The following is a 115,343-nucleotide window of genomic DNA, read 5'->3' on the forward strand; positions in this document are numbered from 1 at the left end:
CGTACCGGACATCGTCTCGTTACCCGCACCATCTACACACGTGTAATCGAAACCGAAAGACTGCGGCGCAAACTGAGCACCATCACCATCGACCGTCTTAGCAACAGTGAACCCACCAACCAGACGCGTGTACTCATTGGTCACGGTCATCGGCAGCGTCTTATCCTTCTCGATCATCACAGTGGTCGAGGAGTACGACGTCGCCAATGCATATCCCTCGCGCTGTGAAGACTCCGCATCCTCGGTCAATGTGCACGTCGTACCAACTGGCAGACCATCTACCATCACCGCCGTGCCGTCAGCCGGAACGGACAACGATCCAGAGGTCTTATCGGCATCATCACACGTGTAATTCACCTTGAACGACTCCCCGGTGCCAGACGTGTAGTCACCAGTCACCTTCTTCGCCACAGAGAACGAACCACGATCACGCGTATAGGTATTCGTCGCTTCAACGGCCACGCTCGCGCCGTCGGTCACATTGACTGTAGCCGTATCGCCATCGACAGCCGCACCATCAACCGTCAACTTGGTAGTCAACTGCGTATTGGCAACGGATGCGTCCTTCTCCTTGACCGTGCACGAGCCGGTGGGAACATCGGCCACACTCGCCGAAGAGCCCGCCTGCACCGTCAAGGTACCGGAAACAGTTGCCACACCCGCAGCATCCGCACAGCTGTAGTCGAAATCGAAGGAGGCCGGCGCAAGCTGAGCACCATCACCATCCACCGTCTTGGCAACAGTGAACCCACCAACAAGGCGCGTGTACTCATTGGTCACGGTTACTTCCTGTGTCTTACACTTTTCGATCATCACCTTGTCTGACGAGTACGACACGTCCAAAGCGTATCCGTCCCGCTGTGCGGAAGCCTCATCCTCAGCAACAGTGCAGGAGGTGCCCGCAGGCAGCCCATCTACTGTAACCGCTGTTCCGTCGGCGGGGACATTGAGCGTTCCCTCCGTCTTATCGGCATCATCACAGGTGTACTTCACCGTGAAGGAATCTCCCTCAACCGGAGTGTACTCGCCGGTAACGGCCTTCTTTACTGAGAACGAGCCGCGCTCGCGCGTGTACGTGTTGGTCGCTTCCACAACAACGGCCGAACCGTCGGTCACATTGACTGTAGCCGTATTGCCATCGACAGCCTCACCATCGACCGTCAATTTGGTAGCCAACTGTGCACCATCGACCCCTGCACTCTTTTCTGAAACAGTGCAGGTACCGGTTGGGATGTCCTCAGCAGATGCCGACTCCCCATTCTGAACCGTCAGAGTTCCTGAGGCAGTCTCTTTACCAGCAGCATCTATACAGGCGTACTCAAAATCGAAGCTCGCCGGAGCAAGGTCGGCCGCATCGCCTGCAACCGTCTTCTTCACTGAGAATCCACCACTGAGGCGCTTGTAGTCGTTCGTGAAGGCGACCTCAACGGGCGAGGTCGCATCCGAGATTTCTACCGTCTGCGCTTCCGGCACATCTAGCGAGTACTCGGCAAGTTGGGCAGAACTCGCGTCCTCAGTGATCGTACACGTGGTACCCAAGGCGAAGTTCTTATCGGACTTGACCGCATTACCGTCACCCTTAACCTTCAGAGAGCCAGTCGAACCGTCAGAACAGGAGTAATCGAAGCTGAACTCCTTACTCACTGCTTCCGCACTACCTGTCACGGTTTTCTTCACCGCGAAAGTGCCCTGCGGCGCCGTCGTGTTGGTCAACGTGACAGCCGTCGAAATCTGATCGCTGATCGTCAGCGTGTTTGTTGTGGAGCTGCCGATTGTGAACACCGGCGTACCCCACGAAAGTCCACTGGCGTTCTCCGAGTTCGGATCCTCCGAGAGCGTGATCTTCGTACCCTGCGGGAAGGTGCCGTTGAACGGTACCTTCTGGCCAAGAATCACGGTCATCGTCGTAGTACCCGTTAAGCCGTCTGCGTTCAACGTACCGGGAGCTTCCCAATCTGCGTAATTCGAGGCAGCAGCCGGAAGTTCATATTCCACGTCAACCGTGAACTCGGTGTTAGCAGGAACGGTGGCTGCTCCTGCACCGGTGGCGAGCTTCGTGATATCGAACCCGCCATAGCCAGCCTTCATATTAACCGTGATGGAGAAGGACTCGACGAAGGTGCGCGAGCTCTCACCCTGCACTTCGGTGCCGGTGATAGTTGCCTCGTTGTCGTACACGACACCACGAGTCACCTCACCACCCTCGAAATTACACCAGTAGACAACCGAGTAGTTCGAGTTCGGCAGAAAAGGACCGGTCACCTTGATCGTGGCGACCCTGCCGGTTGCGTCGATTTCCACATCCATATCGAAATCGCCCCAGGTGAGGCTGCGATCATTGCCGGTGGCATCGGTCAGCGCGTTGAGGGTGATAACAGAGTCTTGTCCCTCGGTGCCGCGATAGTAGAGAATCCACTCCCTGAACGTGGCGGGATCGAAGTACAAGCCCTCACCGAGAGTATCCGTGATGGTGATGGTTTGCCGACTTCCGTCGAGAGGGAGCCCTGCCTGCTGGGTCAGATACTCCGTGCCGAAGTTCAACCCCCACTGCATCTTGCTGCCATCGCTCAGAAGGCCGCCGGCCCACTTGTCGAACCTGAACTTCGAGAACGGCGTACCGATAACCTCACCAATACCACCGGTATCCGGCAGATCAACAGAGGTCACGCCGTTCGTGGTGATATCGGCAGTCTCTGAGTCAGTCGCCACCAATACGCGCAGCATGGCCGATCCGGTTCCACTGATAGCGGTGAAACCCGAGTTTTTCAGTTCCTCGGCCTTCTCATTGAAGGTGCACACGACGGTGGTCCGCGTGAGATCGCAAGTGCCGATCTCGACCTGCTGACCGTTGTAGGTCACCGTCATCGGCGTGCTCTTCGGATACTCCAGGTTCCGGAAATAGCTGCCGAGGTCGATAGTGAAGGAATCACCATCCTTCACATCGGCACTCGACGCATCCCAGGAGAAGTCGAGACGCGCATAGTCTTCAACACGCAAGCCTCCACCTTGTGGATTGCCATTGCTATCGGTCTTGGTCAATACGAGGTCACTGACCTTGATGTTTGGGTTGTCGGCCGCCTGAGCGGGCGCCACAATGCCGATTTGCGTGCAGAGCATTGCGACGAGCGCCGTGAACGCAAGCACGAGTCGGCGATACCGCCGCCCGTCTGGTGCGGCCACACGAGTGTGCCCAGTCATCCATTCCTCCTGAGGATTGTGTGTCAACTGTTCACCGCACCGTGGCTCCGGGCGTGACCAGAGCGCATGGTGACAGAAAACTTATCCTTCTTTGCTGATCGAACCTAGCACAGGGCGGGAGAGGACGCCGCGATTCGCGTTATTTCGCCACTTTGTCAGCCTTCACGGCGACAATTCTCCAATTGTGAGCACATAGACTCTGCCGTGAGTCTCCTCGCAGGTCACGGGCGCGCACATTTCGCCTTTTGCCCCGAAAGTGTCACAGGTGATCACATAACCCAACCGATAGACGTGACGAATCTCTCAGTCTTGCTGCCACGCCGTCCACAGGCGGGCATACTCCCCACCACTAACGACGAGTTCATCATGGCTACCAAGTTCAACAAGATAGCCGTCACGCATCACAGCAACTCGGTCTGCGTCATGTGCTGTGTAGAGCCGGTGTGCAATGGAAATAACGGTGCGTCCCGCCAGCACATTAGCCAGTGATTGTTCCACCGAACGCGCCGCCGTGGTGTCCAGTAACGACGTCGCTTCGTCCAGAATCAGCACCTTCGGGTCCAGAAGCACGATTCGCGCCAGGGCAATCTGCTGCGCCTGTGCCGGGGTAAGCCGTTTTCCGCCAGAGCCGACGACGGTCTCCAGGCCGTCCTCCAGTTCAACTAGCCACGTCGCATTCACACTGGCCAAAGCAGCGCGTAATTCGTCGTCAGTGGCATCCGGCTTTGCAAAACGTAGATTATCGGCCACCGTACCAACAAAGACGTGGTGTTCCTGCGTGACCAATGCGACCGTCGAACAGAGTTGCGCTTCCCCGATGCGCGTGACCTGCGCACCACCCACCTGCACCGCACCTGAGTCCGGGGCATTAATCCCGGCGATGAGTCGGCCAAGGGTTGATTTTCCCGCTCCCGACGGCCCAACAATGGCCAAGGTCTCACCCGGCCGCACATCAAGATCAACACCGTGCAGCACCTCCTCTCCATCGCGGTAGGAGAAATGCACGTCGCGGCAGGCCAGATCCGCTCCACGCGGCTCCTCGACGTCGTCGGAAACGGATTCGGAGGGAACCATGTCTACGCCGAAAATCCGCGCGAAGGATGCCGAGGAGAACTGCAGTTCGTCCATCCACCACCCCAGCTCCCACAGGGGGCCGCGCAATTGTTGCGTATACAGCGCCACTGCCGTTACCGCCCCCAGAGTGGTGACGCCACGTCCCATCAGGTAGGCGCCCCATGCGATCACGAGGAGGATCGGCAGTGACACAATCAGTTGCACCGCCACGATGAAGACGCTCCTGATCCACCCCGTGTACCGTTCATTGCGCCACAGCTCACGGATCAATACGCTCATACGCGAAACACGCATTTCTCCGAGCCGGAGAGAGTCAACTGTGCCGATCTGTTCGACTGTCTCGGACACCGTGCCCGATACCCCGGACCACAGGGCCGACGCCGCCAGATAGGCGGGAATGGAACGCCGGGTGTACCAGCGTATGGCGAGCCACATCGGAATAATCGGTACGACGACGAGGAAGCCGACCTGCGGCTCCGCGAGAACAGCGGCTCCCATTGTTACGAGGATCGTCAGCACCAGAATGAGAAAGCGCGGGATTCCCCGGTGCACGAAGGTCTGTACGCGATCAATATCATGCGTTGTCCGCCCGAGCAGGTCGCCGGTTCCCGCCGACTCCACAACCGAAATCGGCAGATGCGTGACCCTATTGACGACCCCGTTGCGTAACTGCGCGAATATCAGTTCGCCCAACACCAGGCTCTGATAGTTGCCGAAGTAGGCGAGGATTCCTTGAATCACCACCACGGCGAGCAGCAGGGCGATAAGGCGCTGGATATACCCCGGCGTCGTTCCGCTGGAGACCGCATCAATAGCGCGGCCAATAACCTGCGGTGCTACCACCGAGGCCAGAGCAACCAGGAGTTGCAGGCCGATAACCAGGCAGAATCGCCCGCGATGCTGCGCAACGAGGCCACCCAGCCTGCGCGATACCGTGCGGGAATCAGCGGTAGGTAGTCTCATGCGTCATCTCCTGGATACTCCGTGGTCGGCGCCGATTGATCATTGATATTCCCGGGCGGTGGCTCGTGAGTCACAGCGCGGTCTAGCGGCTGGGAAGCTGTAGCTAGGGTTACCGGTTGATTCTTAGATGCGGCGGACTGCGTTCGCTCACCGCGGTGCACGACGGCGACATACTCCGGGCTCTCAAGAAGCTGCCGGTGGGTGCCGCGCGCAACTTCTTTCCCATCCCGCACTAGGACGACTTCATCGCAATGGTTCAGCAACAGGGGCGACGTCGTCACCAGTACCGTGGTCCGGCCAGATCGGGCCTCAGCCAGATTCGCGGCAATTCGCGCTTCGGTATGCGAATCGACGGCGCTGGTCGGCTCCACCAGGATGACGATGGGCGGCTCCTGATATAGCGCACGAGCGAGGACGGAACGCTGCCGTTGACCGCCGGAGAGAGACCTCCCTCGCTCGGCGATTTGGCCATTAAGCCCTTCCGGCAGCGACTCGAGAACGTCATCGGCATGGGCGGTGCGAAGCGCCGCTAGCAATTGCGCGTCGCCCTCGGTTTCGCCCGACTCGGTGAAGAGGGGCCTGATGTCTCCATCCGGTGCCAGGGTGTCCTCGATCTGTTGACGTATGTCGCGCGGCTCAATGTAGGGAGCACTCGGACCGAGCAGCCCGGATCGCAGAGTGCCGGTGAATAGTTCGGCGATCGGCCCAACGTATACGATGCCGCGGCGGACTTCATCGACCGGATAACGACGGATGTCGACGCCGTCCGCGCGGACCTCATCCCGATCATCCCGGCGGGAGAGCCGCGACGCGATGGTTCTTGTCTCCCCGGATGCGGCAGACACCAAGGCCGTCATCACACCGGGCCGGACCGCCACGCCGCTGGCCAGATCGGTCAACGTCACCACACCCCAGTCCGGAGCGGGGAGCGATGTGCGGGCGGGGTCAGGGGCGCGGCCAGGGGCTAGGTCAGAGGCGGCGCCGGGGGTACGGCCGGGGGCTCGGCCAGAGGGGGCGCCAGTAACGCTCCCGCGCTCACCTGCATCTTCGCCGCCGACCCTCGCCTCGCTGCCCGAGTTCCGCTCGTCATTGGGCCAAGGTCCGTCGTCGCTGGCTTCGTGCTCGTCGTCGGCCTGGCGCTTGCCGATGCTGGCTTGGCGCTCGTCGTCACCAGCTAACGGCTCACCCTCAAATACGCGCGAGAACTTCTTCGCCGCAACCCAAGCGCGAGAGGTGATCTGAATCATCTGCGAAATCAAGCCGATTGGCATGGAAAGGAACGCCGTGTAACCATAAAAGGCGACCAGCTCTCCGGACGTCATGCTCCCGAGGTAGGTCATCCACAGCCCGCCACCGACCACAATCGCCGTGAATAGCGCCGGCCCCGCCGTTTGGATGGCGTCGAGCAGCGCCCGTGGCCGCGCGGCGCGTATACCAGCCTCCTGCACAGCCCGCGACTGCTTGACGTACGCCTCGTTGTAGCGGTCTTCCCCACCAACGCCGCGCAGAACGCGCAGTCCCACGATGGCATCGGAAGCTAGCGCCGTCAGTTTTCCCTGTTCCTCACGCTGGGCGGCAATCCGCTCTTGCAACGGCTTGATAATGCGAGAAATGCCGTACAAGAGCAGTGGCATGCCAATAATCACGAACAGCCCTAACGGCAGAGATACCCGCAGCATCAACACCGCGACAACGGCGAACGCCGCAAGGGAACTGACCAGTTCGGGTATCCATTCCAGCAAAGCGCCCAGTTTATTGCTGTCGCTGGTTACCACTGCCACAAGATCGCCAGAGGGCATCTCTTGCGACGTCGTCGTGCGGCGCATGAATACCTTGCGCATCAGAAGACGCACCGGATCCCATGTACCGCGCAGCCAAATTGCTGTTTGCGGCGTTTCTGCCAGGCCACCGAATGCCGCAAGCAGAACAATGCCCACGAAAACGAGAGTGGGTGGCACGAGTGCCGCCGTCAGTCCATGGTGCATATCCGAGTCGAGTAGGGTCCCAATCGCCCACGGAACAAGGGCCATGGAGATGTAGCTCATCGCGAGTACCGTGCTGCACAGCACGATGGGTTTCAGGTTGCGGCGCAGCAGCGCGCGGATGAGGGCACGCGGCCCGGAGGGAAGCTCCGGCACAGGATCGCGGTGCTCCACCGGCTCACGCATGAACTCGGGCCAGCGCTGCGGGTGCCAGCCAACGTGTAGGTGGCGGTCGCGCTGGGTGCCCGGAGGAGTCTTTGCACTGTCTGCGCGGTTCTGCTGGATGCCCGCATCGCGCACGCGGGCAGCGTCGCCGAAAAGATCGTTGTCTCGGTATGACATCTTCTACCTATCTCTGGCCGACCTAACTGGTCGACCCCTATGGCATGCCGCAGGTAGGCTGCATCGCGCTGCCCGGCGCTCAACTACTTTTGCATGGCTACTCCAGGTGCAGACCTGGAGTTGTCAACAAAATCGGTAAAGAAGTGTCATGGTGCAAAGTGTAGCAGAATGCTCTGCGACGTGTCGCTGGTGCGTGCCGCGGTGATACGAGCTACAACTCCCGTATTCTGGTCGCCGCGTTTCGCTCGAATGGCCCCTTGCCACGGCAACGCTTGTTGGCGGCGTCGCGGGCAACTTAGGCCCTGCTCTGGTCCGCCGCGTCACTCACAACCTCGACCACCGCTCGTCAACATTGTCTCTCGCCGACATCGTCGTAAACCTCGCCGCCGTGGCGACCTATGCTGCGGCAGCCCCCGCCGCAGCACCCGCTCTCTCCAGACCGGCAAGAACGTCCGCTACCAGATCATCCGCGTCCTCGATCCCCACGCTCAGTCGCAGCAGGCCAGGCGTCACACCGGCTGCGGCCTGCGCCTGGGCATCCATCGCCGCGTGCGTCATGGAGGCAGGATGCGCCACAAGAGACTCCACTCCACCCAGAGACTCAGCCAGGGAGAAATGCTCCAGTCCGGTGAGGAAGGCCTCCACGGCGGCCTCGCCGCCGACAAGCTCGAAGGAGACCATACCTCCGTAGCCCTGCTGCTGCGCCGTCGCTAACTCATGGTCAGGACTATCGGAAAGGCCGGGATAGTAGACTGCAGATACTTCTGGCCGCCCCGCCAAAGTCTCCGCAAGAACGCGCGCATTGCTCTGGTGCACGTTCAAGCGCGCCCGCAGGGTCCGCAGGCCACGCAGAGTGAGATACGAATCGAACGGACTGCCCGTCACTCCTAGCACATTCGCCCACCAGGCCAGGCGCTCGGCGTCCTCCGCAGTCTTCGCCACAACGGCACCGCCCACCACGTCGCTATGCCCGTTGATGTACTTCGTGGTGGAGTGCAGCACGATGTCACATCCGAGTTGCAACGGTTGCTGCCCGAGTGGTGAGAGGAAAGTATTGTCGGCGACGACGACGGCGCCCACCTGCTTCGCGGCCGCGGCCGTCGCGCGTATATCGGTGATGCGCAGCAGCGGGTTGGAAGGCGTTTCAATGAAGACCACTGCGGGCCGCTGCTCAGTGATGGCCGACACCGCCGCCGTTCCGGTCATTGAAACGAACTCAACGTCGAGATGGCGAGTTTCAGCCAATGTCGAGAGCAAACGCCATGTTCCTCCGTAACAGTCACATGGGGCGAGTACCTTCTGCCCCGGCTTGACGAAGGTCAGAAGCGCGAGCGTAATCGCGGCAGTACCCGTCGCCGTAACAACTGCTCCTGCGCCGCCTTCTAAATCGGCTAGTGCCTCGGCCAGAATTGAACGCGTCGGATTGCCGCACCGCGTGTAGTCGTACTCGCGTTTGTTGTCAAATGCCTCGAAAGCGAAGTTCGTCGAGAGGTAGACCGGGGGTACCACTGACCCGTAGGCCATATCGTTCTCGAGTCCTGCTCGAACGGTTCGTGTCGTATGACCTGCCATGTCCATCCTCCTTTGTCTTTCGCTCGATGTCTGGACTATCGCGCATAGGCCACACACGGACTGGCACGGACTGGCGCTCCCACTGGCACAGACCATTTCGGTCCCCCTCTGCGGCACTGCCATCCGTTTCCATACGTTGTTCCAGCGTGTGCGGATACCCTGAGGATAAATCGAGGCCTGCGGTTTCGCGAGCACTGCCGCATCGTGGATGCCACGGGCGAACGACCGCGATTTGTGCTCAATCATGCCGGTCCCGTTACCCGGCCTGGCGGTCTCGCGTCGCCGGTCGGTCCCTTCCTGGTTCCCGGCGGTTCATTCCCTCCCGGGCCTGGCGGTTTATTCCCTCCCGCGCGCCCGGAGGTTCGCGTCCCGGGCATTCACTCTCCCTCCCGCGTTTCCACACGTTCACGGTCCCAACCGTTCACGGTCCCTGCGCTTCAGGTTGTCGACGGTTCACCTTCCCACGCGCCTGGACCTCATCCCCGGCCTGGCGGTCACGTATCGCCGCTCCGTCCGCTCTGTCGCCTTTTGCCCGGACGGCCTTCCGTCCGGCGCAGGGTCTCAAATGCCTGCCGACGGGCATAACACTGGGCAAACCGCCATGATCACCTCCGCATCTGCTACGGCCCGCCCATTGAATGCACCAACGGCATAAGTGTGCCAGTGACACGACCCGCATCCACATGCCTCTAGCGCTGCGCATGTCTGATCTCAGCAGGGTCCATCCGCCCAAGTTCCGCAGGTCAGTGGGGGTCTGCCGTTGCATAGTCAACTGCCGTGGGTCGGTCTGTCCGGGCGTGACCCCCACAGCGGTAGATCTGCCCTAACACGACCTACGCAGGGTAAATCCGCCCCAACACGACCTACGCTGGGCAAATCCACCCCCAACACGACCTACGCTGGGCAAATCCACCCCCAACACGACCTACGCTGGGCAAATCCACCCCCAACACGACCTACGCTGGGCAAATCCACCCAAATCCCCTCCGTGGCCTACTCGGCCAACCAGGCACTGGCGCTCCTTCGGTGGTACTTTGTCAAAATCCCGTCCAAACGGAGCCAAAGTGGAATCACTCCATTTAAAGAATGGTGGAATTCCGCGGATTTGAAGCGATGGACTTTTTGTGAACTCGTCGTTTGGACGGGATTTTGACACCACGCCGCTCACACATCCGGCCCGGTCCACCCACACCCGGTCCAACCCACACCCGGTCCACCCACACCCGGTCCGACCCAGATGAAGAGACCTTCACAGTAACGCCAGCGCCAGAGAAGCGCGATCTTGCTACTCACTGATCCAGCCACAACCCACCTGCCCGGCTTGACACCGATCCACCGGAACAATGGCGAATGCTCCGCCGATACTCACGATCAGTGAGCGCCGGGCACCGGACCATCGGAACAGCGCCGGTCACCATCTGGTAATCGTCTACTGGCCTTCATTCGCTTACATCCACACAAGGATTGCGGCCCATCCAACAAGTCGACGTATCCACAACCTCGATTCGTCCGCGCCTTTCCACAGGAATTCGCATCGCCTTTCTTTTAGGTCGCCGTCTTGCCAATCTCAAGTCATGACGCAAGACGATGACATTCTCGCTCGCATACGCAGTTGCCACGGCGCTGTGCGACTGCTTGAGCTCCAATTGGATCGCACAGAACGCCGCCATGTCGACCGCCTAGTAGGTGCTGGAGAACTGATCGCCTATCCTCGAGGAGTGGTCGGCTTGCTGGGCGCCGAGCGCCATGTAGTCCTTGCTCGCATACACGGCGGAGTCATCACCTGCCAGCATGCGGCTTACTACTACGGCTACCCCCAATCCTCATCGTGGAGTGTGGTACATATCGCCATACCACATGGCCGATACCCTCACGCTGGTGATCTGGGAGGCTACTTCTATCCTCACGCTCGAGAGATTGTCCATGTGGAACGCTCCCTTGAACTTCCGGCACCAACTGCCTATCCAGTGGCACCCGTCCCGCTCGTGCTCGCCCGCTTTCTGCGTTGCGATAACCGCCAGGAGGGTCCGCTCATGGCCTGCGACGCCGCACTACACCAGTCGCATACCACAGCCGCCGCTATTGCCGCGCTATTACGCGGTCCCGGCTCCCGGCAGGCTCGCGATAGGCTCTCTCTGGCTAGTGCACGTGCGCGCTCGCCCCTGGAAACAAAGGCTCGGCTTCAGTTTCATGATGCGGGCATCAACTTCGCCGACGGCGTGCAGATTCCGGGCGTCGGCGAAGTTGATTTCGTGATTGAAGGCTGGCTGGTGGTCGAGGTTGACGGCTACAGCTATCACAACGACGACTATCAGTTCGCTGCAGATCGTTGGCGCGACCGCGAACTCTTCAAACAGGGTTATCGCGTTGCTCGTTTCACGCGGCAAGAAGTCGAGAACGGACTGATCGTATCGGAGGTCAAGGAGATTCTCGCTTCGCGCTACAACACTCAGCCAACTTAGTGAGCAGTATGGAGTATTTCACGCGAGGTGTGATCACCTAAGTACGGCCTGAGCGAGCCGACCGGTTGGTCAGAAAACCTGGAACACCCCGTTGTAGAGTGCAGTGTTCGAGGAGGCTTCACGGAAGGTCACTCCTCTCGACATCATCGCGTCGGAGGGCTCCGTCGAAGCGTCAGAACGCCGCGACTCCATCACGGATAGCAACTCCTCCTCGACCTCAAAACCCAGTCATCACGAGACTAGATCGAGAGGACCGGCCCGCAACTCCTCCTCGACCTCAAAACCCAGTCATCACGAGACTAGATCGAGAGGACCGGCCCGCAACTCCTCCTCGGCGTGAGAACCCAGTCCACCCTTTCTCAGAGTCGGAGGAGCCTGCCGCTGTGGCGCCTGCCGCGACTGTCTAGACCCGAAAGATCAACACTGTGAGGGAGGTCCCGACCGTTAGAGGTGTTGCTTCGTCGGGTTCGTCCAAATCCGCTCCGTGGTGTGCTGTTCCGACCAGGCCCTGGTGCTCCTTCTGTGGTACTTTGTCAAAATCCCGTCCAAACGAAGGCAAAGTGGAATCGCTCCATTTAAAGAATGGTGGAATCATGCGGATTTGAGGCGATGGCCCTTTCGATAACTCGTCGTTTGGACGGGATTTTGACACCCATCGGAGCATCAGATCGCATGGCCCGGTCATGGTCGCATCGGCAGACCCAAGCATGAGCCCGGCGCCGCACTCGGCGCTGGGACACACCAGACCGCTAGAGCGTGACGGGCCCCGGCGAGAAAGAGCATGCCGACAACCCAACCATGAAACGGACAACAAACTCCACACTAGAACACACCACACCACTAGACCCTGACGGGCCCCGGCGAGAAAGACCATGCCGACAGACCCCGGCATGAGGCGGGCACCGCACTCGGCACTGGGACACACGAAACCGCTAGAGCATGACGGGCCGGGCAAGAAAAACCATGCCGACAACCAGACCACAAAGCGGACAGCTTCTCCGGCCTTAAAGCCGCTTCTCGTTGCGTTCATAACCAGCTGGACGGAACACAGGCATGAAAAGTGGTTTAAGCAGGAGCTAATGCGTCTGAACTTGATTGACGGTCCGGCCGTAGGCGGGCTTGGCAGGTTACTAGTACCAGGTGATCAACTCACCGGTGCCAGATGATCAACCGAGATGAATGGTGCTCAAGGGGGGAGTTGAACCCCCACGCCCTTTCGGGCACACGGACCTGAACCGTGCGCGTCTGCCTATTCCGCCACTTGAGCTCGAACGCACCGCACTTGCGGGCTAGCCGCCTCTGAATGCGTTTTCAGCATGTATCAGCTTAGTGGGGACCGGTTCTAATTCCAAGTCGATGCAGTGTGGAGCCGCCCACGAAGAACGGCCATCTGACCCAAGTGTGGCCACACCGAATTGAACGGAACTTTTCCCGCGTCGGCACTCCCGCGTCAGCACGAGGCGCGAGTGACACCGCCCACATTAATTTCGCCATTGCTCCTGATAGGCACGGTGCCGTCTGGCATGGAACCTCATCAGAAAGGTAACAGCGCGATAACAAGGATGCCAAAAGCATCAACGAACCCGTAAGGTGTGATAGGTGGACTTTGCTTCACCGGAAGGATGCAGGGTTTCGCTGCTGGTCAGCGGACACTTCGCAGTCGCACGAGGTTTGTGCCCTTTGACGGCTCCTCGCTGAGAGCACTCCCGTCGAGAGACCGGTTCAGCCGCTCAGCGGCACTCGCTAGCAGGCAGGCGCCGCCCTCAGCGGCTCGCCTCGCCCTCAGCGCCTTGCCTCGCCCGCAGCGGCCGTGTATCCAGCCGGGGAAGAGTCCTCTCCCCGATGAGCCGGGATGGCGCCACTTCGGTTCCGCCGCTCAAAGAGGATAAAGTGTCATCGGCCGGAGGTGGTACATGGTTGTCAGCACAGGTGAGACCGAGTTGTCAGCACAGGTGAGACCGAGCACCGTGATGCGACCGTGCTCTCTGGTCGAACGGCGCACCGTGATCACTACAGGTGCGAGGTGCAGGAGGTAAAGCGTGGGTGCTTTCGATAAGTTCGAGAAGGGCGTCGAGAACGCCGTGGCCAACGCCTTTTCGCGTGCCTTCCACTCGGAGCTCAAGCCGGTGGAGATCACATCGGCCCTGAAGAAGGCCATGGATAAGAATGCGGCCGTTATGAGCCGTCAACGCACCATCAGCCCCAACGACTTCACAATCGCACTATCCGCCGCCGACTTCAGAAACGTTGACGATTGGGGGCAAGACGCCTTCGCCGAGGAACTCATCCGCTCCGCCACCGAGTACGCCACCGACCAGGGCTACACCTTCCTCGGACCCATCTTGATCCGCTTTGAAGAGGACGCCTCTTTGAAATCCGGCAACCTCCATATCACTTCGTCCACGAAACGCGGCGCCGTGGCACCGGCAACCTCCAATGCAGCTTCTACCGAGCACCCCATCATCGAAATCGGCTCGGAACGTTACCTCCTCACCGGCGATGTCACGGTGATCGGACGCGGTTCCGATTGCGACATCACTATTGATGACTCGGGCATCTCACGCCGTCACCTGGAACTACGCGTGACGCCAGGCGGTGTTATCGCCACCGATCTCGGATCGACCAACGGAAGTTTCGTCGAAGGGCACCGTATTTCCGCCGCCACCTTGGTGGATGGCAATACAATCACGGTTGGACGAACACATATCATGTTCTGGACCAGCCCGGAGGACGAATGAGCACCCTAGTCCTAACCCTGCTGCGCTTCGGTTTCCTCGCTCTGCTGTGGTTGTTTGTATTCGCCGTGGTAATCACGGTGCGCAAGGACGTTTACGGCAGCCAAGTGCGTGACCGACGGCGTCGCGTCCCGCGCCGTGACTCCGTGCCAGCCCCCACTCCCCAACCTCAAAAGTCAACTCCCCGCGCCCCGACCTTGGCTGTGACAGGCGGACCATTGGCCGGCACGACTCTGCCACTTGGGCAGGCATCCATCGTCGTGGGACGCTCACCCGACAGTGCACTCGTACTGGACGACACCTATTCGTCGTCGCGCCATGCCCGGATCTACCACAACGACGGTCAATGGTGGATCGAAGACCTCGACTCGACGAATGGCACTTTCGTCTCCGGCAAACGCATTAGTACCCCAACGCCGCTACCGCCGGGCGCGTCGATCGTTATCGGTAAGACCACGATGGAGTTACGCCGATGAGTGTGCAGCTTCGTTTCGCCGCATTCTCCGATGTGGGCCTTATCCGCAGCAGTAATCAAGACGGCGGTTATGCGTCGCCAAACCTACTTGTATTAGCCGACGGGATGGGCGGTGCCGCCGCCGGAGACGTTGCCTCCTCGGTCACCGTTGGCTACCTCGCCGCACTCGACGACGACGTCCACGGCGCCGATGATCTACTCCCGCTGCTCCGCGAGGCAGTCAATTCCGCTCATGAGGACCTCATGCAGCGCTCGGAGGACGACCCGGAACTGGCCGGATTGGGCACCACCTGTATTGCACTGCTGCGCTCGGGCAATAAACTCGCCATGGTCCACATCGGAGACTCACGGGCCTACCTGCAGCGCAACGAGAAGCTGACGCAGGTCACGCATGATCACACCCTCGTCCAATTCCTCGTTGATCGCGGCCAACTCACTCCGGAGGAGGCTGAGCACCATCCCAAGCGCAATGTGATTATGCGCGCGCTCGGCGATACACCCGGCGACGTCGAGTTGGACGAATCGGTACGCGAAGCGATTCCCGGAGACCGCTGGCTACTCTGCTCGGACGGCCTGTTCGGCGTCGTCTCCCATGAAACCATCAAACACACCCTGCGGAACTACCATGACCTGGCGTCTTGCGGCGAGCATCTCATTGAACTGGCCCTGGCCGCCGGAGCTCCGGACAATGTGACCGTTGTCCTCGGTGACATCGTTGACGACGAGAAGGCGGGACCAGCACAGAGCCAAGAGCCCATCATCGTGGGCTCCGCCGCCGTTGATCACCATCGTCCTACGCGTGGTGGAAATTCGGCGGCTGCCCGCGCCAATGTGCTTTCCTCCCCACCACGCACGGCCGATGAGGAAACAGACACGGAGCCGCTTGACGAAGAAGAGCACCACCGCTCGCGCATCCCGGCACGCATCGCCGCTCTGCTCGCGGTGCTTGTTCTGATCGGTGGCGCCCTCTTCGGCGGCTACCGCTGGACGCAAACCCAGTACTACGTCTCCAGCGACGCCGGATACGTGACGATCTTCCGGGGAATCCCGCAGACCCTCGGTCCAATGGCACTCTCCTCGGTCGTTGAACGCAGCGATATCCGCGTGGCAGATCTCCAACAGGTGGCACGGGAGAGACTGCGCACACCCATCACGCGTAGCTCACTGGCCGAGGCGCGCGAGATCGTTGACAACCTGGAAAGCCAGCTGGCACCCTCGTCCCAGCCGAGTTCCTCCGCGTCGCCGTCACCCTCCGCGTCGCCGTCGCCCGACCAGCAATTCACATGGGAGTCGTGGGGTATTGATCCCTCTCGACTCTTCGGGCGGGATGAGCCATGAGCGTCGTAACACAAACCCAGGCTCGTAAGGGGCGTATCCCCGAGCTGCTGCTACTCACACTTGCTCTGGCAATCGGCTTCATCGCCTACTATCTGGTGCATATCGGCACCGGCGGTACGGGGCTGCCAAGCAATATGACTGCGATGACGGTCCTCGCCGTTGTGATTGCAATCGGTGCCCATCTGATGATCCGGCATGTCGCTCCCTATGCCGATCCTGTCCTCTTCCCCTGTGCCCTCGCCTTGAATGGCGTCGGTCTAGCCATGATTTACCGGATCGATGTAGCCTCCGAATCCAACGATGTGCGCAACCAATTGATCTTAAGTGCCGTCGGCATGGTGTTCATGGTTGGAACCGTTGTGGTTTTGCGCGACCACCGGCTGCTACGCCGATTCACCTGGACCTCCTTAATCCTCGGCGTCGTTCTGCTTCTCCTGCCTCTTGCTCCCGGTATCGGAATTGGTTTCCAGGGCGCGCGCATCTGGATCCGCGTAGCCGGTTTCTCCTTCCAGCCCGCCGAAGTGGCGAAGATCTGCTTCGCCGTCTTCTTCGCCAGCTACCTCGTATCCGAGCGCGACAATCTTTCGCTGGCCGGCCCGAAGGTCCTCGGCCTGCATCTACCAAAAGCCCGGCACATGGTGCCCCTGCTGCTCGCCTGGCTGCTCTCCATGGGCACTCTGGCAGCCGAGAAGGACTTCGGTACGGCAATCCTGTTCTTCGGCCTATTCGTCGCCATGCTCTATGCGGCAACGGAACGGGTCTCCTGGATTATCATCGGTGCTCTCCTCACGGCAGGGGGCGTGGCGGCCCTGGTGGAAGCGATGCCGCATATTCAGGCACGTTTCACCATCTGGCTACACGCTCTGGACGCCGACGTATACGACGCCCAGTACGGCTCTTACCAGCTGGTCCAGGGCCTCTTTGGCATGGCCTCGGGGGGACTGTTCGGAACCGGGCTAGGCGAGGGATATCCGACTAAGTCGTATGCCGCCAACTCGGACTTCATCATGGCATCGCTGGGCGAGGAGATTGGGCTGGTCGGCATGCTCGCCTTGCTGTCGATCTACCTCCTGCTGGTTATGCGCGGCCTACGTACGGCTATCTTCCTGCGCGACGGTTTCGGCAAACTGCTCGCCACCGGACTTTCCTTCACCATTGCCATTCAGTGCTTCATCGTGGTCGGCGGTGTCACACGAGTCATCCCTTTGACCGGATTGGCCATGCCGTTCCTTGCGCACGGTGGTTCGGCACTGCTCGCCAACTGGATTATTATTGGCTTGCTTCTTAGAATTTCCGACGCCGCTCGGCGGCCGGCTGCTGCCGACCCGCTACCTCCGCAGGAGATTCTTGAGCAGATCCCCGAATACGAACAGGATGCCGACTCGTCCGAATCACCCGAGGACGAACCATCCGACTCACAGGAGACCCAGGTGGTGAACATCCGATGAACCGTCCGATTCGTCATCTCGCTACCCTTGCCACTGCGATGTTCGTGTGCCTGATGGTTGCGGCAACCTACATTCAGTTCTTCCAGGCTCCCCGGCTGAATGCGGACTCCCGTAATTCGCGGACACTGTACCGCGAATACGGCACAGATCGCGGTCCGATTATTGTGGATGGCGAAGCAATTGCATCGTCCTCACCGGTCGATGACCCCTACCAGTATCAGCGCGTCTATTCACAAGCCAGCAACTACTCGAATGTCACCGGCTACTTCTCAACCTCCTTCAATTCGATGACCGGCATCGAAAGAGCCGAGAACTCTGTTCTCGGCGGCTCGGACTCGTCGCTGCTGACCCAGCGTTTGGAAGAGCTTGTTACCGGCAAGCAGCCGCAGGGCGGCGGTGTGGAACTCACCATCAGTTCCAAGGCGCAGGAGGCCGCGATCAACGCCATGGACGGCCAGAAGGGCGCCGTCGTTGCCCTCGATCCAAAAACCGGCGCTATCCTCGCGCAAGTGTCCATCCCCACTTATGATGCGAATTCCCTGGCAACACACGATAAAACAGCCGCCAGCGAGGCATGGGACGCTCTTTCCAACGACCCGAATAAACCTCTGGTGGACCGCACAATCGGTGGTGATCAGTACGCGCCCGGCTCCACATTCAAGATGTTGACCGCCACCGCGATGCTGGAGAAGAATCCTGACATGACGCCGGACACCTTGGTGGAAGCACCAACCAGTTACACCCCTCCGGGTACCTCCCACAGCATTGAGAATCCCGGTGAGGCCGTGTGCGGCGATGGTTCCGGCCGGGTCACGCTGCGGCAGGCCTTCGTGCAGTCCTGCAACACCGCCTTTGCGATCGGTGGCGTCGAAGTAGGAGCGGAAGATATGATGGCGCAGGCCGAACTCTTCGGCTTCGGCGATACGATTCAGACCCCGCTGCGAGTATCCGCCTCTCGCTTCCCGGAGCCCGAATCAACAGCTGCGCTGGCCATGGATTCCTTTGGCCAGCAAGACATCCGGGTCACACCCATGCAGATGGCTATGATCGGGGCGGCAATCGCGAACGACGGCGTGCTGATGAAGCCCTATCTGGTACAGCGGACCCTGACGGCAGATCTGGAAACGCTGAGTACAAGCAAACCGCAGGTGTATTCACAGCCCATGAGCGAGCAAACTGCGGATTATATGACCGAGATGATGGTCGATGACGTCAACTCCGGCACGGGTTATCGGGCCGCGATTGACGGCATTGAGGTGGCAGGTAAGACGGGCACTGCCGAGATCAGCTCGTCCACACCCCCACACACCTGGTTCGTTGCATTCGCACCGGCGGACGATCCACAGATCGTGGTTGCGGTTGTTGTGGAAAATGCCGGCAACGCCGGTTGGAGTGGCGACGGCGGGTCGGTGTCCGCACCAATCGCCAAACAAGTCATCGAGGCGTATCTCAACCAATGAGTGAGGCGGAGTGAAGCGGTATGACCAACGATTTACGGCAGAATATGGCCAAGAAGGAGGGGTGACGCGACATGCCTGATATTCCCCGCGTCCTCGGTAAACGCTATGAAGTGGGCGACCTCATCGGTAGAGGTGGCATGGCTCAGGTACATCTGGGCTATGACACACGCCTGTCGCGTACGGTTGCCATTAAGGTGCTGCGTACCGACTTGGCGCAGGATCCGATGTTCCTGGCCCGGTTCCGCCGTGAGGCACAGTCTGCTGCGGCACTGAACCACCCGTCGATTGTGGCCGTGTATGACACCGGCGAAGAGCAGGTTTCCACCGAGACGGGTAAAGCGATCTCCTTGCCCTACATTGTCATGGAGTACGTCAAAGGGCGCACCGTCGCGGCTTTGCTGGCGGATGGCGACCCGGTGCCGATCGGTGAGGCAGTGCAGATTGTGGTAGGCGTGCTCTCCGCCTTGGAGTACTCACATCACGAAGGTATCATTCACCGGGACATTAAGCCGGGCAACGTGATGATCACGCCGGATGCCAAGGTGAAGGTGATGGATTTCGGGATCGCCCGGGCCATTGCGGACTCTGCTGCCACCATGACGCAGACGAATTCGGTGGTGGGCACCGCACAGTATCTTTCGCCTGAACAAGCCCGCGGCGAAGTGGTGGATGCACGCTCCGATCTGTACTCCACCGGTTGCCTGCTCTACGAACTGCTGACTGGAAAGCCCCCGTTCTCCGGCGACTCCGCCGTGGCGGTTGCCTACCAGCATGTGTCGGAGACACCGAGGCCGACATCCCAGGTAGCACCCGACATTCCGGATGCCATTGATCGGGTTGTAATGAAATCCCTGGCGAAGCAGCGCGACGCGCGGTATCAAAGTGCGGCGGAGTTCCGTAACGATCTGCTCTCCGCTGCGCGGGGTGAGGGCGTTGACGCGCCCTCCGTGACTTCGTGGAATATGGCACCGGTGGCGGTGTTCCCGCCCACACAGGTGGCGCAGGCGGCTCCCACCACGGTGGATACCGCAACCCAAGCCGCTGCGGCCACCACCTACGCCCCGGCGCAGACCGGTACGCAGGAAGCTGTTGACGAGGAGAAGGAAAAGACCCGCCGGAAGAACCGTGCCATGATTTGGGGCGGCATCGCTTTGTTGGTGATCGCCTTGGTGGCGATCCTCTGGGCCGTTCTCTCCGGTCGCGATCCCGAGCCCACGCCGACGACGACCACGACGGCCACAGTTAGTCAGGTGGAGGTTCCCCGACTCACAGGCATGACTGAAAGGGAAGTCGAGAAGGCGTTGGAGGCAGCTGGTCTTGAGTTCCGTAAGGGCAACGATGTCGCTTCCGACACGGTCGAGGAAGGATTATTCGTCAGTTCTTCCCCGAGTCCCGGCGAGAGCGTTGATCCCGGCACTACCGTGACCGTGCATTTCTCCTCCGGCTCCTCCGCAGTGGAAGTGCCAGATTTGAGCGGGATGACGACGGAACAGGCGGCAAACCGTTTGCAGGAGTACGGTCTGACACTCGGCGGAACCACAACCGTTGATGACCCGAGCCAGTCCAAGGATCGTATCGTTTCACAGACCCCTAACGCGGGTGCGTCGGCCCAGCGTGGCGACTCGGTAACGGTGACTGTCGCCTCCGGAAATGTGATTGTGCCAACTTTGGTTGGCTTGTCAGAAAGTGACGCGACCGCAGCGTTGAATGCCTTGAATCTTAACGTGAATACACGCTCAGAGAAGGTCAGTGACTCCTCGCAGGACGGTAGGGTCATCAGTGCCAGCGCCAACGAGGGGGACACGGTTAGCCAGGGCAGCTCGGTGACCATTACCGTCGGGCAATACACCGAACCGTCTACCGAACCTGCGCCATCGGAGCCAACGGAGGAGCCAACATCCTCTGACGGGTAATGCGGTCGGCACTGAAAGCTCTTATCAGGTTCACGGCAGCCCGGTACGTCACTGATGTGCCGGGCTGCGGCGCATCCCCGGCAGCACTCAGTGCTCCCGCACCAGAGGCTTCTTTCCCTCCGCGAGCGCCAGCGCGTTGGTTGATCCACACAATGTCAACCAGTTGGCGAGCATGCGATGGCCACCCACCGTCATCACTGACTCCGGGTGGAACTGCACCCCCCACAGTGGAAGCTCCGTGTGCTCGAAAGCCATCACCACTCCGTCCGTCGTCGTCGCCGTAATACGCAGACAATCTGGGATGGTCTCCGGCACGACGGCCAAGGAGTGATAACGAGTAACACGCAGCGGGCTCTCCAGACCCGCGAAGACGCCCGTCCCATCATGGACTATTTCGGACGTCTTTCCGTGCATGAGCTCCGGGGCGTGGGCGACGGTCGCTCCGAATGCCTCGCCGAGGCCCTGTTGCCCCAGGCATACGCCAAGCATGGGTTTGTGCAGTCGTGCGCATTCGCGGATCACATCCGGCGCTTTGCCGGCGTCAGCCGGTGTTCCCGGGCCGGGAGACACCAGCACGCCGTCGGCGTCGGCAACGCTTGCGAGGTCGACGACGTCGTTGCGTACCACCGTTGTCTGCGCCCCGAGAAGCCGCAGGTAGTCGACGATGGTGTAGACGAAGCTGTCGTAGTTGTCGATAACGAGGATGTCAGTCATTCAGCCCACCGTATTGTCGAGATCGGGTAGGAAGGTATCAGCAGCCCACGGATACACCCAGGTGAACAGGGCCACCACAATTGCGGCGACGATGATAATGGCCTCCAGAGCCTTCAACCATCGCGGGCCAGGTAGATGCCGCCATATCGCTGCATACATTGTGATCCTTTCTCCGTGCCGCGAGTGTTGTTGTTCGGCCTGGCACTTGGTACTTCGCATCCTGCCCAAGCCGTTAACATCCACCGGGCCAGATATCTACTTCGCTAGCTCCTCGGGAATGCCGTCATCGCGTGCCACCCAATGATCATATTTCGCGTGGATGACCCACCGCTTGTCCGACACAAAGGGTGGATGGCAGGTGGTGATTGTCAGGTGGCGCTCGGTTGCCTCCGCCTCCAGATCGCCGGGAACCGGTGCGACTACCTCACCTTGCGAGGGCTCAACGATATACGAGTCGGTGACCTTGTAGATGAGGTATGCGTCCTCCGTTTCGACGATGATCGCGTCGTCAACCTGGAGCTGATCCACGTCGCGCATGGGTGCGCCGTACGTCTGGCGGTGAGCGGCAGTGGCGAAGTTACCGATCTCCCCCGGGTAGGCGGTGTCGGGGTAGTGCCCGAATGCTCCCGTATCCAACACGGTTTTCAGGCCGACTCCCTCTCGGATCGTGTCGACGTTATCCACTCCAAAACGCGGAATGCGCATTAGTCCGATCAGCGCGCCCTCATCGGTTGGATGTGGAACTGCGGGTGGATCGTCATAGCGCGGGGTACCAATTTTGACCGGCGCTTCTCCCCAGTCGTCCTGGATCTTCTCGATGGCGGCGGCCTGCTCCTGCTTGGCAACCACGTCTGTCCACCACAACTGCCACACGACAAATAGTCCGACGACGATGCCGACGGTGATCAGCAGTTCACCAAGAACGCCCAGCGCGCGCCAGAATAGGGAGCGCTTCTTCCTGGTCGAACGCTGCCGCGTTGGAGCGTGCATAGCTACGGTCTCCGGGAAATCAGCAGATGCGACGTCTTCGGAATACAGCGTCTCGTCGTCGCCGAAAAAGGCAGCCAGACCGCCTGTGGATTCGCCGCTCGCGGGTTCAACGTCCGCGGGTTCAACGCCCGCGGGTTCAACGCCCGTGGCCGCGGCGCTTGCGGGTTGGAGGCTTGCGGGTTCGCTCTCCGTCGCCCGCGACCAGCTCTCGTCAACTGCGGGCGAGCCGGTCGAGTCAGACGACAACGCGCCTCCCCGGTCGGACTTCTGACTGTGGCGTCCCATGAATGCACCCCTTTCGACGATAGCTACTAGACTAACGTCTTCCTTGATAGGCGGCATCCCGCCAGCATGTCGTCCCATCTATCCGGGGCCCAGGCATGGCTTGGCTGGGGGTAGACGCGGAATCGGTACCACACCGCCGAACCACTACCACGCCGCCGAATCACTCTCACATGGAATTGCTACCACGCGCGGCGGTTATCGCCCCGGCGCCCCCGCTTGCGGCAGGTCTGCCGACGGGCCAGGCAGCAGCTCGCTACGGTCCAGAGTAATCTGGCCGGTCCCGCTTGCTGCACCAGAGCGAGCCGAAAGGAGGTCGAGTCGCCTTCCTGGCGTATCCGCCTCGGCCGGAGAGCCTCCCGGATAGTCCCCGGGAGCAGCGCAGACGCCTGAACAGGCGATGTTGTGGACCCGCACGCCCGAGAAAGTCGCTACTCTAGTGCTGGCAACATTTACCGAAACAAGAGGATGAGGATGCCCGAGTCTGCAGAGCGCGAAAAGTCGACTGAGCGCGAGAAGTCTACGCGTAAAGCCAAGGAGACCCGCGAGAAGAAGGGCACGTCCAGCGCTTCAAGCTCGAAGAAACCAGCTCCCAAGGGAACCAAGAGGGGAATCGAGCAGCAAGAAGAGCGGCGGCGCCGCGCGTCTTCCCGCAAAAAGGTGAAGCCGACCGAAAGGCATTCGCCACGTTGGTGGGCTCCGCTGATGGTGACGTTGATGGTTCTCGGCCTGCTGGTTGTCGTGGTCGCCTACGTTTCTGGTGGTGGCCTGCCCGTTTCTGCCTGGTCAGGATCGAACAATAACCTCTTCCTCGGCTTTGGCGTCATGCTTGTCGGCTTCCTTATGACAATGGGCTGGCGGTAGCTTTCACCTGGTCGACGGCGCAACCTCCCGACGAGGCTCGCGGGAAGCGCTTCACACGATGCTCTGCGATGGAGGTTCCCGGTAGCCGAGAGGTAGGCGGAAACACGTGGACATCGGAGCGGCTCACGAACCTGCTCGAGCGGTCGGTGCCATGACTTCGGGTGGGCCGGGCGGTAGATGGTAGATCAAGTGGCCTGCGCGATGGCATCGGGTGGCCCGTGCAATAGCCGCGGGTGGCCTGTGAAATTAATCAGCTGGCCTGCCCAATGGCTTCGGATAGCCGCACAATGAGACCACATTACCGCTCTAATACCCCGGGCAGTGCGCTGCGCACGATCCACAGCTGTGCACACAACTGTGGAAAATTACATGGGTGTTATTCGCCGTGTACGGCGGCGTCACTCCACATGGCTCGGCATCTGCCGAGCCATTTCATCTGTGCAACGCGTGCCGGGACTATGCAGGTTGGGGTCGATGCAAGTCCGGCTCCATACGGGTTGGGAGTTCCGCAGGTTGGGATCGACGTCGGTGAGTGGCGCGGCAAATGGCACGTAAAGGCCAGGATCTACGCGCATCGGGGTCTGGCAGCGGTGCGGGGGTCGGTTGCCACTGCCGGGGGCCAGGATCCACGCGCGCCGGGATCTGGCAGGACGGGAGTGCCGCGCGCCGGGATCTGCGCAAGACGGGGTCCATAAGCGATTATGAGCACGGCCCGAACATGCCCGTGCTCAGCTCTTGCGGCGTCGAAACACTTCACAGACCGGGTAGCCGTGGTACTTCCACACCTGCTTTTTCACCGCCGATTCGCCTCAAGTGGAAACACTTCACAAGCCGTGGTACTTCCACACCACGAGAACCAGTAATACCAGCGCTGTACCCACAATAACCGCCACGTCACGCACGCTGCGCTTCCGGCGTGTCCAATCCCGTCGATGCGGCAGCATTAGCGCCATCATTGCGGCACCGGTAATGATTCCTCCGAGATGCGACTGCCACGAAATGTTCATACCAGGCATGAAGGTAAGGACCAGATTCAGACCAATGGTCACCAAGATCATCGTGGTGTCCACGCCGAAATGGCGGTACAGCACGAACAGAGCGCCGAACACACCGAACACCGCTCCCGAGGCGCCAACCGTTGCGGTTATCCAAGTCTGCCCAAGCGGATCGGCTGCCAACAAAACGGTCACATTACCCGCCACCGCAGACAGAAGATAAATCGCCAGAAAACGGAGCCGCCCAATAGCCGGTTCCAGCGCTGACCCGATGAGCCACAGCGCGTACATATTGAGAAGAAGGTGCCAAGGGCCGGCATGCAGAAATGCGGAGGTCAGGAAACGCCACGGCTCGGCGTCGCCGACAAGCGGAGCGAAAACCATCCACCCGCCGATCTGCGAATGAACTCGTTCCACCAGGGCAACCAATACACACGCAATTACAAGGGTGATCGTAACCCACGGCTTATGCGGACCCAGGCCGAAAAAGCGTGATAGCCAGGACGGCTGCTGAGGGGGCACGCTCGCGCTCCTTTGGCGCGGGACACCAGAGGAGTACGAGCTGTACCCGCCAGCATCGCTATGCCTGAGATCTCCAGATTCCTCCGCGAATCTGCCGCCGTCCTGACTCATGAGCTTGAGTCTACTCCGTAACCGTCACGGATTCGATCACAACGGCATCCAGTGGACGATCCGCCGCGCCGGTAGCGACCTGCGCGATCTGATCGACAACTCCCTGCGACTGCTCGTCATTGACCTTGCCGAAAATCGTGTGCTTGCCCTGCAGCCAGGGAGTTGGTGCAACCGTGATGAAGAACTGCGACCCGTTGGTTCCTTTTCCCATCCGAGTACCAGCATTGGCCATCGCAAGAATGTAGGGCTCGTTGAAATTGAGCTCCGGGTGGATTTCGTCATCGAAGGTATAGCCGGGGCCTCCCGTCCCCACGCCCAGCGGATCGCCACCCTGAATCATGAACCCGGCAATCACGCGGTGGAAAATAACCCCGTCGTACAGCGGATCGGTAGTCTTCTCGCCGGTGGCGGGATGTGTCCACTCCCGCTTGCCGGTGGCGAGCTCGGTAAAATTGGCCACCGTCTTCGGCGCATGATTCGGATATAGTTCGACGACGATGTCGCCGTAGTTCGTATGCAGAGTTGCTTCCATGAGATACATTTTCCCACAGTGGAGGCGATGGCGCGCGGGTACCGCTGTCAGCGAATGTTAAGAAAGGCGCCGGGCACGGGCGTTCGGCCGGACGAGCAACTCCGCAAAATGTGGAGCCTGAACGAAGCGCCACACATGCAGATATCACTCGGTTAGCAATGGACGGGTACAGCTGTCAGCGAAGCGAAGCCCCGCAGAAGGCTGACATTAGTCGTGCACTGGGCGAGAATAGGGGGAAGAATAGAACACAGTGGCTCCGTCGGGCCATGGCGGTATAGCGATGGCCGACCGAGGAGGCATACCGAGGTCCAAGGAGATTGTCATGTCCATCCAACGAAAAGAAACCGCCGAGTACACCCGAAAGCTGGCCGAGGACTTGGCCGAGCAAGCCATTGTGGCTGGTAAGCAGGCATCGGCTTTTGCCGCCCAGATGGCAAGCCAGGCACAGGACCTAGCCGTCCAAGGAAAGGAGTGGGCGGCTCCCCGCGTCGAAGACGCCGCCACCCGGTTACGGCCCGTCGTCGAGGATGCACGTGACCGCGCCGCTATCGCCAAAGAGAAGGTTGTGACCGAGTACATCCCGAAAGCAAAACGCGTAGCGAAGGCTGCCGCCGCCGCAGCACGGGAGTCGGAAGGTGATTTCCGCACACGCGCCCTCGCCGTCCAGACCTCAGCCACTAAGGCCCTGGCCGAACCAGCACCCAAGAAGAAGCGGCGGGGCAGCAAGCTGTTGTGTACCTGCGCAATTCTCACCGGAGCGGCTGGTGCCGCGTACCTGCTGTGGAAGCGGTCGCAGCCGGTAGAGGACCCATGGGCAGAGGCGTATTGGCAGGATCCGGAGGATACGTCGGCCGGAACGCAGGAAGCAGCGGCGGCGTCGGAAACACCCGCCACTGCTCCATCACCAGCGGATGCCGCCGAGACCCTGGCAGAAGCCGTGGAAGAGGCCGCTGCGCAGGCGGAGGAAGCGGCCGCGGATGCCCCAGAAAAGGCAAGCAAGGGCCCCAAGCATAGTGCCGATTCGGCAGGCGAATAGAGTCGGCAGGCGAATAGAAATAGAGTCCTGATCCAGTGTGGCCCCGCGCGTCGGCCTGGGGCCACACTGCGCGCTGCGAGTGCTCTTACGCCAAAAGATCACGACACTGTTGCACCGGGCCTTTACATGCGACTATTGATGCATGGATATTCCACAGAGCATGCGTGCCTACCAATTGCACGAGACGGACGACGGCGTCCGCGGTCATTTCATCAACGCCACTCCTGAAGATCTTGGGGAGGGCGACGTCCTCGTCCGAACCACCTATTCCTCCGTGAACTACAAGGACGGTCTGGCGGGGACAGGCAAAGCAACTATTGCCCGAACTCTGCCGTTAATCGGAGGGTGCGACGGCACCGGCGTCGTTGTCCACGCCGGTGAATCGGGAATGGCTGCGGGGCAACGGGTCGCCATGATCGGCGCCTCGCTATCCGAGCGGCATGCGGGCGGGTATTGCGAATACATGCGGGTGCCCAACAGTTGGGTTGATCCTCTTCCTGATCACCTGGGCACCTGGGAGGCCGCCGTTTTCGCCACGGCCGGGGTCACGGCCGCCGCCGCCATTTTGCGCCTGGAGGCTGTCGGCATCACACCGTCCTCCGGCCCCGTGGTCGTCACCGGTGCTAGCGGCGGTGCCGGCACTCTCGGAGTGGCCATGCTTGCGCAGCGCGGCTATGAGGTTACCGCGGTGACCGGGAAGCCGGAGGCGGCGCAGTTACTTACCGAGCTTGGTGCGGCCGAGATTCAGCCGCGCCCAGATCTGAGCGGGAAACCCCGTGCGCTGGAGCACGGCCACTGGGCCGCGGCTGTTGATAACGTCGGCGGTGACACACTCGCCTGGCTGATACGCACGATGCAGCCCGGCGGGGCCATTGCCTCCTACGGAAACGCGGGAGGGAACGCCCTGCACACCACCGTGCTGCCGTTCATTCTGCGTGGAATCAGCCTACTCGGCGTCAATGTGACGGCCTTGCCCTTCGATCTGCGTCACCGTATTTGGGCAGAGTTGGCGGGCAAACTTCCTCTTGAAACCTTCCGCAAAATCGGGCACACCGTTGACTTCGACGATCTGCCTGCGGCACACGAGCGCATTGTCACCGAAGGAGTGATCGGACGTACCGTCGTGCATATCTCCGACGCCGATGGCGCCCCGCGCGATAGGTAGCTGTACGATCGAGCTGCGAATGGCGCGGTCCCGGCTGGGCGGTGACCCAGCGGTGGCCGCCCGAGCTGCAGACCCTTAGCTCAGCGGGGGTCCTTCGCGCATTCGGCCGCTGCGATGAGACCCGAGCTGCATACCCCGGCTCGGCGGGGTGGCTGCCGGGTTGCCGCATACTCTGGCTCGGCGGCTCCAGTACTGCCCGAACTCATGCGCTCGTGTCAAAATCCCGTCCAAACACCTGCGCCTTTCCGGCGACCGCGACAAAACCGCAGGTCACAGCGCCGCACTAAACTGGAACCCTTCAAAAAACGCTTGTTTGGACGGGATTTGGACACACAGCACCCCGACACCCCGGCTACCGGACCGTAGGAGTAGCCGCGCCTGCGTATATCAAGTCAACGCGACGAAACCGGACCTGACGTCTCCGCCGTGTACGCCTGATGACCTTCGCAGTTGTACCGGTTCCGGGGCGGATCACCGTCACTTCCCGGCACACCCTGACGAACTCGCACCATCCTGCGGTGCGAATGAATCCTATGCACGAGCGCGGGCCCCAGTCGTACGGTTCGATCCGCCAGCCTGCGATCAGATGAACCCTATGCGCGGGCGGGGACCCCTTTTTTGCGGCCTAATGCGGAGCGTATGCCTAACTGGAATGAACCCTATGCGCGTGGGTTCCTTTCGAGTGTCGGACGAACGGTGCCGGCAGCACGACTAACCCTATGCGCGCGGGCCCCTTGCTTTATCCAGGTGGAAGATAGGCGCCAAACCGGAATGAACCCTGCGCGCGCAGGTCTCTTCCTCGGCACCTGCCGCCGTTCGAGTCACTGTTATCGCCGTTCGAGTCACTGCTATCGCAGCGCGTGGTCGGCCAAATAGTCGCTCACCGCCTGCGCACTATTCGGCGCCTCCACCAGGTGTTGAGGCCGGGCGAGCAGTTCGGCGATCACCGGCGACTGTGCCGGAGCACGATCTCCTAGCGCCTCCGCCACGGTATCGCCGAATTTCGCGGCTTTGGCCGTCTCCAAAACGAGCGTGACGGAGCCGCCGTCGTTCACATGCCGACGCGCCACCGTGATGCCGTCGGCGGTATGCGGATCGATGAGCACGCCGCACTCATCAAAAACGCTACGGATTGCAGCGAGACGATCCGCATGGCTGCTGGCACCGGAAACAAAGCCGTACTCATCTGTGAGGCGGCTCTGCCACGAAGAAAGATCGAGGCGCCCGCTTCGCTCCAGCTCGGGCCACCTGACCTGGAACTCTTCCGGACCGAGCAGTTCCCAAATGAACCGCTCCAGGTTTGAGGCCTTCGAAATGTCCATCGAGGGGCTGGAAGTGGCAAGCGTGTTCTCCCGCGAGCGCGGCACGTACACACCGGTGCGGAAGAACTCGTCGAGCACATTGTTCTCATTGGTGGCCAGGATCAGCCGACCGATCGGTAGCCCCATGCGCCGGGCCAGGTGCCCCGCGTAGATATTGCCGAAGTTCCCGGAGGGTACCGTGAAGTTGACACGGACGTCATCACGCTCAGCAGGGGCGACGCCGTCAGTTATGCGCAGCCACGCCCAGAAGTAGTAGACAATCTGAGCGGCAATGCGCCCGAAGTTGATGGAGTTGACGGCACCGATGGAATTCGCCTGCTTGAAGGCGGCGTTGCCATTGATCGCCTTGACGATGTTCTGGCAGTCGTCGAAGACGCCGTCGACGGCGATATTGTGAATATTGGGATCAGTGAGAGAGTACATCTGTGCACGTTGTACCGCACTCATCCGTCCGGCGGGAGAAAGCATGAAGACAGAGACGTTGCTGCGCCCGCGGAAGGCGTACTCCGCCGCCGAACCAGTATCGCCCGAGGTGGCGCCGAGGATATTCAGCACCCGCCCCTCACGAGCCAACACGTATGGCACGGCCTGGCCAAGGAACTGCATGGCAAGGTCCTTGAAGGCCATGGTCGGGCCCTCTGACAGGCCGACGAGGTAAAGCGATGGGTTCAGCCGGGTCAGTGGCACGGTTCCGGCAGTGGGGAAGTTCTTCTCCGAGTAGGCGGCTGCGGTCAGCGCAGCGAGGTCGGCTTCAGGAATATCCGTTGCATACAGGCCGATGACGGCGGCAGCCAGCTCGGGATAGGTGAGTTCACGCCAGCGCTCGCGCTGGGCTGCCGATACGGACGGGATCACCTCCGGGACCACCAGTCCGCCGTCGGGCGCCAATCCGTCAAGAAGGATCTGGCAGAAACCGGCCGGGGCCATCTGCCCGCGCGTCGAAATGTACTGCATCTGCGTCTCCTTCACTATCGGATGACATGTACGAGGTCACCTGGGGGATTGCACGTGCAAGGTTACCTGCGGATTACACGTACGAGGTTACCTGGCGGCGACGACGGGAGCCATCCCGGTCCATCCGTGGGTGAAGATCCGGTGTCGCGGGCCCCGCCCTCTCCTCAACCGCAACAGAACTGCGCGTTCCGCTCTGTTTCCTCAGCTCGCAGCCCCAACTCACCTCAGCCCCGGTGGGGCTGAGTCACGGAGACCCGCGTCCACTTGTCATATCGTCCTAGTTTCGCGGCAGCGGTAAAACGGGCTGGTGCTTGTACTCTATGTATAAGCGCGACCGCACCCGCCGGGCGCGGGTGTGCCGGCAGGCGTCATATGTACGGGTGCGGCGGCGGGCTCCTAAAACTACAGGGCAGGCTTGACGCACAAGTGTGGCCGCGCGTGCCTACTACACGGCAGCCTTTACGCACAAGCACGCTGGCACGCACCCGCCTACCACGCCCCACCCGCCTACCACGGCACACAGAGCGCGAGGAACCGAGGATTCGATGACATACGAGAAGGTAACCGCTTACATCCCCGCCCTTGAGGCAGGGCTCGACATGGAATGGATCGAAGATCGGCGGGAGCTCGCGCCCGGAGAACCGCGCCATTTCCCCTATGTGCGTTACGGCCCTGAGGTGTACGAGTTTCTGGACAGCTTCTACGGAATCCCTGCCGTCACCGATTACGAGGACACACTTGACGAACTCGGCCTGTGGCACAGGAAAGAGGGAATCTACTCCCTGCGGGTAGAGGAAACACCCGGCGAAATCATCTGCGGCCTCTTTTTCCGGGTTCGGCGCGCAGAACGCTTCTCGGAAGGCTCGATCTGGAGCTTTATCGACAGCGGATTTGCTCTACGCTGCCTACGCCGGCTCAAAGCGCTTGACGGCGAAACCGCCGACCAGCAGGCGTGAGGTGACGGCCGGCCAATAAGCGCCGCGTCATCTTGTCTGCCGGCATTTACCCTGCATTCCTGAAATCCTGTGAAAACCCTGGGTAGGTTGAGCGCCACGCCGTCTGTCCATTGACACCAGCAACCCTCATCGGGTTAGCTTCTCTCGAAAGTAGTTTTGAGCGCTTCCAGATTTGCTCACCCTTTCGTGGACACGTGCGAAGTGGTTATGCATCCGGTGTAGACAGAGGCATGCGGATGTGCGGACAGAGGTGCTCATCGTGCATACGTGGTGCAACCGCATCTCGTGCACGACTGCCAGATAGTAAGGAAACCAGCATGGTCAAGATTGGTATCGTTCTCGGATCGGTTCGCGACTTCCGCTTCGGCGAGCAGATCGCGCAGTGGGTCATGGATTACGCGCAGACGCGCGGAGACGCCGAATTCACGCTTATCGATGTGAAGGACTTCGATCTTCCCTTCGTCACCGACGCCGTACCCCCGATGCAGAAGAACAAGCAGTACGAAGATGAGCGCGTACAGCGCTGGTCGAACACCATCGATGAACTCGACGGTTTTATCTTCATCACCTCCGAGTACAATCATGGCGTCCCCGGTGCCTTCAAGAACGCCGTCGATCACCTGTCCTCCGAATTCGCAGGTAAAGCCGTTGCCTTCATCGGCTATGCCAGCGATGGTGCCATCCGCGCCGTCGAGCAGTGGCGGACCGTTGCCGGCGGGCTGTCTATGTACGACATTCGTCCGCAGCTGACGCTCTCGCTCTTCTCCGATGCCAAGGATTGGCGCGAGTTCACTCCCGCTGAACTTCGCTCCCGAGAGCTTGTCAACCTCGTTGACGAGCTCGTCGCGACGACGACGAAGCTGCGCGGTTGAGGACGCTCAAGCATGAAGCAGGGGGCGGGTCCGCCATATGGCGGACCCGCTCGTCATGTGCCATGACGCAGCTAACGGAGGAATACGAAGCGCTTCATGCGTCCACCGCTGCACGACAACCGCATGCAGCCCGGAGAGCAACGCCGCACGCATCGGAGGCCGATGATGGCGCCCAGTCTCACACCCTGACGATGTCGTCGAACAGCTCGCTCTCTGTGTTGGTGTGTGAGACGACAATGAAACTACGCTCTTTCGCTTGTGCCGCATCGCGCAGCGCGCCTATGAGAGTTCGCTGCTCTTCCATCGGCAATGCACTGAGCGACTCGTCCAACACCACCAGCGGGCACGACACTGTTAGCGCATAACTTGCAAGAAGCCGTTGCCGCTCGGACCGTGTCAGCTCTCCAACTTCGCGATGCTCAGCCTCGCACCTCTCCATGCGTCCGTCGAGCGACATACTCGTTCCCACCACCAGCTTCGCGTCGGCGACGGAGATCGTCTTTACCGGGAAGTCGTCATCGAGCAGGACACCGCCAGTTTCTTCAAGTAGGCCGCGCAACGCAATGCTCTTGCCCACACCGGTTCTACCCATAACCAGAACAAGACGACTCTTCTGCCCGAGTACAGCACGCTCGAGCCGCGATTGGATCTCCATTGCCAGTGGAACCGGAGGGATACTTGCCTCTTGTGCGGTCGTGAGTGCCAATACCCGCGAGGCTGTTGCGACAGACACGCTAATCGATTGCAACGCTTCAATGATGTCCGGCAGCTGCCCCGCAATCGTGAAGACGAAGTAAGCGACAACAGTCGGCGCAATGATCCCCTCCGGATCCATCTGCAACGCGATGCCGGTACCCAAAGCGAATACCGCGACACCGGCGGCCTGAAGTTCGGTGCGCCGCCGCATCATCGCTTGCACCAGGGCATTCGCGGCATTGAAGAAAACGGCTTCTTCACGCCGGTAGGCCGTCCATGCTGCCGCACGTAGCCGCGGGTGAATCGCGCCCGGGTCGTCGTCGAGCACCGCAGTTGCAAGCGCCATAAACGTCCCACGTGCCTCCGCCTGCTGTGAGACTGCGGCGATCATACGGCGTTCCCCGAGCCGATACAGCATGAAGGCACCAGGCACGAGCACCACAACGACCACCGCAACCGGCGGATACCCAACCGCCAAGGCTCCGATTACGACGACGACCTGCGTCACCATGGCGACCACACGAACCAGTTGACCCGGAATATCCATTTGCATGGTCGAGAAGTCTTCGCCGAATCGCCCGACGATTTCGCCGGTGCGTCGTGGACTCGCCACCAGTGCGAAGCGTTCCGCCACCCGAGCATGCAATGAGGTCAACCGACGCACGGGCAAATGGAATTGCAACCAATTGACCGCCAGTACCACCGCGGTTAGCGCGACGAGGAAAAGGCCAAGAGCACGAGCCACGGCGACGTCATCAGCAGGGGCTACCGCGTCCAAGATCATCGGAAGGAACGCGTGCAGAAGCGACTGTGCGAGGACCGTGACACATAATGCAGCAACGCCCGGCCTACCCAAGATCAACCGCAATGCTTCCACAAAGCGTGAAAAGGAAGGCCGTGGCGTATCAAATACAACGTCCTGAACGTCCTCGGCACCATGACGTTCCGATACTGCAGCAGGCTCTTTATTCTCCGGGATAGAGTGCTCCGGCTCCTCACCGGGAACAGGCACGCCCTTCGGTTCCTGCCGCGCCTTAGCGTGTGGGGAATTATCTTGCCCCGGCGCCGCAGCGAGAACGCCAGCCGCCTCAGCGCTGCCACCTGTTGTCATTGTGCTGTCGGTGGGCACCAATATGCGGTCGTTCCGCGTCACCACAAGGTGCTGATCCACGCGGATGCCATATATCGCCTGCCCGACGACGACTATCCGCCGCTTCGCCATCACCACCCGCTCCAGTAAGCGCCGTCTACTGGCGGGATCGATAGCACCCAGAGTCGTCGTCTCGATAATGCACGGTCCGCCAGTAACCGTGAGCGCCACCGCTAGTGCCAAACGATGACGTTCACCGCGTGATAACGAAGGTAGTCGGCTCACACTGTCCGCCATGTTCAGGTCTGCAGGAAGTTCAAGCACGCTCATCCAGCGCTGGATTTCATCGCGTTCTTCTTCGCTCAAGGATTCGTACCACGCGGTCAATACAGCAGCGGACATTCTGGGGTCCGCTGAGATCCTTCCCCACGCTCCGGTTACGCCGATCACCCGCGCAGCAGACCGTAACTCTGCTGCAGTATCGTCGTCGACCGGCTCAAGCCATGTGATGCCCGGCTTCCCATCCACAGTGTTGAATACAGAGGTGTCCGTGGTAGTGCCCTGAGCATCACGCCGCTTATCCCACTCCTTGAGCATTGGGATTGTCAGGCGCACTACACGATAATTCACAACAACCTCGTTGAGCGCATCGAATAGCAAGTTGGCGGCGACTAGAAGAGCAACCAGGCTCAACGCCTGACGACCGGGACGGGCAACGAATACCAATGCGGCGATACCAATGACAACAGGTACTGCCGCAGATCCCAATGAGCCATTGATTACCTGCAGACGAGCTCGCTTATGCAGAACAGGAATCTGCGCGCTGCGCCGTTCCTGCAGCCAGTCAGCAACGTGCCCATGCAACCGGGCTAGGCGTAGCCGCCACGCCGCATCGCTCATGTCACGAATCCGATCCACACGGGAGGCTTCGCTCGCGATGTACTCCTTGTAGACACGGCCAATAGGGTGGACAAGCCAGAAAGTCGCGCCGACGAATATCAGGATCCCGCCTAAGGCGACCCACCCCGTCGCTCCGTATGTCACGATCGCAAAGGTGCCAACCACAAGTGCACGCAGCAGCGAGATGACAAGGTCGATGACATAGGAAAACTGGCTGATTTGCAGGGGATGCGTAGTGAAACGCCCCGTGCTGTGACCGTCTCTTGCGCCGTCGGAGATTGCCTCATCAAAGAAGATACGAAAGGCGAGGAAACGCACGCTGATAACGAGTTTGAGCTCGGCGCGCTCCTTTATCCAGCCGATGACCACGGCTAGTAGGTACGCGCCGATCAGGATCCCCGCCCACAACCATGCGTCGTCTGCTCGTTGTGAGTCAAGCGCGTGGCGGAATCGTTCAAACAAGTACGGAACGGCTCCGATGGCGGCTGTGGCGAAAAGACCGGCGACTGCCACTGTAGCGGCGAGGCCGGGGCACGCGGCAAGGAACCCGAGCCAAGCGCGTAGCCCGCGTCTGCCGCTTATGCGCCTACGGAGTCGCCGATAGCTGTCGTCCATCTTCACAAAGCAATCGTAATTGACGGCACCGACACAACTGGCCGCGCTACTCACCTGAGACAGTGGTCGTACCGCTGCGATAGTGGTCGCGCTGCTGAAGTACCAGCCGTACCGCTGGGATAGTGGTCACGTCGCCGGGAGCGCGCCTACACATTGTTGCTCCGGTGTTCGGAATGCGCTTCGCCAGCTAGGCTAGGTACCGAACGACAGTGACGTCGAAACACTACTGATCGGAGGAAATATGAAGGCAGCGGTGATGCTCGGGCCGGGGCAACTCGAACTGCAGGAGGTCGAAGATCCGCACGCCGGGCCAGGTGAGCTCATTCTGAAAACCGGCGCAAACACGCTCTGCGGTACGGATGGTCGCATCTTACGGGGCGAGAAAACCGCCGGCATCGATCCTGGCGTGATCCTCGGCCATGAATTATCCGGATATGTCACCGAAGTGGGTGAGGGAGTGAGCGGTTTTGCCGAGGGCGACCTCGTCGCCGTCAATCCCACCGTTCCCTGCCTACAGTGCTACTACTGCAAGGCGGGCGTCGAGCATCTGTGCGATCACGCGCGGCTGTTCGGCTACGCCATCAACGGCGGCTTGGCAGACTATGTGCGCATCCCAGCCGAGGCCATGACCCGCGGTGGCGTGTACAAGGCGCTTCCCGGAGTCAGCCCAGTGGAGGCTGCGCTCTCCGAACCGCTTGGCTGCGTGCTCAATGGCGCAGGCAATTACAAGCCCACACCCGGCGACACCGTCGTCATCGTCGGTGCTGGGCCCATCGGCATGCTCCACACACAGGTCAACCGGCTCTACGGCGCCTCGCAGGTGATTGTCTCCGACTTGTCGGAGGAGCGCCTCGCCATCGCGAAGAAGCTCGGAGCAACACAGACGATCAACCCCACCGAAGTGGACGTGGTGGAGTTCGTCCGCGACCACACCGGCGGCCGCGGAGCGGATGTTGCCGTGCTGTGTATCGGCGCGAATGCGCTGTTCCAGCAGGGCCTGGAACTGGTACGCAAACGCGGGCGGGTCAACGCCTTCGCCGGATTCCCCAAGACGGGCACATCCACCATCGACCCGAACCTCATCCACTACCGCGAACTCACGGTCACCGGCGGCTCGAATAATCGGCGCGAAACACAGGAACTCGCGCTACGCCTCATCGCGGAGGGAAAGATCGATGTGAAGTCGCTGCATACGGATACGTACGTGCTCGACGACGTCGTCGCCGCCATCGAGTATGCGGCGTCCGGCAAGGGAATTAAGGTGGCGGTGGTGCCGGAGTAGCCCGCCCGCGCGACAGCCGGCCTGATGGCCGTGCCGATTGCAGGTGCCAGAGTAGCCCGCCCGCGCGACAACACATTCACGACGCACGTCCTTTGAAGGTTGCCGTGTTGGGCATGCGGCTGCGCGTAACAGCACAATGGGCACGAAGCAGGTCGCAAAGCAGGCGGGAGCCAAAAGGCAGGCAGGAGCCAAAAGGCAGGCGGGAGCCAAGAGGGGCCAGCGGAATAACCGTTGGCCCCTCCCTTCAGATGCTCCCCGCTGCGGCACCTGCCCCTACCGGGGCACCCCGATACACGCCGCGCCGGGGAGCACCGAAGCCTTCTCAGATGTTCTCGGCAACAACCCGCGCCACGCGAACCAGTGACACCGCACCCGGATCGGGAGTGCCGAGCGACTTCTCACCCAGCGGCCGCGCGCGTCCGAGCTTCGCAACCATGTCAGCGGTGCTCTCGGCGCCCTGCTCACCGGCTCGTAGTGCCGCTGCCGCCTTCTCCTGGAAGTCGCCCGCAGTCGCACTGAACGCTTCGACCAGTGGCACCAGTGCGTCAACCAGCGTCTTGTCGCCCACCTGTGCACCGCCGAGGCGCTGCACCGCATCACGGCCCGCCTCAAGGGCGGCAACGGCCTTTGCCAGGTCGGGGGCGTCGTCGTTACCAAAAACGGCTCCGATCGCCGTCAGCAGCGAGCCCCACAACGCACCGGACGTACCACCGGCACGATCCGACCACGCGTCGCCCGCAGCCGCCAGGGTGGTGCTCAGCCCGGCTCCCTCGGCGGCGATGGCCGCAGCGGCCTGCGCGGCCCCATGAGAGCCATTGGCCATGCCAATGCCGTGATCGCCGTCGCCTGCAATGGAATCAAGTCGCCCGAGTTCGTCCTTCGCGCCGTCGAGCATGGCGGCCACCAGTCCGAGGATGTCTACCGCTTTGGCTGCGGCGGCCTTCGAGGCGGCCGATCCTTCTTCCGTAACGGCTACCTTGGTGGCCTCGCTGGAAAGAACCGCGTCGTCGCGCGCCACATCGCCCACCGAGCCTTTGCGGTAGGCGGGTGTATCGCAGGGAGCGTCCCAGTACTCCAGCAGCTCGTCGTCGACCCAGGTCAAGGTCAGCGAGATGCCGGCCATGTCCAGCGAAGTCACGAACTCACCGGACTCAAGGTCTGCCACCTCCAGGCCCGCTTCGGTCAGCAGGTCGTACACGGCTCCGGCGACGACAAAGAGTTCCTCGTACTTGGTATCACCCAGTCCGTTGACGACGGCGACGACGCGCTTGCCGGCGTCCTCGGGCGCTTCGGGAAGAAGCCCATCGACTAGTGTTTTGGCAACATCCTTGGCCGTGCCTAGATCTGCCTCAGCCACTCCGGGTTCACCGTGGATGCCGAGTCCGATACCCATCTTTCCTTCCGGAACGGTGAATAGAGGGCCATCCGCGCCGGGGAGAGTGCAGCCGGAGAAGGCCACGCCGAAGGAACGGGTGGCGGCATTCGCCTTGGCGAAGACTCTCTTGACCTCATCGAAGTCCTTACCCGCCTCGGCAGCGGCTCCTGCGATTTTGAAGATTGGGAAGTCACCGGCGATACCGCGGCGTTTCTCGATTTCGTCTTGGGATCCGGAGGCGATGTCGTCGGTGACAACCAAAGTATCCGCCTGGATGCCTTCGGAACGCAGGCGTTCTATGGCCTGCCCGAAATGCAGTACGTCACCGGCATAGTTGCCGAATCCCATCAGCACCCCTGCACCACGATGGGCGGCCTTGAGCACCGAGTATGCCTGCGAGCCGGAGGGCGAGGAGAAAATATTGCCACACACTGCGCCGTCGGCAATACCGGGGCCGACCCATCCGGCAAACGCCGGGTAGTGGCCGGACCCGCCGCCGTAGATCACGGCGACTTTCCCTTCGGGGGTGGCGGTAGAGCGGACCACGCCGCCGTAGACAGGCTTCACGTAACGCTTGTTGGCGAGCACAAACCCGCGTAGCGCCTCAGCCGGGAAATCTTCTGGAATATTAACAAGTCGCGTCATTGCGTACCTTTCGTTTGGGGCTCGAAAGCCGGACAATTACCAAAAGTCTAGAGGCGTAGTAGTGGCGGCGGCAATCACTTTACGGTAGATGCACACAGTGCTCGGGGTGGAGGGAGAATCCGGGACGATGTGCAGGGCAAGAGCTTTGACAGTACGGGCTCACACAGCCAATCGCCCGGTGAGCAGCGGCTCGACCAGCACCAGGAGTCCTGACCGCGCAGAGTCACAAAACCGATCAGCCACAGCAGTCAGGCAGTCCGGCGCACCAGACGCCATAGCGTGCGGATACTCGGATCCCACCCTTGCAACACGCGGTCACAGTCAATCGGCCGGAGGCCGTACCGTGCGGATACTCGGATCCCACCCTTGCAACACGCGGTCACAGTCAATCGGCCGGAGGCCGTACCGTGCGGATACTCGGATCCCACCCTTGCAACACGCGGTCACAGTCAATCGGCCGAAAGCTGTGCCGTGCGGCTGCTCGGACCCTACACGGAAACAGCGATTATGCCCGCTGCCCACATGCACACTAGTACACACCCATACGTCGTTTCGCCTTGACTGTGACCCTGGGTCACATGATGCGATAGTGACGTGCGGGTAAAAGAGATAGCCGATATGGCCGGTACGACGACGCGGGCCGTGCGCCACTACCACCGCCTCGGCCTCCTGCCAGTGCCGCCGGTCGTCGGTGGCCGGCGCGACTACGGCCTAGAGCACCTAGCCCGCCTGCTACGTATTCGCTGGCTGGCCGAGAGCGGGCTGCGGCTCTCGCAAATCGCAGAAATCCTGCCTGAGCAGCAGCCCAGCGACCGTGACGCCGTCCTTGAATCTCTGCGGGCCACGCGCGCCACCATTGATGCACAGGTGGCCCAACTACACGCGCAGCAGAAGCGCATTGATGTGTTGATTGAAACGGTCGAACGCGGCGAAAGGCTCTCGCCCGTGCCCACAGTTATTGAGCAGTTTTACGACGATGTTGAGTCTGCAACGGAAAGCATGGAGGGATCAAAAGTCATCCGCGGCGAGCGGCGCATCATGACATTCCTCGCCACGCAGGGCTTCACGCCGAGGAACACCGCCGATTTCCTCGACGCCGTCTCGCAGGAGGATCGGGTGCTGTTCGCGCAGCTCGTCGTCGAGTTCGCCACGTTGCCGCAGCGCACTCCGCAGGAGCAGAAGGAGGGCATTGACCATCTGCTGCAGGAATCCCTCCGGATGATTGATCGCTACAAGAAGTATGTGGCCGATGTGCTGGCACAGCTCCCGACCGGGCGTACCGGCCGCGCCGCGTGGTCGATCATGCAGCGACTCTACGAGCTGCAGTTCTCCCATCCGTCCCAGCAGGCGTATTTGCAGGAGTATATGAAGGCGATGTTTGCCGACGAAGAGATTGGCCCCATCCTGCGGCGCTCCGCGGGAGAGGGGTGGAGCCTCTAGCCCCGGAGGTTGGAGGGTTCAGCCGGAGGAAGTCGGACCGTCTCGTGACCCGAGGTTGAGGATCCAGCCGAAGGAAATTGGACCGTCTCGTGACCCGAGGTTGAGGATCCAGCCGAAGAAAGTCGGACCGCCTAGTGACCCGAAGCGGCACTGCCAGATCGTCACGCGTCGTCGTTCGGTACGGTGGCGCCGTCGCACACCCGCCTCCTCCCGACGGCTGCGTATATCGCCGACATCACGGCGATAAAGCCAACACCAACATACAGGGCGGTGTGATACTCCGGCTGCCACACCATAATGCCGAAGGTGAAGAGGATGAAGGCGATGGAGAAGTATTGGCCGTAGGGCCACAGCGGCACGGGGAAACGCAAGCGCGCGGCTTCATCGCGCGTCATTCCATGCCGTGAGGCCAGATGCGCCAGCAAGATCATCAACCATACAAACACCGTGGCAAAGGTCGCCAGAGAGGCAACGATGGTGAACACTCTGTCCGGCAGCACATAGTTCAGTGCCACGCCGATCACCATCACCGCGATCAAGGAGATCGTGGTGATCACCGGAATGTTCTTGACTGTTCGCGCCATCGCCCGTGGTGCAGCGCCTTGCCGCGCCATGCTGGCGATCACCCGCCCCGCACCAAAAAGGTCAGCGTTAATGGCGGAGAGGGCCGCAGTTACGACGACGATGTTCAGCAGAGCCGCCGCCCAGTTCACGCCGAGCGTGTCGAAGATCTGCACGAAGGGTGACTGTTCGCCATCGATCGACCGCCACGGATTGATCATGAGGATCACCAGAATCGCCAGCACGTAGAACAGGAGGATGCGCACCGGAACGGTATTGACGGCTTTCGGGATGGCCTTCTCCGGTTCGTCCGCTTCCGTTCCGGCAACGCCGATGATCTCGGTGCCGCCGAAGGCGAAGAGTACGAGGATGAACGCAGAGATCATGCCGCCTGGTCCGTGGGGGAAGAAGCCGCCGTCGTTCCACAAGTTGGCGGGCCCCAACTGGCCCGGGTCGGAGCCGAGTCCGAGGATGAGGATCGCGGCGCCACCAGCGATCATGGCGACGACGGCGGTCACCTTGATCAGCGTGAAGACGAACTCCAGCTCACCGAACCAGCGCACGCTGGCCAGATTTGCGGCACCCACAATCAGCAGCGTGACGCCGACCCACAGCCACTGCGGAGAGTGCGGAAACCAGAACTGCATGTAGATGCCGATTGCCGTGAGATCGGCCAGGCAGACAATCACCATTTCGAAGGCATAGGCCCAACCGGTGATATACCCGGCCCAGCCGCCGAGGAAGCGGCGAGCGTATTCGGCGAAGGAGCCGGAGATGGGCATCCGCACCGCCATTTCACCCAGCCCGCGCAGCATGAAGTACACGACGGCGCCGCCCAGCAGGTATACGAGCAGAACGGATGGTCCGGCTGCCTGAATGGCCTCCGCCGAACCGTAGAACAGGCCGGTGCCAATGGCCGAGCCGAGAGCAATGAAGTGGATATGCCGCACCCGTAAGCCGTGGCTCTTCACCACCGCGCTCTTTGGCGACGATTCCGCTTCCGCCCTGTTCGTCATATGCACCTTCCAGTTTTGTTATGAGCTGCGCTAGGTATCAACCGTAGTCGGACCCCGGTCAACGCCCGGTCAACGGTAGTCGGACCCCGGTGCAACTTGCGTTGTGACACGAGCGTTACATCGACCTGCGATGCTCCACCCGCTTCTACCCTTTAGGTTGTGTTCTGACACGAGCGTTGCAGTTGTTGGTGGCAGGTTTGCAGTTCGCTCCTACCTGCAGGACACCAGATCGGTTACGCGCTGCGCGACATGGTGGGGTTACAGTCCCACCCGCCTGCTACGCACCCACCGGTGCTGCAACCGCTCACCGATAGGGCGAGTTCGACAGTCGGAACCCGCATGTTGTACGCCATAACCTGCGATCAGAGGGTAATGCCACGCAATCGTCACGCAACACAGACCACCCTCGAAGTATGCCTGCTGGATGCGTCGCCACGCCAACACCGGGACTTCTGCGGACAGGAGGTAGCGATATTGCGGCAAAGCGCGCTGGCCGAGCGGGCGCCGGCTCTGCGGGCGTCGAGCAGGCCGCGCTGGCGGTTGGCGTGGAGTCGACGTCAGGTGGCGGGTCTATGCCAGGTGGCGGGTCTATGCCAGGTGGCGGGTCTATGCCAGGTGGCGGGTCTATGCCAGGCAGGGCTCGGAGCCTACACCCGGCGGTGAACTGTCCAAATCCCGTCCAAACGAGAACTGCCCGGTCCAACTCGGGCACGAAATCCGCGGAATTCCGCCAGTTCTTATATTGATTGAATCAAGTCTTCCGTCGTTTGGACGGGATTTTGACACGCTTGCTTCCTGAACCCGGAAAACCCGCGGTCTCCGACCACCCCGGCCAAGCGGGCGCCGACTCCGCGGGTTAAGAGCGGGCCGCGTTGGCGGTTGGCGTGGAGTCGACGTCAGGCGGAAATCTACGTCAGGCGACGGGTCTATGCCAGGTGGCGGGTCTCTGCCAGGTAGGGCTCGGGGCCTACCGCGCTCAGACCGGAACCAACGACGACGGCGGGTCGACGTTAGGCAGCGGTAGGGTCTACGTCAGGCGGGGGTTCGGGTAGGCGGAGGTCGGGGGAGGCGCGATTCGGGGCCTACGCCCGGCGGCGAGACAGCGCAGGTTTCGCCCGTTGTTCTGCGCCGTCGCCAGGCCATCTGTTTTCCCGAACTGCCGATTGAACCCAGCTCTCTGCCGCGTCGACAAGTTGCAGCGACCGATTAGCTCAGCTCTTCTCCGGCGGTGTCCGGTCCACAAAGAAACACGACACGGCAGCACAAGCAATCGCAATGAGTGGTACAAGCATGGCGGTGCGAGCAGCTTCCGTAAAGGTGGCGTTCCGCGCAACGGTCTGCATAACGACCGCTACCATCGCCGTCCCCAACGCAGAGCCCACTTGTAGAAAAGTGGAGAGAACCCCGGATGCAGCACCGGCAACCTCCTTCGGAACCCCGCGCATTGCCATCGCCGTCGTCGGTGTGAATAACATGGCATTACCGGCCCCGATGATGCACATGACGGGGATGAAACGGTTCCAGCTGGCTTCAGGAACCATCAGCCACGCTGCCAAACCGACGCCGCACGCGGTTAACCCGAGACCAAGAGCAAACAGGACCCGCGCATCCATTTTGTCAGTAAGACGGCCAACCACCGGAGCAAGAAGCATGGAAGCCAAGGACGCGGGAGCAATCACCAGACCCGCCCGCTGCGCACTGGCACCCAATCCTTCTTGCAGAAAGAAAGACAGAACAAGCGTGAAGCTTATAACCACAACTGAAACGCTCACGCCGGCAGGCAACATGATCCTGTAGCGGCGACTCGTGAACAGTGTGAAAGGAAGCAGTGGGTCGGCGTTCTGAACCCGGCGCTGTTGAACTAGGAAGGCGCCCAGCAACAGCACAGTAAGACCAAGACCCATCCAGCTCGACGTCGTCCAGCCCGCTTCACCGACTCGCATCAAGGTATATACCCCGATCGCCAGGGCCAACGCCGCGAGAACTGCCCCGGGAATATCAAGTTTTCGCTGCCGACTCTGCGATGTGCGCGGAAGAAACACCAGGGCTGAGACGCACAAAACAATACCGATCGGCACATTGATAAGGAAGACCCACCGCCACCCCAACTGTGTGACTAGCAGTCCTCCGACTACCGGACCAACCACTGCGGCTCCGGCGCCAACCGAGCCTCGGATCCCTAAAGCAGTACCCTGCCGCTCCTTTGGGATCACCGCGACAATGGTCGAGAGGATTTGCGGTACCAATAGCGCTGCGCCGAGTCCTTGGCACGCACGCGCAGCTATGAGTTGCACCGGACTGTGTGCTAACGCGCAAGCTAAACTGCAGACGGTAAAGATCACAACGCCGGAGGCAAATACTCGCCGAGAACCGAATAGGTCGCCCAGTCTACCGGCAGTGATCAGTACCGTCGCGAGCGCAAGAACGTAAGCGCTAACCGCCCACGTCCCTTCAACAACAGTCGCACCGAGCTCCTCCCTGATCCTGGGCAAAGCGACTGTCACTACGGTCATGTCCATCTGGGCCATGAAGTAACCGACGACTACAACCCAATACACAGCCCATGGGCGTACCGGTCTGACGGTACCGTTCTCAGGGTTGCCTTTATTCCGTGACCTCATCGAAGTCCTCCTACTTTTTATACGACCAAATAGCAGACGGTACCTTTGTAGTTCGCTCGATCCGCACCGATTGATCGACAGCTGTCTCCTGAAGGCAGCTGACACAACAACGCTAGGGTGCTGCTGGTGTAGAGTTCAAAACGTGCCCCTGCCCAGTCTTGAAATGATTCCCATCCCTGCCGGGTACATCATGTTGCATGATGCGCGGACGAGGACTTCACGCGGCGTACAGTTACGACAATTTCACATCGCTTCTACTTCGGTGACATGGCGATTGTATTCAGCTCTGTTGGGGATACCGGTGCCCACCGGTGTGGATGAGAATGCGCCCGCACATTCCATATCCTGGCTCAGCGCTGTGAGCTGGTGCAATATGTTGTCCACCGCGAAGGAACTAACTCCGGCATACACCATTGACAGAGGCGGGATCACCTGGAACGTTAACGCTGACTGTTTTCGGTTGCCGACGGAGGCCGAGTGGGAATATGCCTGCCGCGCGGGATCAACAGGCCCGCACTACGGTCCGCTTTCCGATATCGCGTGGACGGACGAAGACGCCGTCACGGGAGCACAGTGCGTCGGCCAGAAGTTGCCGAATGCTTTTGGCCACTTCGACATGCTGGGCAATGTGTGGGAGTGGTGCTGGGACTACTCCGACCCAGCACGATACGCCGACTACGCGTGCTGCGTGGCGGCGGATGGGCAGATAGGCATTGGAGCGTTCGCGCCTCGGTACGGCGCGGCAGCATGCCCGGCGCGCAGTTGGACGACGTCGGCTTCCGCATCGCAAGAGGCGCCGTGGGCGAGCCTGGCAACCATGCCGCTCAAGGCTGGTCACAAGAGGCCGACCGGAATCGAGCGAATATCGCCGGTGCCTTGCCTATCGGCTGGACACCGCTGCGCAGATAATTCAAGAAGTCCGATGGGCGTGGACTCGGGTCAGGCGAACTCGACGACCACCTCGTAGAGCGAGCGGCCTTCGCGCAATGCATGAAGCGCCTGCTGCACGGATTCGGGCAGGTCGGCGTCATCTGGCAAGTATGACAGCAACCCATAATCTGCTCGTACCTCAGACACCGCTGTAGACCAGCGCATAGGGGCTAGCGGGTCAGCAACCCGATACGGCATTCTGACGTCGGCGACGCCTGATTCACGTACGGCCCGTTCACTTGCCGCAACCATATCCGGCGACTCGGCATCGTAAACAAATGCGCCTGCGGGGAAGCGCCGTGCCATCTCATCGACCAGATCCCGGATCTGTTCTTCCTCGAAGAAATAGACGACGCCGGAGGCGACGGCGATCATCCCGTCACAATCATCAATCGCATCCATCCAGTCGGTGTCCATCAGCGAGCCGGTGAGTTCACATTCCCGGGGATGGGATTGCATCCACTGCCGACGCGCACACATAACATCCGGTAGATCCAGGCAATAGACCTTCGTCTGACCGTTGTCTACATCGTCGATGAGGCGGTCCATCCCACAACCCAGATCGACGACGGCGGCTCTAGGGTAAAGCTGCAGATAGCGACGTAACTCGACTACCGTGGCCCGGTGACGTAGCGCATAGATGGCCGCAGGGACATCTCCCAAATCTGCAACCACTAACTCGGGACGATCTGCGACTACCTGTTGCGCGATGTGTTCAGCCCACCGGTCCTGAAAGCAGTGCGGCCACAGGCGAGCCGCACGCGCTCGGCCGAATAGCGGGATGAACAATGTCCGCTGCACCTCATCGCTTAGCATATACCTAACTATAGGCGCGTCAACGCGAACCTGCCGGTTCAGCGGACTCGACCGAGCGCCACCGAGAATCCCAGAGGAGGATCACGTATTAGGGCAGTCTGATGCTGCACGAACCTACATAGTGGTGGTGTTCGACCGTGCGCACAGCCTTTTGGTAGCTCGCTGAGGGAAATGTCCAAATCCCGTCCAAACAAGAACTGCCCGGTCCAACTCGGGCACGAAATCCGCGGAATTCCGCCAGTTCTTATATTGATTGAATCAAGTCTTCCGTCGTTTGGACGGGATTTTGACACGCTTGCTTCCTGAACCCGGAAAACCCGCCGTCTCCGACCACCCCGGCAAGCACTCGGCGCCCACACCATCACGATGCCGCATCACAACAGCCAAAAACCATCCAAAACACCACAAGTACTCGATACCCGAGTCCGCCACTTACGGCTAGTCACAGGAAACCAATCGGATTAGAGCCGCTATAACAGTCCAGTGCCCGCCCGGTCGGCATTACCACCAGCATCGGCGACTCAAGCCCGTGTTGAATGGCTGCTGAATGCCCTCGCCCTCTCGGCGGCGATTCTCTCATGGTGGAGCTAACGGGGCTCGAACCCGTGACCTTCTGCTTGCAAAGCAGACGCGCTACCAGCTGCGCCATAGCCCCAGTCAAGCTGCCGCCTTCGGAAGCGGCAGACGCTTATTCGATCGAGTCAGTGACCTCGGTCCACACGGCCTGGTCTTGCTGGCTCTTACTGACCTGAATCCAGATCGCATATCCGGCCGCAAGGGCGACCGTGGCGAGTAGGAACTTCTTCATGGCTTCTCTCCTTGAGGATAGTTCGTGGGCCTAGATGGACTCGAACCATCGACCTCAGTCTTATCAGGACTGCGCTCTAACCAACTGAGCTATAGGCCCATTGCACTATCGGGTGCCGAAATAGGTTACCGCACCGGCGGAGCGATCTTCAAACCGATACCGCCGAGCGCGAGCGCGAGGCCGGTCACACCCAGAGCTCTTGGCAGCGTCAAGCACCGCTTGTTTCTGGTTGCATACTTCATAGGAACGGCCCGTGGGCGGGTAGCTCCGCAGCAATCGTGCTGGTAATACAGCGAGAAACACACGCCGGCTCACAGGCATGCTTTCGTTTGCGTCGCGGAATCGCCGCCTCGCTTACTCGTCGGTCACCGAGATATGCAGACCGCCCACCAGCGAGGCAATCAAGTTGTACACCAGCGCACCCACAGCGCTCAGGGCTGTGAACAGCACGACGTCGAGAATCGCAACGATCACGCCGAAGCTCATCCAGCGTCCGAAGCCCAAGTACTGGGCCAACTGCAGCAGTTGCTCCGAATTCAGCGTCTCCAGTAGATCGTTAATCTCCGCGAACAGTGACATCCTGTCCAGTACGAACCACAGCAGCATCCAGGCGATCACGATCATGACGCCCAGTGCCACAGAGAAGAGGAATCCCAACTTCAGCACGGATAGCGGTTCCACCTTGGCGATGGTCATCTTCACCCGGCGGATACCGACTGCGCGCTTCGGCGCATCGACCGGCGGGGTTACCGGATCCTCCATGCGCTCCTGCGTGCTGCGCCGCCGCGGCATCTGGGGCTCACCGGGCGCATCAATCGCCTGTGTAGGCTGCTCTTCGCTCATTACTACTCCGTCATTGCTGCTTGGCACGCTGCACGGATACTTGCGTATCCGCTATGTCAGAGGCTACCGCTTATTGCACCTCTTCGTCATCCGAACCAGCGGCGCTTCCAGCACTTTCCGCACTGTCAACGCCTTCGGATCGGCCAGCACTTACGGTATCCGCTCTACTCTCGGCGCTGTCAACTTCTTCCGAGACTTCGCCTTCTTCTGAGACTTCACCACCCTCGGAATCAGCCGCGGTCTCGGCGCTTCCCGCAGTCTCGGCGCTTCCCGTACTATCGGCACTTCCTGCGCTCGCAGCACTTCCGCCGCTTCCCGCGCTATCGGCGGATCCCGGCTCGATGCCTTCCTCGGCGGTATGTGCGATACCGATGATCTTGTCGCCCTCACCCGGGCGGGTGAAGGTCACACCTTGCGTGGCACGGCCCGTTAAAGAGACTTCGTCCGCGCTGGCGCGCATCACCTTCCCGGATTCCATCACCACCATGACATCCTCACCTTCACGGGTGATAAGCGCGCCCACCAGGTCGCCGCGTTCCTCGGTCAGCTTGGCCACTTTAATGCCGTAGCCACCGCGGCCCTGCACCCGGTACTCTTCAATGCGGGTGCGCTTGGCAAAGCCGTTCTCCGTCATAATGAAGACCTCGGAGCCCTCGTGCACCACGCTCATCGTCAGCAGGGAATCACCATCGCGGAACTTCATGCCCGTCACGCCGGACGCCGCCCGGCCCATGGGCCGCAGCGCCTCGTTGGTCGCCGTGAAGCGGATCGACTGGCCTCGCCGGGAGACCAGTAGCAGGTCCTCACCCTCGTCCACCAGGCAGGCCGCAACCACCTGATCGGTTGATCCATCCACATGTTCACGCAGTTTGATGGCAATCAGGCCACCCGAGCGCGGCGAATCGTAATCCCGCAGGCGGGTCTTCTTCACCAGGCCATCCGCCGTCGCCAACACCAGATACTCGGCCTGATCGTAGTCCTTGAGCGTAATGGTGGAGGCGATCACCTCACCGGGCTGGAAGGCGAGCACATTGGCAATATGCTGCCCCTTCGCATCCCGACCGCCTTCGGGTAGTTCGTAGCCCTTGATGCGGTACACCCGGCCCAAATTGGTGAAGAACAGATGCCAGTCATGCGTAGACGCAACGTCGAAATGCTCGATGACATCGTCGCCACGCAACTGCGCCCCGCGGATGCCCTTGCCGCCGCGATGCTGGGCGCGGTACTCGCTCGCCTTCGTGCGCTTGACGAACCCGCCGCGCGTAATGGTGACAACCACATCCTCCTCCGGGATGAGGTCTTCCACACTCATCTCACCGTCGAAGGGAAGAATGGTGGTGCGCCGGTCATCGCCATAACGATCGACAATGCCCTGCAACTCCTCGGAGATAATCGTGCGCTGCCGTTCCGGCTTGGCGATAATATCCCGATAGTCCGCAACCAGTGCGACCTTCTCGTTGTATTCATCGAGGATCTTCTGCCGTTCCAGGGCGGCCAGGCGGCGCAACTGCATCTCCAGAATGGCGTTGGCCTGGTCCTCGTCGATCTCCAGCAGGGCCATCAAGCCGGAACGCGCCTCATCCACCGTGGGTGAGCGGCGGATCAACGCCACCACCTCGTCCAGCGCGTCCAGCGCCTTCAGGTAGCCCTCCAAGATATGCAAGCGCTTCAGCGCCTCGCCAAGCCGGTACTCGGTGCGCCGGCGGATAACCTCGATCTGGTGCGTCACCCAGTGCCGCACGAAACCGTCGAGCGATAGCGTGCGTGGCACGCCGTCCACCAGCGCCAGCATGTTGGCCGGGAAGTTGTTCTGCAGCTGGGTGTGCTTGTACAGATTGTTCAGCACAACCTTCGCCACCGCATCCTTACGCAGCACGACGACGATGCGCTGACCGGCTCGGCCGGAAGTCTCGTCACGAATATCGGCAATGCCCGGCAGCCGCCCGTCCTTGATTCCCTCGACCATCTTGTCCAGCAGGCGATCCGGGTTCACCTGGTACGGAAGGTCGGAGATCACCAGGCATTGGCGGCCGTGAATCTCATCGACCTCAACCACGGCACGCTGCGTAATGGTGCCGTGACCGGTGCGATACATATCCTCAATGCCGCGTGTGCCCAGAATAGTGGCGCCAGTGGGGAAATCAGGACCCTTGATGCGGCGCATCAATTCGCCCAGCAGCTCTTCCTTCGACGCCTCCGGGTGCTGCAAATACCACTGAATACCCTCGTTAACCTCGCGTAGGTTATGCGGCGGAATGCGGGTGGCCATACCGACGGCGATGCCCTCCGAGCCGTTGACCAACAGGTTCGGATAACGGGCCGTCAAAACCAGCGGTTCCATCAACGAGCCGTCATAATTCGGCTCGAAATCAACCGTGTCCTCCTTGATGTCCCGCACCATTTCCATGGCCAGAGGTGCCATGCGCGCCTCTGTGTAGCGGGGGGCTGCCGCACCCAGGTCGCCGGAGGTGCCGAAGTTGCCCTGGCCGGCCACCAGCGGGTAGCGCATGGCCCACGGTTGAGCCAGGCGCACAAGCGTGTCATAAATGGCGGCGTCGCCGTGCGGGTGATAGTGACCCATCACGTCACCGACGATCTTGGCGGACTTGGAGAAGGAATTATCGGGGCGGTAGCCGCCGTCGTACATGGCGTAGAGCACGCGGCGGTGCACCGGCTTCAAACCGTCACGCACATCAGGCAGAGCGCGGCCGACGATGACGGACATGGCATAGTCCAGGTAGGACCGCTCCATCTCACGCTGGAGGTCAACCCCCATAATGTCGCCGTGGTAGTACTGCGTTTCTTCCGGGGTATCCGGAGTCATATCGTCGCTCATTGCCTGCCTTAAATGTCGAGGAACCGGACGTCGTGCGCGTTGCGCTGGATAAAGCTGCGGCGCGACTCAACGTCTTCACCCATCAGCACGGAGAATGTCTCATCCGTGGCGGCCGCCTCACCAATGGAAACCTGTTTCAGGGTGCGATGCGCCGGATCCATCGTGGTATCCCACAACTCTTCGGCGTTCATCTCGCCCAAGCCCTTGTAGCGCTGAATGCGCTGACTCTCGTCTTTCGGAAGCCGCCAACCGGCTTCGCGGCCGGCGGCGAGTTTCTCGTCACGCTCCCGGTCCGAGAAGACGTAATCATGCGGAGCGTTCGTCCATTTGATGCGATAGAGCGGCGGCATGGCGAGGTAGACATTGCCGTTCTCAATCAGTGGGCGCATATACCGGTATACGAGGGTCAGCAACAGGGTCGCGATATGTGAGCCGTCGACGTCGGCGTCGGCCATGAAGACGATCTTGTGGTAGCGCAGTTTCGACATGTCGAACTCATCGCCGATACCGGTGCCGAAGGCGGTGATCAGGCCCTGAATCGTATCCGAAGAGAGCGCCCGATCCAGGCGCGCCTTCTCCACGTTCAGAATCTTGCCGCGAATCGGCATGATCGCCTGATGTTCCGGATCGCGGCCATTCACCGCGGAACCGCCGGCGGAATCACCCTCCACGATGAAGATCTCGCATTCCTCCGGGTTACGTGAGGTGCAGTCCTTCAACTTGCCCGGCATCGACGCCGATTCGAGGACGCTTTTACGCCGCGTCGCCTCACGCGCCTTGCGCGCGGCCGCCCGGGCGGCGAAGGCCTGCGTCGCCTTGCGAATAACGTCCTTCGCCTCATTTGGATGCGAATCCAACCAATCATTGAGATGCGCGTACAGCTGTTGTTGTACGAAGGTGCGCGCCTCGGTGTTGCCAAGCTTCGTCTTGGTCTGGCCCTCAAACTGAGGCGTGCCGAGCTTTACCGAGATAATCGCCGTCAGGCCCTCCCGGATATCCTCGCCGGAGAGGTTTGGATCCTTATCTTTCAGCAGGCCCTTGTCGCGCGCGTACTTGTTAATAACGGAGGTCAGAGCGGCACGGAAGCCCTCCTCGTGCGTTCCACCCTCCGTGGTGTTGATGGTATTGGCGAAGGTATTGATGGACTCCGAGTAGGCGGAGGTCCACTGCATGGCCACCTCGCACTCGATGTGCTTGTCAAGATCCTCCGCCTCGAAGTAGATCACCGAGGGATGGATAACCTCAACCTTTTTCGTGGTGTTCAAGTGTTTGACGTAATCCAGCAATCCATCCGAGTAGCAGTAGGAGATTTCCCGCCGCGGTGCCTCACCGTTGCCGTCCTCGCCGGCAACCTCGTCACCGTCCGCGATGGCCGTCGGCCGTTCATCAATCAGGGTGATGCGCAAGTTCTTGTTGAGGAAGCTCATCTGATGGAACCGTTTGCGCAACGTTTCAAAGTCGTAATCAACGGTTTCAAAGATGTCGCCATTGGCCCAGAAGGTTTGTGTTGTGCCGGTCTCTTCCGTCTTCTCCCCACGCTGCAGCGGGCCGGTGGGCACCCCGTTCTCAAAGGCGATGCGCCACACGTATCCATCGCGGCGAATCTCGGTTTCCATCCGCGTGGACAGGGCGTTGACCACCGAGAGGCCGACTCCATGCAGTCCACCGGACACCGCGTAGCTGCCGTTTCCGAACTTGCCGCCGGCGTGCAGAACCGTCATAACGACCTCGACGGCGGGACGATGCTCCGTCGGATGCTCATCCACCGGGATTCCACGCCCGTTATCGACGACGCGCACGCCGCCGTCGGCCAGAATCGTCACCTCGATATGATCGCAGTACCCAGCAAGTGCCTCGTCAACCGCGTTGTCCACAACCTCATAAACGAGATGATGCAGTCCCCGCTCCCCGGTCGACCCGATATACATACCCGGACGGGTACGCACCGCTTCCAAGCCCTCGAGCACCGTAATATCCGAAGCATCGTAAGACTGCTCCGGTGACATATCACCGACATGCTGTATTGCCTCGGCCGGCGTAGCGGCATCGGACGTAGGATCAGGAACGTGCGAAACGTCGTCAGACACGCGTGACTATCTCCTTCTGGGCGGCGGGAATGGCCAATACCGGCCCTCAGACACTTCTGAGCCCCAAAACGGTAGGACCCCACACACCGCGAGGCCGCGTTCATTTTACCGCAGTTTTCATCACGTTTCAGTCGACGACGCAGCGCCTCCCACGCATATTCAGCCGTAGGTGTCACGCGGCCCGCGTCCGGGCACCGAATACCTGCCATGTTTCCACGAGGGCCTCTGCGGACCCTGTACAACGATCTGTTTCACCACGTTTGGGCCGACTTCCGCATTCAACCGCGCGTGCAGGGTGGCGAGCAGGGCCTTAATCTGCGCCTCCCATGAGCTCGACGACGCCTGCAGGGTCAGCACGCCGTCGTCGCCAAAAGACACAACAGTGACATGCCTGGCCACATTCGGGCCAACGACTTCCTCCCACCGCGCCGTCACCGCGGCCATATCTAGCTGGTGGCCCCACCCGAAGTCCTTTACCGCACGAGTGAGGATATCTGCTAGGGCATGCGGGTCCCGGTGCGATGGGCGCGGCCCGGAGCCAACGTCACCCCATCCCGGACCGGGGGTTGCGACGTCGTCACCGAGCTGGTCCGGCTTTCCGTCCGACGCCGCATCGCGTGTTCCCGCCAGGCTCCGCCGCGAGTCGGCACGTGCAGGCAGTCGCGTTTTGATGTCACCGCGTCTGAATGCGGCCTCTCGCGCACGATCAAGAGCGCGCAAAGCCAAAATATCGCCGTTGCGCTCGGCCGCCGCCAGACGCGCAGCCTCGACTCGGCCTATTGGTGTTTGTGGCGCGATCTCAGGTGCAGTCACGCTTTTGAAGGCACTATCCCTTTGACCGGCCGTGGCACTGCCTGCTTCGTTTTTGTTCAGCCGACTCATAAAACACCTGCCGAGAGATCATCATCTCCGGACAGATTTTGCATCTGCGGATCATTGAGATTCTTACCACCCAAGTTGCTTATGCCTGAGCTCGCGGTATCGGCACTAACAGCTGCGACAGTATCACCACCAGTCGAAGCAGCATCATCGGGGACAGCATCGTCGTCAGTACTACTAGCGCCGTCAGTACTACTAGCGCCAGCGGCATCGCCACTCTCCACAACTCCGGCGTGAACACAAAAGCGCGCGCCGCCCAGTGCTTCCGGCAGATCATCGCCGACGGCGGCCGTAATAATCACCTGTTGTGCCTGGGTGACGAGTTCCGCCAGGCGACGGCGCCGTCGGGAATCGAGCTCGGCGAAGACATCGTCCAACAGGAGTAGCGGCTCATGATCGTCGGACCATTGTCGCGACTCGTCGCTGCGTAGCACGTGCCAGGTTGCCAAGCGCAGGGCCAGTGCGTAACTCCAGGACTCGCCGTGGGAGGCATAACCGCGAGCGGGCAGTGTTCCCAGGGATAGCACCATCTCATCGCGGTGCGGACCCACGAGATTCACACCGCGACTGATTTCCTCGTCGCGGCGTGCGGCAAGAGCGCTCAGGAGTTGAACTTCTACCAACTCGACGTCTTGTAAATCGTTCTCGTGTTCCGCCACCAGACGTCGCGCTTGGGCCGCCTTGTCACCATTTTTCTCATCGGCGTGTAGATCCGCCGCAGTGGGTAGGGTGAATACTCCGCGATCCGCACTAGCACGGTAATCGATGCGGGCCTCTTCGTCGGCGCCGGAGACTTCCCGGTAGTAGCGCGAGACTGGTTCGCGTAGGCGGGAGATGATGGCAGCCCGCGCCGCGGTGAGTTGCGCACCCAGATGTGCTAGCTGCATATCCCACACGTCAAGTGCCGTAAAATCGAGTACTTTCCCACGTCGTTTCGCCGCTCCGAGCGATTTGAGCAGAGCACCGCGCTGGCGCAGAACCTTCTCATACTCGCTTTTCACCTGCGCGAGCCGCGGACGCATTTGCACCATCACATCATCGAGCAGTGAACGACGTGCCGCGGGGTCTCCTCGCACTAGTTCCAAGTCTTCCGGAGCGAAGAGTACCGCGCGCATATGGCCAAGGAGTTCGACCGGGCGAACATTACCGCGATTCAGGCGTGCCCGATTGGCGTGACCTGCGTAAATCTCAACTTCGAGAGTATCGGAGCGCTGCCCTTGCGCCAGTCGGGCTCGTATGACACCGGCAGTCGCGCCTTGCCGAATGAGTGCGTTATCTGAACTCACTCGATGGGAGGAAAGTGTGGCGAGGTACGTTATCGCTTCCACGATATTCGTCTTGCCCTGGCCATTCTCCCCAACGAATGTTGTCACGCCGGGACCAAGTTGAAGCAGAAGCTGCCGGTATGAGCGGAAGTCAGTCAGCGCAAGATCCGTCACATACACAGAATGTCACTATCCACCATAAATTCGGATCGGCATCTGCAGCAGCCGGAAGTCTTCGGACGGCTCGCCGTCCTGTTCATCCTGTGCCGTGATAACAACCGGCTTCGAAGAGTGCGTGAAGGAGAGGCGGACGAAATTAGAGGTCACCGAACTCAAACCTTCCTGCAGGAAGGTCGGATTGAATGCCATGGTGATATCTTCGCCGTTGAGCACGGCGGGCAGTGCTTCGCTCGTCTGCGCATTATCACCCTGTCCCGCTTCAAGCACGACCTGCCCCTCGGAGAATGACAAGCGCACCGCCGAGTTCTTCTCCACTACCAGACGAGCACGCTTGATTGCATCGAGAAGTTCCACGCGATCGACGACGGCGTAACCGTTGCTTTCCGCCGGGAAGAGCCCTCGGACGTCCGGGTAATCGCCGTCGATAAGACGCGCCACGTTCTGCCGTCCGGCAACACTGAAACCAATCTGCCCGGCCCTGCCAGAGGTATCAATGGACACGTCAATATTGCCGACCGATCCGAGCGACTTGGCGATATCCGAGAGTCGAGCGGCACGAATAAGGATCGTGGCGGAGAAGTCAGGGGAAACCGGTGTCCATTCGATGTCACGGACGGCGAGGCGGTAGCGGTCGGTCGCCATTAGTGAGACTCGGGATCCGTCAATCTCAATGCATACCGACACCAACAAGGGCAAGGTGTCATCACGGGATGCCGCGGTCACCACCTGCGCAACGGCTTCCTGCCACAAGGCGCCATCAACGGTTCCCGAAATCTCCGGCATGTCTGGGAACTCCGGATAATCTTCCAAAGGCATTGACTGCATAGAGATATGTGTGGAACCACAGAGAATCTCTAGCTTCGACCCCTGTACTTCAAGATCAATCGGCTTGTTTGGAAGGGCCCGTGCGAAATCGGCCAAAAGGCGGCCATGAACCAGAATCTCGCCCGGTTCATCAACCGATGTCTCAATACTGGCGTGGGAGGAGATATCCGGGTCATAAGCGCCGAGCGTTACCGTGTTGTCAGCGGACGCGGTAATGCGTATCCCGGCGAGAACAGGCAGAGAAGGCCGGGTAGGAATGGTGTGTGCCACCCAGGAGACGGCATCCGCAAAAACGTCATGCTCGATCCGTAGTTTCACAACCGAACCTTCTTTCCTGAAGAGACACTACTGCCTGTAGAGACACTACCGACAACTCTACGCGAGATCGCCCAGAGAGGCGACTCTATTATCGATTTCTCCGCTGTCGGCCAATTGGGTTACTGACCGGCTGGGATGTCGGTGATCTGGCCGCTAGATCGCTTGTTATTCGGTCGGTTGTTATTCGGTCGGTCGCCAGCCACTTCGATAGCTGGATGCTGCGACGATGACTAATCAGGTAAGTGCCCCTCCCGGTCATCGGCATATCGGAGATGACCACAGCTGTTTGTAGGCCGTGTCAGGTGAGCAGTTATTCAATTCAGGGGCCGACCTCACGTGGCGGGTGCGAGTTGTCATTCTCCTCGGTCCGGCCAGCAGTGCACTGCCGGGAGTTAGATGTGGCATGGGAAGAAGTTGGTAGTTGTAGTAGGCGTTGTGGATCATGTGGATATCTGTTCGAAGGTGCGTCAACATGCGGATTCTGCTTGTGCATGAAGCGGTGGGCAGTGTTGTGAATAAAAGCGACGTGCGGTGGATGAGACATTTCCACTCGAGAGCCATCCACCGAATGGGAGGGCTTCATCCGCAGATTTCGACTGTTATTCACGGGCCTTCCACAATTGTTGTGGATCGCAGCGGGTCCGGACGCATGAACAGACGAGACGGAACAAGATGAGAAGGCGTACCGCGAGTGATAAGCCTATGACGGTTCGATGGCGTGAACGGTTGGCGGGGTGTCGGACTATTGGGCAGTATGCGTGACGGCATGCCACGCAGAAAGATGTGTGGCGGCGCCCCACGTACAAACAAAGTGTTTCGCACCGATATACCTTGTGTGCAGTGCACCGGCAAGGCGCAGGCCAGACTAGTTGGGCGCGTGGTAACCAGGCATGCGCGAGGAGGGACCGAGCGGAGGCCTGGAACGTGAGGAATCGAGGATCACTCAGGTTGTTCGGAGTGCGACTGTTGCGAGGCCGCTGCCTGCTTGATTCGGCTCGTCAGCTCGGATACCTGGTTGTATGTGGTTTGCCGTTCTGCCATTTGCTTGTCAATCTTGCGATAAGCGTGCATGACGGTTGTGTGATCGCGGCGTCCGAAAATGTTGCCGATTCGGGGCAGGGAGAGATCTGTCATCTCCCGGCACAGATACATGGCGATTTGCCGAGCGGTCACAATGGTGCGTGAACGATCCGCCGCAGTGAGATCGTCAATAGTGATCTCGAAGTAGTTGGCCGTCTGGCTCATGATGAGGCTGGCGGTGATCTCGATATCGTCCGGGTTAGAGATGAGATCTTTGAGTACCATCTCGGAGAGTGTTAGATCAACCGGCTGTTTGGAAAGATCCGCAAAGGCTGTAACACGGCGCAATGCGCCCTCCATTTCGCGGATATTAGTCGTCATATTCGCGGCGATGTACTCGTGGACTTCGCGTGGCACTTGAATGCCATCGACGCTCGCCTTCTTCTCCAAAATGGCGACGCTTGTCTCCAGGCTGGGTCGGTCGATACTGGCGGTGACACCGGAAATGAAGCGTGAAACCATCCGCTCTTCGAAGCCGTTGAGCAGATTGGGCGCTACATCGGAGGTGATAACGATCTGCTTGTTCGCGTTTGTCAGCGCGTTGAAGGTGTGGAAGAACTCTTCAACAGTTGTGTCCCGGCCGCCAATGAACTGGATGTCGTCGATCAGCAAGATGTCGACGGTGCGGAACTGGTCCTTGAACTCTGCCTGGCGGCCGTCTCGCAAAGAGTTGATGAAGTCGTTGGTGAATTCTTCCGCGCTGATGTAGCGAACCTTGATATGCGGGTAGAGATTCAAGGCATAGTTGCCAATGGCGTGCATGAGGTGTGTTTTTCCCATGCCGGATTCTGAGTACAGGAACAGTGGATTGTAGGTTGTTCCGGGTGATTCGGCGACGGCGAGTGCGGTGGCGGTGGCGAATCTGTTGGAGTCGCCGATGACGAAGTTGCTGAATGTATAGCGTGGATTAAGCCGTGCGGCAATGCTTCGCGACGACGGATTGGCAACGTCCGTTGCAATTGCGGCAGTTGTTGAGATGGTGGAAATGGAGCCGGTCAAGGTGGGGTTGTGTTCAACCAGAGTGTCGATGGGAGAAAGCTTCTTCTGAACAAGGCTTTCTGCCATTGCAGTAGTGCCAGTGGAAGCTGGAGCGGAGGTGGCGACAGGAGCTGAAACTACCGGGGGAATGGGTGACTGCGGCGATTCCAACGTTGGTGACGTGACCGGCGGTTGATGTACCGGAGCTGCCGGGGTCGTGAGAAGCGAAGCCGTTTCGCCACCGGCGACACGCACCGGGCTTGATGGAGTCACCGGAGCCGATGATGCGGACGGTGCAGGAGTCTCATTAACGCTCGGATCTACGGAAATCATCAAGCGAATTTCACGGCCGAGGATATCCGACAGCCGTGCAGTCATGGCAGTCGCCACGTGTTCCTCAATCCAAGTCTTTACAAAGTCTGAGCCGACTGCAATCATGAAGATCTCATCTACGGCCGCAAGAGGATGTGCCATTCGTACGAAGGCAATCTGGGAATCGGAAAGTAATCCTTCAGTCCGAAGCAGCTCTGCTGCCGCTGTCCACGCATCGCGCGCGGGGTTACCGTCGTCCATACTGCTGTCTCCTACTCAGTGTGTGGACCTACCGCCCGGTATGGCCGGTTCATGGCGTAAAGCCTGCCCGCTTTGCGCCCGTATTCATCAGACTCTTGCCATATTAGGCCACCGCTCGCGATTCCGCATTCGATTTATCCACAGGATTCTGCACAGCTGTGGAAATTACACGCGTGTAGTTTTGGGGGCGACGGTCCGCGAACCTGCGCGAAAACCGCTGCAGGTAGTTTGTCCACAGGTGTGGAAGAAGAATGAAAAGTCGAGTAATTTGGAATGAATCAAGTTTGAAGTCGAGTGACCCCGACCGCAGGTTGCGAGATCGTTGGCGTATCGGTGTTTTGATGTTATCGAGATCCCCGAGAAGTCTGAGCAATGGGTCCTTGTCGGCCATTAGCGCAATCGGCCGACTTGTGGATGAATGGCTGGGCTATCAAGGGTGTCGCGGGTGGCGCTGTACATATTGTGAAATGACTCCGCGTCGCAGGAGGAACAGATCTGTATGCGGGCCTTACGAGGAGCGTTCGATTAAAGGCGGCGCTGAACTCCGCGCTCGTAGCAACGTTCTGGTCTCACGGCGTTCGCTGCCTTGGATGGGGTGTGTGGCTGCGGAAGCAGCGGGCTCTTGAGATGCTGTCTATTGTGGAGCGATGCCGAAGCGTAGATGATGCCCTGTACGTAGCGCGGTGTCTGAGACGCTGGATATTTTCCAGTGAGAGTGATATTGCCCCACACACGCAACACGACGTGATCACCGCACCAGACGGCGCCGACGTCGTCAGATATTGCACTACGTGTGCAACCAGGTGTTGTCTTGTATGTGGAATACCGCACCGACGTCGCCCATAGTAATGGCGGCTCGGGTGCGGCGTACCGGTGAACTGTCGCACAGCTTCAAAGATTGACCCGGCTGAGCCGCATCGCCTAGAGTTATGTAGCTGCTGTGCTCTCCGTCGGGGAGTGCCGCGTTGTTTTTGTCAGGCAGGTTTATCCTGCGTTCTGCTCCAAGGAGTCAAAGTGACCAAGCGGACTTATCAGCCGAATAATCGTCACCGCGCCCGAGTGCACGGCTTCCGCAAGCGCATGAGCACGCGGGCTGGCCGGGCCGTTATCGCTGCTCGTCGCCGTAAGGGCCGCGCAAAGCTTTCAGCGTGAGTGATGCTGCCCGCCGACCATCGGATGCGACGATCGGTTGAGTTTGTTCAGGCCATGCGTGGTGCGCGTGGCAGGACGAAGCGGCTCGTCGTATCGATCTACACTCCATCTACTCAAGACGTAATTTCGGCGGGAAGCTCAGCCGACCTCCACCCCGTGAAGGTCGGCTTTGTCGTACCTAAAAGCGTTGGTAACTCCGTGCTTCGGCATCGTCTCTCCCGCCAGTTGCGGCATATTCTGCGAGATCGGTTGCCACAATTCACGGCGGGTGAATTGGTAGCCGTTCGCGCGCTGCCTGCAGCACGTGGCGTGACATCACAAGAGCTTGCCGCAGATGTGGATGAAGGGATCCGTCGAGCGCGAAACAAGGCGGAACGAGCATCTAGTTCGACCTGTGGTCGGCAACAGCCTGGTGCCCTCACCACTAATGCGGAATCCGGTGCACAGCGAACTGACGAAGTCGGCGTCGTAGCGGAAGGTCAAGGAGGACAGCCGTGATAAATCCGGTGACATGCGCCCTCCTCGCGGCAATCCGTTGGTACCAGAGGACAATTTCGGCGGCGCTACCGGCAACTTGCCGCTATGCACCGAGTTGCTCCCAGTACGCTTATGGCGCGCTTCGAATTCATGGGGTGGTCAAAGGTACACTTCTCAGTGTCTGGAGAATCTTGCGCTGCAATCCGTGGAGTAAAGGTGGTGTTGATCGGGTACCGGCTCGGGGAAAATGGCCGTCGGCTCCGCTCGACCACTCCGAACTCATGGCGTTGTACGCGCAGGAAGATCACGAACTGATGATCTCATCAGGCCAACGCGGCCAGGGCGATGAGGAATAAGGGCAGTACATCGAGAATGCGGGCGTGAGCTCGCGGTAGTGAAAGAAGAGCTGTGGATACTATCCTTCACCCGATCATGTGGTTGGTCGCATGGGTTATGTACGGCATTCATCAAGGACTGACCGCCATCGGTATGGATGCTGGTGCCGGACCGGCCTGGGTGCTGTCGATTATCGGCTTGACTATTGTTGTCCGATTGATAGTGCTGCCCCTGTACAACCGGCAGATCCGAGCCTCGCGCCAAACTCAGATCCTTCAGCCCGAGATCCAGAAGATTCAGAAGAAGTACAAGGGAAAAAAGGATCGTCTTTCGCAGCAACGGCAGCAGGAAGAGATGCAGGCGCTGTACCGCAAGCACGGTACATCTCCATTTGCTTCGTGCCTGCCGATGCTAGTACAGATGCCGATTCTCTTCTCGTTGTACCGGGTGCTCTACGCTTTCCCGAGTATCGCCTCCGGTAATCGCGGCGCACTGGGTCCGATAGACACGAACATTGCGGCTGAGTTCGAGAACTCAACGGTTTTCGGAGCGCCACTTTCGGCGTCTTTCTCCCAGCCAGGAGCCGATCCTTCCTTGAGCCTACGGGTGCGAATCATTGCGGCACTGTTTGTTCTACTGCTCAGTTTGACGATGTTCTTTACACAAAAGCAGCTGACGATGAAGAACATGCCGGAGTCATCGATGGATCGGTCCAACCCGGCGTATCAGATGCAGAAGTACATGCTCTACGGTATGCCGGCTATCTATTTGGTGACCGGCGTGGCCTTCCAAATCGGCGTGCTTGTGTACTGGGTGGCAGGAAACTTCTGGAACATGGGCCAGCAGGCGTGGTTCATCCGGAACAATCCGACTCCAGGTTCCAAGGCGTACAAGGAACGCCAGGAGCGGCTGCGTCAGCGCCGCATTGCCAAGGGATTGCCTCCGGAAGAAGATAGTGAGGCCGCCAGTGAAGTGCGCTCCGTCGGCCAGCGCCAACAGCCGGTTGGAAAGAGTCGTGCGAAGAAAGCGGCTGCTAAGGCAACTCCGAAGGAGCAAGTGGATAGAACTGCGAGTGCTCAGGCAGCGATGGCAGGCGACGTCGACGCGAACGAGGCGACCGCGAGTAACGAGGGAGAGCATGAGGTCCGCGGTAAGGATGGTTTGACGGATGCCGAACGCGCTCGGAAACGCTACGAGCGTCGGCAGGCGGAACGGCAGCGTTCGCGGGCCAAGCAGCAACAGCGTAAGAAGAAGCAGCAGCAGAATCAGAAGAAGAGGAATTTCTAGCTACCGCGGGGTTCACGTTCGCGGCGCAGCGACAACAGACTTGTGAGAGGAAGGAAACCACTATGAGCGAAACACTCGATAATAGCGATCTCTTGAAGAAGCTAGATGAGGAAGGTGACTTCGCGGCAGATTATCTAGAAGAACTGCTCGACATCGCTGACCTCGACGGCGATATTGAGATTGCAGTTGAAGCGGATCGCGCGTCTTTGGCCATTGTGACCGATGGTAAGGAAGACCGTCGGTTGCGACGGCTTGTCGGGCAGGACGGCGAAGTGCTTGATGCACTACAAGAACTGACACGTCTTGCCGTGCAGAGCCAGACCGGCGAACGAAGCCGACTCATGCTGGACATTCTCGGCTTCCGTGAGAACCGTCGCAATGAGATTGCGAAGATCGCCCGCAAGGCGGTGGCTCGTGTTACCGATACCGGGAAGACCGTTTCGCTCGAGCCGATGAATCCCTTCGAGCGCAAGGTGGTACACGATATCGTGGCGCAGTCCGGTCTGTATTCGGATTCTGAAGGCGTCGGCAATGCGCGGCACGTGATTATCAGCCTCGAAGAAATCGTAACGGAAGAGGATTTCGACGACGAGGAGTAAGCCGCCGCGCGGAAGAGAAACCGCGTACGCGGAGTACTTGTAGACGCGAAGCCGACGCCGAACTCCTCGGCGTCGGCGACGTGTTTAATGCGCACTGCGGACTTTGACGGGGACGGTGGGCTTGAATGCGGTGTGCGGGCTAGCGCCGGTGAGGTTTTCACCGATGGCAGCTGCGGAAATGGCGTTCGGGCGTTATTCACGCGCTATCTGAACGGTGAGGTCTCCAGTGCTGTCCGTGCGTATGGTGAGCTCGACGGACCTGACAGACGGCCATAAGGCGAAAAGTAGTCCGGTTGGTGCGTATGGTGAGCTCGAACTCGCGGTGCTGTTCTTTCCGGATGCTAGGTGGAGTGGACGGGTGGTTCTGGCCTGTGGAGAGGTCGGGCAGGTGGGTTTTCGGATGCTAGATGGGCGGGTGGTTGCGGCGTGTGGAGAGTTCGGCGCGCGATTCTTTCCGCTCGCTGATGGGGGCAATCGGATTGGCCGCCTGGGCCGACTGCGGGTCCTAAGCTGACCGTTGGTGGAGCATAAGGCTCGGCATCGGTACGGGTCGGATTCTACGGCTGTCATGATTGCCTTGGATTTTGGGAGCTGGTTCGCGGGTTGGAGACGGGAAGATTCAGGTGGTTTGTGTCGATCTGGGTTTGCTGCGGCGAATTTTTTGGGCGGAACAGAAGCCAGGCGGTGAGAACTACGTGCGTCGCGGTGCCGGGTGTCATATTAGCCGACGTGGAACGGTTGCAAAAGGGTTGAGATCCGCGCGAGAACACGGTAATACTCCGGGGCGGATGTCGCTATTGGTCTGGGGTCCGATGCGGTGGCAGGGCTACGACCCGTATCGCGACCACAGAGATGATCTCTCCAAGTAACATCTGAAGAGGTCAGCGTTTAGGATGGTGAAGCAATTGACTGACGATGGTAGAGCTGTCTGCGGTCGGTGTGTAGCGAGGTCCGGTGGGTCCGAGAAACATGAACGGTGCAACTGAAGAATGAATGAAGAGAGCGAGTTGTTGGGTTTCGAACCGGCACCCCTCGGGGGTGCGGAGCACTTCGGCCTAGCGTGGGATCAACTGTTGGGGTACGCGAGCCTTTTGGAACGCGAAGGTGAACGGCAAGGTCTTATCGGACCGCGTGAGGGTCAACGCTTATGGACCCGGCACATACTCAACTCGACCGCGATCCTCGAGTATGTACCCAAGAACGCGCGGGTCATCGATGTTGGTTCGGGGGCAGGATTCCCTGGAATCGTGCTGGCAGTGCTCCGACCTGATACCGGTGTTACCCTCGTGGAATCCATGGAGCGGCGGTGCACTTGGCTAAGCCTGGTGGCGAGAGAGCTACAACTTGCCAATGTCAAAGTCGCACATGCACGTTCAGAGGAACTGCACGGCAAGATGATTGCGGATGTGGTTACAGCGCGGGCGGTTGCTGCACTGAAGAAACTCTTGCCGATGACGATGCCGCTGGTAAAGCGTGGGGGTTCATTGGTAGCTCTTAAAGGTGCGCGGATCGAGGAGGAGATCGCGGCCTCGGATCGGGAGTTGCGACGCGCACGTGCACAGTGGGTGGATGTACATCTTGTAACGCCCTTCGGGTGTGATGAGGCGACAAGGGTCGTCGAGGTCCGTAAGCAGGCTTAGCTGGGTCGTCGCCGCTGGTGCTGTCGCGGGCGGCTGTTGTTGGGGTAACTATTGTTAGGGCTGGCTGAGCTCTGGTTGGGAAGTCGCGGCGAACCGGAGGCAGGAGTTTATGGCCCCTACAGTGCCCGGGCGTGCAAGCGCGTAATGTCCTAGGTCGCTCCCGCGACTAGTTCGCCCTATATGCCCGGGCGTAGGTTCGCCCTATATGCTCGGGCGTAGGAGCGCGTGACATCGCCGGGGAAGAGCTAACGAGGCTGTAAGGGAAAGGATGGACCGCGTATTGGGCAGGCTGGCGCATGCGATGTGCAAGCCCGCTGTCGCCGGACAGAACGAATCCTTGATCGGTAGAGTGGTTGCAGCAGCATCGCCAGAGTGCACTACAGGCATCGATGCTAGCTATCATAGCATTATTTCGTGCGGTGGCAGCCCTGGTGCGTAGCGTTGGAGCAGCTGGCTGCAGTGCGCACAGGAGTGAGGGCTGAAGGGTCAATCGGCACCGAGGCCACGGAGTGACAGGGTAACAACACTACACATGTTGATGGCGGAGTGCGGCGGAGGCGGTAGTAGACTCGCGTGAAAGAACAGGTCTTAGCTGTGCGGCGGGCGGTAGACGCAAGCCGGAAGATTGCAAGGTGATGCAGAGCAATGGGCATCAAGGTTCTCTTGGCATCGGGAGCCATTAGTGTAAACGATGCCGAATGCGGTCGGTCCAACGGGATTTATCATAGCAACTATGCCGCCGTTATACGGCAGGGACATCGGCTTGGGAGTAGCAGTCATGCGGGCAGATTTGCCACTTGTGTCGTATCTCGGTGTGTGCGCGCGTGGTTGTGCCACGGCGTTCTACCTTGGCTGGGGAGGCGGTATCTGACGTGGCGGTACCCAACATGTTTCACGTGAAACATGCGCGCGACTCATCCCCTATCTCGTCGACTGTCTGTCTGGTGGGATCACTCGTGGGAAGTGAGTACAGAGTTGAACAAGCTGCGACGGGCGACGGATGAGACCTTGGCCTTGGCAGCCTGTTGTGGTATTGACGAACTCGCAGATGGAAATGGACGCGGCGACGCTGCGATGGCGCGGTGCTGTCGTCTGTCTAAGATGTGGTGGTGCGGAGTGAGGAGGTGGTGGCGAGTAGAGACATTGCTTGGCGGGTCTTCCCGTGTCCCACATCTTCCACTCTCGAGCCACCGCATAAGCGCGCCGCTGTAGGCTGACTGGGCGGACAACTCCTCAGGTGGGAATAGCACAAGACGTTGAAGGCATCGGCGCGGGTGCGTTGGGAGGTAGTGGATCTAGGTGCGCTGCGGAAGCAGCATTGGCGCAGCCAGACGCTGCGGTTGTGTTTCACGTTAAACCTGGCGAAGTGCGGCCGAGTCAATACGTGACCGCTCTGGCAGATACAGGTACCTGAATCGTGTGTCGGCTACGCGTCGAGACTGTGAGTCGTCCTGCCCGACGTGGGAAGAGGCAAGTGGAGATAGCCGACTTAAGGTTTCTATGCGCCAAGGCTTCGGTCGTCTGTGATCGCCATTGCATAGAGGCTCATACTCCAGCCACGACCGAACCGCGGAGAGCGATGCGTTTGGCTCCACGTGCAAGACAGTTCAGATGCCCCTGGACAGCTGGAGTCGCTCTGCAGACCTGGCGCTGCGTGTTGGGCCAGAGAATAGGTGAGTCGGGTGCGGCGGCTCCGCGGAAGGGGCGCTGAGTACCCCGATCAGAATTGCGTTGCCGGGTGGTGGGTAGCGCGCCGGGCATGGCCGCCGTGCACGCCAAACGCCTTGGGAGGAATGGACGGTCTAAAGACTGATCCCCGCTTGTCATGGTAATGCCGGAGCGGCTGGGCGAATCTCGGAGCCTGCTATTGTCGGTTGCACGCCTTGGCGAAGCGACGGAGCAGGTTCTCGCACCGAGGGACCAAGGAACATGTGGCATTGTGGTAGCTGCGGCGTGCGGGAGGCACACACCGTTTCACGTGAAACGGTGTGTGCTTGGAAGGCCGCAGGCTCCGGCTTGGGATACGTATGCGGCGTGCTGTTAGATGACCCATGCGGGCTCCGGCCATGGGACTTATGGGCGCGGTGCTGACGGCCGAGTTGGGTCCGGGTGCGTGGCGTTCGGAGTTACTCGGCTAACAGAAGTCGGCCGCACGACCACATTTCGTCGAGAAGGTGGCAGGAGTAGCGTAGTGCCGATGGGGCAAGGAGAAGACATGGACTGCTTCCGGCAGGAAGCATACCGGGTGCGGCAGATGGACCACGCCTTTCGTTCCTAGTAGACATACTCGCCAATTCTCGGCACGGAGAAGCACGCGTGGTCCCGACACGGGAGAGGCCAGTGGCGATGACTTGGGGTTGGCGGCCCAGTCAGCGTGCAGCGGCGCGTTTGCGCGGTGGCTCGAGAGTGGAAAACGTGGGATGGGGGAAGAAAATGCTGGGGGCCAGGTGGGTGCTCTTGCACAGTGGAAAGCGTCGGGAGCAGAGTGCCGCACTCTCCACGTGGTTGGCTGACCTGAACCAGGACGTAATTGCGGCAGAACGAGCTCCGCACTCCCCCCATGAGTGTGCTGGTGTGCGCAAGGGTTAGCGGCGGTAGCCGTATGAGCTGTGGATGACTCAAGGCAAATGAAACGCCGGTCGGAGCGGCGTCAGTGAGGCGCAGGGAGGTCGCGGGAGCCAGGTCGTCTGGCACGAGTCTCGTCGACGGGAGCTGTTCCGCAATCGCTGTTCGTTGCGGACTTGCGACCCTGTAACGTGTGAAGAGGTAGACAGGCAGGAGAATGGGCTGCGCGGCGGACATCGGTGCAGAAGGCGCATTCGTGCTCGATCCCTGCAGAGAAGGGGCTGGGCTACACGGGCGATATCAGGAGTCAGCGTGCATATTCGTCGCGACGTGAGAGTCGTCTCTCCAGTGCGAGCTCTTGATTGCGGTCGGCGAGTGTTTCACGTGAAACGACGGCTCGGTCGGACCGTCAAGCCAGTGCGAGCCTATGCGCGACGTGTTTCAGGTGAAATGCCGACTGGACCGAACCAGTCCCCGCGCTCATTCTCTGTGTGCGTTTCACGTGAAACGGATGATCGATCCAGGCGCGATTGCGAGATTGCCGTGATGGGCAGTCGCTGCGGATAGCAGCGCTACGCGCAGGAGGCGGGTGCCGCTAATGGTAAGAGTCTATGCTTTTGGAGAGCGACAAGACTTGCCTCAGCGGCGAGGTGCGACGGCGTGGTACTGCAGCCGAAATACAGTGCACCATTGCACGGTTTGCCCCGAACGCGGCTTCGTAACGCGGGGACCGCTTGAGCTTGCGGATGCAGCTTGTTGGCAGGGCTCTCCCTCTCGGATTGAGGCCTGCGCGGTGACTGCAGCATACGACAACGGTGCTTCGGTCAACGCAGACGGGACTTTGCGTGGCGAGAGGTGTCGCCTGGGCTGACCGTCTCAAGCGCGTCCTGGCGCTGGTGGTGGCGCGAGTCGAGGGCGCGAGTGGAAGACTTCGCCGTCGCGGACGACCGGGTATCTACGCCCGGTGGCGACGTGAATACGTCTACGAGGAGCCGGGGTGAGTCGCTGCAACGGGCGCGGTGTTGTTTCACATGAAACATCGTGTCATCGGACGACTTCGGCACCGATGATCGGAGTGTGGTCTTCCGACCACGCTTTCCATGCGTCGACACTGCTGTTCGCCGCACGAAGTGCGACACCACTTGACGCTTACACGTTGTGCGGCAGAGCCCTTCCCTAGTGGGGTGACGTGCGTGTTACGCGTCTAACCGTTGGTGGGGAGTGCCTGGCGTGAAGAGAAGAACTTGGCAATGCGGCATCAGTAGTGGCGGCCGGGGTCGCCATGCCTCCGGAATAGACAACCTGTTGCGATGTCTAGTGTTCACACGACTACTAGGCTCGCCATGCCAGTTGAATTGACCTTTCGGACTCGGGGAAATGCAGGCGGGGTGTCGATAGAAAGCGGTCCGGGGAGAGCGAGATCAATGGCGTGCCGGAGCCTGCTTGTTGGTGTCAAACGCAGCGGCATGCGTGGAGAACGCGATGCTCCTGACCGAGTCGGCTCTCCAACGTGGCTCGGGGCACGCGAAACGGGACAGATGTCACAATCGATTTGGCTGGGAATCAAAGCGCAGCGAAGCTGAGCGGCGGGCAGACTCAGACCGTGTGAACCTTGCGCGAGGTGACTACGGGTACATATCGAGACCGCTGAGCGGCCCGGCACGACCCAGGCTCGTTGTATGGGCGTGCTTCCGTGAGGCAGACATGGCGATGATCGCAAACAACGACATGGCTGGACTCGCGCCGTTTCACGTGAAACACATCAGGTCGCTAGCAGATCTTGGTGCGGGAGTCGGACGTGGTGCCAGGTGGACAAGTGAGCGCTTGTAAATGGCGACGAGGCGAGCCCCTACCCGTTTCACGTGAAACACATCTGCTGGTTGCGGGGATTGCCACGGAACTCGTCAGGCGCCAATTCGCGTGAAACATCATGGAGTGTCCGTTGCAGGACCGTTTCGCCACGACAGGGAGGTGCCGTTCCCTACTGCATCGATAGAAGGCGATAACGCGAGACTCTACCTGTTTCGCGTGAAACGACGGACAGAGAAATGCTTTCAAACGGCGTTGCAGTGCATGAGGGCGATGTCCGCTGCGGCATTGGATCTTCGCCAGTACGTCGGCCTAGACAATTCCTGGTGGGCACCTCCCAATCGCATGCTTGAGCCTCGCGCGTGAACGCGAGGTCAACGCCATACTGCGCAGGTCGCCACCCGAGGCTTGCTCGCAAGTGAATCGGCCCGCCTCGGCGGCACAGGCATCGACTGCTCCGAATGCGGGCCGTTCGAGCGAAACGGTGACGAGCTTTGCCTGCGATTGGCGGCTTGTCCGGACAATGTAGTCTGAGTGGGACGGCGAATGACTCACTGTCGGCGAGTAATCTCTCGGCGGTGGTAGGCGTAGTTTGAGTGATATGGGAAAGAGGTGCCACATTGGAAGCCATGCCCAACTCGCCGTGCGTCGGTCGGGTGTAAGCACGCGCCATACGATATTGATATAATGACACGTCGTCAAGGTGCTGCTCTACCCAACCGCTGGTCCGTTGTTACATCGGAACGGATAGGTTGGAATTGTGGATTGCGGAGTGGTCTACGGGCCCGACCTGTTTGTTCGGCAGTAGTGAGCATTTCCTACTGTTTGATGGTAGCCAACACATCTCATCGCCCGAGGACGCGAAATAAACTGTATGATAATCACGCGCTTTGATAGTGTCGTGTGATTGAAGCGAGAGCGCGTGCCAAGCCGGAGGCGGCGCCAAGCCAGACCGCACACCAAGCTACAGTTGATCCCAAGCCGGACCACACGCCAAACCAGGCCACACGCCAACGCACTAAGTACGACAGGCTGCGACTGCTCGCATGGCACGTGTTCGACGGAATCACGCCTCAAGGGCTTGCGCTACCCGATACCCCTTACGAGGAGGCGTACCGATTCCGGTGAAGTGAGATGGCTGCCCTGTCGCAGCGCGTGGCTACTTTCGACTTGAATGGCGCGAAAGTTCGCCCCGCCAGCGGGAGAAACCCACCCGTGCAGATGCCCCGCCCCGTCACACGAACTGCCCCCGTCACACGAACTGCCCCCGTCACACGAACTGCCCCCGTCACACGAACTGCCCCCGTCACACGAACTGCCCCCGTCACACGAACTGGCAGAATCCATGTGCAAACATCCGCACGCGGCGCGTACGTCCGGGTCCGGCCGGTTTCACGATGAGGATCTCTACCGTCATTTTCGCCGGGGTCGTGTAGCACTTTCGCTGTGGCTGTGTAGTGGAAGAGCACTCGCTCGCAGCTACTAGGTAGACTTAGGTGCACGACTAAGGATGGTGATATGAGCGATCCGCGAAAGAAGGCCGCAAGCGCTCGGTCAAGTGCCTCCGCTTCAGGCACGAGCCTGGACCGCTTTGCTAGCGACGACTCACCTCTGGCCTCTGGCCTCGTCGACGATATGAGGCGCCTGGAGAAGGTCTCGTCAACACGTTTTAAGAAGCCGACGCATACTCGAATCATCTCGGTTGCCAACCAAAAGGGCGGCGTCGGAAAGACGACGACGGCGGTAAATCTCGCCGTCGCGCTGGCGAGTGGCGGGCTGCAGGTGCTGGTTATTGATGATGATCCGCAGAGCAATGCCTCTACAGCTCTTGGGCTTACGAACATCGAGGAACGCCCCTCTCTTTACGAGGTTCTCCGGGGAGAACACTCACTTGTGTCGATCTTGCAGCAGGTGGAGCAGGTACCTAACTTGTACGTTGCGCCGTCGTCGTTGAAGCTGTCATTAATTGACATGGAGCTCGCCGACGCGCCTGACCGGCAAGTACGTCTGCGTAATGCGATCCAGGAAGCGCTGCTCACGCTGGACGAGATCAACCGACACATTGACTATGTGCTGATCGACTGCCCTCCTTCCATGTCTTTACTGCCGATCAATGCCTTGGTGGCCGCGAACGAGGTGCTGATTCCGGTGCAATGCGAGTACTACGCGTTGGAAGGACTTACGCAACTGCTGCGCACAATTGAGTCGGCGCGAACCACTGCGAACCCGGATCTCACAGTGAGTACGATTCTGCTGACCATGTACGCCAAGAGTACGAATCTCAGCAGCGAGGTCGCGGCGAATGTGCGGGAATTCTTCCCGACGCAGACCTTAGACACGGAGATTCCGCGATCAGTGCGAATCGCTGAGTCGCCTTCCTACGGCGAGACTGTTATTACCTACGCACCCAGATCAAGCGGGGCGATCGCCTACCTTGCCGCTGCGCAAGAACTGGCAGAACGGGCTGAATGAGGAGGAAATCGATGGCGGAACGACGGCGTGGCCTGGGGCGTGGCATTGGAGCATTAATTCCTGAGGAGCAGCAGGAGAATAAGGATCGGCCGATCGATGTCTTCTTCGGTTCGCGTGTGCCGCGCGCCGAAGGCGTAGGTGGCGGTAAGTCGGCCCAGAGTAACGAGGCCGGGGCGAGCAACCCAACGGCGCAGAATACTGAGGAGACATCCGATGTCGGCGCAACGCTCTCTGATAGTGGGGCGCCCACCCCTTCGGCGAGCAGCGGGGGCAAGAAGGCTGCCCGAGGCAAGCGGACCACCGGGGCCGAAAAGACCACCGGAACCGAAAAGACCACCGGAACCGAAAAGACTGCTGGAACCGAAAAGACTGCTGGAACCGAAAAGACTGCTGGAACCGAAAAGACCAAAGGAACGAACAAGGAAACCCCAGCCACCAGCACCGCACCCGACGCTGCCAGCTACCTGCCCGACGGTGCCTTCTCGGCAGAAGACTCCTCCTTGATCGATGACGCCTCCTTGACCGATTACGCTTCTTCGACAGAGGGCGGCTCCCCGGCAGAAGACACCCCCTCGACCGCCGACGCCTTTTTGACGGATGACACCTCCTTCACGGAGGGCGGCTCCCCAACAGCCGATGCCTCCCCAATAGACGATAACGAGGCGCTCGTCGCGGTGCCTGGCGCGACATTCGCCGAGCTCCCCGTTGAGCAGATCATCCCCAATACACGGCAACCGCGTACGGTGTTCGACGAGGATGAGCTTTCCGAACTGGCCGATTCCATCAAAGAGGTAGGCGTTCTCCAGCCGATTATCGTTCGGCGCTTGATTGAACCGGTCGAGAATGCGCCGCAGGCTCGGTACGAGTTGATTATGGGCGAGCGACGTTGGCGCGCCACCGAGCTCGCCGGGCTCGATAACGTCCCGGCCATTGTGCGCGATACGGCAGATGAAGACCTGCTCCGCGACGCGCTGCTGGAGAATCTGCACCGTGTGCAGCTCAACCCCTTGGAAGAGGCCGCCGCATATCAGCAGCTCCTGGACGACTTCAACTGCACGCAAGAAGAATTGTCACGCCGGATCGCGCGCTCTCGCCCGCAGATCTCTAATACCCTGCGTCTGCTCAAGCTGCCGCCTTTGGTGCAACGTCGAGTCGCCGCGCAAGTACTCTCAGCCGGACACGCGCGAGCACTCCTCGGATTGGCCGATCCGGCCGCCATGGAGCGGTTGGCACAGCGCATCGTGGCGGAAGGCCTCTCGGTGCGGCAGGTCGAGGAGATCGTTGCACTCGGCGATGAGCCCGTCGCCACTCCGAGCCGGTCACGCGGCCGCGCCAAGCGTTATGCGCCGGAACTTGGAGAACTCTCCAGTAGGCTCGCTGATCGCTTTGATACGCGTGTCAAGGTCGATATGGGTCAGCGCAAGGGAACGATCCGCATTGAGTTTGCATCGATTGAGGACCTCAACCGAATTCTTGTGGTGATGGCTCCCGGCGACGACGGCGTTTTGCCGCGCGATGCGGCGGCTAACGATGCGGCGGACACCGACGCAGCGGGTGCGGGGGCACAGGCGGGAGCGGCAGGTGCGCAGCCACGGGCCGCAGGCGTGTATGCCACGGATGTGGAAGATACTCGCACCGTCGACGGTGTGGAGAGAGGCGGCCAGGGTGCCGCGGAGCTTGACGGCGCCCCAGGTGCTTACAGTGCGGCAGATAGTGGCGTTGAACTAACCGCGCCGGAGCACTACACAATCGATTAGATGTGCCGACGGTTGGATGCGCCGGGCGATCAAAGAGTCTCCGCCGGGCGTTATTTTGCTGCGCGCTAGATACGCGAAGCAACGCGATGTGCTAGTGCCACGCCACGCGGGGTTGCGGTGCCCTAGGCAGTTAGATACGCCAGAGCTAGACCGGGATCTACCCAAGCAGTCAGACGTGCCAGGGCTACACCGGGGCGTCGGACACCCTAAACGGTACGGCCCGTTACGCGGTGGTATGGCCAAATTCGCCGGGCCAATACCCCTGACCATCAAACACACCCGCGAAGTCAGAACGTCGACCGTCACACCCCGACCGTCACACCCGGCCGTCAACCATGACCATCAAATGCGCTTGGCGGCTGTCTCCAGGATGCGGAGGTAAAAGCTGTCCACGGTGGTCCCCTCCTGCTTGGCGGCCGCGGCAACTGCCTGCGGGAACAGCGAAGTCTCCGTCATACCCGGCGCAACATTAACATCGAGGATCCACGGTGTCTCACCATCGAAGATGATGTCGGTGCGTGAATAGTCACGCAACCCGAGCGTCGAATGGACGGTCTCGGCCGCGCCACCCACGGTCCGGGCGTCGTCGTCGGAAAGACGTGCCGGTACGAAATACTCCACGCGGCCCGCGTTGTAACGGGCGTCGTAGTCGTACAGACCGTCGGTCACAATCTCGACGGCGGGCAGCGCCTGCGGCCCTTCCGCATCGCCATCGGCGACGTCGATCACCGCCACGGCCACTTCCCGGCCGCTGACGTACTGCTCGATATGTGCATTCTCCCCGTAGGCGAAGCAATCCACCATGGCTCGCGGAAGCTGCGCGGCGGATTCGACGATGGTGACCCCGAGTCCAGATCCTCCCTGTGACGGCTTGACGACCAACGGGAATCCGAAACGCTCTCCAAGCAGATCGAGCATGGGATTAACACCCACGTCCCGGAACAGCGCCTGCGGAATATCTACCGAGTCGGGCACCTGCAGTCCTGCCTTGCCGAGAATGGATGAGGCCACGGCCTTGTCGGACGCCAGGCGGCAGCCCATCGGGTCGCTGCCCACGTATGGAACACCAACCAGCTCAAGGAGGTTTTGCAGCGAGCCGTCCTCACCGGTGGAGCCATGCACAAGTGGCCAGACAACATCGGGTGACATCGATTCGAGACGTTGCAGCAGTGTACTGTCGACGTCGAGCAGTTTGACCTGCACGCCGGCTTCGCGCAGTACGGCGGCCACACGGCGCCCAGAATGCATGGAGACCTCGCGCTCATGGGTTAGCCCGCCGGCGAGGATGGCGACGGTCAATGGCTGGGTCATAAGAACCTTCCTTGGTTGAGTTGGTGCGGATCGTTCGGCCTGCCAACTGCAGGTTCGCCGGAAAGATGGACGTGGCGGCTGCGGACAGCCGTGGAGGTGGGAAATTGCCTAGTGCCGGTGAAGATAATCGCGGCGGCAGGGCATGTCGGCGTGGCGGCGGGACGTCTCGATGTGACCGCAGAGGACACCGCAGCGACACCAGGACACGCCGCAATGGCTGAACTGATCATTGGGTCAGCGGCTAGGCGGTAATCCTCTGCGACCATGGTTCACGCGCCCTGTTGTTCACGTCGGCCTTGAATGCCGAACATATCGACCAGTTCTCGTTCACCTTCGATGACAAGGGCGAGGCGCCGAACGCCTTCCTCAATCTGCTCCGGCGTCGGATAGCAGAAGGAGAGGCGCATATGATCATGCCCCTCGCCGTTGGCGTAGAACGCCGTGCCGGACACATAGGCGACCAAGTTCTTCACCGCGCGAGGCAGCATGGCCTGTGCATCAAGACCTTCGGGGAGCTTCACCCAGGTGTAGAAGCCGCCTTCGGGTTCCGTCCACGAGCACATGGGCAGATGCGTACTCAGCGCACGTTGCATGGCTTGCCCGCGCTCATGATACATCTCCCGGTACTCCTTGACCTGCTGGTACCAGTCGTAGGTGCGCAAGTACTCGGCAATCGAGAGCTGGCTAAAGGTAGAGGGGCACAGCACAGCGTTTTCATTGGCAAGAACGAGGCGAGACGTCACCGCAGTGGGCGCCAACGCCCATCCCACCCGATAACCGGGGGCGAAGGTTTTGGAGAAGGTGCCCAGATAAACGACGCCATCGGGATTGTAGCTATACAGCGCGGGAAGTGGGTCGCCGGCGAATCCAAGCAGGCCGTACGGATTGTCCTCCACGATGAGCACATGGTGGCGTCGGCAAATATCCACGATCTGCGGCCTACGCTCCGCCGAGAGGCACACCCCCGCCGGGTTGTGGAAATTCGGGATGACGTAGAGGAATTTCATAGGCTTACCCTGCGCCTCGAGTTCACGCATGGTTTCCTCAAGCGCCTCGGGGATAAGCCCGTTCTCATCAATGGCGACGTGCACAATATTGGCCTGATAGGCGCGGAAAGTGCCGAGCGCTCCCACATACGACGGCGCCTCCGCCAGGACGACGTCGCCGGGGTTCAGGAAGATCTCTGAGATCAGGTCGAGGGCCTGCTGCGACCCGGTAGTGACGGTAATGTCATCCGGATGGCCGCGCACGCCGTCGGGCCGCATTACGTCGGCAATCATTTCCCGAAGTTCTTCTTCACCCTGCCCGCCGCTGTATTGCAGGAGCTTCGTGCCGCGCTCGCGGATAATGCGGGCGGACATATCGGCGAGGAAGTCCAGCGGCAATCCGACGATATTGGGCATTCCGCCGGCGAGGGAAACGACTTCGGGCCGGTTGGCGACGGCGAAGAGGGAGCGCACCTCGGACTGTTTCATGCCCAGGGCACGGTCGGCGTAGGCGTTGTACCAAGGATCAAGGCGCGTGCCTGCTGCGGCAGCGCGACTTTCCCCAGCGTGATTCTGAGTGTTCGTCTGCCCTGTGGTACTCATGACCTACTCCTTTTCTGTGTCCGGGCCGGTGGCTGTTCATCGTAGATCTGTCAGACCTGCGGTGGCGGCTATTGCCTTTATGTTGCGCTGCCTTTGAAAGCAGCACCACTACTGGAGTGGCGCCATAGCTGCCTTCATCGCGGCGCGCGTGATGGCACCCTCGGGAGCGACACCACTACTCAAGTGTGCCAGAAGTCGCGCCGTGGCGCGTTTCTCGCCGGATGGCGTGTGGGTCATTCGGCCTTAGGGTGGGAGCGGTTGTCGGGGCATTCGGTGTCACGTTCGGTGTCAAAATCCCGTCCAAACGATGGAAAAGTGGAATGTCTCAATTTAAAGAATGGCGGAATCATGCGGATTTCGAGCGATGGCTTTTTCGCGAACTCGTCGTTTGGACGGGATTTGGACAGATGGAGGCAAGTCGTGGGGCACTGGGCGGGGATGAGCAAGCGGAGCGATTGCGCTCTCAGGCCGATTCTGAACCCCGGGCTGGGTATTCGCCCGGGATGCGTGCGGATTCAGGATGGTTAACACACTGGGACGGTCAGATGCTAGGCCGGTTGTACACGGAGGCCGGTTACACAATGAGGATGGTCAGACGCCGGGCCGGTCACATACTGAGGCCGATTACGCACGAAGGCTGGTTACACACCGAGACCGGTTACGCATCCAGGATGGCGAGGAGGCGCTCGCGAATCGTGAGCTTGGGCAGTTGACCGACGAAGCGCTCCCGCTCGCCCGCATCGGTGAGCAGCATGATCGTCGGCAGCATATCGATCGAATCGAGAAGTTCATCGCTGACGGCGGATGTTCCAGGCTGGCCCTCTTTCCTCCGGTGCTCTTCGTCGTCAACATCGACGACGACGCCGCTCAGCTGGGCCGCTGGCCGGAGCCGCGCCAAGTCGCGCAACGTCTCATCGAAAATAACACGCATGGGAATTGCCGGATCACACCAGGCGGCGGTGAAGAAGACCAGTGTGTAGGCGGTAGCATGAGAAGTACCTGAGGCAAGGCTTGCGTGTCGGGCAGAATCCGTGCTCTCATTAGTGTCAACACTCTCAATGGCGTCTGGATGTTGAACGATGTTTGGCTGCTGGCCCGCGCCAACATCTTGATTGATGCCCATGTTTCGATCATAAGCAGGTCGAGACAAGCAGGATATAGGGTGTTGAAAATGGGGTGAGAATCAATGGCGATCAAGGATGCGAGCCAGGGGGATTACGCCGCGGACGAGGCGCATGACGCCACCGCACGTAGCCACGCGGCGAGCCGCGACCGTGGCGTGGAAGATACTGGTGGTACTGGTACGCAGCGCACGGGGCAGACCGAGGGTTCGGAGCGCGAGGACTCCGGGAGGATTACGGTCGGTGAAGAGGACCTGGCTCTTAACGATCTGACCGTGCTCGATATGGTGGGCAACGTTCTGCAGTCAAGAGCGATCATCGGCTACGCCCTAGTCTTTATGATTCTGGAGTACGTGGCATTTATTGTTGTCTATGGTGAGCCCGCAGCGGCGATCGGGTTGGCCTTCACCCTTGGCGGTCCGTGCCTTGCCGCCGGATTGACGAAGCGGCTGTTCTCCGTGATACGGCCTGACAAGAAGAACGTCGGAACGGTTCTGGCCCTAGCCGCTGGTACCGTCTTCCTTGTGGGCATGATGCTTGTCCTACGCGGTATTCCATTTCCTTCACGTGCCTAAAGGGCCGCACACTCCCGAAACCTCGGCAAGTACTTCCTGGGCATATTCCCATCCCCTCAAAAACAGATAGGAACAGAACCCAGGACACTTCGGATTAACCGGAATTCCCCTTGCACACATGACTCACTCCACATAGCATCCTGGCAAGAGCCCTTTTACCTTGGAGTTCATCTCATGGCAGACTCGAGCACCTTCTACTCGCGTTCACCGAAAGCGTTGTACATTGCCGCCGGGCTGTCCGGAGCGGTCGCTTTCGCCGACTTCCTCTTCGGTGCGGTTTATGTCACGCTGCTGCTTGGACGAGCGATTTCCCCAAGCCTACTCGGGACAATGTTCGCGGTCAGCACCGGTTTGTCCATCGTGCTCGAGGCTCCCAGCGGGGCATTGGCAGACCGATACGGACACAGGCGGTTGCTCAGCATAGGCCTCGTAGTATGGGGATCCTCTTTGATCCTGCTGGCAACTGCCACGTCTCACATCGTGACCTTAGCCGCACTCATTCTGTGGACCTGTGGGATGGCGCTCCAGTCCGGCACCATAGCGCCCTTGGTGATCAACCGCACCGCGCAGGACCAGCGAGAACGGCTCATCCAGACGCTCATGCGTTGGACGCAGACGGCACACTGGTTGTGCTCTGCCCTTGGAGCGGCAACGGTCTACGTCGTCGGAACTGTCTTGGACACGAAGAGCATCGTGTTTGCCGCGGGGTGCGTATTACTGACGCTGGCATGCATCGCCCACATCGCGTTTCGAGAATCCACGGCCAAGTCACCCCAAACCGTGTGGTCAAGCCTCAAAGAATCATTCGGGTGGGTGCTGAGCCCGATTGTACGCCCGCTTGTTTTGGCCAGCGCTGCAAGCAGTCTAGGAATGACGGTCATAGTAGTGACATGGCAACCAGTCCTCAGCCCACAAGGCGATGTTCGACTCAACGGCTTGATACTCATCGGCCTCACAGCTGCTGCCGCACTCGGCTCCTGGTTGCCCAAGCCCCTTGCGATCTCGCCAAAGAATCAGACCATTGTGGGGCTGGGGCTGATCGCTGGCGGACTCGCCGCGGGTAGTGTCACCGTCCCCGTCGTCGGCTACTTGTTTGCAGAATTCGGCCTCGGGCTGACGTTAACCGCATCGGGTGCGTGGCAGCAACTCTCCTTCACGGACAGTCAGCGAAACACGCAGTATTCGACCATCGCATCAATCGGATTAGTCGCCGCACTAGTAGCCAACACGCTCCTCGGGTGGCTGTGGGACAGTATCGGACTCGCCAACGCAATCCGATGGCTTGCCGCGATGATCGTCGTTCTCGCTCTTGCCACAATCTACGCCCCGACGCCTCGAACGGACACAACACAAGTGAGCCAGTGATGAACACCGGACGTACCGCAACAAACACACTGCACACGTTTAAGAGAAACGACGGTCAGTGCGGGGCTTTTGAGCCCGAATTGGTGGTGCGCGAATCCACCGGCGGGAGGAAGCACGGAGCTTGAACAGCTGCCAACCTGCATAATCGGGTATAGCCGCGTCTAGCTTGGGGCGATGTGCTCGGGGCCCTCCCGAGAAGTTGGTGGCTCGACCTCGACTGACCGACTGACAAGAACCGACCGACTGACAAGAACCGTCCGACTGACAAGAACCGTCCGACTGACAAGAACCGACCGCGCCGCCGTTCAGCCGAGCGCGCCTAACTCCGGCTACCCGGCCAGATTCTCCAGGTACGCTTGGGCATCCAGAGCTGCGCGGCAGCCGGAGCCCGCGGCGGTAATTGCCTGCCGGTAGGTATGGTCGACCACGTCACCGCAGGCGAAAACGCCGGGCAGGTTGGTCCGTGTTGATGGTTCTTCGACCACGATGTATCCGGCGTCGTCCAGCTCCACTTGGCCTGCCACAATACCGGAACGTGGTTGGTGACCGATGGCGACGAACAATCCGGAGACCGGCAGCTCGGAGCGCTCCCCGGTCGCGGTATCCACCAGCAGAAATACGTTGTCAACAGTTCTCAGGAAGTGGCGAGAAGGTACTTACGGCTGCGACTCGTCGGTGGAGCCGTTGCAACCACCAGGCCCGATTCGACAAGTTCCCGCAGTACCGGCCGAAGTGCTGTGAGTGTTTTACCGGTAGCCTTTGCTATATCTCGAATGGATAGAGCCTCGTCTTCGCTCAGGACCGCCAGGACCGCCAATTGCGTTCCTGTCGCCTCCACATTACGGCTCTGATCGGCAAGCGTGTACGGACCGTCGTTCATCCCTATTAGCAGGCCGTCGGCCACGAGCTGCGCGAAAACAGAACGGCAGTCGTCAGAGTCAAGTCCCAGGTTGTCACGCAGGTCTACCACGCTCACGGAGCCGTTACGCCTAGCCAGAGCGAGCGCAGCGTCATGGTCGCGGGAGAAGTCGGAGTGCCCGGGCAGCGTCCTCAGCCATTCCTCTGTCTCCGGATCCATGAGACCGAACCGATCAAGACGGACGACAACATGGTCAATCGTTGACGCGCTGTAGTCAGGAGTGGGAAGTCCGTAAGCACGCATCTCATTGACCATGCGTATGACTCCTGACCCCTGGTTCTCGCATACCGTGGAACGGTTGCCGGGCATTGGTACCACTGTGAGCAGGCGGGCCAAGTCCCCGTTCCGGGACGCGGAGTGACCATCGGTGACGTTCTCCTTGGTGCGATCACCCCAGAACCCACCAGGGTTGATGACCTCAACGCGGTCTGCGTACACGTTGACAGCAACCTGTTGCCCAGTGACAAAGTGAGAGTAGTCGCGGTGCATGGCCGCATTAGCGATGGCCTCTCGTAGGACGTCCTCCGGGATTTCGGGAACATCAGTGCCTCGAGTTCCCTCCACGATTCGACGCGTGCGCAGGTTCCGCACAACTGTGTGGACGGCATCGTCAATCGCCTGCGGCAGTGGGCCATCGCAGTTGCGACGGTCCAGGAATCTGACGGTGGGGTCCTGGGACTTGGCTATACCAGGGTGAACGGTGACGTCGATCGTGAGCTGGGGATACTCCTGCTGTGGGTATATGCCGAGGGCCAGGTAGCCGGCCAAGGTAGGAGTACCGTCGTCGGTAAGCGCATTGAGCCGCTGCAGCGCAGATACGTGATCATCCGGAGCGACTCCTGCGAGTGCACGCGAGCCGCTTGCCTGTACCCTTTCTATTGTGCGGCTTACCAGATCCGGATCGAGATCGTTGAAGGTGTGCCCGTCGACAGGCGTGCGATCGGCATGATCATTTACGTGTCGAGTCCTCAGGAGGTGCACCTCGTACGTGGTTAGGTGCTTATCCGCATCTCCGACCCGTTTATAGCTTCCCCGCTCCAGGCCCTGCGCAACGACGTGACAGGGCGCCGGTCGATCCGGGGTGGCCGATAGAGGCTCGATACGAGCCCAGACAACCTGTGCGCCATCGATCTCAGCACGGTCAACCTGGTACTGCGGGACAGGTAGAACCTTAGGGTTGGCACGCTCCGCATTGTCCAGGCCAGCAATGAGAGCGTTCTCTATCCTTGCGGCATTGAAACCGTTGGCGGGGGCGAAGCTCTGACTCTCGTCGAGTCCAAGGATGATCAGGCCACCCGCAGTGTTCGCAAATGCGGACACGGACTCCCAGATGCCTTTGGGGATATCTCGAACCGCAGCCTTCGCCTCGACTCGTGCGTCATCCGCACCCAGCCGACGAATGCGGGCAACATGATCCCGAAGTTCCTCGTCAGTCACAGACTCAGTGTACATTAGTGAGACCCTCACTTACTAGAGTGAGACCCTCACTTACTAGAGTGAGAATGTCAGTGACGTGAGTGACGGCAGCCTGGCCCGCGGCGCCCGCGCCACCCCGCGGCATCGTCGACCAACACGCCCCTACGGCGGCCAGGCCCGCGGCGCCCGCCAGATCGTCCTGAAGTGGCACGTCCGGGAGGAACGTCGGCTTATAGAGCCAGTCCTCTTAGCCCGCCAGATTCTCCAGGTACGCTTGGGCATCCAGAGCTGCGCGGCAGCCGGAGCCCGCGGCGGTAATTGCCTGCCGGTAGGTATGGTCGACCACGTCACCGCAGGCGAAAACGCCGGGCAGGTTGGTCCGTGTTGATGGTTCTTCGACCACGATGTATCCGGCGTCGTCCAGCTCCACTTGGCCTGCCACAATACCGGAACGTGGTTGGTGACCGATGGCGACGAACAATCCGGAGACCGGCAGCTCGGAGCGCTCCCCGGTCGCGGTATCCACCAGTGTGGCCGTCGCCAGCGAAGCACCATCCCCGCTCAGCTCATCAACGCGCGCGTTCCAATGCATTGTCACCTTCGGGTTGGCCAGCAGTCGGTCGGCCATTACCTTCGAGGCGCGCAATTGGTCGCGGCGATGGATGACGTGCACATTCGAGCCAAAGCGCGTGAGGAATAGCGCCTCGGTAACCGCGGAGTCCCCTCCGCCAACCACAGCAATCTCCTTATCTTTGAAGAAGAAGCCGTCGCAGGTGGCGCAGTAGGAGACGCCTTTGCCGGAATAATCGACCTCGCCTTCCACTCCGAGTTTCTTGTAAGCGGAGCCGAGAGCAAGAATAACCGTGCGCGCCAGGTAAGTCTGCGAGTCCGTGACGATGCGCTTGATATCGCCGGTCAGATCCACTTCGGTGGCATCCTCGTACTCCACCTCGGCGCCGAACTTCTCCGCTTGCGCCTGCATTTTCTCCATGAGGTCCGGGCCCATAATTCCGTCGGGCCAGCCGGGGAAGTTCTCGACCTCTGTCGTGTTCATCAGGGCGCCACCGGCTTCGAGCTCTCCAGCCAGAACCAGCGGCTTCAACCCCGCTCGTGCGGTGTAGGTCGCGGCCGTCCATCCTGCCGGGCCAGATCCAACGACGACGACGTCGCGCACTTCGGCGCTGTTTTCACTCACGGTTATCCTCTCGTTTCGGAATATGGGGCCTTACGGCCCTACATCCCATTCATCGAACTGCCTGCAGAACGTCTCCGCTAGGCCCTGCTATTCCCGGGCAGAGCGGCGCCGCGCGCCGACTCTGGTCACACCTGCGGGTTGAGCCGATCCCCTGGAAAGGGATGGGTCCGCAGGCCGAGTGCCATTGCCATGTATCGGTGGTGCGGCTACCCGATTGCTATCCGATCACTTGCACGGTCACCCGATCACCTGCACGGCTACTCAACCGTGATTTCGGAGAGATCAATGCGGTACTGGCCGCTTGGGTCGGTTGGCAACGAGGTGAACCAGAGGTAGATCGTGTCCGTCTCCACCGGCTCGTCGGCAGTGAGGGTCGTCGTGGATGACATCGAACTCTCCGTCACCAGGTCGCCACCATCCGGGTTCTCAGGCGTGGCGTTGCTGCGCCACTGCACGTTTCCACCCGAACCATTGACCTGCAGATTGACGGCAGAAACACTGGCCTTTTCCGAGAGCGTAATCTGCAGACCCGTACCACTCTTGAGATTTGCGAAGAGTTCGCCGGTATACCACCACGACCGCCACGACGTGCTGGCATCGCCATCCCAGGCATAAACAACTGTTGTGGGGCTGTCCTCGTTCGCATCCGAACCAGTTGGGTAAGGATTCACTAGCGTGACATTGGCGATTGTGGGTGCGGGAAGATTCCCGGTGTCGGATGTGGACTGCGTGGAACTGGGCTCTTCATCCGTGCTCGACTCCGTGGGCTCGGCGGAAATCGTTGGATCCGTCGTATTTACGGGGCTCGGCGGCCGGAAGAAGGTGGTTACACTCCATGCCAGGGCGAAGACGAAAAGGATAACCGCACCCAGCACGACGACCTTGGAAGGATCGTAGCGCTTCTCCTCGGCGGTGTCCTCGCGGGACTTCTTCCAGGCGAGGACGGGTTCAGTTGTGGCCTGCCGCGCATCCTTTTGCTCGCTGCGGCCGGTCTCGCCGTAGCCGATTTTACCTGCAGCAGCCGGTGCTGCAGATGTCGTGGAGCTTGCGGCTGCGGCGGCTGCCTTGCTACCCGAAGAGCCGACCCGCGGTATCGCGGGAGCGATTTGCGTGGCATCCGCATCGTCCTGTGGCAGCATGTCTTCGCTCGGCTCAGGCCTAGGCGCGCCGGAAGATGCTGCAGTGTCCTCGCCGCCGGAGGCCGCCTCGGCGGAACCGTGAGCTGCAGCAGCTGCCTCGGACTCCTCTGACGGTGAAACAGTAGACAAATCTTCGCCACTGGCAACGGCTGCCGCATCGTCCGCCGCATGCTCGGTATCGGAGGCGATGACCTGTGTGGGTGCGCCGTCTTCCGGGCCCGTGGCGGCGTATTGCACCGCTTCGGCATCCTCCGCCGGATCGCCTCCATCCGTGGCGGCGTCCGCAGCAGGCTGGGAATCTACGAACTGGCCCGGTTTTGCCCATTGCGGCGAAAGAGCCACCGGGGCTTGCGGTGTAATGCCCAGCTCGGGATCGGTCATCTGCTCCCTGCCCGTGGCGGGGAAACGAACGTTCATCGGTCCGGGGGTATCCGCGACTCGCGCCGGAGCGTCGGCCGTTGTGGCAGACGGGGCATCGCTGTCAGCGGTTGCGCTTGCCGCGGTCGCAGCGCCTTCGGCGGTGGCCAGCATTCCCGCCGCACCGGCGGAAGCCGGAGTAACCGGTGCCTGGTGCACCGGCGTCGGAAACTGCGACGGCTCGATGGGTGGCCAAGGAGCCAGTTCGCGCACCAGATCGGCGGGCGAACTCGGCCCGTGACGACCGGCCTCTCGCGCACAAATTTCACGGAGTCGTTCGGGCACCTGCTGATTCGCGGTTGCTGCTGCCAACGCGGCACGGGCATCGTCGCTGCCTGTAATCGATGCTCCCGTGAGTAGTGCGGCCAACATGGTCACCAGGCCGCGTGCCTCGGCACGATCAGCGTCAATACCGGCCAAGGTATCGGGGCGGATGCCAGCCAAAGCGGCGTCGGTTCCCAGGCCGTCGATATAAACCTCGCCAGCGGATCCCACGCGAATGCGCCCCGGCGAGAGTTGCAGATGCCTCAGGCCACGCCCACGTGCACTGTTGAGGGCACTGGCTGCCTCACCGACCAGCGCATGTGCTTGGGCGGGAGGGAAAGGCGCACCGGGTACCCATGTGGCGAGACTCTTACCGGGTGGGACCTCGGTGACGATATAGCCGAGATTGTCGTCCTCGCTGGCGGAAAGCACCTTGACGATATGCGCGTCTTCCACCAGTGCAGAACGACGTGCAGCATCCAGTACGTCAAGGCGGGAGTCGAGGGCGGGGTCGAGGACAAGAACACGCACACTGGTCCCAAGGAGCGTGTCCACGGCGTCCCATAGCTGTGTTCCGTTGTAGGGAAGCTGGTCAGCGCAGGGCGCAGTGAGTTGATAACGGCCGGAAAGTACCTGACCGGACTTGGCAAACTCGTTCACAAGCACGTCCTCCGCAGCGGATAGCGGGCGGTCTGGGTGAATTGGCAATCCACCCACGTGGCCCTATCCTAGCCGTTTGATCAGCCGGTGGTGGCAGTGGCACTCACGCGTGGCAAACTCCCCGGCCGAACGGGGGCCGAACGACGCCCCCGCCGCAGCGAGCGAATGACCCCAACAACAAGAACTGCTCCGAACGCACCTGCCACTACAACCGTACCTACATTCTCCCAATTCGCGCGCACGCGAATATCAATGGACTGTACCGGTCCGACCTGCGTACCCACCGGGTTCAGCACGCGAACATCCGCGCGTACATTACCGGATCCTGAGGCGCGCACGGGGACGGTCACCGTCGTCGTCGAATGGGGTGTTAATGTCACGGCCACCGTTTCGGTGGCGCGCAATCGCGCGTCGGGAGTGTCGAGCTGGATGACCACGCCGACGTCGACGGGCAGATCGTTGCGAATATGCAGAGGTACTCCGGTGGCCTCCGAGATGATGTTGATGGTGGACGACGGATTCGCGTAAATCGCTGTGAAGTAGCCATTAGCGGTGCGAGTGAGATCGCGGAGCCGATTCTGGCGGCCAGCGGGATCGCTGCGCCAGGCAAGGGTGGACAGACGTCTACGGGCCAGATCTGCCGGATTGGTGAGGATGGAGGGATCAGGGCTCATTGCCGCGATGGTGACGACGCGCGAATAGGAATTGGCGGTGGCGGAGAAGAAGGAAGTGCGGGCCTCCCCCGTAGCGAGGACTCGCTCCGGAAGCTCCTGGCGCTCGGCCGAGCTGCTATCGAGTTCGAGCAGCTGGGAAACGGTATACGGACTCACCCACGATGCCCCCATAAGGGCCCGTGTGGTCTCCAGTAGATTCTCGGTGGCGACGGGGTCAGCCGCGGTGGCGGTTGCCGGGTCCTGCGTCCCGTAGTGCGGCAGACTCGCGCGATCAACCGCGAGTACCATGCCCCGAGTGTCGTTGGGGCGTTCACGGTATGTGACTGCGGAAAGCGACAGAACCAACTGGCGGGAGTCGAGAATGTCGATTGCCCCAGCGGAATCATCTGCTCCGGCTACCTCGTCCTCCTCTACCAGCGTTCCCGCCAGTGCTGCCGAGGCCGCGGAGTCCACAACCAGCGCATCGAGACCACTTGCGCCGCTGCTGCGCGAGGCGGACGATTCCGATGCGGTTCCCGTGTCCGTCCCCTTCTCGGAGTCCGGGGAGGCATCGGCTTCGGAAGCTGTTGCGTCGCTGTCGCCGTAATTGATCGACGTGCGTGCCGACGGGGTGTAGTACCGGTAAGCGCTTGTTGGTACCTCGTCGGCGGCGATAATAACTGCCGAGGTGCCGCCGTTGGCCAGCACGGAAAGAGTTTCCTGGTCCGGCTCGGGTGCCAGCAGAGTGATATCGGTGCGGATGGCATCGCCAAGTTCTTCGGCCATCGTTGTGGCGGTGTCATGTGCCGACGTGGCTTGCTCGCTGTCCTCACCGTGTACGAGGGCGGACATATCGGGGTCGGAGAAAGCGGTGAAAATAACCTCGGAATTGTTCGACGTCGCAAGGTTGGTGACGGCTGCGGTCAGAGCGTCGTCGTCAGCGTAGACCGAAAGGAGCGCGGGATCGAAAACAGTCGTGACGCCGGGTATATTGTCGGCAGTGAGTAAGGTGGAGATTCTATGCGGTGCTGTATTCGCTCGCGTAGAAGGATCGGTACTCGTATCGGTGGGCGTAGCTCTGACCGTACTGCCTCCCGTGCTCGCGGTGGAGGTCTCGGTCGCGCCGGGCTTGCCTTCCTCTTCCTCCTCGCGTGCAATCAAGCCGGCATCGGTGCGTTGGGATATGGTTTGTTCCTCTGCCATCTCCGCAGTTGAGGCTGTGACGGGAATAACCACTCCGGTGGGCATTGGTGTGACCTCGTAGTTCGGTGCGACGACGACGAAGCTGCGGTCGGTGAGTTCGTCATCGAGCCCCGGCCCATCAACCACGACCTCAATACCGTGCGGTCCCCACGTCTCTTCGTCTCCGCTCCACCCGGTCGAGTCGCGAGCAACGGTGAGAGGCAGCATCACCTTTTGCCGGGCGGGAACGGTGACGTCGAGTTCCGCGGCGTAGAGCGTTTCTAGGAATACGTCTGCGTCGTTGAGAAAGGCCAGCAACCGTGTGCGGGTACTTGGGGCGACGGGCTGTCCCGCGAGGCTGATCCTATCGAGAGTGATGTCTTCATCCGTCGGGTTTGAAAGGGTGATCTCGATGGAGAGGTCGTCATCCGGTGCAAGAATCGACTCGCCGACCGAGGTTATGGCAAGCGTGGGAGTGGTTCCCGACGGATTAGCGGCCGCGGGGTCTGTTGTGGCGGAGATGGAATCCGAGTCATCATCGTTGGACCGCGTGGCAGGTTGTGCGGATGCGGGTACCGCCGTCGAAAAGCTGTGGCTGAGAGAGGAGTTCACGGATGGGGTGGGAACACCCGCCGGGCTAACGAGAGTAGGACAGACAGCAAAAAGAACGAGAGATACCAGCAAGGACACCGTTCTGCTCATCGTTCACATCCAGACAGGAAAACTGCGGTCATTACTCACGCCCAGCCAAAATATTACGCGCGGTCATCACAATTCGCCTCTCATTGGGGTAGGCGAGCCGGGAAGCGACCTTATCCAACCGGACCCATTCCACCTTCTCGGCTTCGTGGTCTGGATCGTTCTCCGTGGTCAGTTCACCGGAAAGCGCTTCCAGCAGGAAGTGGTGCACGATTTTGTGAACGCGCCGATCACAACCGGAAAACCAGTAGTCGGTGGATGCCAGGTGGCGTAACACCCGGCCGGTGATTCCGGTCTCCTCACTAATCTCGCGAACGGCCGCTTCCTGTGCGGTCTCATCACCCTCCAGATGCCCCTTCGGCAGGCACCATTCGAGACGTCCTCCGCGGTTGCGGCGTGCGATTACGGCGGTGTAGGCCCTGCCATTTTGAACGGAGATAATGACACCACCGGCACTGGTCTCGTTTACTACGGGAAGATTCTGCTGCCGGTCAGCGGCTTGGTGCGCGGCGGTGCCACGCCTCCAAGAACGATGTGCCCCCGGCGCGGAGGGCTGTGGCGCTGATCTCGACATACTCACAACTGTAGTGCGGTCAACCATCTATTGCTCCCGCAGCCAGGCCGTGTGGTTCGCGGTCCCGGATGCTGGGCAACAAACGGTACGGGTAATGGTGGCTGAGCGCAGCACCGCTGGTGGGTGGAAGCAGTCTTTGCTCGTACAGCAACTGCCGCCCAGAGCACACGGTTGGCACCGACTCGGCCACTGGATCTTCTGCACCCATTTTCGCAGATGCCAGGGATGAAGGCCAGAGGATGCAGGGGATGAAAGTGGCGGTGGCATCAGGCGAGGCCGGTGGAGGGAAAGGCGCGCCCGTGTCGGGTACATATTGGGGTATGTCTGGCCGGGCGGTGGAGAGTGCCCGGGCGGTCAGGCGTGCTGGGGCGGGTGAGCATGTTTAGTCACTGTTGGATGAATTTGGTCGGTGGTGTGCGCCCGGGCCAACTGGCGTGTCCGGACCCGCTGATGTTCCCGGGCCCGGTGCTATGTCCGGACCCAGTGGGGTGTGGAAATGACGTGGGGAGTTCAGCTCCCGGCGACGGTGACTATCTTCGACCGCAGTGGTGGAAAGCATGTGGGGAACTCACAGTCCACCGATGTGCCCGAAGGCGCCGAACATGGCACTCTTATGGGGTGACCAATCAAGAAAAGGCCTCAGCCGAACAGGGCAATGCACGCACAGTTCCCGGAGCGGATCGCGAAGAACTCGCGCCTTTGCCTCCGGCCGCCATGCGTGCACATCTGTTGCTGCGTGGGCAGAGGTCACTCAACAACCTTCCGGCACCGATTCTCCAACTGGGCGAAGTGTTCACCGCAGCGGGATACGAGTTGTCACTTGTTGGTGGACCGGTGCGCGACGCATTCCTCGGGCTGCCGATTCATGACTTTGACTTGACGACGTCCGCATTGCCCGAGGAGACAGAGCGTCTGTTGGCCGGGTGGGCGTCAAGCACCTGGGATATCGGACGCGACTTCGGAACGATTGGCGCTGCGCGTGGCCCGCTCACAGTGGAAATCACCACCTATCGCTCGGATCACTACGAGATTGGTTCTCGGAAACCCGAGGTGGCGTACGGGAAAACGCTTGCGGGCGACCTCACTCGCCGTGACTTCACCGTGAATGCCATGGCGGTGCGCCTGCCGGGAATCGAATTGGTGGACCCCTGCGGAGGGTTGGATGACCTGGTGGCGGGTGTGTTACGCACACCGGTAACCGCACGGCAGTCCTTCGACGACGACCCGCTACGCATTATGCGCGCCGCCCGCTTCGCCGCCCAGTTGTGCTTCGACGTCGACGAGCACGTTATGAGTGCAATGGAGGAAATGGCGGAGCGTCTAGCGATTGTGTCGGCGGAGCGAATCCGTGCCGAGATCGAACGCCTTATGATCGCCCCCGCACCGCGGCGTGGAATCGAACTGCTCGTGTACACGGGTGTGGCAGACATTGTGCTTCCGGAAGTATCCGAACTGCGGAACGCCGTCGATGAGCATCGCCGCCATAAGGATGTGTATGAACACTCGTTGACGGTGCTGGATCAGGCGACGGCGATGGAGAGTGCGAAGGATGGATCCTGCGCGGCGGGCATCCCGGTTGAGATGCTGGGCGGCCCGTTGCCCGGACCGGACTTGGTTCTGCGTTTGGCCGCTTTGTTGCACGACATCGGTAAACCGGCCACTCGCCGCTTCGAGCGGGATGGTTCGGTGACCTTCCGGGCCCACGACGTGATCGGGGCACGTATGGCGGCTAAGCGCCTGCGGGCCTTGCGCTTCGATAAGCAGACGGAGAAGGATGTTGCGCGCCTAGTCGAACTGCATCTGCGTGCCTTCGGTTTCTCCGAGCAAGGATGGACCGATTCCGCGGTGCGCCGTTTCGTGCGCGACGCCGGGGATCTCCTGCCGCGGCTACTGCGGCTGATTCGCGCCGATATCACCTCGCAGAATCGCCGCAAGATCGCAATGCTGCAAGCGGCCAATGATGAACTCGCCCGGCGAATCACTGAACTGCGCGAACAGGAGGCGCTCGATGCGATCCGCCCGGATCTCGACGGTGATCGCATTATGGAGTTGCTGCAACTCAAACCTGGACGTGCGGTTGGTGAGGCGCGGAGTTACCTACTCGAGTTGCGCCTGGAAGAGGGTCCGCTGGGTGAGGAGGAGGCGGAGCGGCGCCTTCTGGCATGGTGGGAGCAGCGCACGGGTGAGGCCGCGGGGCAGGCGGACCCCGCTTCCCATCAGGGGAGAGCCGCAACCGGCGGCACGCACGACGACGTCGTAACGAAACCTACCGATGAATCCACGCCCGCAAAGGGGTAGGTATGAGGCTTGTTGACGATCTACGTGTCCTCGTCCAGAAGTCCGGATTTCGAAAGCTTCTCGGAGTCCGACTGGTATCGCAGTGCGCTGACGGCATGTTCCAAGCGGGACTGGCTTCCCTTTTCTTCTTCCGCCCGGAGGCCATGGCGGATGCGGCGGGGGTAGCCGCGGCCCTGGTGGTGCTCTTGCTGCCATATTCGCTGGTCGGGCCCTTCACTGGGCCCTTCTTGGATCGCTGGCGACGGCGGCAGGTGTTGTTCATTGGCAATCTCGTTCGTGCCGGATTGGTCTTTCTGGTGGCCGCGGGTATGGCAATGATCGGAGCCGGGCCGCTGGTCTACGTGCTGACCTTGACCTCCTTGGGCCTGTCTCGATTCATGCTCGCCGGCCTGTCCGCAGGACTACCCATGGTGGTCGGATCGCGCGCCCGGCTGCTGATGGCGAATTCCGTGGTTCCCACGCTGGGCGGAATCGCCACCGGCGTCGGTGCAGTTGTGGGTTTTCTGCTGCGACTCCTACTGCCGGAGGGGGCATCGCAGCAACTGGCATCACTTGTCGTCTCGGCACTCCTCTACTTCGGGGCGGCCGGCGTGGCGTGCCTTTTCAACAAGGACGAACTCGGCCCGCAGCAACCGGACCTCTCGACCTCTGTGTCGCGGCAACTTGCGGCAACGGCACGCGATCTGGCGGATGCCGTGCGCTACCTGGTGCGGCGGGGAACACCGGGCCTGGCTTTGACCACAATGGCACTGCATCGGTTTGTCTACGGCATGGAGCTGATCACGATTGTGCTGGCCGGGAGGAATCTGCTGGTAGACCCCAGTGATGCCGATGCCGGAATCGCCGCCTTCGGGGCATTGATGGGAGCAATGGTCACCGGTCACTTCGTCGCCGTCGTTCTCACCCCGATCGCCCATGAACGTATCTCGCCTCCGGCGTGGATTCTCTTCTGCCTACTCGGGGGCACAATCGGCCAGATCCTCATCGTCGTCTCCAGTTGGACACCGTGTTTCGTGGCTGGCATGTTCATCTTTGGAATCGGCGTGCAGGGCGCCAAGATCGCCGTCGACACGATCGTGCAGTCGGATACGGCAGACGCATACCGTGGCCGCGCCTTCTCCATTTATGACGTGTTGTTCAACGTGTCGGAGTGTATTGCCGCCGGTGTTGCGATCCTCGTTCTGCCGAACGTTGGATGGTCGCGGAGCGTGCAAATTGGGTTAGTGCTCTTTGTGTGGCTGGTGGCGGCGGTGTACTGGCGGCTCATGCAGGCGCTTGGACATATGCCGCGCGAGGTATCCAGCTAGCGGTTGGGAAGTGGGATCTCCTTGCGCGTTTCATCGAGTTTTAGGCAGAGTCTGAAATGTGTGAAGCGTCTTGGGTTGTGTTGTACTTCTTATACGGGGGCTTTTGCCCGGCTTGGTGTTGGTTGTAGTCGTGGATGATTTGCTGTGAGCTGCGGTAGCCCAGTGATTCATGGATGCGGGTTGCTTCCCAGTGGACGCGGTTCAAGGCCTGCCGGGTCAATCTCGGTACAGGAGTGCCGGGTGCGGGAATAATGTCAAGCCCCGGGTTTTGTGGAGGCTCTTTTATCGGGCGCTGGTGGTTGCCGGCTGGGGGTGGTTGGTTGGTGATGGTCTGCTCGCCGATGTCCTGGGCGTCGGCGTTGCCGATGACGTCGGTGCCGTCGACGGTGGTGCCCGCATTGGTGTCCTCTGGTGGTGGGGTGTAGGCCTGCTCGTGCTTGATCGGAGCGCGCATGCCTATGGCGCAGTGAGGCCGGGTCGTGTTGAACCAGTGCACCCACTGGGCGGTAGCGAACTCCACGTCCTCGATACCCTCCCAGGGGCGGTGCTCATCCAAATACTTGCGATTGCGGATGAGTCCGCCTTGTACAGCCGGTATCAGAGCCTCGGCCAGCGCATTGTCGTAGGAGTCGCCCTTGGAGCCGACGGAGGCGACCGCATCACAGTCAGACAGGGCCTGCCCGTAGCGGATGGCCCGGTACTGGACCCCGCGGTCGGAGTGGTGGATCAAGCCCTTCAGGTCCGCGCCCTCGCGCTGGCGCTGCCAGATCCCCATCTTCAGGGCGCCCCTGGGCTAGGTCGGTGTACAGGCTCGTTGACGTCTGCCAGCCGATGATCCGACGCGAGTACACGTCAGTGACGAAGGCGACGTACACCCAGCCGCTCGTGGTGCGCACATAGGTGATGTCCGCGACCCACAGCTCGTTCGGTCTGAACGCGGTGATGTGGCGCAGCGGATACCGTGCAGGCCCATGGCCCGCATCAGGCGCTCTACGGTGCAGCGGGCCAATGCCCCAGCCCATGCCGGACGCAGACCTTGGGACGGCCCTGCATCGCGTGCATCTTGCGGGCCCCAAGTACGCAGTAGTTGTTCTCATGTACTCTGCTGATTTTGGCCTTCAGAGCCTCGTCGCGCATCCCTCTGGCACTGGGGGACGGGACTTGCGGGCCCGGTAGGCGGAAGGGGCGATCTTGACGCCGACACTCGTGAGCACATGGAAGATCGGCACAGGCCCCAAGGTCCGCCTTGTTGTCATCAATGAATGAATCGATGACCTCTCGCGGCGCTCACACTCCGCCTGGGTGAAACACGCGCTCGCCTTGCGCAGGATCTCGTTGGCCCGCCGCAGCTCGCGGTTCTCGGCCTCCAGCTCCCGGATCCGTTCGGCATCGGGTGTGGTGGTTCCCGACCTGGCGCCCGCGTCGATCTCGACCTTCTTGACCCAAGTACGCAACGCCTCGAGGTGGACGCCCAGCTCATCGCCGATCCTTCTAATCGCCCCCATAGACCGCTCGGGGTCCCTGCGAGCCTCCACAGCCATCCGGGTAGCTCGCTCCCGCAACTCCTCGGGATACTTCCATGGGTAACACTCATGACAGTATTCCTTCCGCGCGATTACTGCCTCCATCAAACCCGGGACGATTCAACCTCATGGTCTTACGGCTGAGGGCATCAGTCACGAACGCGGCGTAAGCGACACAACTGGTTGGGACGATCTGCTGTACAGCATCACTGGACAAGGCCGAAGAACGTGTTGTCCACTAAGATCTGGGATTCACACGCGGAACTTTCCGGACAAATCACCCACTAGATTGAAGTGACCTGCCAGTACAAACAGCACAACACAGCCCCGGTGAGTTGACACACATCGGACTTGAAGCCGTCACGAAACAAACTGTACCAACCGTGGCCTAAAATAGAAAAGCAACCGTTAACCATACATTCACCACGCCTGGCAAGCGTTTCCCATGCAGAATGCAGAAACACATAAGGCTCAGGAAGAGGGGCAGTAAGCCCGGTTGGGTCGCAGGCTTCAGTGCTTCACCGAACAGCGCCTCGGTGCGAACTACCGGGAGACTCGGATGACTGAGCTCCAGACACGAGGCAACGTGATAGGATGCACGTAACAAACGTGTGAACAGGGCAGGTGTGAGCTGGAGGGGTTGCTGCGTGCGGCGCATCGCGAAGAAGAGCGGTGTGGGTTTAGATCCAGAGATTGGAGAAACAGTTCGGAAACGCACGCTTCCCTGGGGTCTTCGGGTGTGGCGCTAGGCCTCATCTGGTCTTCTTGATGAACTCCAGCATCCGATCGAGGTCATGCGCCCAGAAGATCGTCAGCCCGTCATTCTGCGCAGAGACCAGATTGTGAACCTTGAACACGCCGGAGAGCACAGCGCACGGGATAACCCCGAGCGTTCCGAACTTGTTGAGCCAGTTGACGGCCTTGGTTGCGGCTTCTCGGTTCACACGTTTGACGCTGTTAGTGGCGGAGTTCGTAACCTTGGCTTCGATCGCGAGGATACGACCGTCCCATAGGCGTGCGATGATGTCGGCCTTCGAGCCTCCAAGGAGACTCTCGTGGCAGAACTCGCCTGGTGCGGGAGCATCTAGCACGCTCCCGATGTTACGAGTCGGCACCCCTTGAAATCCGATAGAGCGAAGGGCATCCGCGATATGTTCCTCCTGATCGGTCTTCTGGGTGTTCCGCCGATAGGTTTGCAAACGGCTCGTCGCGATGAGGCTGGTGGTTGAAATCGTCGCGATACGACGCTCCATCTCGGTTGCCTCGCGACCTTCGGTGAGCCAGGGGAACCTCCAGCGGTCGAGTCCGGCAAGGACGACCTCGATGATGCGTGCGACGGCGTCTGGATCTTTCTCCAGGGCGGCGGGGGAGAACTTGGCGTCTGCGAGGACCTTGAGGTCATCGTCGCTGACAGGTGGCGAGGCGAGGTAGCGGAGGGCGTAGCGTTTGTCCTGATCTATGATGTACTCCTGAACCACGCCGGTGAGTTCTTGAAGGTCAACGCTCTCTTCAAGGAGGCTCTCGACGGGGTCCCGATATTTGTCGAAGAGGTCGGAGTAGAGCTCAAGAGGTTCGCCGATGCGTTCCTCCTTGAAGATCTCCGTGGCTCGGGCGATCTGTGCTGCCAGCTCAGAGTTCGACCAGATTGGTGGTGCTTGAGTCATGACGGTCCTTGTCACGGAGCAGCGGGAGGCATGGAACCACCAGACGCTCCATCTCTCGTGGCTCGAACTTTGTCAGTCCACCAGCGTAGGTCCGCCCGCTCGTTGTTGACACGTTGACACGCAGGTAGGCGGCGAGGGCATCGAGATCCGAACCGCTCATGGCGTCCCTCGGATAGATCCCGTGGGCGATGTTGATGTGGTGAGCATCGACTGCGTTCCTCACAAAGGCTGGAGGTCGTCGCGCCATGTAGGTCGCCAAGATAGGCGCCGGTGAAGCTAGGCCGACGCTCCACCACGCGCGCCGGTTGCGTGCGACATAGCCGTCAGCGACGCCGAGCTTCTTCGCGTTGCGGAGGAAGCGATCGACCCTTTTCCGGTCAACCTCGTCGAGGACGTCTAAATCCGCGGGCAAGTCGATGACAGTCTTGAGGTCCTCGGAGTTTACCAAACGGTCACCAGCGGCGAAGAGCTCACGCGCGCGGGTGATGGCGGGGAAGAGGAAGTCATCAGGAAGATCAACGGCGTCGCGGGCGGTGACCCACACCTTGTTCGCACCAGTAACGGTACCTCGGTGGACGCGCGCAAGTTCTCCAAGCTCGACGTATCCGTCAGGGAGCTTCGGGGTTACTCGCGTAATAACGGACCACCGGGACGTCTCGGCGAGGCGCTGCCGTGAGATCGGGAATCCAGCCGAAAGGTCGTCAAGCGAACTGATGCTTTCAACGGTCTGAATGCGCACGTCAGGAGCGTTCACACCGACCTCGAAACACGTGATAGTGCCGGTGACGGTGGCGTCATCAAAGGGTAGGCTCGTTGGACTCAGGACGTGAAGGCTCGACACGGAGAGCGGGCCGACGAGTAGGTCTCGAATGAGCTGTCCGTAGTTAACATCGAGCCATTCTGAACTGGTAATGAAAGAACCGATGTCCCCCGCTTGAGCATAGAGTGCGGTCGCCAGGAAGAAGTGGGCATGAAGACCAGCGAGTTTGCTTGCTTTGAGCCCCATTCGGGAGGCTGTATCACCGAGCCAGGTCTTCCATTGAGCTTCAATGTCGTGATGACGGACATAGGGCGGGTTCCCCAGGAAGAGCGTGACGCCCTCGATCTTGGGCAGGGTGAGCGCACGGTAATCGCCGACTACGATCTTGAGACGCGATTCGAGCCCCAGGACGTGAGCGTTGGCGCGGGTCATGAGGACGGCGTAGGGGTCAACGTCAGATGCGATGCCAACCGCGTTCGGGAAGGCACGCAAGGCAGCTAGGACGTATCGGCCCGAGCCGCAGCCAGGATCGACAATACGGGCCGGGACCGCACGATCCTTTGCCCACTCCAACATGGAACGAATAATCGACGCAGGGGTGAACGTCTGTCCCCACGGACGGCGTTCCTCGGCAGTGCGCGCTGCACAGAAGGCCTCGCCAAGAGGATCAGCGCCTTCGAGGATGAGCGCACGCGTCCCCGGAAGATCGAGAGGCTCGACGCGATGCGCGGGGAGCACAGCCAGCTCAGCGGAAGACAAGGTGCGTCGATCAACGCCGAGTGCAAGGCAAGTCGTGGCAATTTGGTCGAGAGTGAGGTCATTTTGGTCGAGAGTGAGGTCATTCATTGAGCGTGAACACCCCTCGCGAGACTCGAAGGAAGATGCGTTCGTCCTGAAGGGCGCTGCGGTACGAGGAATCGGGGCAGGTACCAACCACCGGTTCAACACCCTGGCGGATCTCCTTGATCGACGCGGGCGCACCACGCTTCGCAAGGAAGTCGCGCATCGCGAACTTCAACTCGTTGTGTGGTCGGCGCTTCCTGCTCAATGTCGGCTTCTCCTCGTCCCGCTCGTCGACTGTATTACGTCGACTTTACCACGATGCACCCTCAAGCTGGGAAGCTTCATCACGACACGCTTCACAACTAAGAAATGGGTAGGACACGCTACGCCGAACCGCTCGAGACGTTGGAAGAGTCGTCAGCAGAGCCTACGTTGGCAGAAGAGATAGCCTCACAACGACACAGTGCCGCAGCGAAATGCTCTGAATATTGTTCCCGCCTGTCTTTAAGAGGTGTCCTGTGTAACAGTTGCAGCGACGCACTGTCGGCGGATTTCCTCGGGCCGACTCACATCGAGTAGAAGCCAGGGCGCCTCTCGTGTTGCCGAAGCCCGTGGAACTGGGAAGCCGTGCGTGCATTCTTCCTGACAACTGGACTGACCCGCCAGCCACATATGGCGCTGAGCACGGCCCCATGCCGTCGAGGCCCCACTGGTTACCTGGTCGTGACAGAACGGTTCAGTATGCGCGAATCTCCGGGTTTTTCGCGGAGAATTGCGGAAAACCCGGAGAATCTAGGGGTATGGGTAGGAGGCGAGCCCGCTTGTGCCCCTTACCGCTCCACCTCGCCACGGATGAAGGCTTCGACGGATTCGCGGGCGATATCATCGGGCCGCTGCTCCATCGGGGACTTCATGAAATAGGACGACGGCGAGAGCAATTCGCCGCCGATTCCACGGTCCAGGCCGATCTTGGCCGCACGCACGGCATCGATGATGATGCCGGCCGAGTTCGGCGAATCCCACACCTCCAGCTTGTACTCCAAGGAAACCGGAGCATCGCCAAAGTTGCGGCCCTCCAAGCGCACAAAGGCCCACTTGCGATCATCTAGCCAGGAGACGTAGTCTGAGGGGCCGATATGCACATCGTGGCCATCAAGCGGGTTATGAAGGTTCGACTGCACCGCATTCGTCTTCGAGATCTTCTTGGACTCCAGGCGCTCACGCTCCAACATATTCATAAAGTCCATATTGCCGCCCACATTGAGCTGGTAGGTGCGGTCCAGCGTCACGCCGCGGTCTTCGAACAGCTTCGCCAGCACCCGGTGGGTGATGGTGGCGCCGATCTGCGACTTAATGTCGTCGCCGATCACGGGTACACCGGCGGCGGCGAACTTATCGCTCCACTCCGGCGTCGATCCGATGAACACCGGCATGGCATTGACGAAGGCCACCTGCGCATCCACCGCGCACTGCGCGTAGAACTTCGCCGCGTCTTCCGAACCGACGGGAAGATAATTGACCAATACGTCAACTTCCTTTTCACGCAGTGCGGCGACGACGTCGACCGGGTCGGCCGGTGACTCCTCAATCTGGTTCTGGTAGTACTTGCCGAGTCCATCCAGGGTGTGCCCGCGCTCAACGGCCACGCCGGTGGGTGGAACATCAGCAATCTTGATCGTGTTGTTCTCGGAGGAGCTGATCGCATCGGCGAGGTCAACGCCAACCTTCTTGGCGTCAACGTCGAAAGCGGTAACGAACTCAAGGTCGCGGACGTGGTAGTCGCCGAACTGCACGTGCATAAGACCGGGCACGGATGTTGCCGGGTCGGCGTCCTTGTAATATTCAACGCCCTGGATTAGTGATGATGCACAGTTGCCGACACCTACAATGCCGACGCGGATCTTTCCCATTGTCTTCTCCTATCTCGGGGTTCCCGTGCAATCTTGGTTTGGTTGAGCCGGGTGTTCCCATTGGAGGAATCCCGACTGTTCCCGGTGCGGTTGCGGTCGTGTGCTAGTCGCGTGGCACCGGGCCGTCTTAGCTGCTTCGGCGGTGTTTGTTTTTCGCTACCTGCCGCCGCTCGTTTTGAATCATCGCCTCCAGCCATTCGAGCTCCGCTGCTACCTGGGCTAGGCCATGGTTTGCCAGTTCGAGGATGTATCCATCGGGATCGCGGGCTACGCCTTCCATCCACTGTTGCAGAGCTTCACGACGCTCCAGCATGCGGGCGAATCGCCCTTCAAGAATGCGTAGGCGGGTGGCGCTGTCGGTGGAGGAAAACATGGCGAAACGCACGTCGAAGGTTCCGTCTTCCCAGTCTCCCGGCCCGACGGAGGATAGTTCGTTGTCGAGATACTGCCTACCTTTATCCGTGATCGAGTAGGTGATACGACGGCGTTTGGAGCGTGTGGAGTTCGGATCCTCATGGGACACGATATAACCGGAGTCCTCGAGGCGGCGCAGCGCGGGATATAGGGAACCGTAGCTCAGGGTGCGGAACACTCCCAGCGAGAGATTGAGTCGTTTGCGTAGCGCATAGCCATGCTGCGGGCCGAGCGCCAGATAACCAAGGATGGCAAGGTTAAGAACCTTCGTGCGCAGCGTTGTGCTTGCCATCTCCGTCCTTTCATCAGTTGTCTGCCGCCGTGCCGACCCCGTGACTGCGGTATACGAGCCCGACGGCGCTCTTTTGCTCCGACCTCCCACGGCTTTCGATCGTCGTGCCGTGAGGATCAATGTAGTCATCCTCACGCGAGCGGCGATATGACTCAACAATATATCGTTTTGATATATTTTCCAAACCTATCGCAAGTTAAGACGTCGGTCCAGCAGGTAGTCGCATCCGGCGAAGGCGGTCCAGCGGCAGCAATGACTTATGTCTCCGCCTGCCGCGCACAATGGCTGTCGATCTGCTTCCGGCGAAGTGTGCGCCCTTGCGCCGAGAGCGCCGGGTTCACACGCGGACGACCTCGCCATTTCGTGGACTGCTGAGCGGACCGCCTCGCGTCGCGCGGGGGTTTACTGGGAAGATAAGGCACACTGGAATCGATATATTCGTACTGAACGGAGGGACGATGACCTCACCCGGAGAGCAGGGAAGCACGCGCCAAGCGCATGATCCCATCGCAGCGCTAGGTGCGGGTCGTGGCGCAAGTGGTACGGGCGGCGCAAGCGGCGGTGACACGGCGAAGCCCCCCAGCAACTCGCCGGATATCAACCGCACGGGCACCGGCAACGCATCGGACGGTTTCGGCAAGAGTGTGACCAACAATGCCAATAAGGTGAAGACGGCCAACACCGGAGGCAATGGTTCGGAGTTGACACCGCTAGTGGCGACACCTGGAGGAAGCGCGGCACTGCCGATGGGATTGCGAATCCTTTTGGCAGGAGCGCTGGCGACGGTTGCCTGCGCTGGGCTCTACCAGATACGCGACTTCGTCGCTCCGGCCTTCTTTGCCTTGACACTGGTTCTTACGGTTCGGCCCATCCACCGGTGGCTCATAAAGAAGGGGCTCCCGATCTGGCTGTCGGCAGTCGTGACGATTACCACACTTGTAGTGACCCTGCTCGGCGTCATCGGATTGATGGTGTGGTCCCTTGTGGGGCTGCCTGATGTGGTCACACGATACGTGACTAAGTTCCAGGACCTCGTCACCTCTGGGACTGCATTGTTGGAGCGCTACGGTTTAAGCACGGACCAGTTCACCAACGCGGTGTTGGAGCGTTTTGATGTGCAGTCCGTCCTTTCCGCACTGTCCGGTGTGCTGGATTACGTCAGTTCCGCAGGCTCCCTCATAGCGTTGTTAGCACTTGCACTGTTGTTCATCACCATTGACACCATGACCATGTCCACACGCGCAAAAATTGTCGAGCGACATGACGGTTATCTGTTTGAAGCCTTGTCCTCCTTCGAGGGGCGCGTGCGGCAGTACTGGCTGGTCTCCACCACTTTCGGTGCGATTGTCGCCGTCATTGACGGAATTGCCCTTCAGATACTCAACGTGCCGATGGCGGTGGCTTGGGCCCTGTTCTCCTTCATCACGAATTACATCCCCAATATCGGCTTCGTCATCGGGGTGATCCCACCGGCACTGTTGGGACTTCTGGACTCCGGCTGGATTACGGCAGTCTGGGTGATCGTTGCCTACTCCGTTATCAACGCGGTTATCCAGGGGATCTTCCAACCGAAGATCACCGGAGACGCCGTTGGGCTTTCGACGACGGTAACATTCCTTTCCCTGGTCTTCTGGACGGCGGTAATCGGCCCACTCGGCGCGATTCTGGCGGTTCCATTGACCTTGTTCGCGAAGGCGCTACTAATTGACTCCAGCCCGGGCACACGGTGGATAGAGGCATTCCTTGTACCGGAGGCCGCTGCGGACAAGAAGATGGAGGAAGGATATTACGATGAAGAGGAGCCCGCGCCGGATGCCTTCGTCGGGATGAACCCGGATTTGTTTGAGGACAGATCCCGGCTGGGCCGTGCACTTGAACGGCTGCTGGCGTGGAGAGAGACGAAAGACACGAGCGAGGCATAGCAATGGCACGATCGAAGTCCACATCGGCGAAGAACACGGCGACTTCGTCGCGATCCGCCACCAAAGCGAAGAAAGGTAAAGTGCAGGCGGCGCCGAGTAGAGTGACTCGGCGCGGGAAAGTCAAACCCGGTCGCAAGCGAGGATGGAACTATCCGCGCCAAGGCTACGGCCCCATCCATCGATGGCTGCCGAGCTGGCGTTTCGTCCTGGGATCCTTCCTCGGTTTCATCGCGCTACTGGTGGGAACTTTCGTCGCCCTATACATCGCGATTGACGTACCGGAACCGGATGATTTCGCGCTGGCGGAAACCACCAAGGTGTATTACACGGACGGAAGCACCGAGATGGGCAGTTTCGCGGATTACGACCGTGAATCGGTGCCTCTGAGTGATCTTCCCGATGTTGTGCCGCATGCCGTAATTGCCTCGGAGGATCGTAGTTTCTACTCCAACAACGGCATTGACATCAAGGGCATAGTGCGGGCGCTGGTCAATAACGTCAGCGGCGGGGCGCAACAGGGCGGTTCCACCCTCACTCAACAGTATGTGGAGAGGTACTACCTCGGTACGACCACCGGTTACACCGGGAAAATAAAAGAGGCCATTCTGGCTCTCAAAATTGATCGTGAGCAGTCCAAAGAAGAGATTCTGGAGAACTACCTCAACACGATCTACTTCGGCCGCGGCGCATACGGAATCGAGGTGGCAGCACAGAAGTACTTCGGAATCCACGCCAGCGAGCTCAACCTGTCACAGGCCGCGCTGTTGGCGGGTATCATCCCGGCGCCCAGTTCCGGCGATCCTGCCGTCAACCCGGAATACGCACAGCGGCGTTGGCAGCGCGTGCTCAACCTGATGGTTCAGGACGGATATTGCACGCAGGAAGAGGCCGATGCGGCGGAATTCCCGGAAACGATTGAAAAGGTGGCCAGCAATGACTATGCCGGCCCCAACGGTTACCTGCTCTCAACGGTTACCAGCGAGCTCGTAGCATCGGGGGAGTTCACGGAGGATGAACTGTCCACAATGGGCCTCCAGATCGTCACAACCATCAACCAGGAAAAGCAAGAGGCTGCCGTTGCCGCCGTCGACAACCTTCCGGAAGACCGGCCGGAGAACAATTACGTGGGTCTGGTCTCCGTCGACCCGCGCAATGGCGAGATCTACGCTATGTATGGCGGGGCCGACTACCTGGTACGGCAACGTAATGCGGTCACGCAGGATGTTGCGCAGGGCGGATCTACCTTTAAGCCCTTCGCACTCCTCGCTGCGCTGGACCAGGATATGTCGGTCAATACGCGCTACGATTCGTCCTCTCCCAAGGTGATCGACGGACTGGAAATCGAGAACTTCGATTCGTCCAGCCGCGGCAATATCAACCTTGTGACGGCAACGATGTATTCGGTCAATACCGTGTACGTACAGTTGAACAAGGACGTCGGCCCGGAGAATACGCGGGCGGTGGCGGTGCAGGCGGGTATCCCGGAGGACACCGCCGGACTCGACGACACATTGACCAATGTTCTCGGGTCCGCTTCCCCCCGCCCGATTGATACGGCGAAGGCATACGCGACCTTCGCCGCCGGTGGTGTACAGCACGACCCGCATATTGTGCGGGAAGTGCGTGATAGAGATGGCAACGTCATATATTCTGCGGACACCGAGGGTACTCGCGTGTTCGAAGAGAACACCATCGCGCAGTTGAACTACGTGCTGCAACAGGTGACGGCCCCCGGCGCCACCGGGGCGACCGCCGGTCAACTCGGGCGGCCGGTGGCCGGAAAGACGGGTACTTCCACCGGTCCGGTATCGGCGTGGTTCTGTGGCTACATTCCGCAGATGGTGACCGTGGTGAATATGTACCAGATCGGCGAGGACGGCAGTGAGGAAGTGCTGACCGGCTTTGGCGCTTACACCAATATCGGTATCGGCGGCGGTTCGTTCCCAGCGCAGATCTGGCTTGACTACATGGAGGTGGCGACGGCCGACATGGAGGTCGAGGACTTCCCGGATCCAGTGTGGACGGGTAGTGTCCCGGCTGTCGATTCACCGACGACGTCGGCGCCGACGGTGACGGAGGAGCCCACCGAGACGGAAGGGCCCACGCAGGAGCCCACCGAGACGGAAGGGCCGACTGAAGAGCCCACCGAGGAGCCGCAGCCCACCGAGACGGAAGGGCCGACGCCAAACCCGAATGAGCCGACCGAGGGCGATCCCGGCGGCGGAGAGGGTGACCCGAATCCCGGAGGGAGTCCGTAGTTTCGCTGGCGCGATGGTGATACTACCGGTAAAATGATGCGCTGTCGCGTATCGACGGCATGTCGTGCCGCAGCGCGACCACGCATTATCCCTCCTGCCATGGAGAGACCATGGCCGTTTAGTCCGAAGGAGGTTGGGAAGACATGCGCGATTACGAGATGATGATCATTCTCGATACGGATGTTGACGAGCGGAATATCACGACTTACGTCGACAAGCTGCTTCAGGTTGTCCCTAACGAGGGAGGCTCCCTGGAGAAAGTCGATATTTGGGGCAGGCGTCGGCTTGCCTATGACATCAACAAGCGGTCCGAGGGCATTTACGTTGTCGTGAACATGAAGGCGACATCGCAGACCGCCCAGGAGCTTGATCGGCAGCTGGGACTGAACGAGTCCGTTCTGCGCACCAAGCTGCTGCGGGTAGAGGCCTGAGGCAACGCCGAAGGAGTAAATCATGGCAGGCGAACCGATTATCACGGTTGTTGGCAATCTGACCGCCGACCCGGAGTTGCGTTACGTCGCTTCGGGCACTCCCGTCGCGAGTTTCACGGTTGCGTCAACGCCACGCACCCTCAACCGGCAAACAAATCAGTGGGAAGATGGCGAGGCCATGTTCATCCGCTGCTCGGTGTGGCGTGAATACGGCGAGAATGTCGCCGAGTCACTCACAAAGGGAATGCGGGTGATTGTCACCGGGCGATTGACCGTACGGTCCTATGAGTACAACGGCCAACAGCGCACCTCGCTTGAAATGCAGGTGGACGAGGTTGGTCCGGCGTTGCGCTATGCACGCGCCCAAGTCACGAAGGTATCCGGCGGCCGGGGTTCCGGCAGTGGATACCAGGGTGGCGGGCAGTCCGCTCCCGGTGGCGCGCAGGGCCGTGCATCTTACGATGCGCCGCAGGGTGGTTCAGCATATGACCCGTGGCAGCAGGCGCCGCAAGGCGGCTCGTCCTTCGACGATCTCCCCCCATTCTGATACCGACTTTCTGATGGCGCCAGGGCGCCGTCTTAACCAAAGGAGCATATTATGGCGAAGCAGGCTCTTCGCAAACCAAAGAAGAAGATAGGTCCGGTGCGGACCACTAAGGTCGAGAACATCGACTACAAGGACACGGCAACTCTCCGCAAGTTCATTTCTGATCGGGGCAAGATTCGCGCGCGCCGCGTGACCGGCGTATCCGTGCAAGAGCAGCGCAAGATCGCCAAGGCGATCAAGAATGCTCGCGAGATGGCTCTGCTGCCCTACTCGAGCTCCGCACGCTGAGAAAGGAGACTCTTATGAAGATCATTTTGACGCATGAAGTCTCCGGCCTCGGTCGGGCCGGTGAAGTTGTTGAGGTCAAGGACGGCTACGGTCGTAACTACCTGCTGCCGCGAGGCTACGCCACGAAGTGGACCCCAGGTGCGCAGCGCCAGATCGATCAGATAGCCGAGGCGCGCCGTCGTCGTGCGATTACCTCGCTGGAAGATGCGCATGAGCTGCGTGAAACGCTGGAGGCGGCGACGCTGACCATCACCAAGACCGCCGGAGACAATGGCCGCCTCTTTGGCGCCGTGTCGGGTGCGGACGTTGCCGCTGCGGCGTCTGAACTCACCGGCAAGGAGATCGACCGCCGTCAGGTCACGTTGCCCGCCGTTAAGTCGCTGGGTGATTACAAGGCGACCATCAAGCTGCATGACGATGTGTCTGCGCTGGTGGCGGTGGCCGTGGTGCCGGAGCCGAAAAAGAAGAAGCGCAAGTAGCAGCTTATTTGTGAAGAATGCTGGTGCGGGGGTTAGGAGCTGTTCCTGGCCCCCGCATACGCTTATGCCCCACGGTGCCCGACACGCGCCGATATCCGGCCGATAGGAGAATCAGGTACGTGCTTCCGCCCGGCCGCGTGCGGCGTTGTGGGCATGGCCCGGTCTGCTGACGGCCGCTCCCGTCCGCGGGTGGCGCGGCCCTCGCTGGGAAAACTGTCCCGCCGCCGTCTGTGTGCCGTGTGTCAAGATAGTAGCCGGAAGGAGCCCGCAATCCCATGAGTAGAAACCTGGTAGAGGAAGCCACCGATGCCATTCTTGACCGCATTGCTGGAGGCCAATACCGCGCCGGCGATAGCCTACCCGGCGAGGTGGAGTTGGCGGCGGAGCTGAATGTCTCGCGGCTGACCCTCCGTGAGGCTGTCAAGGTGCTACGGGAACGCGGCGTGCTCCGCGTGGTGCAGGGCCGTGGCACCTTTGTGGTTGCCCGCAGTGAGTGGACGGATCTCGGCACTCTTATCAACATGACTCTGCGCACCAGTTCCGAGCGGGAGGTCGGGCTCAAACTCGTCGAATTGCGTCGCATGATCGAAGTGGGAGCGGCTGGGTTGGCGGCACGTAACCGCAGCGAGGATGATTTGCAGGCCATTGCGCAGCAGGTGGAGATCATGGACGCCGCCGGTGCGGAAGCTGACGTGGAGACCGTCGTCAGTGCCGATTTGGCTTTTCACCGCGCGATTATGGAGGCCAGCGGCAACCCCTTCGTCTTGGCGGTGATGGCACCACTGGAAGTCGCAATGCGCCAGTCACGGCGAGTCACATCTTCCGACGCGGCGGTGCGCGAGCGCGCGCAAACGCATCACCGGGAGGTCCTTCGCGCCATCGAGATGGGCGACGAGCAGGCGGCGAAGGATGCGATGCGTTCGCATATGACCCAGACGCGGCTCGATCTGTTGGCCACGACCCGCCCGACGGAAGAAGAGACGAGTGAGTAGAGGGCGCCGTTGCAGCAACTGACATACAGCTTCGGCCCTGTGAATGAAGTGAGGGCTTCGGTAGGAAGCGTAGGCGGATGGGCAAGACGTGGGTGTATTTTCGGCCCCTGCATGACGGACGGCAGCCGGTAAAGAAATCCCGATTGTCACCTCTGAGCTTTCCACCCTTGCACAAAGGACCAAAGACAAATATACTAGGGCACAAGTCCTCTGAGGTCTGAGCGCATGCAAAGGAGCGAAGATGCCCCAGATTAGTCGTGAAGAGTTACTGGCGGGACTCCCGCCAGTTCCTGATGTTTCCGCTGCCGACGTCGTCGCCGCGCAGCAAGCCGCCGCGGGATCCCACCCCGTATACGTTGTTCTCGACGACGATCCTACCGGCACCCAATCCATTTCCAACCTACCCGTCCTCACATCCTGGGACGAAGAGGACTTCGCCTGGGTGTTTGGCACCGGTGCCCCCGCCGTATATGTGATGACGAATTCCCGCTCGCTCGCGCCCACCGACGCCGAGCGGGTCAATCGCGAAGCCGTGAACGCCGCACTGGCGGCAGCCAAGGCCGCCGACCTTGAGGTAGCCTTCGTTTCGCGATCAGACTCGACGCTGCGCGGGCACTTTCCACTTGAACCGGACACGATCACGCAGTGCTTACGCGAATCGGCGGGTGTGGAGGTTGACGGCATTGTGATTGTGCCCGCCTTCGGTGACGCCGGGCGAATCACGGTGCACGGAACGCATTACGCCGGCAATCCCGCCGACGGCTACCTGCCCGTTGGCGAAACGGAGTTTGCGCGCGACGCCAGCTTCGGATACAAGTCATCTGCACTTGCCGACTGGGTGGAGGAGAAAAGCGGCGGTAAACGCCGCGCTGCACAGGTTCTCGTACTCGATATCGAAACCCTGCGGACCGATCCACAGGGCACCTTGGAACTGCTGCGCTCTGCGTCGGACGCTCAGGCCATCGCCGTGGATATCGTCGAAGAAGAGGATCTGCGTCAGCTCTCGCTGGCCTTGATCAAGGCGGAGGAGGCGGGATCGCACTTCATCTACCGCGTTGGTCCGCCCTTCGTGCGTGCTCGACTCGGCCAGGAAGTTCATGCGCCGCTCACCTCCGAAGAGATCAACGCCGCTCGCGGGGAGCGGCCGGTGGCACCGGGTGGACTGGTTGTTGTCGGATCACATGTCGGGCTCACAACGCGACAACTGAATGCACTGCGCGAGCATCGGCATCCACTGGAACTGGAAATCGACGTTGCACAGGTGATCGACGACGACGCCCGCGATGCTCATCTCCGCAACCTCATTGACCAGTCGGTTGACGAACTTTCATGTGCAGACGTGATCGTACGTACTTCACGCACCCTCGTCACCGGTGCCGACGCCGCCGATTCCTTGGCCATTTCCCGGCAGGTCTCGGCAGCCGTGGTCACGGTGGTGCAGGGAATAATTGCCCGCGTCCTTCCCCGGTTCGTGATTGCCAAGGGCGGCATCACCTCCTCCGACGTCGCCTCTAAGGGCCTGGAAATCGGCCGCGCCATTGCGCTCGGCCCGATGCTGCCAGGAATTGTCTCGCTGTGGCTGGCGCAGGATGGCCCCGCCGCCGGGGTGCCCTACGTTGTGTTCCCCGGCAATGTTGGGGGAGATGATTCCTTGGCCGAGGTAGCGGACAAGCTCAAGCAGTGATGAGGCAGTAGTGCCCGGTGGCCCCCGACCGCCGCCGGGCACGCGGAGGCGGATCTCCGCTTGCGGAAACACCCCTTCCGCCCCGGTTCATCCGCCAAACTGCGAAGCGCTGCCTAGCCCCGAAAGGCGGCAAAGCTACGAAGAGCCACCAGGCCTGGCACAACCTCCCGAAGAACTACTCCTAGCCCCGCAGGGCCACCAAGTCTTGCACAGTCGCCTAGCCCCACAAGCCGATAAACACCTGTAGGTGCGAGACGGCTCCCCGGAACACTCGGATGAATATGCACCTCGAGTGACCGCCCACATCCCCGAATCCGCGGCGCTGCTGCCACGGGAGCGCCGCAATAGACCTCTCTGCACAGCGCATGCCCGCACGGGCATGCAGCCACCGGTCATTGCAGACCGATTCCGATCAAGTAGAAAATCCCCATCAAGTAAGAAAACAGGAGAAAATCATGACACAACGCGTAGCGGTTCTCGGGCTCGGAGCAATGGGGCTTCCTATGGCTACCTGGCTCTCGAAGAGCTTCGAAGTGAGCGGTTATGACCTTTTCGACCAGCGGCGGCAACTGGCCGCCGAGGCCGGTGTTGAGACGGTGACTACCGCTCGCGACGCCGTTGAGGGCGCCGACGCCGTACTGATTGCCGTGCGTAATAGAGCGCAGCTTGAGGATGTGTTGTACGGCGCCGCCGGCGTCGTAACGGCTATGAAGCAGGGCGCCGTCGTTATCCTCACGTCCACGGTCGGTGTTGACGCGGTCATGGAGGTGGCGGCTCGACTGGCCGACGATGGCATCGGCATGGTCGACGCCCCGGTATCCGGTGGTCCGGTGCGAGCGGGTGAAGGTGATCTGCTCGTGACCTGTGGAGCATACCCGGATGTGTACGCGGCGGCTCTGCCGGTACTGGAGGCCATGGCGGGCAACCTGGTGTTGGTGGGCGATGAACCCGGTAAGGGTCAGGCGATGAAAACCGTCAACCAGTTGCTTTGTGGTGTGCATATCGCCGCGGCCGGGGAAGCCTTGGCTTTAGCCGGCAAGCTGGGCCTCGATCAGCGCAAGGCACTCGATGCACTGATGTCGGGAGCCGCAGAGTCCTTCATGCTGGGTAACCGCGGTCCGCGCGCCATCGAGGCGTATGAGGGCGGCACCCCCGAGGTGGCATCCCGCGTGGATATCTTCGTCAAGGATATGGGTATCGTGACATCGGCAGCCAAAAGCGTCGGCCTCTCCGTCCCGCTGGCTGCGGCAGCGGAGCAGCTGTACGTGCTTGGCCTGGCACAGGGCCGCGGGGCCGACGACGACTCGACCATTATCAATGTTGTACGTGGCGAAGGGAAATGATTTATGAGCACTGCAGCTCTACTCGGGATCGCCGTTGGTGCGGTCTTCGTCCTGCTACTTCTCGTTATCGGGGTCAAGATGTCTGCATTCGTTGCCCTCATCTTGGTGTCTCTTGGCACCGCCCTGGCCACTGGCATAGCGCCGCAAAAGATCGTTGGCGTGCTGCAAGGGGGCATGGGCGATACCCTCGGATCGGTGATGATCGTGGTCGGGCTGGGAGCGATTCTAGGCCGCTTGATCGAAATGGCCGGAGGAGCCGATTCCCTGGCGCGCGCCTTCACTTTGCGCTTGGGTGAGCACCGTGTAATCGCTGCGGTGACGGCATCGGCATTCATCCTCGGCATCCCCGTCTTCTTCGACGTCGGCTTTATTATCCTCGCTCCCATCGTGTTCGGCTTTGCACGAGTAGCGGGTTTGAACCCGCTGAAAATCGGGTTGCCAGTGGCAGGTGCCCTGCTGACGGTACATGTTGCATTGCCGCCGCATCCGGGACCGGTTGCTGCCGCTGGTACTACCGGCGCCGATAACGGCATGATGATTATGATCGGTCTGCCGATTTGCGCAATCACGGTGCTGGGAGGCTATTTCATCGCCAAGAGTATCCGTACTGACGGAATTCAGCTGTCGGAGTCTCCGGTCAGCAAGGCAGCGGAATTACAGGCAGAGCGAGCGGAGAATGACTCGTCGGTGGAGGCTTCCGGAGCGCAGGACGGTGCGGCGACCGCCTTGCGGCGTGCCGTGCGACCAATCGGAGCAGGAACAGTGATTCTCCTGATCCTGCTTCCGATCTTGCAGATCATGCTGGGAACGGTCAGCACTATAGCCCTCAAGGAGGGGACAACCACCCAAAGATGGCTCTCACTGATCGGATCGTCGGCGGTGGCTCTGACGGTTGCGGTGATTGTGGCCTACTTGGTGGTGGGGCGCTCGCAAGGCTGGAACCTGGAACGGCGCAGCAGCATCATGGACTCGGCCCTACCGGATGTGGCGGTGATCGTCTTCGTCACCGGTGCGGGTGGCATGTTCGCCGGCGTACTAACGGAGTCGGGCATCGGGGACGCACTGTCCGAGACGCTGATCGACCTCAATATGCCGATTATTCTTGCCGCCTATCTGATATCTCTGGTACTGCGCGCTTCGCAGGGATCCGCCACAGTCGCGATCAACACGAGTGTCGGCCTCATGGCTGTTCCGATTGCAAATGCCGGATTCACGGGGATAGAAACTGTCCTTGTCACGCTGGCCATAGGTTTCGGTGCTCTCGGGCTATCGCATATCAATGATTCCGGGTTCTGGATCGTGACGAAGTACCTTGGCTTGTCGGTGAAGGACGGCCTGAAGACGTGGACTGTTCTCTCAACCGTACTCAGCCTCATCGGCTTTGCACTAACCTGGGCTGTATTCGCACTGGTCAGCTAAGTCGGTGGCCTGCTGGGTGGCGGGACGGCTTTCGCCACCCAGAGGCGGCCGTTTTGGTCCCCTATAGTGCAACCGGCGCGTACCTTCCCGCCACGACGGTTTCGGAGGGTAACAGCGTGGCAGATGCGATGTGGCGGAGAGGCCAGTCGCGAAAGTTGTGGTTGGCGTGCCCAGGATGTGCCATATTCGAAGCAACCAACCACAAAGGCACAATAGCAAGGAGAAGGAAATGACCACATTGACAGACCTGGTGGGTGACAACCCCACTTTGGATCACCTGTATGAAGGCGGCTGGTGGATTGAAGGTCCATGCTGGTTGCGCAAGGAACAGGTGCTGCGTTTCTCAGATGTTAAGCACGCGCGGATCTGGGATCTGGATCCCACTACCGGCGAGCTTGTTCTGCACGCGGAAAACACCGAACATGTCAATGGCCGCACCGTTGACCTCGATGGGTCCGTTCTGCAGTGTTCGCATGGTCTGCGGCGAGTCGAGCGCGACCGCGACGGCGAGGTGACGGCCGTGGTGGACCGCTGGCAGGATCACCGCTTCAATTCGCCCAATGACATCGTCGTGACCACCGACGGATCAATCTGGTTCACCGACCCGGCCTACGGAATCATCTACCCGGAGGAAGGGCATCCCGGATCGCGTGAGTACTGTGATCACTGGGTATTCCGCATAACCCCGGAAGGGCGGCTGACGGTAGCCGCTACCGACGTGGTCGAACCCAATGGCATAGCGTTCTCTCCCGATGAATCAATCTGCTACATTGCAGATTCTTCCGCGTTGAACCGCGAAGGCACTCCGTTCGAGCGCAACCATATCCGCCGCTACATGGTGGACGATTGGCGGCTGAAGAACGGTGAGGACTTCGCGCAGGTCGGCCCGGGAGTCCCCGACGGTATCAAGGTGGATGAGCACGGAAACGTGTGGTCCTCCAGTTTGGAGGCCGTGGTGATTCTCTCGCCGGATGGTGAGGAAATTGGGCGGGTGCCAGTGCCGGAGAAAATCGGTAATCTCTGCTTCGGAGGGCCGGACGGCACAGACCTCTTCATTGCCGCCTCGACATCCATCTATCGTCTTCACACCAATACACGCGATTGTCGTTACGCCTCCGGGCGTGCTTGAGTGGATTGCGACTATCGCCGCGGCACCTTGGGCATATGCTGCCGGGCTTGCCGGAGACGGCGGAACGGCTAGCGGGAGGAGAACGCGCCTGCCAATGCATAAGGGGTTGGTACCACGTCGGTAGTACCAACCCCTTATGCAGAGCCTCCTGTGCGAGGCGCTTAGGCGGAAGCGTTCTGCCGCGATTCCCAGGCGGAGCGGACCATTTCTCGCAGGTCGTAATGGCGGGTCCATCCCAGATCTCGCCCTGCCGCGGTGCCGTCGGCGACGATCCGTGCCGGGTCACCGGCACGGCGTGGTGCCTGAATGGGGGTGAAGTCGATACCCGTAACTTGACGAATGGCGTCCATGATTTCCTGCACCGAGGTGCCGCCGCCACTTCCCAGGTTGTAGGCAGGAAGTAGGTCACGGCCTGCCAGCATCGCCTGCGCGGCCAGCACGTGACCGGAGGCGATATCGGCTACATGCACGTAATCACGCACACAGGTGCCGTCGGGCGTCGGGTAGTCATTGCCGTTGACTTGTGGTGTGCCGCCGCCGAGCAGGCGGTCGAAGACCATGGGGAACAGATTATGCGGGCTGGAATCCCATAGTCCGGTATCCCCGGAACCGACAACGTTGAAGTAGCGGAGGTTGACACCCTGCCATTGCTCGTCCACCGCGTGCATATCCGCATTGAGCCATTCACCGATGAGCTTGGTCTGACCGTACGGTGATTCGGGATGCAGGGCGGTGTCCTCGGTGACGAGGTCGACGTCGGGAGTTCCGTATACCGATGCCGAACTGGAGAACACGTAGCGATGCACGCCTGCATGCTGCATGGCACGCAGCACGGATACGGTGGCTTCCACGTTTTGGTCGTAGGTGTGTAGCGGCTCGGTGACCGACACTCCGGCGTATTTGAAACCGGCGATGTGGACGACGCCGTCGCAGGCGTATTCGTGCAGTGTGCGTTGTACGAGTGCAGTATCGCGGATATCGGCGCGGATGAATGGAACGGAATCTGGCACAAAGGATGCGTGGCCGGTGGATAGATCGTCGATCACTACGGGTGAGAGTTTCGCCTGTGCGAAAGCTCGGACCACATGGGAACCGATATAACCGGCACCGCCGGTGATGAGCCATGACATAGGAAAATCTCCTCCTGTATCGAAGTGCTAACGAGAAGCCACAGAACTTCGGTCCCGGCCGTGTTCCTACGGTCGGTTCCTGAAATGGGACCGATTCCCAAAAAGGCCGGGACCGAAGTCGAATTAGTTGCTTGGTGCGCCTGTGGTGGCGTCCTTGGCGGGCACATATGTGGGGCGGATCCACGCCCACAGGGCGAAGATCAAGGCCACGCCGAGGAGGGCAATACCCACCCATAGGTTGGCGTTGACGCCACCGGTCTTTTCGAGTTCCGGATCGCCTACAATTCCTGTCAGTGTCAGGATGATGCCGAAACATGCCATCATGATCCCGATCACGTTGCGGACGTCGAAGAGTCCGGCACGCCGCTGTGGTTGGTTATTCGTTGTGTTACTCATCCTGCATCTCCTTAGAACAGCACGTTGAGCACGATGACCATGGCGAGGGCAATGCATGCCAGGGGTACCGGGCGGGCGAGCACGGGCATGGTCTTCAGTGCCGGGTCATGGAAGTTGGACTTCGGCGTCTCGGAGTAGACGAAGCCCACCAATTCCTCGGCCGGTTTCGGCTTCGTCCCCAAGGAGACGAGCACGGCGAGGATGAGATCGACGACGAACCCCGTTGCGGCGGCAACGAAGGCCGTGCCCTGCCCGGGTAGGTTGATGACACCGACCAGCGAGAGCAGCCACACGATCACCGCAGAGAGTGTGCCACCGATAAGGCTCACCCAGCCGGCTGTTGGAGTCATTCGCTTCCAGAACATACCGACGATGAAGGTGGCGAAGAGCGGTGCGTTGAAGAAGCCGAACAGTGTTTGCAGGTAGTCCATGATATTGGAGAACTTGCTGGCGATAAGCGCCGTGAAGATGGCCCCAATGGTCGCCACCACCGTACACATCCGGCCCGCCTTCACATAGTAGGCATCCGGTTTGTCCTTCACCACGTAGGTCTGCCACAGGTCAATCGTAAACACGGTATTGAGCGCGGAGATATTAGCCGCCATGCCAGCCATGAAGGCGGCGAGCAAGCCGGTAATCGCCAGGCCGAGCAGTCCGTTGGGCAGAAGGTCGCGCATGAGGTAGAGCAGGGAGTCATTGAACTGCACTCCCGTACCCGAGGCACCGCCAGCCACATGCTCGCCATTCTTGACATCGGCGATTTCGGTGACGAGGACGGCCGCGAGCATGCCGGGAAGTACGGTGATAAAGGGAACGAACATCTTCGGGAAGGCACCGATAATCGGCGTCTTTCGGGCTGCGGTCATGGATTCGGAGGCCATGGCGCGCTGCACCTCCACGAAGTTCGTGGTCCAGTATCCGAAGGAGAGCACGAAGCCGAGTCCGAACACTATACCGATCACAGACAGAACCGGTGAATTGAAGCCGGAGAGAGCCTGGCCGGGCCAGGAGTGCAGCTGTTCACTCGCGGAGGCCACATGTGCATCCGGTGGGGCCGCCGCTGCCGCCTCGGTGATCTTCTCCTTCAGGCCGCTCCAGCCGCCCACGCGATGCAGGCCGATAAGCGTCAGCGGCAGCAGGGAGGCGACGATAACGAAGAACTGCAGGACCTCGTTATAAATGGCGGCACTCAGGCCGCCGAAGGTAATGTACGCCAACACGATGACGGAGGCGACAACCAGGGCTACCCACAGCGGCCAACCGAGAAGCGCGTGGACGATGCTCCCCAACAGGAAGAGATTGACGCCGGCGATAAGCACCTGTGCCAGGGCGAATGAGAGGGCGTTGACCAAGTGAGCTCCCGTACCGAATCGCATGCGCATGAATTCCGGCACGGAGCGGACCTTTGAACCGTAGTAGAACGGCATCATGACCACGCCCAGGAAGAGCATGGCGGGTACGGCACCCACCCAGAAGTAATGCAGGGTTGGCAAGCCGTATTCGGCGCCATTGGCCGAGTGCCCCATGATTTCGACGGCACCCAGGTTGGCGGAGATGAAGGCGAGTCCCGTTACCCAGGCGGGTAGGGAACGACCAGAGAGGAAGAACCCGATGGAGCTGGAGGCCTGCCTTCGGGCGATAAGACCGATACCGAGAACGGCCGCGAAGTAGATCGCTATGACGAGGTAATCGACGCCATAGGCGTGGATCAAATGTGTCATCGTCGTCGATGTCCTTTCAGCGGTGTGTGTTCGACTTTGATACGCTCCAGATGATGACGTAATCATTCTGATTCTTGCAAGGGAATCTCACGCTGTCAACGGGATTGTTAGATTCAAAGTGTTACGTTATCATCCTCTTTATGGACGGCACTGTGGCCGAAGGAGGAGGTAAAGTGCAGAAACCTTCCATGAAGATACCCGCGTGGTCGGCAAATGAGGGAGCCCGCCGGGCACGTGAATTATTCGCGGGGGCATTTCCGGAGCTCGATGGCCCGGATGGTGTATGGGCCTCACCCGGGCGCATCAACTTGATCGGCGAACACGTGGACTATAACGGTGGGATTTGCCTGCCGATTGCGCTGCCCCATCGCACCTATGTGGCGTTGCGGCGACGTGAGGACACGCGGCTCCGCCTCGTATCGGATGAGAGCGGTGCAGCCCGGTGGGAAGGTGAGTTGAGCTCTGTACATCCCGAGGCCGAGATTCCGGCGTGGGTCGCCTATGCGGCGGGTGTTGCCTGGGCTCTCCAGCGCAAGGGGCACGC

General features: G+C 60.5%; 82 protein-coding genes, 3 tRNA genes and 1 pseudogene (1 of these 86 running past the window's edge). 41 read left to right on the top strand and 45 right to left on the bottom strand.

The genetic code is table 11. The features are described from left to right. The 4 genes from EKN07_RS04175 to metB all read right to left on the bottom strand — a co-directional run. A partial coding sequence (locus EKN07_RS04175) for a DUF5979 domain-containing protein (RefSeq protein ID WP_126145715.1) occupies nucleotides 1-3,198 on the bottom strand: 3,198 nt, incomplete at its 3' end. A 303-nt stretch (nucleotides 3,199-3,501) separates the two neighbouring features. Beyond that, complete coding sequence (locus EKN07_RS04180; RefSeq protein WP_126145716.1) at nucleotides 3,502-5,235, bottom strand: ABC transporter ATP-binding protein; 1,734 nt, start codon at nucleotides 5,233-5,235, stop codon at nucleotides 3,502-3,504. Continuing rightward, nucleotides 5,232-7,559: an ABC transporter ATP-binding protein gene (locus tag EKN07_RS04185; RefSeq protein WP_126145717.1), complete on the bottom strand. Its 2,328-nt coding sequence runs from the start codon at nucleotides 7,557-7,559 to the stop codon at nucleotides 5,232-5,234. The genes EKN07_RS04180 and EKN07_RS04185 overlap by 4 nt, the downstream gene beginning before the upstream one ends. Nucleotides 7,560-7,955: 396 nt before the next feature. Then, complete coding sequence (gene metB, locus EKN07_RS04190; RefSeq protein WP_205647271.1) at nucleotides 7,956-9,131, bottom strand: cystathionine gamma-synthase; 1,176 nt, start codon at nucleotides 9,129-9,131, stop codon at nucleotides 7,956-7,958. A gap of 1,574 nt (nucleotides 9,132-10,705) precedes the next feature. Between metB and EKN07_RS04195 the strand changes: the two genes are divergently transcribed. Next, complete coding sequence (locus tag EKN07_RS04195) at nucleotides 10,706-11,593, top strand: DUF559 domain-containing protein (RefSeq protein ID WP_241228132.1); 888 nt, start codon at nucleotides 10,706-10,708, stop codon at nucleotides 11,591-11,593. A gap of 1,180 nt (nucleotides 11,594-12,773) precedes the next feature. Here the strand turns inward: EKN07_RS04195 and EKN07_RS04200 are convergent. Further along, nucleotides 12,774-12,860 (bottom strand) — tRNA-Leu (locus EKN07_RS04200). A gap of 772 nt (nucleotides 12,861-13,632) precedes the next feature. Here EKN07_RS04200 and EKN07_RS04205 point away from each other — a divergent pair. The 6 genes from EKN07_RS04205 (at nucleotide 13,633) to pknB (ending at nucleotide 20,962) form a co-directional block, all read left to right on the top strand. Beyond that, nucleotides 13,633-14,331 carry a DUF3662 and FHA domain-containing protein gene (locus EKN07_RS04205; protein WP_108714673.1) on the top strand — a complete coding sequence of 233 codons (699 nt, stop codon included), beginning with the start codon at nucleotides 13,633-13,635 and terminating at the stop codon, nucleotides 14,329-14,331. Further along, nucleotides 14,328-14,804: an FHA domain-containing protein gene (locus EKN07_RS04210; RefSeq protein WP_108714672.1), complete on the top strand. Its 477-nt coding sequence runs from the start codon at nucleotides 14,328-14,330 to the stop codon at nucleotides 14,802-14,804. Before EKN07_RS04205 ends, EKN07_RS04210 begins: the two co-directional genes overlap by 4 nt. Next, nucleotides 14,801-16,141, top strand: a complete 1,341-nt coding sequence (locus EKN07_RS04215) for a protein phosphatase 2C domain-containing protein (RefSeq protein ID WP_126145718.1) — start codon at nucleotides 14,801-14,803, stop codon at nucleotides 16,139-16,141. Before EKN07_RS04210 ends, EKN07_RS04215 begins: the two co-directional genes overlap by 4 nt. Then, nucleotides 16,138-17,589, top strand: coding sequence for an FtsW/RodA/SpoVE family cell cycle protein (locus tag EKN07_RS04220; RefSeq protein WP_126145719.1), 1,452 nt, complete (start codon nucleotides 16,138-16,140; stop codon nucleotides 17,587-17,589). Before EKN07_RS04215 ends, EKN07_RS04220 begins: the two co-directional genes overlap by 4 nt. Continuing rightward, complete coding sequence (locus EKN07_RS04225; RefSeq protein ID WP_126145720.1) at nucleotides 17,586-19,049, top strand: penicillin-binding protein 2; 1,464 nt, start codon at nucleotides 17,586-17,588, stop codon at nucleotides 19,047-19,049. The genes EKN07_RS04220 and EKN07_RS04225 overlap by 4 nt, the downstream gene beginning before the upstream one ends. 71 nt (nucleotides 19,050-19,120) lie before the next feature. Beyond that, entirely contained in the window at nucleotides 19,121-20,962 is a 1,842-nt protein-coding gene (gene pknB, locus EKN07_RS04230; protein ID WP_108714668.1) for a Stk1 family PASTA domain-containing Ser/Thr kinase, read from the top strand. An 87-nt stretch (nucleotides 20,963-21,049) separates the two neighbouring features. Here the strand turns inward: pknB and EKN07_RS04235 are convergent, their stop codons facing one another. From EKN07_RS04235 to EKN07_RS04240, 3 genes are all read right to left on the bottom strand, one after another. Continuing rightward, complete coding sequence (locus tag EKN07_RS04235) at nucleotides 21,050-21,676, bottom strand: aminodeoxychorismate/anthranilate synthase component II (protein WP_108714667.1); 627 nt, start codon at nucleotides 21,674-21,676, stop codon at nucleotides 21,050-21,052. Further along, the gene (locus EKN07_RS12490) at nucleotides 21,677-21,835 is read right to left on the bottom strand and encodes a hypothetical protein (protein ID WP_164505376.1); all 159 of its coding nucleotides are present in this window, start codon (nucleotides 21,833-21,835) and stop codon (nucleotides 21,677-21,679) included. Nucleotides 21,836-21,931: 96 nt separating this feature from the next. Beyond that, nucleotides 21,932-23,008, bottom strand: a complete 1,077-nt coding sequence (locus tag EKN07_RS04240; protein ID WP_241228133.1) for a class E sortase — start codon at nucleotides 23,006-23,008, stop codon at nucleotides 21,932-21,934. Between the two features lie 414 nt (nucleotides 23,009-23,422). Between EKN07_RS04240 and EKN07_RS04245 the strand changes: the two genes are divergently transcribed. Beyond that, complete coding sequence (locus EKN07_RS04245) at nucleotides 23,423-23,812, top strand: cell division protein CrgA (RefSeq protein WP_126145721.1); 390 nt, start codon at nucleotides 23,423-23,425, stop codon at nucleotides 23,810-23,812. Between the two features lie 824 nt (nucleotides 23,813-24,636). Here the strand turns inward: EKN07_RS04245 and EKN07_RS04250 are convergent. Both EKN07_RS04250 and EKN07_RS04255 read right to left on the bottom strand, forming a co-directional pair. After that, nucleotides 24,637-25,329 carry a rhomboid family intramembrane serine protease gene (locus EKN07_RS04250; RefSeq protein ID WP_241228134.1) on the bottom strand — a complete coding sequence of 231 codons (693 nt, stop codon included), beginning with the start codon at nucleotides 25,327-25,329 and terminating at the stop codon, nucleotides 24,637-24,639. A 121-nt stretch (nucleotides 25,330-25,450) separates the two neighbouring features. Next, nucleotides 25,451-25,972 (bottom strand): peptidylprolyl isomerase, encoded by a 522-nt coding sequence (locus tag EKN07_RS04255; RefSeq protein WP_108714664.1) that lies wholly within the window; start codon nucleotides 25,970-25,972, stop codon nucleotides 25,451-25,453. Nucleotides 25,973-26,294: 322 nt separating this feature from the next. Here EKN07_RS04255 and EKN07_RS04260 point away from each other — a divergent pair, with 322 nt between their 5' ends. Together EKN07_RS04260 and EKN07_RS04265 are read left to right on the top strand one after the other, a co-directional pair. Beyond that, on the top strand, nucleotides 26,295-27,008 hold the full coding sequence (locus tag EKN07_RS04260) for a hypothetical protein (RefSeq protein WP_206435673.1): 714 nt from the start codon (nucleotides 26,295-26,297) through the stop codon (nucleotides 27,006-27,008). Between the two features lie 142 nt (nucleotides 27,009-27,150). Then, the gene (locus EKN07_RS04265) at nucleotides 27,151-28,173 is read left to right on the top strand and encodes an acryloyl-CoA reductase (RefSeq protein WP_240611293.1); all 1,023 of its coding nucleotides are present in this window, start codon (nucleotides 27,151-27,153) and stop codon (nucleotides 28,171-28,173) included. Between the two features lie 848 nt (nucleotides 28,174-29,021). On the opposite strand, the gene thrC is transcribed toward EKN07_RS04265, so the two are convergent. Beyond that, nucleotides 29,022-30,449, bottom strand: coding sequence for a threonine synthase (gene thrC / locus EKN07_RS04270; protein WP_126145723.1), 1,428 nt, complete (start codon nucleotides 30,447-30,449; stop codon nucleotides 29,022-29,024). 545 nt (nucleotides 30,450-30,994) lie between these two features. On the opposite strand from thrC, the gene EKN07_RS04275 reads away from it, so the two are divergent. Together EKN07_RS04275 and EKN07_RS04280 are read left to right on the top strand one after the other, a co-directional pair. Continuing rightward, on the top strand, nucleotides 30,995-31,405 hold the full coding sequence (locus EKN07_RS04275; protein WP_126145724.1) for a DUF6508 domain-containing protein: 411 nt from the start codon (nucleotides 30,995-30,997) through the stop codon (nucleotides 31,403-31,405). A gap of 317 nt (nucleotides 31,406-31,722) precedes the next feature. Beyond that, entirely contained in the window at nucleotides 31,723-32,277 is a 555-nt protein-coding gene (locus EKN07_RS04280; protein ID WP_108714660.1) for an NAD(P)H-dependent oxidoreductase, read from the top strand. 178 nt (nucleotides 32,278-32,455) lie between these two features. Here the strand turns inward: EKN07_RS04280 and EKN07_RS12495 are convergent, their stop codons facing one another. Then, the gene (locus EKN07_RS12495; RefSeq protein ID WP_164546596.1) at nucleotides 32,456-35,584 is read right to left on the bottom strand and encodes a hypothetical protein; all 3,129 of its coding nucleotides are present in this window, start codon (nucleotides 35,582-35,584) and stop codon (nucleotides 32,456-32,458) included. Nucleotides 35,585-35,819: 235 nt separating this feature from the next. Between EKN07_RS12495 and EKN07_RS04290 the strand changes: the two genes are divergently transcribed. Continuing rightward, complete coding sequence (locus EKN07_RS04290) at nucleotides 35,820-36,860, top strand: zinc-dependent dehydrogenase (RefSeq protein WP_126145725.1); 1,041 nt, start codon at nucleotides 35,820-35,822, stop codon at nucleotides 36,858-36,860. 322 nt (nucleotides 36,861-37,182) lie between these two features. Here the strand turns inward: EKN07_RS04290 and EKN07_RS04295 are convergent, their stop codons facing one another. Beyond that, nucleotides 37,183-38,880: a dihydroxyacetone kinase family protein gene (locus tag EKN07_RS04295; RefSeq protein ID WP_108714656.1), complete on the bottom strand. Its 1,698-nt coding sequence runs from the start codon at nucleotides 38,878-38,880 to the stop codon at nucleotides 37,183-37,185. Nucleotides 38,881-39,474: 594 nt separating this feature from the next. On the opposite strand from EKN07_RS04295, the gene EKN07_RS04300 reads away from it, so the two are divergent. Next, entirely contained in the window at nucleotides 39,475-40,320 is an 846-nt protein-coding gene (locus EKN07_RS04300; RefSeq protein ID WP_240611292.1) for a MerR family transcriptional regulator, read from the top strand. A 161-nt stretch (nucleotides 40,321-40,481) separates the two neighbouring features. Here the strand turns inward: EKN07_RS04300 and EKN07_RS04305 are convergent, their stop codons facing one another. Together EKN07_RS04305 and EKN07_RS04310 are read right to left on the bottom strand one after the other, a co-directional pair. Beyond that, nucleotides 40,482-41,897 carry an amino acid permease gene (locus tag EKN07_RS04305; RefSeq protein ID WP_108714654.1) on the bottom strand — a complete coding sequence of 472 codons (1,416 nt, stop codon included), beginning with the start codon at nucleotides 41,895-41,897 and terminating at the stop codon, nucleotides 40,482-40,484. A 1,211-nt stretch (nucleotides 41,898-43,108) separates the two neighbouring features. Continuing rightward, nucleotides 43,109-44,518, bottom strand: coding sequence for a DHA2 family efflux MFS transporter permease subunit (locus tag EKN07_RS04310; RefSeq protein WP_126145726.1), 1,410 nt, complete (start codon nucleotides 44,516-44,518; stop codon nucleotides 43,109-43,111). Nucleotides 44,519-44,660: 142 nt separating this feature from the next. Between EKN07_RS04310 and EKN07_RS04315 the strand changes: the two genes are divergently transcribed. Further along, nucleotides 44,661-45,485: an SUMF1/EgtB/PvdO family nonheme iron enzyme gene (locus tag EKN07_RS04315; protein ID WP_240611291.1), complete on the top strand. Its 825-nt coding sequence runs from the start codon at nucleotides 44,661-44,663 to the stop codon at nucleotides 45,483-45,485. Here the strand turns inward: EKN07_RS04315 and EKN07_RS04320 are convergent. The 11 genes from EKN07_RS04320 to dnaA form a co-directional block, all read right to left on the bottom strand. Continuing rightward, nucleotides 45,458-46,264 (bottom strand): methyltransferase, encoded by an 807-nt coding sequence (locus tag EKN07_RS04320; RefSeq protein ID WP_126145727.1) that lies wholly within the window; start codon nucleotides 46,262-46,264, stop codon nucleotides 45,458-45,460. The two genes, EKN07_RS04315 and EKN07_RS04320, sit on opposite strands and share 28 nt — an antisense overlap. A gap of 579 nt (nucleotides 46,265-46,843) precedes the next feature. Further along, nucleotides 46,844-46,919: transfer RNA gene (locus EKN07_RS04325), tRNA-Ala, on the bottom strand. A 33-nt stretch (nucleotides 46,920-46,952) separates the two neighbouring features. Next, a complete protein-coding gene (locus EKN07_RS12990; protein ID WP_240611290.1) occupies nucleotides 46,953-47,072 on the bottom strand; it encodes a DLW-39 family protein in 120 nt (39 codons plus the stop codon). Between the two features lie 25 nt (nucleotides 47,073-47,097). Further along, nucleotides 47,098-47,171 (bottom strand) — tRNA-Ile (locus tag EKN07_RS04330). A 255-nt stretch (nucleotides 47,172-47,426) separates the two neighbouring features. Next, the gene (locus EKN07_RS04335; protein WP_241228135.1) at nucleotides 47,427-47,915 is read right to left on the bottom strand and encodes a DUF3566 domain-containing protein; all 489 of its coding nucleotides are present in this window, start codon (nucleotides 47,913-47,915) and stop codon (nucleotides 47,427-47,429) included. Between the two features lie 70 nt (nucleotides 47,916-47,985). Beyond that, a complete protein-coding gene (gyrA, locus tag EKN07_RS04340) occupies nucleotides 47,986-50,739 on the bottom strand; it encodes a DNA gyrase subunit A (protein ID WP_241228138.1) in 2,754 nt (917 codons plus the stop codon). Nucleotides 50,740-50,759: 20 nt separating this feature from the next. Beyond that, nucleotides 50,760-52,757 carry a DNA topoisomerase (ATP-hydrolyzing) subunit B gene (gene gyrB / locus EKN07_RS04345; protein WP_108716565.1) on the bottom strand — a complete coding sequence of 666 codons (1,998 nt, stop codon included), beginning with the start codon at nucleotides 52,755-52,757 and terminating at the stop codon, nucleotides 50,760-50,762. A gap of 240 nt (nucleotides 52,758-52,997) precedes the next feature. Then, nucleotides 52,998-53,720 (bottom strand): DciA family protein, encoded by a 723-nt coding sequence (locus EKN07_RS04350; protein ID WP_108714648.1) that lies wholly within the window; start codon nucleotides 53,718-53,720, stop codon nucleotides 52,998-53,000. Next, nucleotides 53,717-55,156, bottom strand: coding sequence for a DNA replication/repair protein RecF (gene recF, locus EKN07_RS04355; RefSeq protein WP_346962690.1), 1,440 nt, complete (start codon nucleotides 55,154-55,156; stop codon nucleotides 53,717-53,719). Before recF ends, EKN07_RS04350 begins: the two co-directional genes overlap by 4 nt. A gap of 15 nt (nucleotides 55,157-55,171) precedes the next feature. Then, on the bottom strand, nucleotides 55,172-56,305 hold the full coding sequence (dnaN, locus tag EKN07_RS04360) for a DNA polymerase III subunit beta (protein ID WP_108714646.1): 1,134 nt from the start codon (nucleotides 56,303-56,305) through the stop codon (nucleotides 55,172-55,174). Nucleotides 56,306-57,244: 939 nt separating this feature from the next. After that, nucleotides 57,245-58,936 (bottom strand): chromosomal replication initiator protein DnaA, encoded by a 1,692-nt coding sequence (gene dnaA / locus EKN07_RS04365; RefSeq protein WP_126145730.1) that lies wholly within the window; start codon nucleotides 58,934-58,936, stop codon nucleotides 57,245-57,247. Nucleotides 58,937-59,950: 1,014 nt separating this feature from the next. On the opposite strand from dnaA, the gene rpmH reads away from it, so the two are divergent. The 8 genes from rpmH (at nucleotide 59,951) to EKN07_RS04410 (ending at nucleotide 73,030) form a co-directional block, all read left to right on the top strand. Further along, a complete protein-coding gene (rpmH, locus tag EKN07_RS04370) occupies nucleotides 59,951-60,088 on the top strand; it encodes a 50S ribosomal protein L34 (protein ID WP_108716563.1) in 138 nt (45 codons plus the stop codon). Nucleotides 60,089-60,091: 3 nt separating this feature from the next. Then, complete coding sequence (locus EKN07_RS04375; protein WP_108716760.1) at nucleotides 60,092-60,586, top strand: ribonuclease P protein component; 495 nt, start codon at nucleotides 60,092-60,094, stop codon at nucleotides 60,584-60,586. An 8-nt stretch (nucleotides 60,587-60,594) separates the two neighbouring features. Then, complete coding sequence (gene yidD, locus EKN07_RS04380) at nucleotides 60,595-60,921, top strand: membrane protein insertion efficiency factor YidD (RefSeq protein WP_346962691.1); 327 nt, start codon at nucleotides 60,595-60,597, stop codon at nucleotides 60,919-60,921. 52 nt (nucleotides 60,922-60,973) lie between these two features. After that, nucleotides 60,974-62,188, top strand: coding sequence for a membrane protein insertase YidC (yidC, locus tag EKN07_RS04385; RefSeq protein WP_108716561.1), 1,215 nt, complete (start codon nucleotides 60,974-60,976; stop codon nucleotides 62,186-62,188). 62 nt (nucleotides 62,189-62,250) lie between these two features. Further along, nucleotides 62,251-62,787 (top strand): R3H domain-containing nucleic acid-binding protein, encoded by a 537-nt coding sequence (locus EKN07_RS04390; RefSeq protein ID WP_108716560.1) that lies wholly within the window; start codon nucleotides 62,251-62,253, stop codon nucleotides 62,785-62,787. A gap of 989 nt (nucleotides 62,788-63,776) precedes the next feature. Continuing rightward, the gene (rsmG, locus tag EKN07_RS04395) at nucleotides 63,777-64,427 is read left to right on the top strand and encodes a 16S rRNA (guanine(527)-N(7))-methyltransferase RsmG (protein ID WP_108716558.1); all 651 of its coding nucleotides are present in this window, start codon (nucleotides 63,777-63,779) and stop codon (nucleotides 64,425-64,427) included. Nucleotides 64,428-70,319: 5,892 nt separating this feature from the next. Continuing rightward, nucleotides 70,320-71,273 carry a ParA family protein gene (locus tag EKN07_RS04405; protein WP_164505540.1) on the top strand — a complete coding sequence of 318 codons (954 nt, stop codon included), beginning with the start codon at nucleotides 70,320-70,322 and terminating at the stop codon, nucleotides 71,271-71,273. Between the two features lie 11 nt (nucleotides 71,274-71,284). After that, nucleotides 71,285-73,030 (top strand): ParB/RepB/Spo0J family partition protein, encoded by a 1,746-nt coding sequence (locus EKN07_RS04410; RefSeq protein ID WP_126145731.1) that lies wholly within the window; start codon nucleotides 71,285-71,287, stop codon nucleotides 73,028-73,030. A 342-nt stretch (nucleotides 73,031-73,372) separates the two neighbouring features. Here EKN07_RS04410 and EKN07_RS04415 read toward each other — a convergent pair whose 3' ends face one another. Then, nucleotides 73,373-74,341 carry a D-alanine--D-alanine ligase gene (locus EKN07_RS04415; RefSeq protein ID WP_126145732.1) on the bottom strand — a complete coding sequence of 323 codons (969 nt, stop codon included), beginning with the start codon at nucleotides 74,339-74,341 and terminating at the stop codon, nucleotides 73,373-73,375. A 111-nt stretch (nucleotides 74,342-74,452) separates the two neighbouring features. Between EKN07_RS04415 and EKN07_RS12500 the strand changes: the two genes are divergently transcribed. Then, nucleotides 74,453-74,593, top strand: coding sequence for a hypothetical protein (locus tag EKN07_RS12500; protein WP_164505539.1), 141 nt, complete (start codon nucleotides 74,453-74,455; stop codon nucleotides 74,591-74,593). A 17-nt stretch (nucleotides 74,594-74,610) separates the two neighbouring features. On the opposite strand, the gene EKN07_RS04420 is transcribed toward EKN07_RS12500, so the two are convergent. Both EKN07_RS04420 and EKN07_RS04425 read right to left on the bottom strand, forming a co-directional pair. Next, a complete protein-coding gene (locus EKN07_RS04420) occupies nucleotides 74,611-75,930 on the bottom strand; it encodes a PLP-dependent aminotransferase family protein (RefSeq protein ID WP_108716555.1) in 1,320 nt (439 codons plus the stop codon). Nucleotides 75,931-76,588: 658 nt separating this feature from the next. Then, a complete protein-coding gene (locus tag EKN07_RS04425; protein ID WP_108716553.1) occupies nucleotides 76,589-77,053 on the bottom strand; it encodes a thioredoxin family protein in 465 nt (154 codons plus the stop codon). Between the two features lie 63 nt (nucleotides 77,054-77,116). Between EKN07_RS04425 and EKN07_RS04430 the strand changes: the two genes are divergently transcribed. Both EKN07_RS04430 and EKN07_RS04435 read left to right on the top strand, forming a co-directional pair. After that, nucleotides 77,117-77,626, top strand: a complete 510-nt coding sequence (locus tag EKN07_RS04430; RefSeq protein ID WP_108716552.1) for a hypothetical protein — start codon at nucleotides 77,117-77,119, stop codon at nucleotides 77,624-77,626. Nucleotides 77,627-77,800: 174 nt separating this feature from the next. Continuing rightward, nucleotides 77,801-78,991 (top strand): MFS transporter, encoded by a 1,191-nt coding sequence (locus EKN07_RS04435; protein WP_126145733.1) that lies wholly within the window; start codon nucleotides 77,801-77,803, stop codon nucleotides 78,989-78,991. Between the two features lie 329 nt (nucleotides 78,992-79,320). On the opposite strand, the pseudogene EKN07_RS04440 reads toward EKN07_RS04435, so the two are convergent. From EKN07_RS04440 to EKN07_RS04465, 6 genes and pseudogenes are all read right to left on the bottom strand, one after another. Beyond that, nucleotides 79,321-79,587 (bottom strand): annotated as a pseudogene (locus EKN07_RS04440) (FAD-dependent oxidoreductase); the annotation flags it as partial. Nucleotides 79,588-79,625: 38 nt separating this feature from the next. Further along, nucleotides 79,626-81,347: an ATP-binding protein gene (locus tag EKN07_RS04445; RefSeq protein ID WP_241228136.1), complete on the bottom strand. Its 1,722-nt coding sequence runs from the start codon at nucleotides 81,345-81,347 to the stop codon at nucleotides 79,626-79,628. A gap of 226 nt (nucleotides 81,348-81,573) precedes the next feature. Then, on the bottom strand, nucleotides 81,574-82,521 hold the full coding sequence (trxB, locus tag EKN07_RS04450) for a thioredoxin-disulfide reductase (RefSeq protein ID WP_240611287.1): 948 nt from the start codon (nucleotides 82,519-82,521) through the stop codon (nucleotides 81,574-81,576). A gap of 257 nt (nucleotides 82,522-82,778) precedes the next feature. Next, nucleotides 82,779-85,058 (bottom strand): hypothetical protein, encoded by a 2,280-nt coding sequence (locus EKN07_RS04455; protein WP_108716547.1) that lies wholly within the window; start codon nucleotides 85,056-85,058, stop codon nucleotides 82,779-82,781. A 23-nt stretch (nucleotides 85,059-85,081) separates the two neighbouring features. Then, nucleotides 85,082-87,538, bottom strand: coding sequence for a DUF6049 family protein (locus EKN07_RS04460; protein ID WP_126145735.1), 2,457 nt, complete (start codon nucleotides 87,536-87,538; stop codon nucleotides 85,082-85,084). A 31-nt stretch (nucleotides 87,539-87,569) separates the two neighbouring features. Next, on the bottom strand, nucleotides 87,570-88,109 hold the full coding sequence (locus EKN07_RS04465) for an NUDIX hydrolase (RefSeq protein WP_108716758.1): 540 nt from the start codon (nucleotides 88,107-88,109) through the stop codon (nucleotides 87,570-87,572). A gap of 496 nt (nucleotides 88,110-88,605) precedes the next feature. Between EKN07_RS04465 and EKN07_RS13100 the strand changes: the two genes are divergently transcribed. From EKN07_RS13100 to EKN07_RS04475, 3 genes are all read left to right on the top strand, one after another. Then, nucleotides 88,606-88,731: a hypothetical protein gene (locus EKN07_RS13100; protein WP_276308085.1), complete on the top strand. Its 126-nt coding sequence runs from the start codon at nucleotides 88,606-88,608 to the stop codon at nucleotides 88,729-88,731. A 92-nt stretch (nucleotides 88,732-88,823) separates the two neighbouring features. Beyond that, nucleotides 88,824-90,407 carry a CCA tRNA nucleotidyltransferase gene (locus EKN07_RS04470; protein WP_126145806.1) on the top strand — a complete coding sequence of 528 codons (1,584 nt, stop codon included), beginning with the start codon at nucleotides 88,824-88,826 and terminating at the stop codon, nucleotides 90,405-90,407. Nucleotides 90,408-90,409: 2 nt separating this feature from the next. Further along, a complete protein-coding gene (locus tag EKN07_RS04475) occupies nucleotides 90,410-91,714 on the top strand; it encodes an MFS transporter (RefSeq protein ID WP_126145736.1) in 1,305 nt (434 codons plus the stop codon). Nucleotides 91,715-91,754: 40 nt separating this feature from the next. Here EKN07_RS04475 and EKN07_RS04480 read toward each other — a convergent pair whose 3' ends face one another. From EKN07_RS04480 to EKN07_RS04515, 7 genes are all read right to left on the bottom strand, one after another. Further along, the gene (locus tag EKN07_RS04480) at nucleotides 91,755-92,489 is read right to left on the bottom strand and encodes an integrase core domain-containing protein (RefSeq protein ID WP_126145737.1); all 735 of its coding nucleotides are present in this window, start codon (nucleotides 92,487-92,489) and stop codon (nucleotides 91,755-91,757) included. Nucleotides 92,490-92,832: 343 nt separating this feature from the next. Then, nucleotides 92,833-93,342 carry a transposase gene (locus tag EKN07_RS04490; RefSeq protein WP_126145739.1) on the bottom strand — a complete coding sequence of 170 codons (510 nt, stop codon included), beginning with the start codon at nucleotides 93,340-93,342 and terminating at the stop codon, nucleotides 92,833-92,835. Between the two features lie 647 nt (nucleotides 93,343-93,989). After that, nucleotides 93,990-94,901, bottom strand: coding sequence for a XamI family restriction endonuclease (locus tag EKN07_RS04495; RefSeq protein WP_108716543.1), 912 nt, complete (start codon nucleotides 94,899-94,901; stop codon nucleotides 93,990-93,992). Then, entirely contained in the window at nucleotides 94,867-96,507 is a 1,641-nt protein-coding gene (locus EKN07_RS04500) for a methyltransferase (RefSeq protein ID WP_126145740.1), read from the bottom strand. Before EKN07_RS04500 ends, EKN07_RS04495 begins: the two co-directional genes overlap by 35 nt. Beyond that, nucleotides 96,500-96,709, bottom strand: a complete 210-nt coding sequence (locus tag EKN07_RS04505; RefSeq protein ID WP_125482536.1) for a hypothetical protein — start codon at nucleotides 96,707-96,709, stop codon at nucleotides 96,500-96,502. The genes EKN07_RS04500 and EKN07_RS04505 overlap by 8 nt, the downstream gene beginning before the upstream one ends. 565 nt (nucleotides 96,710-97,274) lie before the next feature. Further along, nucleotides 97,275-98,354 (bottom strand): inositol-3-phosphate synthase, encoded by a 1,080-nt coding sequence (locus tag EKN07_RS04510; RefSeq protein ID WP_126145741.1) that lies wholly within the window; start codon nucleotides 98,352-98,354, stop codon nucleotides 97,275-97,277. Nucleotides 98,355-98,481: 127 nt separating this feature from the next. Continuing rightward, the gene (locus tag EKN07_RS04515) at nucleotides 98,482-99,060 is read right to left on the bottom strand and encodes a PadR family transcriptional regulator (RefSeq protein ID WP_108716540.1); all 579 of its coding nucleotides are present in this window, start codon (nucleotides 99,058-99,060) and stop codon (nucleotides 98,482-98,484) included. A gap of 458 nt (nucleotides 99,061-99,518) precedes the next feature. Here EKN07_RS04515 and EKN07_RS04520 point away from each other — a divergent pair, with 458 nt between their 5' ends. The 11 genes from EKN07_RS04520 (at nucleotide 99,519) to EKN07_RS04570 (ending at nucleotide 111,552) form a co-directional block, all read left to right on the top strand. Beyond that, a complete protein-coding gene (locus tag EKN07_RS04520; protein ID WP_164546598.1) occupies nucleotides 99,519-100,982 on the top strand; it encodes an AI-2E family transporter in 1,464 nt (487 codons plus the stop codon). Nucleotides 100,983-100,984: 2 nt separating this feature from the next. Next, nucleotides 100,985-103,240, top strand: coding sequence for a transglycosylase domain-containing protein (locus EKN07_RS04525; protein ID WP_126145743.1), 2,256 nt, complete (start codon nucleotides 100,985-100,987; stop codon nucleotides 103,238-103,240). Between the two features lie 143 nt (nucleotides 103,241-103,383). Beyond that, nucleotides 103,384-103,671: a 30S ribosomal protein S6 gene (gene rpsF / locus EKN07_RS04530; protein WP_108716536.1), complete on the top strand. Its 288-nt coding sequence runs from the start codon at nucleotides 103,384-103,386 to the stop codon at nucleotides 103,669-103,671. Nucleotides 103,672-103,693: 22 nt separating this feature from the next. Then, nucleotides 103,694-104,218, top strand: coding sequence for a single-stranded DNA-binding protein (locus EKN07_RS04535; RefSeq protein ID WP_126145744.1), 525 nt, complete (start codon nucleotides 103,694-103,696; stop codon nucleotides 104,216-104,218). Between the two features lie 51 nt (nucleotides 104,219-104,269). Then, nucleotides 104,270-104,506, top strand: a complete 237-nt coding sequence (rpsR, locus tag EKN07_RS04540; protein ID WP_108716534.1) for a 30S ribosomal protein S18 — start codon at nucleotides 104,270-104,272, stop codon at nucleotides 104,504-104,506. A 14-nt stretch (nucleotides 104,507-104,520) separates the two neighbouring features. Continuing rightward, the gene (gene rplI / locus EKN07_RS04545; protein WP_108716533.1) at nucleotides 104,521-104,985 is read left to right on the top strand and encodes a 50S ribosomal protein L9; all 465 of its coding nucleotides are present in this window, start codon (nucleotides 104,521-104,523) and stop codon (nucleotides 104,983-104,985) included. Between the two features lie 275 nt (nucleotides 104,986-105,260). Next, a complete protein-coding gene (locus EKN07_RS04550) occupies nucleotides 105,261-105,977 on the top strand; it encodes a FadR/GntR family transcriptional regulator (RefSeq protein WP_108716532.1) in 717 nt (238 codons plus the stop codon). A 241-nt stretch (nucleotides 105,978-106,218) separates the two neighbouring features. Next, entirely contained in the window at nucleotides 106,219-107,661 is a 1,443-nt protein-coding gene (locus EKN07_RS04555; RefSeq protein ID WP_126145745.1) for a four-carbon acid sugar kinase family protein, read from the top strand. 455 nt (nucleotides 107,662-108,116) lie between these two features. Next, the gene (locus tag EKN07_RS04560; protein ID WP_126145746.1) at nucleotides 108,117-109,004 is read left to right on the top strand and encodes an NAD(P)-dependent oxidoreductase; all 888 of its coding nucleotides are present in this window, start codon (nucleotides 108,117-108,119) and stop codon (nucleotides 109,002-109,004) included. 3 nt (nucleotides 109,005-109,007) lie between these two features. Next, nucleotides 109,008-110,423, top strand: a complete 1,416-nt coding sequence (locus tag EKN07_RS04565) for a GntP family transporter (protein WP_108716530.1) — start codon at nucleotides 109,008-109,010, stop codon at nucleotides 110,421-110,423. 229 nt (nucleotides 110,424-110,652) lie between these two features. Beyond that, nucleotides 110,653-111,552 (top strand): SMP-30/gluconolactonase/LRE family protein, encoded by a 900-nt coding sequence (locus tag EKN07_RS04570; protein ID WP_126145747.1) that lies wholly within the window; start codon nucleotides 110,653-110,655, stop codon nucleotides 111,550-111,552. A 161-nt stretch (nucleotides 111,553-111,713) separates the two neighbouring features. Here EKN07_RS04570 and galE read toward each other — a convergent pair whose 3' ends face one another. The 3 genes from galE to EKN07_RS04585 all read right to left on the bottom strand — a co-directional run bounded on the left by galE (nucleotide 111,714) and on the right by EKN07_RS04585 (nucleotide 114,799). Beyond that, nucleotides 111,714-112,682 carry a UDP-glucose 4-epimerase GalE gene (gene galE / locus EKN07_RS04575; RefSeq protein ID WP_108716529.1) on the bottom strand — a complete coding sequence of 323 codons (969 nt, stop codon included), beginning with the start codon at nucleotides 112,680-112,682 and terminating at the stop codon, nucleotides 111,714-111,716. A 123-nt stretch (nucleotides 112,683-112,805) separates the two neighbouring features. Next, nucleotides 112,806-113,078 carry a hypothetical protein gene (locus EKN07_RS04580; protein ID WP_108716528.1) on the bottom strand — a complete coding sequence of 91 codons (273 nt, stop codon included), beginning with the start codon at nucleotides 113,076-113,078 and terminating at the stop codon, nucleotides 112,806-112,808. 11 nt (nucleotides 113,079-113,089) lie between these two features. Next, on the bottom strand, nucleotides 113,090-114,799 hold the full coding sequence (locus EKN07_RS04585; RefSeq protein WP_126145748.1) for a sodium:solute symporter family protein: 1,710 nt from the start codon (nucleotides 114,797-114,799) through the stop codon (nucleotides 113,090-113,092). Nucleotides 114,800-114,987: 188 nt separating this feature from the next. Between EKN07_RS04585 and galK the strand changes: the two genes are divergently transcribed. After that, nucleotides 114,988-115,343 carry the 5' end (the start) of a galactokinase gene (gene galK, locus EKN07_RS04590; protein ID WP_126145749.1) on the top strand. 859 nt of this gene lie beyond the right edge of the window, so only the first 356 of its 1,215 coding nucleotides appear in the window; the start codon lies at nucleotides 114,988-114,990; its stop codon lies beyond the right edge, outside the window.

The organism is Actinobaculum sp. 352, assembly GCF_003957265.1.
Taxonomy (GTDB): Bacteria; Actinomycetota; Actinomycetes; order Actinomycetales; family Actinomycetaceae; genus Asp313.

Bases quoted from the DNA above. Each gene is read 5' to 3' on its own strand.
- EKN07_RS04310 (WP_126145726.1), bottom strand. From the start codon at position 44,518: ATGAGGTCACGGAATAAAGGCAACCCTGAGAACGGTACCGTCAGACCG.
- rpsR (WP_108716534.1), top strand. From the start codon at position 104,270: ATGGCGAAGCAGGCTCTTCGCAAACCAAAGAAGAAGATAGGTCCGGTG.
- rplI (WP_108716533.1), top strand. From the start codon at position 104,521: ATGAAGATCATTTTGACGCATGAAGTCTCCGGCCTCGGTCGGGCCGGT.
- EKN07_RS04525 (WP_126145743.1), top strand. From the start codon at position 100,985: ATGGCACGATCGAAGTCCACATCGGCGAAGAACACGGCGACTTCGTCG.
- EKN07_RS04500 (WP_126145740.1), bottom strand. From the start codon at position 96,507: ATGAATGACCTCACTCTCGACCAAAATGACCTCACTCTCGACCAAATT.
- EKN07_RS04240 (WP_241228133.1), bottom strand. From the start codon at position 23,008: ATGCCGCCTATCAAGGAAGACGTTAGTCTAGTAGCTATCGTCGAAAGG.
- EKN07_RS04210 (WP_108714672.1), top strand. From the start codon at position 14,328: ATGAGCACCCTAGTCCTAACCCTGCTGCGCTTCGGTTTCCTCGCTCTG.
- thrC (WP_126145723.1), bottom strand. From the start codon at position 30,449: ATGCAGTACATTTCGACGCGCGGGCAGATGGCCCCGGCCGGTTTCTGC.
- EKN07_RS04460 (WP_126145735.1), bottom strand. From the start codon at position 87,538: ATGAGCAGAACGGTGTCCTTGCTGGTATCTCTCGTTCTTTTTGCTGTC.
- EKN07_RS04465 (WP_108716758.1), bottom strand. From the start codon at position 88,109: ATGTCGAGATCAGCGCCACAGCCCTCCGCGCCGGGGGCACATCGTTCT.
- EKN07_RS04280 (WP_108714660.1), top strand. From the start codon at position 31,723: ATGGTCAAGATTGGTATCGTTCTCGGATCGGTTCGCGACTTCCGCTTC.
- EKN07_RS04435 (WP_126145733.1), top strand. From the start codon at position 77,801: ATGGCAGACTCGAGCACCTTCTACTCGCGTTCACCGAAAGCGTTGTAC.
- EKN07_RS04405 (WP_164505540.1), top strand. From the start codon at position 70,320: ATGAGCGATCCGCGAAAGAAGGCCGCAAGCGCTCGGTCAAGTGCCTCC.
- EKN07_RS04475 (WP_126145736.1), top strand. From the start codon at position 90,410: ATGAGGCTTGTTGACGATCTACGTGTCCTCGTCCAGAAGTCCGGATTT.
- EKN07_RS04195 (WP_241228132.1), top strand. From the start codon at position 10,706: ATGACGCAAGACGATGACATTCTCGCTCGCATACGCAGTTGCCACGGC.
- EKN07_RS04320 (WP_126145727.1), bottom strand. From the start codon at position 46,264: ATGCTAAGCGATGAGGTGCAGCGGACATTGTTCATCCCGCTATTCGGC.
- EKN07_RS04215 (WP_126145718.1), top strand. From the start codon at position 14,801: ATGAGTGTGCAGCTTCGTTTCGCCGCATTCTCCGATGTGGGCCTTATC.
- EKN07_RS04580 (WP_108716528.1), bottom strand. From the start codon at position 113,078: ATGAGTAACACAACGAATAACCAACCACAGCGGCGTGCCGGACTCTTC.
- EKN07_RS04185 (WP_126145717.1), bottom strand. From the start codon at position 7,559: ATGTCATACCGAGACAACGATCTTTTCGGCGACGCTGCCCGCGTGCGC.
- EKN07_RS04570 (WP_126145747.1), top strand. From the start codon at position 110,653: ATGACCACATTGACAGACCTGGTGGGTGACAACCCCACTTTGGATCAC.
- EKN07_RS04410 (WP_126145731.1), top strand. From the start codon at position 71,285: ATGGCGGAACGACGGCGTGGCCTGGGGCGTGGCATTGGAGCATTAATT.
- EKN07_RS04585 (WP_126145748.1), bottom strand. From the start codon at position 114,799: ATGACACATTTGATCCACGCCTATGGCGTCGATTACCTCGTCATAGCG.
- EKN07_RS12990 (WP_240611290.1), bottom strand. From the start codon at position 47,072: ATGAAGAAGTTCCTACTCGCCACGGTCGCCCTTGCGGCCGGATATGCG.
- EKN07_RS04375 (WP_108716760.1), top strand. From the start codon at position 60,092: ATGCTGCCCGCCGACCATCGGATGCGACGATCGGTTGAGTTTGTTCAG.
- EKN07_RS04290 (WP_126145725.1), top strand. From the start codon at position 35,820: ATGAAGGCAGCGGTGATGCTCGGGCCGGGGCAACTCGAACTGCAGGAG.
- metB (WP_205647271.1), bottom strand. From the start codon at position 9,131: ATGGCAGGTCATACGACACGAACCGTTCGAGCAGGACTCGAGAACGAT.
- EKN07_RS04265 (WP_240611293.1), top strand. From the start codon at position 27,151: ATGGATATTCCACAGAGCATGCGTGCCTACCAATTGCACGAGACGGAC.
- EKN07_RS04520 (WP_164546598.1), top strand. From the start codon at position 99,519: ATGACCTCACCCGGAGAGCAGGGAAGCACGCGCCAAGCGCATGATCCC.
- EKN07_RS04555 (WP_126145745.1), top strand. From the start codon at position 106,219: ATGCCCCAGATTAGTCGTGAAGAGTTACTGGCGGGACTCCCGCCAGTT.
- EKN07_RS04535 (WP_126145744.1), top strand. From the start codon at position 103,694: ATGGCAGGCGAACCGATTATCACGGTTGTTGGCAATCTGACCGCCGAC.
- EKN07_RS04350 (WP_108714648.1), bottom strand. From the start codon at position 53,720: ATGAGTCGGCTGAACAAAAACGAAGCAGGCAGTGCCACGGCCGGTCAA.
- EKN07_RS04245 (WP_126145721.1), top strand. From the start codon at position 23,423: ATGCCCGAGTCTGCAGAGCGCGAAAAGTCGACTGAGCGCGAGAAGTCT.
- EKN07_RS04390 (WP_108716560.1), top strand. From the start codon at position 62,251: ATGAGCGAAACACTCGATAATAGCGATCTCTTGAAGAAGCTAGATGAG.
- EKN07_RS04425 (WP_108716553.1), bottom strand. From the start codon at position 77,053: ATGGGCATCAATCAAGATGTTGGCGCGGGCCAGCAGCCAAACATCGTT.
- galE (WP_108716529.1), bottom strand. From the start codon at position 112,682: ATGTCATGGCTCATCACCGGCGGTGCCGGTTATATCGGTTCCCATGTG.
- EKN07_RS04430 (WP_108716552.1), top strand. From the start codon at position 77,117: ATGGCGATCAAGGATGCGAGCCAGGGGGATTACGCCGCGGACGAGGCG.
- EKN07_RS04220 (WP_126145719.1), top strand. From the start codon at position 16,138: ATGAGCGTCGTAACACAAACCCAGGCTCGTAAGGGGCGTATCCCCGAG.
- gyrA (WP_241228138.1), bottom strand. From the start codon at position 50,739: ATGACTCCGGATACCCCGGAAGAAACGCAGTACTACCACGGCGACATT.
- EKN07_RS04510 (WP_126145741.1), bottom strand. From the start codon at position 98,354: ATGGGAAAGATCCGCGTCGGCATTGTAGGTGTCGGCAACTGTGCATCA.
- EKN07_RS04495 (WP_108716543.1), bottom strand. From the start codon at position 94,901: ATGACTCAAGCACCACCAATCTGGTCGAACTCTGAGCTGGCAGCACAG.
- EKN07_RS04335 (WP_241228135.1), bottom strand. From the start codon at position 47,915: ATGAGCGAAGAGCAGCCTACACAGGCGATTGATGCGCCCGGTGAGCCC.
- EKN07_RS04260 (WP_206435673.1), top strand. From the start codon at position 26,295: ATGTCCATCCAACGAAAAGAAACCGCCGAGTACACCCGAAAGCTGGCC.
- EKN07_RS12490 (WP_164505376.1), bottom strand. From the start codon at position 21,835: ATGTATGCAGCGATATGGCGGCATCTACCTGGCCCGCGATGGTTGAAG.
- EKN07_RS13100 (WP_276308085.1), top strand. From the start codon at position 88,606: ATGACGTGGGGAGTTCAGCTCCCGGCGACGGTGACTATCTTCGACCGC.
- EKN07_RS04295 (WP_108714656.1), bottom strand. From the start codon at position 38,880: ATGACGCGACTTGTTAATATTCCAGAAGATTTCCCGGCTGAGGCGCTA.
- EKN07_RS04225 (WP_126145720.1), top strand. From the start codon at position 17,586: ATGAACCGTCCGATTCGTCATCTCGCTACCCTTGCCACTGCGATGTTC.
- EKN07_RS04255 (WP_108714664.1), bottom strand. From the start codon at position 25,972: ATGGAAGCAACTCTGCATACGAACTACGGCGACATCGTCGTCGAACTA.
- EKN07_RS04420 (WP_108716555.1), bottom strand. From the start codon at position 75,930: ATGAGTACCACAGGGCAGACGAACACTCAGAATCACGCTGGGGAAAGT.
- dnaA (WP_126145730.1), bottom strand. From the start codon at position 58,936: ATGGACGACGGTAACCCCGCGCGCGATGCGTGGACAGCGGCAGCAGAG.
- pknB (WP_108714668.1), top strand. From the start codon at position 19,121: ATGCCTGATATTCCCCGCGTCCTCGGTAAACGCTATGAAGTGGGCGAC.
- gyrB (WP_108716565.1), bottom strand. From the start codon at position 52,757: ATGTCACCGGAGCAGTCTTACGATGCTTCGGATATTACGGTGCTCGAG.
- EKN07_RS04235 (WP_108714667.1), bottom strand. From the start codon at position 21,676: ATGACTGACATCCTCGTTATCGACAACTACGACAGCTTCGTCTACACC.
- EKN07_RS04180 (WP_126145716.1), bottom strand. From the start codon at position 5,235: ATGAGACTACCTACCGCTGATTCCCGCACGGTATCGCGCAGGCTGGGT.
- EKN07_RS04415 (WP_126145732.1), bottom strand. From the start codon at position 74,341: ATGACCCAGCCATTGACCGTCGCCATCCTCGCCGGCGGGCTAACCCAT.
- EKN07_RS04565 (WP_108716530.1), top strand. From the start codon at position 109,008: ATGAGCACTGCAGCTCTACTCGGGATCGCCGTTGGTGCGGTCTTCGTC.
- EKN07_RS04560 (WP_126145746.1), top strand. From the start codon at position 108,117: ATGACACAACGCGTAGCGGTTCTCGGGCTCGGAGCAATGGGGCTTCCT.
- EKN07_RS04305 (WP_108714654.1), bottom strand. From the start codon at position 41,897: ATGACGAACAGGGCGGAAGCGGAATCGTCGCCAAAGAGCGCGGTGGTG.
- EKN07_RS04490 (WP_126145739.1), bottom strand. From the start codon at position 93,342: ATGGAGGCAGTAATCGCGCGGAAGGAATACTGTCATGAGTGTTACCCA.
- EKN07_RS04550 (WP_108716532.1), top strand. From the start codon at position 105,261: ATGAGTAGAAACCTGGTAGAGGAAGCCACCGATGCCATTCTTGACCGC.
- rsmG (WP_108716558.1), top strand. From the start codon at position 63,777: ATGAATGAAGAGAGCGAGTTGTTGGGTTTCGAACCGGCACCCCTCGGG.
- EKN07_RS04480 (WP_126145737.1), bottom strand. From the start codon at position 92,489: ATGGGGATCTGGCAGCGCCAGCGCGAGGGCGCGGACCTGAAGGGCTTG.
- EKN07_RS04275 (WP_126145724.1), top strand. From the start codon at position 30,995: ATGACATACGAGAAGGTAACCGCTTACATCCCCGCCCTTGAGGCAGGG.
- rpsF (WP_108716536.1), top strand. From the start codon at position 103,384: ATGCGCGATTACGAGATGATGATCATTCTCGATACGGATGTTGACGAG.
- EKN07_RS04470 (WP_126145806.1), top strand. From the start codon at position 88,824: ATGCGTGCACATCTGTTGCTGCGTGGGCAGAGGTCACTCAACAACCTT.
- EKN07_RS04515 (WP_108716540.1), bottom strand. From the start codon at position 99,060: ATGGCAAGCACAACGCTGCGCACGAAGGTTCTTAACCTTGCCATCCTT.